General features: G+C 42.9%; 92 protein-coding genes, 1 other RNA gene, 2 pseudogenes, 1 riboswitch and 1 other annotated feature. Of the genes and pseudogenes, 75 read left to right on the top strand and 20 right to left on the bottom strand.

Annotation, left to right across the window (positions count from 1 at the left end):
* The first annotated feature begins 75 nt into the window (after positions 1-75).
* Together PG766_RS09450 and PG766_RS09445 are read left to right on the top strand one after the other, a co-directional pair.
* The gene (locus PG766_RS09450; protein ID WP_243014413.1) at positions 76-270 is read left to right on the top strand and encodes a hypothetical protein; all 195 of its coding nucleotides are present in this window, start codon (positions 76-78) and stop codon (positions 268-270) included.
* A 181-nt stretch (positions 271-451) separates the two neighbouring features.
* Complete coding sequence (locus PG766_RS09445; RefSeq protein ID WP_172680486.1) at positions 452-1,585, top strand: ATP-binding protein; 1,134 nt, start codon at positions 452-454, stop codon at positions 1,583-1,585.
* A gap of 139 nt (positions 1,586-1,724) precedes the next feature.
* Here PG766_RS09445 and PG766_RS09440 read toward each other — a convergent pair whose 3' ends face one another.
* From PG766_RS09440 to pepT, 4 genes are all read right to left on the bottom strand, one after another.
* The gene (locus PG766_RS09440; protein ID WP_117835100.1) at positions 1,725-3,209 is read right to left on the bottom strand and encodes a sensor domain-containing diguanylate cyclase; all 1,485 of its coding nucleotides are present in this window, start codon (positions 3,207-3,209) and stop codon (positions 1,725-1,727) included.
* 170 nt (positions 3,210-3,379) lie between these two features.
* Positions 3,380-4,756 carry a dipeptidase PepV gene (gene pepV, locus PG766_RS09435; RefSeq protein ID WP_118198898.1) on the bottom strand — a complete coding sequence of 459 codons (1,377 nt, stop codon included), beginning with the start codon at positions 4,754-4,756 and terminating at the stop codon, positions 3,380-3,382.
* Positions 4,757-4,786: 30 nt separating this feature from the next.
* Positions 4,787-6,286 (bottom strand): YfcC family protein, encoded by a 1,500-nt coding sequence (locus PG766_RS09430; protein ID WP_270590752.1) that lies wholly within the window; start codon positions 6,284-6,286, stop codon positions 4,787-4,789.
* Between the two features lie 18 nt (positions 6,287-6,304).
* The gene (pepT, locus tag PG766_RS09425; RefSeq protein WP_117557559.1) at positions 6,305-7,525 is read right to left on the bottom strand and encodes a peptidase T; all 1,221 of its coding nucleotides are present in this window, start codon (positions 7,523-7,525) and stop codon (positions 6,305-6,307) included.
* Positions 7,526-7,775: 250 nt separating this feature from the next.
* Here pepT and PG766_RS09420 point away from each other — a divergent pair, with 250 nt between their 5' ends.
* The 3 genes from PG766_RS09420 to fliB are packed head-to-tail and all read left to right on the top strand — an operon-like array spanning position 7,776 to position 10,269.
* The gene (locus PG766_RS09420; protein WP_117557557.1) at positions 7,776-8,477 is read left to right on the top strand and encodes a helix-turn-helix domain-containing protein; all 702 of its coding nucleotides are present in this window, start codon (positions 7,776-7,778) and stop codon (positions 8,475-8,477) included.
* 13 nt (positions 8,478-8,490) lie between these two features.
* A complete protein-coding gene (locus PG766_RS09415) occupies positions 8,491-9,132 on the top strand; it encodes an endonuclease III domain-containing protein (protein ID WP_117557555.1) in 642 nt (213 codons plus the stop codon).
* Positions 9,133-10,269, top strand: a complete 1,137-nt coding sequence (gene fliB / locus PG766_RS09410; RefSeq protein WP_117557553.1) for a flagellin lysine-N-methylase — start codon at positions 9,133-9,135, stop codon at positions 10,267-10,269. It abuts the gene before it with no gap.
* Between the two features lie 87 nt (positions 10,270-10,356).
* Here fliB and PG766_RS09405 read toward each other — a convergent pair whose 3' ends face one another.
* The gene (locus tag PG766_RS09405) at positions 10,357-11,805 is read right to left on the bottom strand and encodes a 4Fe-4S dicluster domain-containing protein (RefSeq protein ID WP_117557551.1); all 1,449 of its coding nucleotides are present in this window, start codon (positions 11,803-11,805) and stop codon (positions 10,357-10,359) included.
* 217 nt (positions 11,806-12,022) lie between these two features.
* Between PG766_RS09405 and PG766_RS09400 the strand changes: the two genes are divergently transcribed.
* The 5 genes from PG766_RS09400 (at position 12,023) to PG766_RS09380 (ending at position 16,275) form a co-directional block, all read left to right on the top strand.
* Positions 12,023-12,907 (top strand): YitT family protein, encoded by an 885-nt coding sequence (locus tag PG766_RS09400; protein WP_082424298.1) that lies wholly within the window; start codon positions 12,023-12,025, stop codon positions 12,905-12,907.
* 12 nt (positions 12,908-12,919) lie between these two features.
* Positions 12,920-13,297 carry a DUF3783 domain-containing protein gene (locus PG766_RS09395; RefSeq protein WP_117557549.1) on the top strand — a complete coding sequence of 126 codons (378 nt, stop codon included), beginning with the start codon at positions 12,920-12,922 and terminating at the stop codon, positions 13,295-13,297.
* Positions 13,298-13,348: 51 nt separating this feature from the next.
* Positions 13,349-13,486, top strand: a complete 138-nt coding sequence (locus tag PG766_RS09390; RefSeq protein WP_243002807.1) for a hypothetical protein — start codon at positions 13,349-13,351, stop codon at positions 13,484-13,486.
* A 168-nt stretch (positions 13,487-13,654) separates the two neighbouring features.
* Positions 13,655-15,445 carry an aminopeptidase P family N-terminal domain-containing protein gene (locus tag PG766_RS09385; protein ID WP_117557547.1) on the top strand — a complete coding sequence of 597 codons (1,791 nt, stop codon included), beginning with the start codon at positions 13,655-13,657 and terminating at the stop codon, positions 15,443-15,445.
* Positions 15,415-16,275, top strand: a complete 861-nt coding sequence (locus PG766_RS09380; RefSeq protein ID WP_117557546.1) for a deoxyribonuclease IV — start codon at positions 15,415-15,417, stop codon at positions 16,273-16,275. Before PG766_RS09385 ends, PG766_RS09380 begins: the two co-directional genes overlap by 31 nt.
* Positions 16,276-16,467: 192 nt before the next feature.
* Here PG766_RS09380 and PG766_RS09375 read toward each other — a convergent pair whose 3' ends face one another.
* The gene (locus PG766_RS09375; protein ID WP_022220216.1) at positions 16,468-17,028 is read right to left on the bottom strand and encodes a hypothetical protein; all 561 of its coding nucleotides are present in this window, start codon (positions 17,026-17,028) and stop codon (positions 16,468-16,470) included.
* A 224-nt stretch (positions 17,029-17,252) separates the two neighbouring features.
* On the opposite strand from PG766_RS09375, the gene PG766_RS09370 reads away from it, so the two are divergent.
* Complete coding sequence (locus tag PG766_RS09370) at positions 17,253-17,414, top strand: hypothetical protein (RefSeq protein WP_008369991.1); 162 nt, start codon at positions 17,253-17,255, stop codon at positions 17,412-17,414.
* Positions 17,414-18,085 (top strand): HAD family hydrolase, encoded by a 672-nt coding sequence (locus PG766_RS09365; RefSeq protein WP_117557544.1) that lies wholly within the window; start codon positions 17,414-17,416, stop codon positions 18,083-18,085. Before PG766_RS09370 ends, PG766_RS09365 begins: the two co-directional genes overlap by 1 nt.
* On the opposite strand, the gene PG766_RS09360 is transcribed toward PG766_RS09365, so the two are convergent.
* Complete coding sequence (locus tag PG766_RS09360) at positions 18,045-18,380, bottom strand: hypothetical protein (RefSeq protein WP_022220217.1); 336 nt, start codon at positions 18,378-18,380, stop codon at positions 18,045-18,047. The genes PG766_RS09365 and PG766_RS09360 overlap by 41 nt on opposite strands.
* 17 nt (positions 18,381-18,397) lie before the next feature.
* Positions 18,398-19,090 (bottom strand): RluA family pseudouridine synthase, encoded by a 693-nt coding sequence (locus PG766_RS09355; protein WP_207733896.1) that lies wholly within the window; start codon positions 19,088-19,090, stop codon positions 18,398-18,400.
* Between the two features lie 118 nt (positions 19,091-19,208).
* Positions 19,209-19,410 (top strand) — a binding site (T-box leader).
* A 155-nt stretch (positions 19,411-19,565) separates the two neighbouring features.
* On the opposite strand from PG766_RS09355, the gene proS reads away from it, so the two are divergent.
* From proS to PG766_RS09290, 13 genes are all read left to right on the top strand, one after another.
* On the top strand, positions 19,566-21,011 hold the full coding sequence (gene proS, locus PG766_RS09350; RefSeq protein WP_008370004.1) for a proline--tRNA ligase: 1,446 nt from the start codon (positions 19,566-19,568) through the stop codon (positions 21,009-21,011).
* A 12-nt stretch (positions 21,012-21,023) separates the two neighbouring features.
* Entirely contained in the window at positions 21,024-22,352 is a 1,329-nt protein-coding gene (locus tag PG766_RS09345; protein ID WP_117557540.1) for a CCA tRNA nucleotidyltransferase, read from the top strand.
* 77 nt (positions 22,353-22,429) lie between these two features.
* Entirely contained in the window at positions 22,430-23,425 is a 996-nt protein-coding gene (locus PG766_RS09340) for a CotS family spore coat protein (protein ID WP_117557538.1), read from the top strand.
* Positions 23,426-23,597: 172 nt separating this feature from the next.
* On the top strand, positions 23,598-23,873 hold the full coding sequence (locus PG766_RS09335) for an HU family DNA-binding protein (protein WP_117557536.1): 276 nt from the start codon (positions 23,598-23,600) through the stop codon (positions 23,871-23,873).
* Between the two features lie 78 nt (positions 23,874-23,951).
* Positions 23,952-24,191, top strand: coding sequence for an RNA-binding S4 domain-containing protein (locus PG766_RS09330; RefSeq protein ID WP_022220222.1), 240 nt, complete (start codon positions 23,952-23,954; stop codon positions 24,189-24,191).
* 121 nt (positions 24,192-24,312) lie between these two features.
* Positions 24,313-24,603 carry a sporulation protein YabP gene (gene yabP, locus PG766_RS09325; protein ID WP_117557534.1) on the top strand — a complete coding sequence of 97 codons (291 nt, stop codon included), beginning with the start codon at positions 24,313-24,315 and terminating at the stop codon, positions 24,601-24,603.
* Between the two features lie 11 nt (positions 24,604-24,614).
* Complete coding sequence (gene yabQ, locus PG766_RS09320; RefSeq protein ID WP_117557532.1) at positions 24,615-24,959, top strand: spore cortex biosynthesis protein YabQ; 345 nt, start codon at positions 24,615-24,617, stop codon at positions 24,957-24,959.
* Between the two features lie 84 nt (positions 24,960-25,043).
* Positions 25,044-25,367: an FtsB family cell division protein gene (locus tag PG766_RS09315; protein WP_008370019.1), complete on the top strand. Its 324-nt coding sequence runs from the start codon at positions 25,044-25,046 to the stop codon at positions 25,365-25,367.
* A 72-nt stretch (positions 25,368-25,439) separates the two neighbouring features.
* The gene (locus PG766_RS09310) at positions 25,440-26,858 is read left to right on the top strand and encodes a SpoIIE family protein phosphatase (protein ID WP_117557530.1); all 1,419 of its coding nucleotides are present in this window, start codon (positions 25,440-25,442) and stop codon (positions 26,856-26,858) included.
* A 19-nt stretch (positions 26,859-26,877) separates the two neighbouring features.
* Positions 26,878-28,320, top strand: coding sequence for a tRNA lysidine(34) synthetase TilS (gene tilS, locus PG766_RS09305; protein ID WP_117557528.1), 1,443 nt, complete (start codon positions 26,878-26,880; stop codon positions 28,318-28,320).
* Positions 28,271-28,792 carry a hypoxanthine phosphoribosyltransferase gene (gene hpt / locus PG766_RS09300; RefSeq protein ID WP_117557526.1) on the top strand — a complete coding sequence of 174 codons (522 nt, stop codon included), beginning with the start codon at positions 28,271-28,273 and terminating at the stop codon, positions 28,790-28,792. Before tilS ends, hpt begins: the two co-directional genes overlap by 50 nt.
* Positions 28,793-28,811: 19 nt before the next feature.
* A complete protein-coding gene (gene ftsH, locus PG766_RS09295; protein WP_117557524.1) occupies positions 28,812-30,629 on the top strand; it encodes an ATP-dependent zinc metalloprotease FtsH in 1,818 nt (605 codons plus the stop codon).
* 10 nt (positions 30,630-30,639) lie between these two features.
* Entirely contained in the window at positions 30,640-32,682 is a 2,043-nt protein-coding gene (locus PG766_RS09290; RefSeq protein WP_117557522.1) for a glycoside hydrolase family 13 protein, read from the top strand.
* Between the two features lie 282 nt (positions 32,683-32,964).
* Here the strand turns inward: PG766_RS09290 and PG766_RS09285 are convergent, their stop codons facing one another.
* Both PG766_RS09285 and PG766_RS09280 read right to left on the bottom strand, forming a co-directional pair.
* Positions 32,965-34,215: an ammonium transporter gene (locus tag PG766_RS09285; protein ID WP_270590751.1), complete on the bottom strand. Its 1,251-nt coding sequence runs from the start codon at positions 34,213-34,215 to the stop codon at positions 32,965-32,967.
* Positions 34,216-34,338: 123 nt separating this feature from the next.
* Positions 34,339-34,677 carry a P-II family nitrogen regulator gene (locus tag PG766_RS09280; protein WP_008370035.1) on the bottom strand — a complete coding sequence of 113 codons (339 nt, stop codon included), beginning with the start codon at positions 34,675-34,677 and terminating at the stop codon, positions 34,339-34,341.
* A 302-nt stretch (positions 34,678-34,979) separates the two neighbouring features.
* Here PG766_RS09280 and PG766_RS09275 point away from each other — a divergent pair, with 302 nt between their 5' ends.
* The 3 genes from PG766_RS09275 to tadA all read left to right on the top strand — a co-directional run bounded on the left by PG766_RS09275 (position 34,980) and on the right by tadA (position 37,767).
* On the top strand, positions 34,980-36,134 hold the full coding sequence (locus PG766_RS09275) for a hypothetical protein (RefSeq protein WP_118198885.1): 1,155 nt from the start codon (positions 34,980-34,982) through the stop codon (positions 36,132-36,134).
* Between the two features lie 120 nt (positions 36,135-36,254).
* A complete protein-coding gene (locus tag PG766_RS09270; RefSeq protein WP_118198884.1) occupies positions 36,255-37,322 on the top strand; it encodes a hypothetical protein in 1,068 nt (355 codons plus the stop codon).
* Positions 37,246-37,767, top strand: coding sequence for a tRNA adenosine(34) deaminase TadA (gene tadA / locus PG766_RS09265; RefSeq protein WP_172676465.1), 522 nt, complete (start codon positions 37,246-37,248; stop codon positions 37,765-37,767). Before PG766_RS09270 ends, tadA begins: the two co-directional genes overlap by 77 nt.
* A gap of 82 nt (positions 37,768-37,849) precedes the next feature.
* Here tadA and ffs read toward each other — a convergent pair.
* Positions 37,850-38,113, bottom strand: an RNA gene (gene ffs, locus PG766_RS09260) — signal recognition particle sRNA large type.
* Positions 38,114-38,249: 136 nt separating this feature from the next.
* On the opposite strand from ffs, the gene PG766_RS09255 reads away from it, so the two are divergent.
* The 16 genes from PG766_RS09255 (at position 38,250) to PG766_RS09180 (ending at position 55,107) form a co-directional block, all read left to right on the top strand.
* Positions 38,250-40,010: a B12-binding domain-containing radical SAM protein gene (locus tag PG766_RS09255; protein ID WP_270590750.1), complete on the top strand. Its 1,761-nt coding sequence runs from the start codon at positions 38,250-38,252 to the stop codon at positions 40,008-40,010.
* A gap of 203 nt (positions 40,011-40,213) precedes the next feature.
* Complete coding sequence (locus PG766_RS09250) at positions 40,214-41,722, top strand: VanW family protein (RefSeq protein ID WP_117557512.1); 1,509 nt, start codon at positions 40,214-40,216, stop codon at positions 41,720-41,722.
* 26 nt (positions 41,723-41,748) lie between these two features.
* On the top strand, positions 41,749-42,786 hold the full coding sequence (locus PG766_RS09245) for an AIR synthase-related protein (protein ID WP_243002806.1): 1,038 nt from the start codon (positions 41,749-41,751) through the stop codon (positions 42,784-42,786).
* Positions 42,779-43,276, top strand: coding sequence for a tRNA (cytidine(34)-2'-O)-methyltransferase (locus PG766_RS09240; protein WP_117557510.1), 498 nt, complete (start codon positions 42,779-42,781; stop codon positions 43,274-43,276). The genes PG766_RS09245 and PG766_RS09240 overlap by 8 nt, the downstream gene beginning before the upstream one ends.
* 231 nt (positions 43,277-43,507) lie before the next feature.
* Positions 43,508-43,738: an AtpZ/AtpI family protein gene (locus PG766_RS09235; RefSeq protein WP_022220232.1), complete on the top strand. Its 231-nt coding sequence runs from the start codon at positions 43,508-43,510 to the stop codon at positions 43,736-43,738.
* Positions 43,739-43,758: 20 nt separating this feature from the next.
* Positions 43,759-44,154: an ATP synthase subunit I gene (locus tag PG766_RS09230; RefSeq protein WP_117557508.1), complete on the top strand. Its 396-nt coding sequence runs from the start codon at positions 43,759-43,761 to the stop codon at positions 44,152-44,154.
* A 14-nt stretch (positions 44,155-44,168) separates the two neighbouring features.
* Positions 44,169-44,888 carry a F0F1 ATP synthase subunit A gene (gene atpB, locus PG766_RS09225; RefSeq protein ID WP_022220233.1) on the top strand — a complete coding sequence of 240 codons (720 nt, stop codon included), beginning with the start codon at positions 44,169-44,171 and terminating at the stop codon, positions 44,886-44,888.
* 64 nt (positions 44,889-44,952) lie between these two features.
* A complete protein-coding gene (gene atpE / locus PG766_RS09220) occupies positions 44,953-45,219 on the top strand; it encodes an ATP synthase F0 subunit C (protein ID WP_117557506.1) in 267 nt (88 codons plus the stop codon).
* A gap of 40 nt (positions 45,220-45,259) precedes the next feature.
* On the top strand, positions 45,260-45,775 hold the full coding sequence (gene atpF / locus PG766_RS09215) for a F0F1 ATP synthase subunit B (protein ID WP_008370063.1): 516 nt from the start codon (positions 45,260-45,262) through the stop codon (positions 45,773-45,775).
* On the top strand, positions 45,763-46,308 hold the full coding sequence (gene atpH, locus PG766_RS09210; protein ID WP_008370066.1) for an ATP synthase F1 subunit delta: 546 nt from the start codon (positions 45,763-45,765) through the stop codon (positions 46,306-46,308). The genes atpF and atpH overlap by 13 nt, the downstream gene beginning before the upstream one ends.
* A gap of 36 nt (positions 46,309-46,344) precedes the next feature.
* On the top strand, positions 46,345-47,856 hold the full coding sequence (gene atpA / locus PG766_RS09205) for a F0F1 ATP synthase subunit alpha (RefSeq protein WP_008370069.1): 1,512 nt from the start codon (positions 46,345-46,347) through the stop codon (positions 47,854-47,856).
* 10 nt (positions 47,857-47,866) lie between these two features.
* Complete coding sequence (atpG, locus tag PG766_RS09200; protein WP_022220234.1) at positions 47,867-48,733, top strand: ATP synthase F1 subunit gamma; 867 nt, start codon at positions 47,867-47,869, stop codon at positions 48,731-48,733.
* Between the two features lie 30 nt (positions 48,734-48,763).
* On the top strand, positions 48,764-50,155 hold the full coding sequence (gene atpD / locus PG766_RS09195; protein WP_008370073.1) for a F0F1 ATP synthase subunit beta: 1,392 nt from the start codon (positions 48,764-48,766) through the stop codon (positions 50,153-50,155).
* A gap of 12 nt (positions 50,156-50,167) precedes the next feature.
* Positions 50,168-50,569, top strand: coding sequence for an ATP synthase F1 subunit epsilon (gene atpC / locus PG766_RS09190; protein WP_008370075.1), 402 nt, complete (start codon positions 50,168-50,170; stop codon positions 50,567-50,569).
* A 363-nt stretch (positions 50,570-50,932) separates the two neighbouring features.
* Positions 50,933-52,885 (top strand): diguanylate cyclase, encoded by a 1,953-nt coding sequence (locus tag PG766_RS09185; RefSeq protein ID WP_270590749.1) that lies wholly within the window; start codon positions 50,933-50,935, stop codon positions 52,883-52,885.
* Positions 52,886-52,905: 20 nt separating this feature from the next.
* On the top strand, positions 52,906-55,107 hold the full coding sequence (locus PG766_RS09180) for a DNA topoisomerase III (RefSeq protein ID WP_117557502.1): 2,202 nt from the start codon (positions 52,906-52,908) through the stop codon (positions 55,105-55,107).
* Between the two features lie 167 nt (positions 55,108-55,274).
* Here PG766_RS09180 and PG766_RS09175 read toward each other — a convergent pair whose 3' ends face one another.
* Together PG766_RS09175 and PG766_RS09170 are read right to left on the bottom strand one after the other, a co-directional pair.
* Positions 55,275-55,934, bottom strand: a complete 660-nt coding sequence (locus tag PG766_RS09175) for a DUF2185 domain-containing protein (protein WP_270590748.1) — start codon at positions 55,932-55,934, stop codon at positions 55,275-55,277.
* An 18-nt stretch (positions 55,935-55,952) separates the two neighbouring features.
* Entirely contained in the window at positions 55,953-56,414 is a 462-nt protein-coding gene (locus tag PG766_RS09170; protein ID WP_270203717.1) for a GNAT family N-acetyltransferase, read from the bottom strand.
* Positions 56,415-56,966: 552 nt separating this feature from the next.
* Here PG766_RS09170 and PG766_RS09165 point away from each other — a divergent pair.
* The 20 genes and pseudogenes from PG766_RS09165 (at position 56,967) to PG766_RS09070 (ending at position 75,333) form a co-directional block, all read left to right on the top strand.
* Positions 56,967-57,362: a hypothetical protein gene (locus PG766_RS09165; protein WP_055249050.1), complete on the top strand. Its 396-nt coding sequence runs from the start codon at positions 56,967-56,969 to the stop codon at positions 57,360-57,362.
* 66 nt (positions 57,363-57,428) lie between these two features.
* Positions 57,429-57,929, top strand: a complete 501-nt coding sequence (locus tag PG766_RS09160; RefSeq protein WP_195502156.1) for a shikimate kinase — start codon at positions 57,429-57,431, stop codon at positions 57,927-57,929.
* A 267-nt stretch (positions 57,930-58,196) separates the two neighbouring features.
* Positions 58,197-59,489 (top strand): UDP-N-acetylglucosamine 1-carboxyvinyltransferase, encoded by a 1,293-nt coding sequence (locus PG766_RS09155; RefSeq protein WP_008370094.1) that lies wholly within the window; start codon positions 58,197-58,199, stop codon positions 59,487-59,489.
* 102 nt (positions 59,490-59,591) lie between these two features.
* A riboswitch (SAM riboswitch) is annotated at positions 59,592-59,691 on the top strand.
* Positions 59,692-59,830: 139 nt separating this feature from the next.
* Positions 59,831-61,018, top strand: coding sequence for a methionine adenosyltransferase (metK, locus tag PG766_RS09150; protein WP_008370096.1), 1,188 nt, complete (start codon positions 59,831-59,833; stop codon positions 61,016-61,018).
* Positions 61,019-61,187: 169 nt separating this feature from the next.
* Complete coding sequence (locus PG766_RS09145; RefSeq protein WP_055249057.1) at positions 61,188-62,345, top strand: sensor histidine kinase; 1,158 nt, start codon at positions 61,188-61,190, stop codon at positions 62,343-62,345.
* Positions 62,338-63,027, top strand: a complete 690-nt coding sequence (locus PG766_RS09140; RefSeq protein WP_008370100.1) for a response regulator transcription factor — start codon at positions 62,338-62,340, stop codon at positions 63,025-63,027. The genes PG766_RS09145 and PG766_RS09140 overlap by 8 nt, the downstream gene beginning before the upstream one ends.
* A 31-nt stretch (positions 63,028-63,058) precedes the next feature.
* Complete coding sequence (locus PG766_RS09135; RefSeq protein ID WP_118198877.1) at positions 63,059-63,850, top strand: TrmH family RNA methyltransferase; 792 nt, start codon at positions 63,059-63,061, stop codon at positions 63,848-63,850.
* A gap of 39 nt (positions 63,851-63,889) precedes the next feature.
* The gene (gene argF, locus PG766_RS17110; RefSeq protein WP_118198876.1) at positions 63,890-65,938 is read left to right on the top strand and encodes an ornithine carbamoyltransferase; all 2,049 of its coding nucleotides are present in this window, start codon (positions 63,890-63,892) and stop codon (positions 65,936-65,938) included.
* Between the two features lie 5 nt (positions 65,939-65,943).
* The gene (locus tag PG766_RS09125; protein ID WP_118198875.1) at positions 65,944-66,924 is read left to right on the top strand and encodes a biotin--[acetyl-CoA-carboxylase] ligase; all 981 of its coding nucleotides are present in this window, start codon (positions 65,944-65,946) and stop codon (positions 66,922-66,924) included.
* A gap of 11 nt (positions 66,925-66,935) precedes the next feature.
* Complete coding sequence (locus tag PG766_RS09120) at positions 66,936-67,274, top strand: DUF6145 family protein (RefSeq protein ID WP_008370111.1); 339 nt, start codon at positions 66,936-66,938, stop codon at positions 67,272-67,274.
* On the top strand, positions 67,271-68,239 hold the full coding sequence (gene dusB, locus PG766_RS09115; protein ID WP_008370113.1) for a tRNA dihydrouridine synthase DusB: 969 nt from the start codon (positions 67,271-67,273) through the stop codon (positions 68,237-68,239). The genes PG766_RS09120 and dusB overlap by 4 nt, the downstream gene beginning before the upstream one ends.
* Before the next feature lie 186 nt (positions 68,240-68,425).
* Entirely contained in the window at positions 68,426-68,908 is a 483-nt protein-coding gene (greA, locus tag PG766_RS09110) for a transcription elongation factor GreA (RefSeq protein WP_117824107.1), read from the top strand.
* A gap of 33 nt (positions 68,909-68,941) precedes the next feature.
* The gene (lysS, locus tag PG766_RS09105; RefSeq protein WP_118198874.1) at positions 68,942-70,873 is read left to right on the top strand and encodes a lysine--tRNA ligase; all 1,932 of its coding nucleotides are present in this window, start codon (positions 68,942-68,944) and stop codon (positions 70,871-70,873) included.
* Between the two features lie 370 nt (positions 70,874-71,243).
* Positions 71,244-71,501 (top strand): DUF6462 family protein, encoded by a 258-nt coding sequence (locus tag PG766_RS09100; protein ID WP_118198873.1) that lies wholly within the window; start codon positions 71,244-71,246, stop codon positions 71,499-71,501.
* Positions 71,491-71,718, top strand: coding sequence for a DUF6462 family protein (locus PG766_RS09095; protein ID WP_004843802.1), 228 nt, complete (start codon positions 71,491-71,493; stop codon positions 71,716-71,718). Before PG766_RS09100 ends, PG766_RS09095 begins: the two co-directional genes overlap by 11 nt.
* 23 nt (positions 71,719-71,741) lie before the next feature.
* On the top strand, positions 71,742-72,527 hold the full coding sequence (locus tag PG766_RS09090) for a ParA family protein (protein ID WP_118198872.1): 786 nt from the start codon (positions 71,742-71,744) through the stop codon (positions 72,525-72,527).
* Positions 72,517-72,945: pseudogene (locus tag PG766_RS09085) on the top strand (ParB/RepB/Spo0J family partition protein); the annotation flags it as partial. The gene PG766_RS09090 and the pseudogene PG766_RS09085, both read left to right, overlap by 11 nt.
* Before the next feature lie 122 nt (positions 72,946-73,067).
* Positions 73,068-73,358, top strand: coding sequence for a hypothetical protein (locus tag PG766_RS09080; RefSeq protein ID WP_003864551.1), 291 nt, complete (start codon positions 73,068-73,070; stop codon positions 73,356-73,358).
* A 224-nt stretch (positions 73,359-73,582) separates the two neighbouring features.
* On the top strand, positions 73,583-73,897 hold the full coding sequence (locus PG766_RS09075) for a helix-turn-helix domain-containing protein (RefSeq protein WP_029471614.1): 315 nt from the start codon (positions 73,583-73,585) through the stop codon (positions 73,895-73,897).
* Between the two features lie 485 nt (positions 73,898-74,382).
* Complete coding sequence (locus tag PG766_RS09070) at positions 74,383-75,333, top strand: 2-keto-3-deoxygluconate permease (RefSeq protein WP_117827553.1); 951 nt, start codon at positions 74,383-74,385, stop codon at positions 75,331-75,333.
* A gap of 68 nt (positions 75,334-75,401) precedes the next feature.
* On the opposite strand, the gene PG766_RS09065 is transcribed toward PG766_RS09070, so the two are convergent.
* Positions 75,402-76,058, bottom strand: a complete 657-nt coding sequence (locus PG766_RS09065; protein WP_118198870.1) for a GntR family transcriptional regulator — start codon at positions 76,056-76,058, stop codon at positions 75,402-75,404.
* A gap of 282 nt (positions 76,059-76,340) precedes the next feature.
* On the opposite strand from PG766_RS09065, the gene PG766_RS09060 reads away from it, so the two are divergent.
* The 6 genes from PG766_RS09060 to PG766_RS09035 all read left to right on the top strand — a co-directional run bounded on the left by PG766_RS09060 (position 76,341) and on the right by PG766_RS09035 (position 83,470).
* Positions 76,341-77,366 (top strand): zinc-binding alcohol dehydrogenase family protein, encoded by a 1,026-nt coding sequence (locus PG766_RS09060; RefSeq protein WP_118198869.1) that lies wholly within the window; start codon positions 76,341-76,343, stop codon positions 77,364-77,366.
* 22 nt (positions 77,367-77,388) lie between these two features.
* Positions 77,389-78,879 (top strand): UxaA family hydrolase, encoded by a 1,491-nt coding sequence (locus PG766_RS09055; protein ID WP_118198868.1) that lies wholly within the window; start codon positions 77,389-77,391, stop codon positions 78,877-78,879.
* A 74-nt stretch (positions 78,880-78,953) separates the two neighbouring features.
* Entirely contained in the window at positions 78,954-80,462 is a 1,509-nt protein-coding gene (locus tag PG766_RS09050; protein WP_117827482.1) for a tagaturonate reductase, read from the top strand.
* Positions 80,463-80,473: 11 nt separating this feature from the next.
* Positions 80,474-81,118 (top strand): bifunctional 4-hydroxy-2-oxoglutarate aldolase/2-dehydro-3-deoxy-phosphogluconate aldolase, encoded by a 645-nt coding sequence (eda, locus tag PG766_RS09045; RefSeq protein WP_118198867.1) that lies wholly within the window; start codon positions 80,474-80,476, stop codon positions 81,116-81,118.
* On the top strand, positions 81,118-82,146 hold the full coding sequence (locus tag PG766_RS09040) for a sugar kinase (protein ID WP_117827484.1): 1,029 nt from the start codon (positions 81,118-81,120) through the stop codon (positions 82,144-82,146). Before eda ends, PG766_RS09040 begins: the two co-directional genes overlap by 1 nt.
* A gap of 892 nt (positions 82,147-83,038) precedes the next feature.
* Positions 83,039-83,470 (top strand): hypothetical protein, encoded by a 432-nt coding sequence (locus tag PG766_RS09035; protein ID WP_118198864.1) that lies wholly within the window; start codon positions 83,039-83,041, stop codon positions 83,468-83,470.
* Positions 83,471-83,600: 130 nt separating this feature from the next.
* Here PG766_RS09035 and PG766_RS09030 read toward each other — a convergent pair whose 3' ends face one another.
* From PG766_RS09030 to PG766_RS09005, 6 genes are read right to left on the bottom strand one after another with little or no spacing between them, the layout of a single operon-like run.
* Positions 83,601-83,879, bottom strand: a complete 279-nt coding sequence (locus PG766_RS09030) for a helix-turn-helix domain-containing protein (RefSeq protein WP_096240097.1) — start codon at positions 83,877-83,879, stop codon at positions 83,601-83,603.
* Positions 83,880-83,883: 4 nt separating this feature from the next.
* Positions 83,884-84,270 carry a dCTP deaminase domain-containing protein gene (locus PG766_RS09025; protein WP_270590753.1) on the bottom strand — a complete coding sequence of 129 codons (387 nt, stop codon included), beginning with the start codon at positions 84,268-84,270 and terminating at the stop codon, positions 83,884-83,886.
* A gap of 16 nt (positions 84,271-84,286) precedes the next feature.
* Positions 84,287-85,066 carry an FAD-dependent thymidylate synthase gene (locus PG766_RS09020; RefSeq protein ID WP_118198863.1) on the bottom strand — a complete coding sequence of 260 codons (780 nt, stop codon included), beginning with the start codon at positions 85,064-85,066 and terminating at the stop codon, positions 84,287-84,289.
* Positions 85,053-85,379: a hypothetical protein gene (locus PG766_RS09015; protein WP_118198862.1), complete on the bottom strand. Its 327-nt coding sequence runs from the start codon at positions 85,377-85,379 to the stop codon at positions 85,053-85,055. The genes PG766_RS09020 and PG766_RS09015 overlap by 14 nt, the downstream gene beginning before the upstream one ends.
* Positions 85,380-85,408: 29 nt before the next feature.
* The gene (locus tag PG766_RS09010) at positions 85,409-86,962 is read right to left on the bottom strand and encodes a relaxase/mobilization nuclease domain-containing protein (protein WP_270590747.1); all 1,554 of its coding nucleotides are present in this window, start codon (positions 86,960-86,962) and stop codon (positions 85,409-85,411) included.
* Positions 86,940-87,326, bottom strand: coding sequence for a plasmid mobilization protein (locus tag PG766_RS09005; protein WP_118198860.1), 387 nt, complete (start codon positions 87,324-87,326; stop codon positions 86,940-86,942). Before PG766_RS09005 ends, PG766_RS09010 begins: the two co-directional genes overlap by 23 nt.
* A gap of 388 nt (positions 87,327-87,714) precedes the next feature.
* Between PG766_RS09005 and PG766_RS09000 the strand changes: the two genes are divergently transcribed.
* The 5 genes and pseudogenes from PG766_RS09000 to PG766_RS08980 all read left to right on the top strand — a co-directional run.
* Positions 87,715-88,647: a MarR family transcriptional regulator gene (locus PG766_RS09000; RefSeq protein WP_118198859.1), complete on the top strand. Its 933-nt coding sequence runs from the start codon at positions 87,715-87,717 to the stop codon at positions 88,645-88,647.
* Complete coding sequence (locus PG766_RS08995; protein ID WP_118198858.1) at positions 88,647-89,414, top strand: hypothetical protein; 768 nt, start codon at positions 88,647-88,649, stop codon at positions 89,412-89,414. Before PG766_RS09000 ends, PG766_RS08995 begins: the two co-directional genes overlap by 1 nt.
* A 107-nt stretch (positions 89,415-89,521) precedes the next feature.
* On the top strand, positions 89,522-89,746 hold the full coding sequence (locus tag PG766_RS08990) for a DUF6462 family protein (protein ID WP_009245419.1): 225 nt from the start codon (positions 89,522-89,524) through the stop codon (positions 89,744-89,746).
* Between the two features lie 214 nt (positions 89,747-89,960).
* Positions 89,961-91,187 (top strand): tyrosine-type recombinase/integrase, encoded by a 1,227-nt coding sequence (locus tag PG766_RS08985; RefSeq protein WP_270590746.1) that lies wholly within the window; start codon positions 89,961-89,963, stop codon positions 91,185-91,187.
* A gap of 207 nt (positions 91,188-91,394) precedes the next feature.
* Positions 91,395-91,871: pseudogene (locus PG766_RS08980) on the top strand (lysine--tRNA ligase); the annotation flags it as partial.
* Positions 91,872-92,133: the final 262 nt, after the last annotated feature.

Genomic DNA, 92,133 nt, shown 5'->3' with positions numbered 1-92,133 from the left:
GCTTCACGAAAATTCATTCGTTAAAGCGACAGCCCCTTTTTCGATGTGCACAGAAAATTTTAAGGAGAAAACACTATGACAAAGGCACAGATCAGAAAAAATGCTTTTCTGAAATCCATTCCGATCATGTGCAGCTACATTTTCGTAAGCATGGCATATGAGATTATGATGGAAAATGCCGGATTTGGCTGGTACTATTCACTGTTTGTCAGTCTTGCATTTCCGAAAGGAATTGCGGCAGTCAGGAGTGTTGAAAATGCTGTGCGATAAGCGGAAATAAGCGGAAATCCAGTATTTTCGGATGGATCTCCCTTTGACCAGATGCACAGATTATGCTATGATATGTACCGATACACGCGTATTTTTTATTTGACAACAATCCAGATGGAACTTTCTGTTCAATAAAGAGGATTATGTGTCAGGATACATTCTTTTTACAAGGAGAAAATCAATGAGTATAGATATTACGATCGAGGAAATGGAAACGCTTCCTGCAGAGTCCTACGAGCTTTTTGATATCCGTGGCGAGATTGAGCGCGCCCATGGAATCCTGCCGAATTCAGTGGCAAGCTCAGCAGATGCACTGATGGAGAATCCGCCGGAAGATAAGGAAAAGAAGATCATTATCTGCTGCAGCAGAGGACAGATCAGCAGGGATATCGCAGAAGAACTGCAGGAGCAGGGATATGAAGCATACAGCCTGAAGGGCGGTTATGTTGGATGGCTGATGGCAGATATGAAGAAAAAGGAAGCAGATGATGTCTGTGAACATGTGGAGCTTAGTATCCGCAAGAAGTTCAAAAAGAAGATCTGGTCCAAATTTACAAAAGCTGTCAGAGAATATGAACTGGTCAAAGAAGGTGACCGGATCGCAGTATGCATTTCCGGTGGAAAAGATTCAATGCTGATGGCAAAGCTTTTCCAGGAATTAAAGCGTCACAACAAATTTAACTTTGAAGTAAAGTTCCTGGTGATGGATCCGGGATACAGTCCGGAGAACCGGAAGGTCATTGAAGAAAATGCAAGGAAGATGAAGATTCCGATCCAGATCTTTGAATCCAATATTTTTGAATCGGTATTTGAGATCGAAAAATCACCGTGTTATATCTGTGCAAGGATGAGACGTGGATATCTTTATAATTTTGCACAGCAGATGGGCTGCAACAAAATCGCACTGGGACATCATTATGATGATGTGATCGAGACGATCCTGATGGGAATGCTCTACAGTGCACAGGTGCAGACTATGATGCCGAAGCTTCACAGTACAAATTTTGAAGGGATGGAACTGATCCGCCCGATGTATCTGATCCGTGAGGATGACATCAAGGCATGGAGAGATTACAATGATCTGCATTTTATCCAGTGTGCATGTAAGTTTACCGATACCTGTACAACCTGCAACAATGAAGAAAATCAGTCAAAGCGTATGGAAATCAAAAAACTGATTGCAGAGCTTAAGAAGACGAACCCGTTTGTGGAGGGCAATATTTTCAAGAGTGTGGAAAATGTCAATCTGGATACGGTTGTCGGTTACAAGGCAAAAGGTGTAAGACACAATTTCCTGGATACTTACGATGATTAAAAATGACTGGATGTGCCGGGGCATATCTGAGATATAAAGAAGAATGAAATTCCCGCCGGACAGGTACAGGATCTGCCCGGCGGGAATTTTGAGATTAAATGACAGGAATATTGACCTGTACCAGAATTTCTGACGTTGATCAGGATAAAACGGTTTCCTGCTGGTTCTTGATATCGTGGTAAATAACAAAACGTCCACGTCCGTTGTGCTTAGCTGTGTACAGAGCATGATCAGCAAGGCGGTATAACTGGCTGAAAGATTCAGCATCCGTTGGAGCAACAGCACAGCCGATACTGCAGGAAAGTTTCCGGCCATTTAGTTCCGGGATATCTACATTTTGAAGATTTGTATAGAGCTTTTGCAAATGCAGATGGATACTGTAATCCAGACGTACATTTTTCATCAGGATCATAAATTCGTCACCACCGACACGACCGATGATATCGGTTGTCCGAAACTGTTCTTTCAGAAATCCGGCAAATATTTTCAGTACCTGGTCACCGGTTGCATGTCCATAAGTATCATTGATCTGCTTGAAATAATCCATGTCGATCATCATTAAAGCCTGTAAATCTTCAAAATCTTTTTCGCGCAGCCATTCGGAAATCGTGTGTTCTGCATAAACTTTGTTCAGAAGTCCGGTCAGAGCATCTGTATGCGCCTGGCGAAGAAGCGAAGTCTGATTCTTCTGGTTGATCTTCCAGAGTGCGAAGATCAGAAGCAGCACAATGCAGATAAAAAAGGCGAACAGAATGATTTCAAAGTTGTTGATAAAAGCAAAGTGCTGACGGGCTTCGACAGCAGGAACGATATAGCAGAGCATCCAGTCGTTGTACTTTAGTGGCTGGTAGGAAATATAGCGTGCATGTGATAAATCTGCTGTAATCTTGCGGCAGTTTGCGTGTCCTTGCTTAAAATCTTCCTGAAGGGTAGCGCCATCTTCCGAGGTCTGAAATACCCAGTCAGAGGAAGAAGTAAAAAAGTTCTCCCGGATTTCGTTGTGAGTAGATTCAATGGAAATAATGTTGCCGTCCGAGTCTGTGATAAATGAGTAGCCGGAACCGGAATACAGATCCTCAAAGAGCATGGTAGTCAGTTTCGCGACATCGATGGAACCTCCAAAAACACCGATAATATTCTGATCTTTGTCATAAACAGGAACTGTGAGGACAACGAGGGTTTCGTTGTCTACGCTACTTGACAGAGGAGAACTAAGGACGCGTCTGCCTTCCAATGTCTTTTGAAAATAGTCCCGTGAACTTGCATCGGTATTCTTTCCATCGCTGGAGTGTCCGATACCGTCTGTAGAAAAAAGCATAAGCCGGTGAAAGGAGCTGGAAGAAGCCAGTTCAGCAAGAAGCTGAAGATTATCGCTACTGAACAGATCGGAAGTTGTTCCGAAGTATGCAGCAGGACTCTCCAGGAATTCATATTCTTTTTCCAAAACCAGTTCCAGGTGATCCTTTTGCTGCAGTGTGTTTTTTTGGATAACGTTCTGTACACTTTTATCAACGCTCTGTTGTACAAACCAGAAAAAAATCAGAAGTGTGAACGTCATTACAATCAGGAACGAAATGACAGCCGTTCCATATTGCATCAGTTCATGACGTGATATTTTTTTCATGTAAGCCCCCCTTATTTTGTACGTTAACAGATGAATTATCATTTTTTTAATTATAGCATGGATTTAACGAAATGTCATTTGAGAAATGTACAAAATGTATAAAACTTAAATAAAAAAAGGAATGAATAATGTAAGATATTAACAAATACATTACATTATTCATTCCGATTCTATTTTGCGAGTCTGTAAATGGCGTCCAGATAAATCTTCATCCAGATATCAAGCTTGTCAAGTTCCAGATATTCATTGGTCTGGTGCATCAGATCCGGCTGATCCGGTAAAAGTGCTCCGAAAGCAACACAGTTATCCAGTGCGCGCGCATATGAGCAGGCTCCGTCAACCAGAGGCATAGCAGATGAATCGCCAACAACGGTACGGTAGGATTCCAACAATGCTTGTACAAGGAAAGAATCTTTTGGGATATGAATCGATTCTGTGGCATTTGGATTTTCAAAACGGAATCCGGAGCCGCTTAAATGCTTCTGGATAAGCTCCTGTACCTGCATGCAGCGGTAAGTGACAGGAACACGATTGTCAATAGAAAAGATGACTTTATAATCCTGTACTTCGACCTTTCCTACATTAAAACTTAATTTACCGGAAATTTCATCGGAAAGATCAATTCCCAGTCCTTTGCCGGTCAGATCAAAACCGATGTACTTCATATAGAAGGCAGCGATTCTGGAAAGCTCATTTTGAAGTGGTAATTCAGAAACAGCTTTCATAAGTCCGCTGATCGCATTGATTCCGGTAGAAGGATGGGCGGCATGTGCGGCAACACCTTCTGCAGTCAGGCGAAGAGACGAGTCCATTCTGTCCAGTCGGAAATGGCAATTCGTCTGTGTCTCCCAGGAGAGAAGACTCTTACGGATCACAGCTTCCATTTCTTCGGGAAGCAGAACAGATGCGTGATCTGCAACTGCATTAAAAGCGTTTCCGCCGGATAGAACAAGCTCTTCCGTGATATCTGTTACAAGTTGATATTGGAAGACACCCTTCTCGGCATAAATAAGTGGAAATACAGCATCCGGTGTAAAAGATATCTGTGGAGCAGGGATTTCCTTTTGATTGAAATAATAATCCATGCATTTCCAGTCGGTTTCTTCATTGGCGCCAACGATGAAGCGAATTCTCTTTTGCAGAGGAAGTCCCATTGCTTTCAGAATCTTTACTGCGTGCAGGCAGGCGAGAAGAGGACCTTTGTCGTCAAGAACACCGCGCCCGTAAAGCTTTCCGTCTATGATTTCCGGTTTGAAAGGATCACAGATCCAGTTTCCGCTGCAGGGAACGACATCTACATGCCCAAGGATTCCCAGAATTTCATCCTGTTCTCCATAATCGGCATGTCCTGCGTAGTTGTCAAAATTTTCAACTGTAAGTCCCATTGAATTTGCTATTTCAAGAAAACAATCGAGAGCCTTTGCAGGACCTGCACCGAAAGGCATTCCTGCCTCCGGTGCTGCTTCCACACTGTTGATCGATACCAGTTTTATGATATCCTGGATCAGACTTTCCCGATCTGCTTTTATTTGTTTTTCAAAATCCATAACTGGCTTCCTCCTGTCTGGATAAGGTATTTATACATATAATTGAATGATTAGCATGATCGCACTGAATACGGTTGTCATACCCATAAGAGGCATGATAAATTTCAGCCATTTGTCATAGGTAACATCAACCATTGCAAGGGATGCAAGGATCAGTCCGGTCGGTGTGATGAAGGAAATCAGTCCAAGACCGTATGCGTATGCTGAAACGATGACGGATCTTGATACCCCAACGGTGTCGGCGAGCGGTGCCATGATCGGAATGGACAGAACCGCAAGACCGGAGGAAGAGGAAATGAAGAATCCAAGTACGATAAATACCAGCATCATAAGGATGATGAACAGGATCGGATTCATGCCGCTGATCGCTTTTGAGAAGAATTCAAGGATCGTATCAGAAATCATACCATCTTCCAGAATGACATTGATACCACGGGCAACACCGACAACCAGGGCAACACTCATCAGATCGGCAGCACCACCGATAAACTGATCCATAAAGTTCTTCTCGCCGATGCCGGAGGTAAAGGCGAGCAGGACCGCGCAGGCAAGGAAGAGAGCGGTCATATTATCAAACCACCATCCCTGTGAGACAAGTCCCCATACGAGTACACCAAAGGATACACCGAATACAAGGAGCGAAAGTTTCATTTTACCTGTAAATTCCGGAACCTCTCCCTGATGACCGTATTTCTGTAAATGGTATTCATACTGGTCATAGCAGATAGATTTAGACGGATCATCCTTTACCTTCTTTGCGTAACGAAGAATATAGATCAAGGTGATGATGATTCCGAGCACCAGTGCGATACCACGGATTCCCATTCCGTCAGCAAGGCTGATTCCGGCTGCGTTTGATGCATTTCCTACGGAAAACGGGTTAATGGTAGGGAACATGGTTCCGATGGAAGAACCCATATAAATGGCAGCGATACAGACCATAACATCGTATCCGGCCGCAAGGAATACCGGAACAAGGATTGGATACAGAGCAATGGTTTCTTCGGCAAGACCAAAGGTTGTTCCACCTGCCGCAATAATAATGGTGATCAAAATAATCAGGATATATTCTTTCCCTTTTGTGACTTTGGAAAGAGCGGCAATTGCTGCATTGAATGCGCCCATATAATTCAGGACACCGATACATCCGCCCAGAATGAATACGAAGAGGATGATATCAATGGTATCATATACACCTTTGATGGCAGCGAGAAGGATTTTGAATACTCCCTGTGGCTGTTGTTCTACTTTTTGATAAGTTCCCGGAACGGCAATTGGTTTGCTGATGCTTCCATCCAAAAATTTGTTCAGATTACCGGTGACACCAAGTTCATCCAGCGTTTCCTGAGTGGGAGCCATTTCTGTAACGTCACCATCCGGTGTAGTGATTTCAAATACATCATGATCTGCGTTGTAGGTTAATTTGGAATAAAGTCCTGACGGTACGATTGCGGTTAAAATAGCGGCAAAAATAAGGACGATAAATAATACGGTAAGCGCAGAAGGGAAAGAGATTTTTTTCTTTTTCATAATCGGTACCTCTGTTTTCTATTCATTTGCAAATATTTTTACAAGTTCTACGATCACACGGACAGCAGCTTCCATGCCTTCTATGGTCACATGCTCTAATGGTCCGTGATAGCCATGACCTCCGGTGCCAAGGTTTGGACAAGGAAGTCCTTTGAAAGACAGCTTGCAGCCATCTGTGCCGCCTCTGATCGGAGAAATATCTTCCGGGACATTTGCGTTTGCACAAGCCTGTCTTGCGTAATCGATCAGATACATATGCTCTTTAATAATACATTCCATATTCTTATATTCGTCTGTCAGAGTCAAAGCAACTGTTCCCGCTCCCCAGAGCTCATTTAAGGTTTTTTCGATATGGCGGAGTGTATTTTTTCGAGCCTCAAAGCTGTCTGTATCATGATCGCGGATAATATATTCAGCGATGGCATATCCTTCGTCGCCGTGAATACTCAGAAGATGGTAAAATCCTTCGTACTCTTCGGTATATCTCGGAATCTCATATCTTGGAAGCATATTGTTGATATCTGCTGCTATGAGAACCGCATTGATCATGACATTTTTTGCAGATCCGGGATGAACATTCTTCCCGTTGATTTCAAATTTTGCTTCACAGGCATTGAAATTCTGGTATTGGATCTCGCCTTCTCCATCTCCGTCCATTGTATAGGCAACTTCAGCATCAAAAGCTTCAAAATCGAAATGAGCAGCACCGCTTCCGCATTCTTCATCCGGTGTAAATGCTACACTGATCTGACCATGAGGAATCTGCTCTGTCTGCAGGATTTCCAGCAACTGCATGATTTCTGCAATACCGGCTTTGTCGTCTACTCCGAGGATGGTATTTCCGTCAGAGGTAATTAAGGTACGTCCCTTTAAAGCTTTTAAATGTGGGAAATCCTTTGTGGTAAGAATTCTTCCACTGTCTCCAAGGACGAGATCTTCACCATTATAATCTGGTGTACAGACAGGATGAATTTCTCCTTCGCAGAATTCCTGAACGGTATCCATGTGTGCAATAAATCCCAGTTTTTTTCTGGTCTCATAACCGGGAGTAGCCGGGAGAATTCCATAGACAAAACACTTGTCATCCAGAATCACTTTGGTAAGTCCGAGATCTTTTAATTCATCGGCAAGGATTTTCGCAAGATTAAACTGACATGATGTAGTTGGAACCTTATCACTGTTTTCGTCACAAGGTGTTTTGATGGAAATGTATTTTAGTAATCTTTCTTCAACTTCCATTTGTAATCCCCTTTCATTTCTTCCTTGATTTTTAGTTACACAAATTTATGAGTTGATTGTGTTTGATAACCTCATTTTATGCGGATTAAACCAAAATGACAAAAGAGGTGTGTTTTATTGACAGGAAAAAAATGAACGTGTTATTATTGAAATAATAGAAAAAACATGCTGCAAAATGCAAATTTGGGAAAATGCGACAAAATTTATGCACATGTCATAAAAAAATTGATTTAAAGGAAAGAAAATTGGTATGAATGTAGATGAAAGAGTAGGTCAGAATATCAGAAAATACCGTATGGCGTATAATATGACCTTAAAAGAACTGGCGGTACTGTTACATAAGAGTGTGTCGACAGTTTCTAAATACGAAAAAGGAGATATTTCATTGGATATGTCGACATTTGTGGAGCTGTCACGGATCCTGAAAGTATCTCCGCTGGCAATTATTGGGGATGAGACTGCAAAAGAAGAGGAAGAATGCCGTTATGCAGAGAAGATCGAAAAATTGTATATGTATAGCTATGATGCAATCGGGAAGGTGATCATCAAAAGTGTGATCGAACAGCAGGTAGTTGAAGGAAATGGGAATCGATATAAAGTACATCTTTTTAATGATGTAAGTGAGATTCGGGAACCGGGAGATTGCAGTGGACTTTATACAGGAGAATATGAGAAAGAAGGCTTTATCGGAACCTATATGCTGCATAATCAGGCATTAAAGTCGGAGCATATCATGATTTCCTGTGTTAATAATCTGGTAAATCCCGGGCAGCAGCTTGCACTGGTATCGGGGCTGTCGAATTATACGATGCTTCCGATTACCTTTAAAGCAGTAATTTCAGAAAAAGAGATCGTGAATAAAGAAAAGCTGATGAATCTGCTTACCTTCAATAAAGACGATATCAAACAGATGAAACAGATTAATTATCTTACAATACAGAATATGAAGTAAAGAGGAGTAGAAAATGACGAAAAAACAAAGGACATTGGAAGTAATCGAACGCCTCCGAAAAGAGTATCCGGATGCAGACTGTACTCTGGATTATGATCAGGCATGGAAACTTCTGGTCAGTGTGCGTCTTGCGGCACAGTGTACGGATGCAAGGGTAAATGTAGTCGTAGAAGGTTTATTTGCAAAATATCCGACAGTAGAGGCACTTGCAGAAGCAGATGTAAATGATATCGAAGAGATTGTGCGTCCTTGCGGGCTTGGAAAAAGTAAGGCACGGGATATCAGTGCCTGTATGAAGATGCTTCGGGATGAGTATGGCGGAAAGATTCCGAAGGATTTTAATGCAATCTTAAAGCTGCCAGGTGTTGGGAGAAAGAGCGCGAACCTGATCATGGGAGATGTATTTGGTGAGCCTGCGATCGTAACGGATACCCATTGTATCCGTCTGGTGAACCGTATTGGACTGGTAGACGGGATTAAGGATCCGAAGAAAGTAGAGATGGAACTCTGGAAGCTGGTTCCGCCGGAGGAAGGAAGCGATTTCTGTCACAGACTGGTGTACCACGGAAGAGAAGTCTGTACGGCAAGGACGAAGCCGCACTGCGACAGATGCTGTCTGGCGGATATCTGTAAGAAGGTCGGGGTAGAAAAATAAATGCAATATACAATTCCGGATTATTATAAAGAGTTCACCTGCATCGCAGACAAATGTGAAGATACCTGTTGTGCAGGGTGGAAGATTGTAATTGACAAAAAATCACTGAATAAATATAAGCATGTGAAAGGAAAATTCTGGTTTACGATGTTGAAATCCGTGGACTGGATCCGTGGCATTTTCAGGCAGGATAAAGAAAAGCGATGTGCATTTTTAAATGACTGTAATCTGTGTGAGATGTATGCGAATCTCGGAGAGAAAAGTCTGTGTAAAACCTGCCGCCTGTATCCGAGACATGTCGAGGAGTTTGAGGATGTACGGGAGATTACCCTGTCGGTATCCTGTCCAGAGGTGGCAAGGATTTTGATGGAGAAGAAAGAGCCGGTCCGTTTTCTTACTTATGAAAAAGAAGGAGAAGAGGAATACGAGGAATTTGATCCGTTTCTGTATTCTATGCTTGTAGATGCGAGAGATGCAATGCTTGAAATTCTGCAGGACCGGGAACATTCATTAAAAATAAGAGTGGGACTGATTCTTGGAATGGCGCATGATCTGCAGGGCAGATTTAACCGGGAACAGTTATTTTCCTGCGAGGAAGTCATTGAACGTTATCAGACAAAGAGTGCCAGAAAGTTTGTACGGAAACTTTGGAAAGAAGAAAAGCCGTCTGTGCAGGAAAGATGGGAGATGGCGCATAAGATGTTCCGGGAACTTTATGAATTGGAACTTCTACGTGAGGACTGGGATATGCTTCTGATGGAGAGCGAAGAACTTCTGTATTCACATGGAGCAGATGCGTATAAAGGAATCTCGTCTGACTTTAAGCGGTGGGCGAAGGAAGAGAGCAATATCCAGATCCAGGCAGAGCAGCTGCTGGTGTATTTCATTTTCACTTATTTCTGTGGCGCAGTTTATGATGGAAGGATTTATGCGAAGGTGCAGATGGCAGTAATAAGTACTTTCCATATTTATGAGCTGTGGAAAGCACGGTGGATAAAAAATGAAGGAGAGCTTACACCAGAAGAGATCGTAGAGCTGGTGTACCGGTATTCGCGGGAGATTGAGCATTCGGATAAGAATTTGGAGCGGATGGAAAAGATGATGCTGCGGGACAGGCTGCCGTGGTATAGGGGATAATAAATAGATGCGTGGTGTGTATAATTAGAATAAGGGAGTTTTACTTTATAACTGATTTCAGTGATAGAGCAAAACTCCCTTATAATTTTAGTCTCTATGCATAGAGAACTTATCCATATCGTAATTCTTCAGATTATCAAGAATTCCACGATCGTCAGCCTGAGAGATCAAGGCATCACGGTTCTTCTTGGAAGCCATCTGGTCATTGAATGAACTTGGACCGCCGACACATCCGCCGTCACATGCCATGCCTTCGATGAAGTCTTCCGGAAGACGTCCAACCTTCATGAGAAGGAGGGCTTTCTTACATTCCTGAGAACCATTTGCACGACAGACTTTCGCATCGATGCAGTTGTCAGATTCTTTCAGACTTTCCAGAACAGCTGCTGTTACACCGCCGGAATTTGCAAAGCGTTTTCCGAAGGTAGAAGCGGTCTGGTTGTCGTTCGGACAGGCCTCGAGTTCAACGTCTTTTGCTTTCATGATCGCACGGATCTCGCTGTATGTAAGAACATAATCTGCATTTCCTTCGATCTGCTGATCGACAACTTCGGATTTCTTAGCAAGGCAAGGTCCGATAAATACAGTGATCGCTTCCGGATCCTGTGCTTTGATCATACGGGAAACTGCACACATCGGAGAAACAGTTGTTGAGATATTGTCAGCAAGCTGTGGGTAATGCAGGCGAACCATATTTACAAATGCAGGGCAGCAGGAAGTTACTTTTTTCTGCCCTTCTTTGTAAGCTTCAGCCCATTCTTCAGCTTCATAAGCAGCAGTCATATCTCCACCAAGTCCTACATCGTAGAAATCTACGAATCCGAGCTCTTTCATTGCTTTGCGCCAGCTTTCCATGGTAATGTCAGCACCAAACTGACCTTCTGTGGCAGGAGCAGCCATTGCGTAGATGTGTTTTCCTTCTCTTAAAGCATTGATTACCGGAACAATAAATGTTTTGGAAGCAATTGCACCGAATGGACAGCTGTGGATACATTTACCGCAGCGGATACATTTGTTTTTGTCGATTATGGAAATGCCATGCTCGTCGTAGGTGATCGCATCGACCGGACAACTGAATTTACACGGACGTTTTAAATGTGCAATGGCATTGTACGGACAGGCTTTGGCACACTGACCACATTCTTTACATTTGGATGCGTCAATGTGGGAACGGTAATGTCCCGGTTCAATTGCCCCAAACTTACAGGCATTGATACATGCCTTTCCAAGACAGTTCTGACAGTTCTCTGTTACTGTGTAGCTGGAGATCGGACAGTCTTCGCAGGCAGAAGAAATAACCTGGATGATATTGCCATCATCTTCCGGTCCCGGAGCTTTGCCTTCTGCGAGGCGGATTCTCTGGCGGATGATCTCACGCTCTTTGTAGATACAGCAGCGGAACTGCGGGGTCGGTCCCGGAATAAGCTTCAGCGGGAGGTGATCACGCTGTTCTTCAAGTTCACCTGCAAAAGCAAGCTTTGCTATTTCGAACAGTACGTCATGTTTGATTTTGATTACGTTTCCATCAGCATTCATAATTAACCCTCTCTTCTCTAATTGTTAAAAAATTCACTCTTCCTTTATTATAATTGAAACTACTATAAATGGAAAGAAGATTTCATGTTTTTAATGAGAAACATAGCGTAGAAGTTTGATGAGAAGTATGTTATGATGAATGTGCTATGTTGGGAAATATAGTGTGCCGCATATTTGGGGAAATAAGAGGCACCGGTATGAAAGAGAGGAAAGAAAATTGAAAGAGAAGAACAAAGCAAAAAACATATTGAAAGAGTATGCAACGATCACGGTAGGAATGTTTATTGTATCGGCATCAGTGTATTATCTGATGATGCCGAATTCCTTTGTTGTGGGAAGTATTTCGGGACTTGTCATGGTTCTGGCAAATTTTATTCCGCTGAAGGTTTCGACGATGACGATGATTCTAAATGTAGCACTTCTGATCATAGGGATTGTGTTTGTCGGAAAAGAATTCGGAGGTAAGACGGTCATTACATCTTTAATGCTCCCGGTTTATCTGCGTATTTTTGAAACAGTGACACCAGATGTTCCGCCGCTCACGGATGATATGTTTATCAATATGCTGTGCCATATTCTGGTGATCAGCATTGGACAGGCGATTTTGTTTAATGTCAATGCATCTTCTGGTGGGCTTGATGTTGTTGCAAAAGTTTTAAATAAATATTTGCATTTTGAAATTGGAAAGAGTCTTACGATCGCAGGATTTGTGACCGCTGCGACGTCTATCCTTGTCTACGACAGAAAGACACTGGTAGTGAGCCTTCTGGGAACTTATCTTTATGGGATTGTTCTGGATAATTTTATCGATGGTTTCAGTATCCGTAAGAGGGTGTGTATCCTGTCAAAGAAATATCCGGAGATCCAGCAGTTTGTTGTACATGAGCTGCACAGAGGGGCGACTCTTTATCCGGCAGTCGGAGGACTGGGCAATCAGGAACAGACAGAAGTGGTTACAATTCTGGAAAAGAGTGAATATGCAAAGCTTCTTGCATTTATCCATGAGACAGACCAGAGTGCGTTTGTTACGGTATCAACTGTCAGTGAGGTAATCGGAGAGTGGAATAAACATAAAAAGAACCGTTTGAGAAAAGCGGAGTAGTCGAGGAAATTTATGAGAGAAACAGTATTATTATTTAATATAAAAGATAAGAAGCGTGCGCAGGAGCTACAGATGATCTGTATGTCACTCAGGATTCGGGTGCGACTGATAAAAAAAGAAGAGTATTTTCAGACGGTTGGTGTACTTGCCGGAATGAAAGAAGCGTCAGAGACAGACAGGATTTATGCGGGTGAAGAGCTGGCAGATGAGATGATGGTATTTGCCGGAGTGACAGGCAGCCATCTGGATCAGATTTTATTTATGATGCGAAAGAAGGGTATGAAACGTATTGATTATAAAGCGGTTCTGACAGACACAAACAGTCAGTGGACTGTGCCGGAACTTTTTAAAGAACTGGAAAAGGAGCATGCGGCGATGCATCAGCTTTAATTTCACAATTCCGGTTATGTAAGCAGTGCACAGGATCTGGATGAAAATTACGTGATCGACAGTGGATTTGCAGGAGTCTTTGCAGAGTATGATGCAGCCCATAACTTGCTGGCATCTTATACGATGGACGTGGAAAAATTTATCTACAGAGTATATAAATATTCTTTTGACGGGTATTATTTTGAGTAGCGAAAGCATTTGAAGAAAGCTGTCTGTGATAGAAAATGCAGGCAGTAAAAAGGAGCTGGAACAGGCATGTTGGTTTTGCCGAAGTCAGCTCCTTTTCTTAGGTTGCTTTTCAAAAGTTTACGGGTTATAATGGTCAGAGAATGGAAAAATTAAAGGAGGTTTTTTAAAATGTCTACAATACCGGAAAGACTTGAAAAATTGCGTGCAAAAATGCAGGAAAAGGGAATAGATATTTATATTATTCCGACTGCAGATTTTCATCAGAGCGAATATGTGGGGGAGCATTTTAAAGCAAGAGAGTATATTACCGGATTTACGGGATCTGCAGGAACAGCAGTGGTTTCAAAGACAGAAGCACGCCTGTGGACAGACGGAAGATACTTTATCCAAGCGGCAAAGCAGCTAGAGGGAACAACAGTAGAACTGATGAAGATGGGACAGCCGGGCGTTCCGAAGATTGGGGAATATTTGGAAACAGCTCTGGCAGAAGGCGAAAATGTAGGATTTGATGGACGTGTTGTTTCTGTAACAGAAGGAGAAGAATACGAGAAGATCGCATCTGAGAAGAACGGAAAGGTCGTATATGCATATGATCTGATCGATGAAGTATGGGAAGACCGTCCGATTCTTTCAGAAGAGCCGGTATTTGAACTGGAACAGAAATACACAGGAGAGACTGTGGAGAGCAAGCTTGCACGTACACGTGCAGCAATGAAAGAAGCAGGTGCGACAGCACACGTTCTTACCACACTGGATGACATCTGCTGGACATTGAACATTCGTGGAAATGACGTAGAATATTTTCCGTTGGTTCTGACCTATGCAGTGATCAGAATGGACAAGGTGGATCTTTTTGTAAATGAGAAAAAATTAAGCGATGAGATCAAAGCACATCTTGCAGCAGACGGGGTTATTCTGCACCCATACAATGATATTTATGAGGACATCAAAAAGGTTGCAGCAGAAGAAGTCCTGATGGTAGATCCGGGAAGACTGAACTTTGCACTTTACAAGAACATTCCGGAGAATGTGAAGAAAGTGGAAGAGAGAAATCCGGCGATCTTATTCAAATGTGTAAAGAATCCGACAGAGGTCGAAAATATCCGTATCGCTGAGATCAAGGATAGCGTGGCTCATGTCAGATTTATGAAATGGCTGAAAGAAAATGTTGGCAAAGAGACGATCACAGAGATGAGCGCTTCTGACAAATTGGATGAGTTCCGTGCCGAGATGGGTGGATTTATCCGTCCAAGCTTCGGACCGATCTCTGCATTCGGGGAGCACAGTGCGATCGTACACTATTCTTCTTCACCGGAGACCGATGTAGAGCTTCATGAGGGAAGTTTCCTGATGACGGATACAGGAGCAGGATTCTACGAAGGATCTACTGATATCACCAGAACATATGCTTTTGGAGAAGTTTCACAGATCATGAAAGATCATTTTACACTGGTTGCGATCAGTAACCTGAACCTTGCAAGTCCGATCTTCAAGAAAGGCTGCTGCGGAATGAACTTTGATTATCTGGCAAGAAAGCCGTTTTGGGACAGAGGACTGGACTTCAATCACGGAACAGGACATGGGGTTGGATACCTTCTGAACATCCACGAGGGACCGGCAGGCTTCCGTTATACTTACAGAGCCGGTGAGTCTGATGCATTCCAGCCAGGTATGGTCATTACGGATGAACCGGGAATCTACATCGAAGGATCTCACGGTGTGCGTCTGGAAAATGAATTGCTTGTCTGTGAAGGCGAGAAGAATGAGTATGGAGAATTCCTGTATTTTGAACCGATTACTTATGTGCCATTTGACCTGGATGCGATCAATCCGGATATCATGAATGCAGAAGACAAGGAACGTCTGAATACTTATCATGCAACTGTATATGAGAAGGTGTCTCCTTATCTGAATGATGAAGAGAAAGAATGGCTGAAGAAGTATACGAGAGCGATCTAATAAATATGGTAATAGGAACACATATGTCGATTGCGAAAGGGATTGTGAAGACTGCAGAGAATGTGGTGAAGATGAATGCAGATACGATGCAGATTTTCAGCAGGAATCCGCGGGGATCGAATTATAAGGATCCGACGGTGAAGGAAGCGGAGGAGTTTCAGAGGATCAGGAGAGAGGCCGGTTTTGGAGCGATTCTGGCGCATGCACCTTATACGATGAATCTGGCGAGTGCGAAGCCGGAGGTGTATGAATTCGCCTGCACGGTGATCCGGGAAGATGTGACGCGGATGGACAGACTGGGGATTGAGAATCTGGTGTTTCATCCGGGAAGCCATACCGGAATTGGCGCAGAAGCAGGAATTCAAAATATCATTGCGGGGCTTGACCAGGCGATTACCGGAAAAGAGAATATTACGGTTCTGCTTGAGACAATGAGCGGAAAAGGGACAGAGATTGGCTGGAGATTTGAAGAGCTGAAAGCAATCCGCGACGGGGTATCACATCCGGAGCGGATCGGAATCTGTCTGGATACCTGTCATGTGTTTGCAGCAGGATATGATATTGTAAATAATCTGGATGGGGTGCTGGAAGAGTTTGACAAAGTACTTGGACTTGAGCTTTTGAGAGCGATTCATTTAAATGACAGTATGATGCCATTTGGTTCAAGAAAAGACCGGCATGCGGTGATCGGCGGCGGAGAGATCGGGATAGAGGCGCTTTTAAATGTCATGCGTCACCCGAAATTAAAAGATCTGCCGTTTTATCTGGAAACGCCACTGGATGATGCGGGGCATAAAGAAGAAATTGCAAGGCTTCGGGATCTTGCCTAGGTGGTCAGACAGATGGAAAAGAGTTGTTAAGGCGGTATCTGCAGGCTATAGATTGTACAGAAGATAAGTTTTATCACAGATACAGCGCGAGAAATCAAAACAGGAGGGTATGATTTAATATGAGTCATACCCTCCTGTTTTAAGAACAGCTTTTTTTCTATAATGCATATCGCAAAAGAACGGCGTATATACCTATGATTCCAGTGCATCCGGATCAGCAGAAAGATCGGCAGATGCAATCCGGCGAACCGGGTTGGACTTATCAATATCTTCTGCAAATTTCTGCGCTTTTAACAGCATTTCTGATATCTCTTCCTCTTCCTCAGGAACAAAGCATCTTGCACTTTCATCCGGAAACAGATGATTTTTTAATTTGAAAGCCATCAAAAAGGCTTCCAGTTCCTGATTGAGTGCATCTTTGTAAAATTCAAAATAAAAACGAATTTCAGTTTTCTCAAAATCGGTACATATGCATCCGCACTGGGTTCCGCGTGTACGGCTTGTCCGGCGGAAATATTCGGGATCTCCGGTCACCATGTAAAAAATCTGGACCAGAAGATTTTCCTCGATATCTGTCTCATATGTAAACCAGTGCTTGCTGAGCTTGTCTTTTTGTAATGCTTTTTCATCAATATCATACTTCTTCAGAAGCTTATGATACATTTTGATGGCGGCCTCTTTCTCGCCACCTTCTCCCCGTTCGGCAAGCGCTTTAATCTTCAGCAGTTTTGCTTCTAATTTGTTGTCATCCAATTTCTTAATCCCCTTATGATTATAACACTTTTTTACATACTGAATTATTATAGCACATTTGCTATATAATGGAAGTAGAAAAATGGAAGTTAGCTAAGAGTTTTTTATAGCGGTGAATGTTAAGATTTGTTTACATTTTCGGATGAACTGTTGAAATTTGCTGACAATATCGGTAAAATAAATTTATAGAAAAACAGTAATTGATAAGAAAAGGGGGATTTACTATGACAGAAGATTTGATCAAAAAATTAAAAGATGTCAAGCAGGCACTGGTCAGCAAAGATATGACCGGCGAAGAGTGGGAAGAACGTGAAGAAATTCTGGAAAAACTGGAAGACGTAACCACGTATTTAAAAGATGCCCTCGGAAAGGGAATTGAATTCTGATGAAGGTAGAAGCACTGGTATTTGATATGGACGGACTGCTCCTTGATTCGGAACGTGTTGTGCAGAGATCCTGGAATTATGCAGGAGAGAAGCTCGGATACGGACGGATCGGGGAGCATATTTATCATACGCTGGGATTCAATGTAGTCCGCAGAGAAGCATATTTTAAAAGTGTATATGGCGAAGATTTTCCGATGGATAAGTTTAATGAGCTGACACGGGAGAAGTATTACGGCATTTGTGACAAAGAAGGGATCGGCGTAAAAGAGGGAGCAAGGGAACTTCTTATCTATGCGAAGGAACACGGATACAAGGTCGGACTTGCGACGTCCTCCAGAGAGATCCACGCAAAGGCATCTCTTGAGAAAGTCGGTTTGTGGAAATATTTTGATGGCGGGGTTTTTGGCGATTCGGTGAAACATGCAAAGCCGGATCCGGAAATTTACCTCAAAGCGTGCGAGGCGATCGGCATCGAGCCGGTACATAGTATTGCGCTTGAAGATGCACCGGCAGGAATCCGCTCGGCTTCGGCTGCGGGTATGATCCCGGTGATGATCCCGGATCTTGCACAGCCGGATGAAGAAGTGAGAGGATTATGCCGGTATGTGTATCCTACACTTCTGGATGTGATTAAGATGCTTGATCGTGAAAATGCCGAAGCTGGTCGGTAAGAGACTGGATATCAGCATCGGAAAGTGCTTCGACAAGAGCGGTCTGGTATTGAAGGATCTTTGCCGGATTGTATGGAATGTCCAGGGCAAATTCACTGTAGGCACGCAGCTTCTGAAAATAAAGGGCTGCGTTTGCTTGTTCTTTTGCCTGGATGCACATTTCATACATGGCATGGCAGTCTGTAACGGCTTCGTCTGTGCATGGCTTGCAGATCCATTTTCCTATATAATAGTAATCAGTCCCGATTCGGTAGACGAATCCGGGATTTTTTTTGAATTCTTCTAATAAGTTCATTTTTTGTATTCTCCATTCTAATCTGCTTTTGTTTCCAACTGTTCCCAGTTACATGGGACTTCAAATTCCATACGTTTTCCGGTGGTCGGATGGCAGAAAGAAAGCCGGAAAGCCCGCAGTGCAATTGGGAAATATCCTCTTTTATTTACAAATTCCGGGTTATATTTGTTGTCACCCCAGAGTGGTGCGCCTACACCTGCCATCTGGACACGGATCTGGTGATGGCGTCCGGTTCCGAGATGGATCTGAACAACGGATAAGCCAGTCACTTCGGAAGTTTCCAGTATTTCATACGAAAGGACAGCTTTTTTGGCACCGGGTGTATTTTTACTGCAGATGCGGGAGGTGTTGGTGCGGCCGTCCTTTACCAGATAATCGGTCAGAGTGCCGGAGTCCGGAAGGGCTCCACATACTACAGCCTGGTAGTATTTTTCAAATTGATCGTTCTGTAACTGCTGGTTCAGATTTTTCGCAGCCGCAGGTGTGCGGGCAAAAACCAGGATGCCGGAAACCGGTTGATCCAGTCTGTGGATCACGGCAAGATAAGGTGGCTTATGTCCGGCATGATGTGAAGAATGGATGAACAGATAATTTTTCAGAATGCTCTCCATGTCCTGTGTACCGATCTTTTTTGTCTGCACGGGAACACCGGCAGGTTTGTGGCAGACCAGAATCTGGTCGTCTTCATATAGAATTTCAGGTGTTTGCAAAATAATTCCTCCCCATATGCGAAAATTTTGTTTCTTTGATTAAAACATAACGGAAAGGGCTTGTCAATTGGGTTGACAAATCCGAAAATCTCAATTAAACTCTATAGTAAATCGAAGAGATTTGACGATGAAGAGGACTAGTATATGATGAAAGTGGCACAGAGAGGCTTCTGGCTGGTGGGAGGAAGCTGCATGGAAATTATAGAACCGACCTTGGAGTTCCGCATGAAAAGTGTGGCGTATGCCTGGCGTTAACGGGTAATGAAGTGAATCGTAATACGATTAATTAGGGTGGTACCGCCGAATTTTCGGTCCCTTGTCAGGGGCATGAAGATTTGGTGTTTTTTATTTTACGGGCAAAGCATGTCTGATCTGAATCCCCTGCATCCGGCAGAGGCTGCAGAGAGCAGCATCTTCTGGTTTTATGATAACCTTATTTATAAAATCAAAAATGAAGAGAAGGAGAACTTTATCAATGGCTAAGGAAAAGAAATTTGTACAGGCGATTACCTCTCGTGATGAAGATTTCGCACAGTGGTATACCGACGTTGTAAGAGAAGCAAAGCTTTGTGATTATTCAAGTGTAAAAGGATGTCTTAATTATCTTCCAAATGGATATGCAATCTGGGAGAAGATCCAGGCAGACCTTGACAAGAGATTTAAAGAGACAGGTGTTGAAAACGTATACCTGCCAATGCTGATCCCGGAGAACCTTCTTCAGAAGGAAAGCGATCATATCGAAGGATTTGCACCGGAAGTTGCATGGGTAACAAAAGGTGGTCTTGAGACTCTTCAGGAGCCAATGTGCATCCGTCCGACATCGGAGACTCTGTTCTGCGACCTGTGGGCAAGAACCGTACAGTCTTACCGTGACCTTCCGAAAGTATGGAATCAGTGGTGTTCGGTACTTCGCTGGGAGAAGACAACCAGACCGTTCCTTCGTTCCAGAGAATTCTTATGGCAGGAAGGACACACCATTCATGCAACTTATGAAGAAGCAGAACAGAGAACACTGACCATGCTTCGTGTATATCAGGAACTGATCCGTGATTCCCTTGCAATCCCGTTCGTATCAGGTCCGAAGACAGAGAGCGAGAAGTTCGCAGGTGCACAGGACACTTACACCGTAGAAGCTCTGATGCATGACGGAAAAGCACTTCAGTCTGCAACCAGCCATTTCTTCGGAAATGCGTTCCCGGATGCATTTGACATCAAATATCTGGATAAGAACAATGAACTTCACAGCGTATATGAGACTTCATGGGGACTGTCTACACGTATCATCGGAGCCCTGATCATGGTTCATGGTGATGACAGCGGACTTGTTCTTCCACCGAGAATCGCACCGGTTCAAACAAGAGTCATTCCGATCGCACAGCACAAAGAAGGCGTTCTTGAAAAAGCAAATGAACTGACAGAGAGACTGAAAAAAGCTGGCTACAGCGTGAAGATTGACGATTCTGAGAAGAGCCCTGGATGGAAATTCAGTGAGCAGGAAATGCTTGGTATCCCGACACGTATCGAGATCGGACCAAAGGATATCGAACAGAACCAGGTTGTTGTTGTACGTCGTGATACAAGAGAAAAGATCGTTGTTTCTTTAGATGAGATCGAGACAAAACTTGGCGAGATCCTTGAAACAATCCAGAAGGATATGTATGACCGTGCAAAAGCATTCCTTGACAGCCACATTGATTTTGCTGAAACCATGGATGAAATGAATGAAAAATTCAACACCAAACGTGGATTTATCAAAGCAAAATGGTGTGGAAGCGCAGAATGTGAAGATGAGATCAAGGCAGCAACAGGTGGAGCAACCACCCGCTGTATCTGCAAAGAGGATCAGGTAAAAGACGGAGATACCTGTATTTTCTGTGGCAAACAGGCTAAACATGTTGTTTATTTTGGAAAAGCATACTAGGAGCGAATGTATATGAAAATTCAGTTACCTGAAAAGGTGAATCGAATTATAACTACATTACAAAAACATGGCTTTGAGGCATATGCAGTCGGCGGCTGCGTCCGGGATTCTTTTCTCGGACGTGTGCCGGGTGACTGGGATATCACAACATCGGCAGCGCCGGAAGAGACGAAGTCATTATTTGCCAGAACTTTTGACACCGGAATCGAGCATGGAACGATTACGGTGCTTTTAAATGGAGAAGGATTTGAAGTGACGACATACCGGATTGACGGGAAATACGAAGACAACCGGCATCCGAGTAAAGTGCAGTTTACCAGAAGTCTGTCAGAGGATCTGCTGCGCAGAGATTTTACGATCAATGCGATGGCGTACAATGAACAGGATGGACTGGTGGATCTGTTTCATGGGATGGAGGATCTGAAAAAAGGTGTGATCCGTTGTGTGGGAAATGCTGAGGCACGTTTTTCGGAGGATGCCCTGCGGATTTTGAGGGCGATCCGTTTTTCGGCGCAGCTTGGATTTGAGATTGAGAAAGAGACCAGACAGGCAATCCGAAAACTTGCACCAAATCTTTCCTATATCAGTGCAGAACGTATTCAGACAGAGCTTGTAAAGCTTCTGGTCTCCGATCATCCGGAAAAGATCCTGGATGCATATGAGCTTGGGATCACAAAGGTGATCCTCCCGGAATTCGATGCAATGATGGAAACAACACAGGAAACTTTGCATCACTGTTATAATGTAGGTGAGCATACGATCCATGCGCTGATGAATATTCCGGCAGATAAAGTGCTGCGTCTTACAATGCTGTTTCACGATACGGGGAAACCGGCACGAAAGACGGTCGATCCGGATGGGACGGCACATTTTAAAGGGCATGCATACGTCAGCGAAGAACTCACAAAGTCGATCATGCATCGCTTGAAATTCGATAATGATACGCTGCGTAAGGTGTCAAAGCTGGTGCTGTATCATGATGACCGGATGCCTGCAACGATGAAGCATGTACGCCGCGCAATGAACCGGATCAGTGCGGAACTGTTCCCGTATTATATGAAGGTACGGATGGCTGATACGTTGGCACAGAGTGATTATCAGCGTGATAAGAAGCTGGAAAATCTGGCTGGTATCGAGAAGTGCTACCAGGAGATTCTGGAGAAAAAGCAATGTGTTTCTTTAAAAGAACTAAAAGTAAACGGTCAGGATCTGATCGCGGCAGGTATTGAAAAAGGACCGAAAATTGGTCAGACACTCCAGACACTTTTACAGGAAGTGATCGAGGAACCGGAGAAAAATACACGGGAATATTTACTTGCCAGAATAAAAGAATTGGAATAATCAAAAATCATGCATGACTTAAGTCTCCCCCTGCATACATTAGAAAGACCGGTAAAACAAAGCGGCAGGGGGAAGCCATGAAAGATTATGGAATCAGTGTATTGACACAATATCAGATGGAAGTATTCGGCACCCACAAAGTAAGGGGTGCTATTTTATGCGATACAGATAAGGGGCTGCTCCTCTTGAAGGAGACGCGCATGGAGGAGAGCCGGATCTGCGCGCTTGCAAAAATATATGAGCAGTTAAATGCGAATGGATTTGAATGGGTAGATACGCCTCTGCTTAATAAAGAGGATGCTTATGTCAGTAAAGCCGAGGATGGAACAGGCTATATCTTAAAGAAATGGTTTCAGGGACGTGAGTGTGATGTCAGACGTGAAAATGAACTGATCGCCGGTGCGGAAAATCTTGCCCGGATCCATCTATGCATGCGTCTGGCTGGGGAAGAAAACGGATTTGCAGGAAGAGAAGAAAATCCGGTGATCAAGGAGTACGCAAGGCATAACAGAGAACTCAGAAAGGTTCGGGAATTTGTCTGCAGAAGAAGTGTGAAAAGCCCGTTTGAGATCGCATTTTTAAAGGGATATGACCAGATGTATTTTTGGGCAGACAGAGTGCTGAAAATACTGGAAAATATGGATCTGGACAGTGTTTTTAAAGAAGCGGAGGCAGAAAATCATATGGTCCACGGAGACTATAATTATCATAATCTTCTGGTCTGTCAGGAAGGCATGGCGGTGACTGGATTTGAACATGCACACCGGGATGTTCAGATGGAAGATCTGTATTATTTCCTGCGCAAATGTATGGAAAAGCATCATTATGATGAACGGCTTGGATATCGGATGATGAGAGCGTATGATTCGGTGAATAATCTTGGGAAAAAAGAACGGGATTACCTTGCAATCCGTCTTGCTTATCCGGAAAAATTCTGGAAGATCACCAATTCGTATTACCACTCGGGAAAGGCATGGATTCCTGCAAAAAATGTCGAAAAACTTTCACTTTCTGTCGCACAGACAGAAGAAAAAAAGCGGTTTTTGCGGAATCTGTTTGCGTTTCAGGTATAGCGTTCGGTTTTCTTAGATTTTAAGGGTTTAGACTTGACAAAGAAGGTAAAAACTTATATAACATATGTAGGGTAAGGGGCGTGTCAGACCGCATGGATACGCAGAATAAACCTAGCAAAAAGACAAAATGCCGGGGTGTTCCGGGAGTATATTTTACAGGAGGACGTAAGTCATGAACAAGACAGAATTAGTAGCTGCAGTTGCAGAACAGGCAGATATTTCAAAGAAAGATGCAGAAAAAGCATTAAAAGCATTTGTTGATGTTGTTACAGAAGAAATGAAAAAAGGTGAAAAAGTTCAGTTAGTAGGATTCGGAACTTTCGAAGTAAGCGAAAGAGCTGCAAGAGAAGGAAGAAATCCACAGACTGGAAAAACTATGAAGATCGAAGCTTGCAAGGCTCCGAAATTCAAAGCAGGAAAAGCTTTAAAAGATGCTGTTAATGCATAATTTGTAAAACATTTTTGAAAAATGGCGCAGTCTGAAAAGGGCTGCGCTTTATTCGTATTACGGGAAGGAAAAATCAAAATGAGACTTGATAAATTTTTAAAGGTGTCCCGCCTGATCAAACGGCGCACCGTTGCAAATGAAGCCTGTGATGCAGGAAGAGTCCTGATCAACGGGGCGGTGGCGAAGGCTTCCACGAAAGTAAAAAAAGGTGATATCATTGAGATCCAGTTTGGAACCAAGACTGTAAAGGCAGAGGTTCTGGATCTGCGAGATACGACTAAAAAAGAAGAGGCGGCAGATTTATTCCGTTATCTTTAAAACTCCGGAACATCAGAAAAGATGTGGTTTGAGATCATTCCGGCAGCGGATCCGAGGCATATTTACCAGATGTTATTCATACAATAACTAGAAAGACAGTATAGGAAAGGTTGGGATTTGTATGGAAGAGAGACAGCTGGTAAAACCTCAGAATCACAGGCTGGTTATCAATAACCGGAAGACAGGTACAGTAACGGGAGTGCTGGACGTTCTTTCTTTTGATTTAAATGAGATACTGCTTGAGACAGAGCAGGGAATGCTGATGGTAAAAGGTACGGACATGCATGTAAACCGGCTGAATCTTGAAAAAGGGGAGGTCGACCTGGCAGGCAATATTGACAATATTTCTTATTCGGATATCCATTCTGGAGTAAAAGCCGGAGAAAATCTGTTGTCAAAACTGTTTCGGTAGGAGGAGAAAAAATGTCTGGTATCGGAACAGAGATCAGGGTTTTCTGTTATGCAATCCTGACCGGTGTCCTGATCGTGGCAGTCTATCTGTGGATCAGGGTTTTGCGCAGACTGGTTGCTCACAGATTGTGGCTGATCAATCTGGAGGATGCCTGTTACTGGGCAGGGATTTCCGTTTATACCTTTGTGCAGATCTATCATACGAGTGATGGTGTTCTGCGGTGGTATATCGGACTGGGGATTGCGCTCGGAGCAATCTGGATGGCGCTGCTTTCAGCTGTCTTTGTAAGAGCTTACAAAAAGATTTCTACACGAATTTGTGAAAAAAGAGTAAAAAGAGTTGATAAATCTGGTTAAAAACGGTACACTGTAGAAGACTAAATGGGTTTAGTAGTAAGAAGCTATACAAGATCAACTGATAGCGAAAGGTGAATAGATTAGATGGGAAGCTTAAAGAAGAACCGGAAAAAGCGTCCGGGGAGCGGGCTTCAGAAGCACAAAAGAAGTATTGTTGCGATTACCGCAGTTATTATATTATTATGCGGCATGGTTATTGTACATGGGATGGCGCTCAAAAAGAGCAATGATGCATATAAGGTGCAGGAAGAAGAACTGCAGACACAGATCGATGCGGAAAAAGAACGCTCAGAAGAAATTAATAAACTGAAAAAATATGTAGGAACAGATGAATACATCGAGGAAGTCGCCAGAGAGAAGCTGGGACTTGTAAAGGAGAATGAGATTCTGTTCCGTGCACAGCAGTAACATAAGAAAAGCTTTGGGAAGAAAATGTCCCGAAGCTTTTTTCATTCATAGAAATTTAGAGGGTGGTGGCAAATGGAGGTTAAATACAGGGAGGAGCAAGTGATCACAAGTCCATATGTAACGCAGGCAGATAAAATGGCAGTGTCGCTTCGGCATCTAGCAGACAGGTTTCTGAAAATGGAGCCGAAAAAGCAGTGTTTTACACCCGAAGAAATGACAGAAATGTATGATCGGATTACGGAAAAGGTGTGCAGAGGATGCAGCAGGAAATCGGAGTGTCTGGAGAGAAAGAAGGCAGAACACTGGCAGCTTTTTTATGATCTTTTGTGTACGATTGAAGGATATGGTGCAGAACTGAATAAAGAGATGAAACAGCATCTTCAGAGGGAGTGTATTCAGGCACCACGGTTTTTACGAGAATCACTGGAAACTTTCCAGGAGGCAAAAAGGATTCTGGTGTGGAATAATAAGATGGTACAGAGCCGTGAGGGATGTGCGGCACAGCTGGATTCTTTTGCGGACATGCTCTGCTATGTGACGAGAGATCTGGATGCGAGTATTTTTACGGATCCGCCGCTTGCAAAAAAGGTTGCGCAGCATTTCAAAAAGGCAGGGATCCGGATGCTGAGTTCCGTTTTTTTTGTGGATGAGCATGGCAGATATGAAATTCATGTAACGGTAAAAAGTGAGAAGGGAAACTGTATCCCAACCAGAAAAGCGGCAGAGCTTTTATCAGTATGTACTAAGAGAAGGATGTGCCCGGCTCAGAACGAGAGGCAGGTTCTGGGACAGGAGTATGAAACTATTGTATGTGTGGAAGGACCGGGATATTATGTGCTGCAGGGTGTGGCAAAAATGGGAAAAAACGGACAAAAGATATCTGGTGACAGTTTTCTTATGAAGACACTTCCGGGTGGAAAAGAGGCGGCAATCTTGTCAGACGGAATGGGATCTGGTGAGAGAGCGCTACAGGAAAGCGGGATGCTGATAGAAATGCTGGAAGAGCTTCTTGGAGCAGGATTTCCTGTGGAAACTGCACTTTCCATGATCAATACGGCTCTTGTTATGGGACGGGAAGAGGTTCGCTTTTCTACGGTTGATATGAGCATTTTTGATCTCTATAATGGAAAATGTGAGTTTGTAAAAGCAGGAGCGGCAGTGACATTTCTGCGGACTAAAGACGGGGTGGAGCATATCCGTTCGGAAAGTCTTCCGCTGGGGGTAATCCAGAGACAGCAAAGTGAAAAGGAAACCAGACAGTTGGAATCCGGAGATGTGGTGGTCATGGTATCGGACGGGATCCTGGATGCGCTTCCGGCAGGAGAGCAGGAGCATTTACTGGATCTGATGATTGGGGGAAGTCCGCTGGAGAATCCGGAGGAACTGGCGAATTATATTCTGGATAAGGTGCTGGAGCTGGCGGCCGGAAAAGCAGGAGATGATATGACAGTCCTTGTGGCGGGAATCTGGAAGATGTGTTACAGTAGATAAAAGACGAGAGGAATTTACCATGTTAAAAAAAGTAGAGAACTATATCAGGCAGTGGAAGATGCTTGAAAAAGGAGATAAAGTTGTCGTTGGTCTTTCCGGAGGGGCAGATTCTGTATGCCTTTTTCTGATACTGGAAGAGCTGCGAAAAAAGATCGGATTTGAGATGCTTGCGGTACACGTGAATCACGGGATCCGTGGGGAAGAGGCAAAAGCTGATGAAGAATTTGTAAAGACACTGTGTGAGAAAAAAGAAATCCCATGCAGGAGTGTATCGGTGGATATTCCGAAAATGGCAGTGGAATACAGGATGTCAGAAGAAGAGGCGGGAAGGACTGCACGAAGGAAAATATTTGAGCAGGCAGCGGAAGAATGGGGAGGAACCAGGATCGCACTGGCACATCATCAGGATGACAATGCAGAGACATTTTTCCTGCATCTTGCCCGCGGCAGCGGACTTCGGGGGCTCGGCGGTATATATCCGGTAAACGGGATGTATATACGGCCGCTTCTTTGCGTGGGGAGAAAAGAGATTGAGGATTATCTGAAGGGACGGGAGATGCCTTACTGCATTGATGCGACAAATATGGAAGATGCATATATGCGAAATCGCATTCGTAACCATGTGATTCCGTATTTTAAAGAAAATATCAATGAAAAAACTGTGGAGCATATGAATCGGTCTATGGATCAGCTAAGGGAGATCTGGGATTATATGGAACGGCAGACGGAAAGTGCATATCAGATCTGTTCTGCCCAAAATGGAGAAAAGATCGGCATCCATGCAGAGGTATATCACAGACAGGAACGGCTAATCCGGAAAATGATTCTCCGGAAAGCATTGGCACTGGTAGCAGGACATGAAAAAGATCTGGAGCAGATTCATATAGAAAAGTTGGAGGGACTGTTTGAAAAACAGGTTGGAAAAAGACTGGATCTTCCTTATGGAGTCTGCGCATGCAGAACCTATGAAGGGATTGAACTGAAGAGGAAAAAGAAGAGTCCGGAATTGGCAGAAGAAGAGAAAAATCTGGATCTACAGCAGGTTTCGGGAAAGATAACTTACGGGAAATGGGAAATTTCCTACCGTATTTTTGGAAAAGAAGAATGCAGATGCCAGATCCCGAAAAAAACGTACACGAAATGGTTTGATTATGGTATAATAAAGCAGAGTGTCGCTGTACGCACCAGAAGGGCTGGCGATTTTATTGTAATTGATGAAAGCGGAGGAAGGCAGAAGCTGAAATCTTATTTTATCAATAAAAAAATACCAGCGGCAGAACGTGCCGGAATTCCTCTGATCGCAGAGGGAAGCGAGATTTTATGGATTGTGGGCTGCCGGCAGAGCAAGGCATACCAGGTGACAGAGCAGACAACGAAAATATTAGAAATTACGATAAATGGAGGTACTTTAAATGGCCGAGAAAGTGAAAATGTTAATTCCGGAAGAAGAAGTAAATGCTAGAATTGAAGAACTTGGAAAAAAGATCAGTGAAGAATATGCGGGAAAGCAGGTTCATCTGATCTGTGTTTTAAAGGGTGGAGTGTTCTTTATGTGTGAGCTGGCAAAAAGGATTACAGTGCCGGTAACAATGGACTTTATGAGCGTCAGCAGCTATGGTGACGGAACTCAGTCCAGTGGAATCGTTAAGATTGCAAAAGATCTGGATGAGTCTCTGGAGGGGAAAGATGTAATTGTTGTTGAGGATATCGTAGATTCAGGACGTACTCTTTATTATCTGCTTGACATCCTTCGGAAGAGAGGACCGAAGAGCATGAAGCTTTGTACACTTCTTGACAAACCGGATCGTCGTGTGCGCGACGTACATGTAGATTATGTCGGATTTAATATTCCGGATGAATTTGTGGTAGGATTCGGTCTGGACTATGCACAAAAATATAGAAACTTACCGTACATCGGAATTGTAGAGATGTAACAGGTGGAAGGAGCAGGTTTTGAATAATAATAAGACAAGAGGAATCAGTGGTCTTTCGATTCTGCTCTGTGTTCTGGTGCTGGCAGGTGTGTACTGGTTTATGAGCCAGTCGGGTGTGCAGCAGACAGCATACACGTATCAGGATTTTCAGAAAGATCTGAAAAAAGAGAAGGTAGAAAGTGTAGAGATCAAGCAGAACAAAGTCGCACCGACCGGGACATTGAAGATCCGGTTGAAGAATGATGACATCGAACAGCTTCATGTATCCGATGTCAACAGTGCAGAGGATCTGCTTGAATCTTATGACATTTCCTACAGTGTGGACAACGTCCCGCAGGATAGCTGGATGTCAACAACACTGGTTCCGATCATATTGATGGCAGGCATCATGGTATTTGTTGTGATGATGATGAATCGTCAGGGCGGATCGAATGCAAAAGCGATGAATTTCGGAAAGAGCAGGGCAAAGATGAGCACGCAGGAAGAAAACCATGTGACGTTTGCACAGGTTGCCGGACTGCAGGAAGAAAAGGAAGAGCTTGCAGAGATCGTGGATTTCCTCAAGAGTCCTGGAAAATATACGCAGGTAGGAGCCAGAATCCCGAAAGGTGTTCTTCTTGAAGGACCTCCGGGAACAGGTAAGACGCTTCTTGCAAGAGCAATTGCGGGAGAAGCAGGTGTCCCGTTCTTTACCATTTCAGGCTCTGATTTTGTGGAGATGTTTGTCGGTGTCGGAGCATCCCGTGTAAGAGATCTTTTCGAGGATGCCAAGAAAAATGCACCTTGTATTATTTTTATCGATGAGATCGATGCCGTGGCAAGACGTCGTGGAACTGGTATGGGCGGCGGACATGATGAGAGAGAGCAGACGCTGAACCAACTCCTCGTAGAGATGGATGGTTTTGGCGCGAATGAAGGAATCATCGTACTTGCAGCAACCAACCGTGTCGATATTCTTGATCCGGCGATCTTAAGACCGGGACGTTTTGACCGTAAAGTCATGGTCGGCAGACCGGATGTAAAGGGACGCCTGGAAATCCTTCAGGTTCATGCCAAGGGCAAACCGCTCGGGGATGATGTGGATCTGGAACAGGTTGCGAGAACAACGGCAGGATTTACCGGAGCTGATCTGGAAAATCTTCTGAATGAGGCTGCGATCCTTGCAGCAAAGGATGGAAGAGTGTATCTGCAACAGGAGGATATCCGCAGAGCATTTGTAAAAGTCGGAATCGGTGCAGAGAAGAAGAGTCGTGTAATTTCTGATAAAGAGAAGAAGATCACTGCATTCCATGAAGCAGGACATGCCATTTTATTCCATGTACTTCCGGATGTAGGACCGGTGTACAGCGTGTCGATCATTCCTACCGGTGTAGGGGCAGCCGGATATACGATGCCGCTTCCTGAAAAGGATGAGATGTTCAATACCAAAGGAAAGATGTTGCAGGATATTACCGTATCACTAGGTGGACGTGTGGCAGAAGAGCTGATCTTTGATGATATTACAACCGGGGCATCCCAGGATATCAAGCAGGCAACAGCATACGCCAAATCCATGGTAACGAAGTTCGGTATGTCGGAAGCACTTGGTCTTGTAAGCTATGGAGATGATAATGATGAAGTATTTATCGGAAGAGATTTTGGTCATACCTCCAGAGGTTATGGTGAACAGGTTGCCACAACGATCGACAGTGAAGTGAAGCGGATCATTGACGAATGTTATGACCGTGCAAAGACCATTATTAAAGAGCATGAAGCTGTTCTTTATAAATGTGCAGATCTGCTTCTTGAAAAAGAGAAGATTACAAGAGAAGAATTTGAAGCATTATTTGAAGAATAGAGGCTAGATTATGAAAAAAGAAGCATTGTTTTGTGATGGAACAGAGGCGTATGTGAGTCCGCCGGAACCGGAGGCAGGAGATGAACTTCAGTTGTGGTTCCGTACAGCAGCTCACGACGTAGACGAAGTCTATCTGGAAAACCGCGAACTATGCATTCCAATGAACAAAGTAATCTCAAATAAGGCATTTGACTTTTATGAAGTGAAATACAAATTAGAAGATAAACCATTCCGGTATCATTTTAAGATCAGATCAGGAAATGAGATCTGCTACTATAACAAATGGGGAGCAGAGAGCAAACTTGTGGATTATTATGATTTTAAAATCGTGCCGGGCTTTACGGCACCGGATTGGGCAAAAGGAGCGGTCATGTATCAGATTTATACAGACCGCTTCTGTAACGGCGACCCGGATAATGATGTACAGACGGGAGAGTACTTTTATATTGGAGAGCAGGTTCATCATGTAGATGACTGGTACCGGGATCCGCAGCCGATGGATGTACGGGAATTTTACGGAGGAGATATCCAGGGGATCATTGATAAACTGGATTACCTGCATGGACTTGGAGTAGAAGTTGTCTATTGTAATCCACTATTTGTATCACCATCTAATCATAAATATGACACACAGGATTACGATTATATTGATCCGCATGTCGGTAAAATTGAAGTCGATGAAGGAAGGCTTCTGGATCCGGGAGAAAATAACAATATCCATGCGGACCGTTACCGGACAAGAACTACCAGAAAAGAGAATCTGGAAGCAAGTAACCGGCTGTTCATCAAGCTGGTAGAAGAACTCCATAAGAGGGGAATGCGAATCATCATTGACGGCGTCTTCAACCATTGTGGTTCTTTCAATAAATGGCTGGACAGAGAGCTGATCTACGAGAGCGCCGATGGTTATGAAGTAGGTGCTTTTGTGTCACCGAAGAGTCCGTACCGGAATTATTTTCTATTCCATCGTACCGGGGAGAATGAATGGCCGGGAAATGGAAGCTATGACGGCTGGTGGGGACACGATACGCTGCCAAAGCTGAATTATGAAGATTCAAAAGAGCTGGAAGAGTATGTTCTTGGTATCGCAAAGAAATGGGTTTCACCGCCGTATAATGTAGACGGATGGAGACTGGATGTTGCAGCAGACCTTGGAAGAAGCAATGAGTACAATCATGAATTCTGGAAGAAATTTCGTAAGGCAGTAAAAGAAGCAAATCCACACGCACTGATCCTTGCCGAGCACTATGGAGATCCGAGTGACTGGCTACAGGGCGATGAATGGGACAGCGTTATGAATTACGATGCATTTATGGAGCCGGTCACCTGGTTCCTGACCGGGATGGAGAAGCACAGTGATGAATATCGCGGCGATCTTCTCGGAAATGCAGACAATTTTGTGAATGCTATGAAACATCATATGGCAAATATGATGACACCGTCACTTCAGACGGCGATGAATCAGTTGTCAAACCATGACCATTCCCGTTTCCTGACGCGTACCAACCACAAGGTTGGCCGTGTGGGACAGCTTGGATCGCGTGCGGCAGAAGAAGGGGTAAGCCTTGCCGTTATGCGGGAAGCAATCATCATGCAGATGACCTGGCCGGGAGCGCCGACCCTTTATTATGGAGACGAAGCAGGACTTTGTGGTTTCACGGATCCGGATAACCGGAGAACTTATCCGTGGGGAAGAGAAAAACGGGATCTGATCAATTTCTACCGTGAGATGATCCAAATCCACAGAAAGTCTCTGGCTCTCAGAAAGGGGTCAATCAAGATGCTGAAAGCAGAACCGGATCTTCTGGCCTATGGAAGATTCTGGGGGAATGAGCAGATCGTGGTTATTATCAATAATTCCGATCATCTGAAGGAAGTAAGGGTTCCGGTATGGCAAGCAGAAGTTGCCGAAGGACATAATATGGCGCGAGTGATGTATTCTTATGAAGATGGGTATATTGGAGAATTCGAAGAGTATATCGTGAAAGAGGGAAATATTTCACTGATGATGGGTAAGAAATCGGCGATCGTGCTGAAGAATAAGAAGTGGTAGAATGATATAAGTAGTACAAGCCATCCGCCGGGCGAACCTCGGAAAGTCTGGCAACTTTCCTCAGTCGCGTAGCCGCTCATTAAAATAAAAAGATACAGCCACTGAAATGGAAGGATTTCAGGGGATGTAGAATGATAAAGGTAGTACAAGACGTCCGCCGGGCGAACCTCGGAAAGTCTGATGACTTTCCTCAGTCGCGTAGCCGCTCATTAAAATAAAAAGATACAGCCACTGAAATGCAAGCATCCCAGAGGCTGTATCTTTTTATTTTACTTCGCCCGGCTATAAACGGAAGTTAAAGTCTGCATATGCTGAGCAGCCGTGTTCGTGGATATCGAGACCGTCGAGTTCTTCTCCTTTGGTGACGCGGAGACCTACGGTTTTATCGATGATGGTGAATACGATGATTGCCATTACGAGGACGTAGGCTACGGTTGAAAGGACACCGATCACCTGGGTTTTGAGGGTGTATTCCGGGGAGAAGACTCCGACGAGGATACTGCCTGTGAAACCGCATACGCCGTGGACACTGATCGCACCTACCGGGTCATCGATCTTGGCTACTTTGTCGAAGAATTCTACGGAGAATACGACGAGGATACCAGCGATCAGTCCGATGATGATTGCAGAGTAGTTGCTGACGGTGTCGCATCCGGCGGTGATTGCTACGAGTCCGGCGAGGGAACCGTTGAATGTCATGGATACATCTGGTTTTCCATAGCGGATCCAGGTTACAACAAGGGTTGCAAGTGTTGCGGCAGCAGCGGCAAGATTGGTTGTCATTGCGATATCACCGAGGTTTGTGGAAGCTGCTGTGGTAGAGCCGCAGTTGAAACCGAACCAGCAGAACCAGAGAATAAATACGCCAAGAGCTGCAATGGAAAGGTTGTGTCCGGGAATCGCACGGGCATTCCCTTCTTTATCATATTTTCCAATACGAGGTCCGAGGATTTTGGCACCAACAAGTGCACAGATACCGCCGATCATATGGACTGCTGTGGAACCTGCAAAATCGTGGAATCCCATCTGAGCGAGCCATCCACCGCCCCAGATCCAGTGGCCGGTTACCGGGTAAATAAAAATACTGATTGCTGCACTATATAATAAGTAAGCAAGGAATTTTGTACGTTCTGCCATAGAACCGGATACGATAGTAGCGGATGTGGCGCAGAATACTGTATGGAAAATAAGGAAGACTCCGATTGGCAGTCCGTTGAAAAGTCCGTCGGCATCGGCAAGTGTTGTAGGATTGAAGAACCCTTTTATACCGATGATACCATTCCAGTCGGTTCCGTGCATGATCGCAAATCCGAAGATGAAAAAGAACAAACTTCCAAGTACAAAGTCCATCATATTTTTCATCAGTATATTTCCAGTATTTTTTGCTCTGGTAAATCCGGCTTCACACATTGCAAATCCAGCCTGCATAAAGTAAACAAGAGTTGCACCGATGATTGTCCAGACAACATTAAGCAGTAGTTCAGTGGCGGCGGTTGCATCCATTCCGCCTGCAATTAAATCAGATAATCCCATATTTAACATCCTCCATTTCAAATAAAAAGGATAGCTGCAATGAATGATCTACAGACAGTTCATTTGCAGTTATCCTCTTTGATAACAATATTCAACACTATTCTAATTCACATATATTTTTAGCTAAAGAGCAGCAGATCCGCGTTCACCGGTACGGATTCTTACAGCATCCTGTACTTCGTAAACAAAAATTTTACCATCGCCGTAAGCACCGGTTTTGATCTCTTCGACAATTTTCCGGATCAGAGGTTCTGCAACTTCCGGTTCAACAACAGTTTCTACTTTGATCTTAGGAAGAAGATTTACGCTGTATTCAGCACCGCGATAAAATTGTTTGTGTCCTTTCTGATTACCATATCCCATAATGTTACTGATCATAATACCGCTGACATTGGAAGCATCCAGGATTGCTTTCAGAGCCTCCAGTTTTTCCGGCTGGATAATGATTTCTAGTTTTTTCATAACTGATTCCCTCCTTCTCGATTTAAAAGAAAGAACAAAAAAGGCGTTCCCCGGATAATAGGGAACGCCATCGTTCTTGATACGCTTTATTATAGTGACTGATTTTGATTTGTCAAATTATTTTTTGAAAAAATACAAAAAATTCGCGCATTTATTAGGTGTTGACGGATAAAATGTCATTTGCTAGAATAAAAGATAAGTGAAAAAGATTCCTTTATCAAGAAAGTTTTAAGTTAACAAAGCAATAAGTCTGTATTTAGAAAGAAGATATATTTATACGGGGAGAAAAGGAGGAAAAATACATGATTAATCTCACATTCGGGGAGCAGGTAAAAATTGTCTTAAGCAGAAAAGATATGACAATTAAAGAGCTTGCAGAAGAAATCGAAGCAAGAACCGGGAAAAAGATGTCCCGTCAAAATCTGACACAGCGGCTTGGCAGAGATAATTTTCAGGAGCAGGATATGCGTATGATCGCAGATATTCTTGGATGCCCGTTCCAGCTCAGCATTCTGGGTAATGCGGATTCGGAAAAGGAAGCTTTGGATGAAGAAGAGATGCCGACGGGAAGAGAACTTGAGAAGCTTACCGCGAAAAAAGAAAGAAAGGCAGCAAGAGAAGAAGCAAAAAAGAATGTAGAACGTGATATTACAGTTGGAGAGATTGTAGATATACTTGAAGAGACCACAGCAGAACCGGAGGAAGAAGCTGTACAGATGGAACTGGAACTGGATGCGGCAGAGCCGGTTGCGGAAGAAGCAGAGACTCAGGAAGTATATGAAGAATCTGAAGAGGCAGAAGATGCTGCAGATTCAGAAGATACTGTGGCGACAGAAGCTTTGGAAGAGGAGGTTCTGACAGAAGAAGCAGAGCCATACACAGAACCGAAAGAAGTTCTTGAAGTAGCTGAAGAAATAATTCCAGAAGAGGTTTCCGAACCAGTTTATACAGAAGAAACTGCAGATATAGCGGAAGTGCAGGCAGACGATACTGTATATGAGGAACAGCCAGCTTGTACAGAACAGCCAGTGGATGCGGAAGCAGCATATCAGGAGCAGCCGGCGGATGAAGAGAACCAGGCAGAAGCTGACCAGACAGAAGAACCGGCAGCGGAAGAGATTCACGAGGAGAAGCATTCTCCGTTTTCGAAGCTTACAAAGCTGATTACTCCGAAAAAGGAAAAGAAATCTTCCGGATGGCCGCAGGATTTCCAGCCGATCAAGCGTCGGGAGGATATTGATGAAGATCTGGTAAATGGAGATGTGAACCCATATACCGGACATGAGTATCGGACAAACAGTGTGCGTATGCATCCACACAGAATCGGTTATGTACAGGTATATGACCGAAAAGATCACAAGTGGACAGACATGACAGAGTGGGCGTTCCTTGGGGTGGAAGAGCGAAAGAAAGCTACGATGGGAAAAGACTACGAGCCACCGATTTATCTGGATTAATCAACGAGTTATTTGTCAGAGCGGAAGATTCCGCTCTGATTTTTTAAAAATGGTAATTTTTACCGGAAAGTCAGAATAGTTTAGAACAGGCAGTTAGAAGGAAGGTGCAGGTGCTAGATTATGAAAAGCTTTATCCGGTATTTATATGAATATCAGAATGGAAAAAGGACAAGAAATACAGGTTTTGTAAAGGTTCTTGAGCAGGAAGAGGCGACCGTGGTCCAGATTTATGGGAGAGGATTTCCCGTAGCGGGAGGTCGTACACTGGAAATTTATCTGTTTTATGAAGAGGATGGACAGTGCATAGGGATCTTAATGGGAGAGATCAGAGGGGCGCAGGCAGCATTTGGTTATAAGCTGAGCTATACGACAGACGATGTGGGAGGAGATGGACAGTTTGGCAGGATTGGTGGAATGATCCTTCGGGCTGGAAACGGAGCGGATGCAGGATATTATGGAGCAGTCTGGGATGAGGCGAGACCGGTAGATGTTAGCAGGATGATTACGGAAGAAGAATGGAAGCTAAACAAATCGGGGAAAAATAAAAAAATTGCAAATGGCGGAGACGTGCTAAGCAATGAAAAATACGAGAAGCCAGGAAATGAGAAAATACTTGAGGAGAAAACAAGCCAGAGAAAATCTGAGAATATAGAAGAACAGGATACCTCAGAACAATCTAAAAACACAGATGCAGTTAGGAAATCGAAAAGCAACCCAAATGTGCCGGAAGAAAGAAATTCTCAGAACGCAAATTCAGATTTACCACCAAAAACCACAAAGGATATCATCTATAAGATCACCCGTCAGGAGCTTGCCGGACTTCCGCGAAAGGAATGGAAGCTTGCGAATAATCATTTTCTACTCCATGGATATTATAATTACCATCATCTGGTATCATTTGAAAAAGAAGGGAAATGCTGGATTGGGGTTCCGGGACTTTATTTTCCTGGTGAGCAGCGGGCGGCAGGAGCATTTGGATTCAGTCAGTTCATGAAGCCATCTGATGGTGAACTGGATCTGGAAGAATATGAGATTGAAGATGAGGAACATTTCGGTTACTGGTGCAGACCGGTAGGGGCAGTGATTCGAAAAGAAGTAAAGGAGAAGGAAGATGCGGCAGATATTGACCGAAGACGAAAAATACATGAAGGAAGCGATCCGTCAGGCGAAAAAAGCATGGAAGATTGAGGAAGTACCGATTGGTTGTGTGATCGTATATCAGGGGAAAATTATCGGACGAGGATACAACAGGCGGACAACGGATAAGAATCCCCTTGCACATGCAGAAATTTCTGCAATCAAAAAGGCAAGTAAGGTAATGGGTGACTGGCGGCTGGAAGAATGCACCTTATATGTAACGCTGGAACCATGTCAGATGTGTTCCGGAGCCATTGTACAGGCAAGGATTCCACGAGTGGTTGTTGGATGTATGAATCCGAAAGCCGGATGCGCCGGTTCCATCCTGAATCTTCTACAGGTGGAAGCGTTTAATCATCAGGCAGAGCTTACGACAGGAGTTCTGGAAGAAGAATGCTCACAGATGATGAAGAGCTTTTTCAAGGAACTGCGCAAGAAGCAGAAGATGAAAAAGAAAGAACAGGAATCAGCAAATATGCCGGAAGAAAATCCTTAATCGAAGAACCTGTCAAAGGCAGGCTTTTTTGCATGAAAAAAGCTACGGAAGCAAAATCCGTAGCTTTTATAATTTCTTTTTTCTGTGCGCTGTGCGTCGAACTAAAGCCTACCAAACGTTACTCTGGCTGTAAACTCAACCCAGGCTACCTTACGGCACCCGAGAGGTTCTGCTTAGTGCTGCTTCGTTCCCGACCTGACACGGTTCACAGAGTCCCGCCGCGTAAGACCCAAATCTCAACGCCACAAACCAGAGGCAGCTTTGACAAGTAAAGCCCTCGGCACAGCATCACCCCCACTATAGCGGATTGTAGGTACAGGGTACCGCTAGCACCCCGGCTGCACAGAACATTATTTTACCGTGTTTTTGTAAAAATGTCAATGTATCTGAGGAGATTTTATTTTATCATTTTGGTTTACGCCAATCTGAAAATGGAGTATGATACTAAAGATAAAACTTTTTGGAAACGGAAAGGAAACGATATGAAAGTACTTTTAGGTGCAGTCAATGCGAAATATATACATTCCAATCTGGCAGTCTACTGTCTGAAAGCATATGCGGAAAAGTATGGTGATACATCAGATGAGATCAGTATTGGAGAATATACGATCAATCAGCAGCTCGATGAGATTCTGCGGGATATCTACAAAAGGAAGCCGGACATGCTCTGTCTGTCCTGCTATATCTGGAATCTTACTTATATTGAAGAGATCTGCAGGGAGATCAAGAAAGTGATGCCGCAGATCATCATCTGGATAGGCGGACCGGAGGTATCTTATGATGGAGTAAAGGTGCTGGAGCGTCTGCCAGAAGTGGATGGCGTCATGAAAGGAGAAGGGGAGCAGACTTTCTGCGATCTTTTACACTTTTATCAGGACAAGACAGCGGACGGACTTCAGAATATGAAAGGAATCGTATACCGGGAACAGACCGGGCAGATTGTGGAAAATGAATGGCGCAAGACCATGGATCTGAGTAAGGTTCCGTTTGTATATGAGAACATGGAGCTTTTTGAACATAAGATTATTTATTATGAGACAAGCCGTGGATGTCCGTTTTCGTGCAGTTATTGTCTTTCTTCTATAGATAAGTGTCTGCGGTTCCGTGATCTGGAACTGGTAAAAAAAGAACTGCAATTTTTTATCGATCATAAAGTACCTCAGATTAAATTTGTAGACCGTACATTTAACTGCAAACATGATCACGCCATGACAGTCTGGCGTTATATCAAAGAGCATGATAACGGCATTACCAATTTCCATTTTGAGGTTGCGGCAGACCTTTTGAATGAAGAAGAAATGGAATTGATAAAAACCATGCGGCCAGGGCTGATCCAGCTGGAAATCGGTGTGCAGTCTACCAACCTGGATACGATACGTGAGATTCACCGGACAATGAAATTTGAACAGGTTGCAGAAGTGGTAAGGAGAATCAATTCTTATGGTAATGTACATCAGCACCTGGATCTGATCGCAGGATTGCCGTATGAAGATTATGAAAGCTTTGGGAAATCCTTTGATGATGTTTATGCACTGGAACCGGAGCAGCTGCAGCTTGGTTTTCTGAAAGTACTGAAGGGTTCTTATATGGAAGAGAAGAAAGACGATTACGGACTGGTTTATAAAGGAATGCCACCGTATGAAGTTTTGTATACAAAGTGGCTTCCATATGAGGATACCCTGCGCCTGAAAGGGATCGAGGAAATGGTGGAGACCTACTATAACAGCAGGCAGTTCTGTTACACGCTTCCTTATCTGATCCGACACTTTAAAAGACCATTTACGCTTTTTGAAAAGCTGGCAGAGTATTATGAAGAAAATGGGCTGGATACTTTAAGTCATGCACGCACGGCAAGATATGAGATCCTGTATGATTTTGCAAGATTTTATGATGCAGAAAGATGTGAGGCGTATAAGCAGCTTCTGACACTGGACTTTTATCTGAGGGAGAATGCAAAGAGCCGTCCGTTATTTGCAGGCGATGAGCGGATTTCCAAAGAAGAGTTCCGCCTGTTCTATGACCGTGAGGATGAAGAGAGGCGTTATCTGGAAAATTATGAAAATATGGAGAAGCGGCAGCTTAGAAAAATGACGCACATTGAGAGGTTTTCTTATGATGTTCTGGGGGATATGAAAGAGGAAGAATGTGTGCTTCTGTTTGACTACCAGAACCGGAACCCACTGGATCATCAGGCAAAGGTATTTTGTGTTACAGAAGAAATCCGGGAATTATGCAAACAGTAACATCTGACAGTAGTAATGGATATCTTGAAAAAAGAAATGAAAGAGTATAGAATGAAAACAAATGTGTGATTTGAGGTGAAAAAAAGTGTTTAATCCAAAACAGACACGGAAGATAGCGGCAGTGATTATTCTTGTTGTTATTGTTGCAATGGTAGCAACATCAATTATTCCATATATCATATAAAATCAGGAGGATTTTTTTGATGGCGGCACGAAAGAAAAAGAGAGAGTTAAGTGAAAAGGCACAAAAGCGTATCCGGCAGAGAAATCTGCATGTGGGGATTACGGTTATTGCAGCCATCGTGATTATTTTCTCCGTGATTCAGTTCACATTATGGCGGTATGTGAGCAAGGTAGATGAGGAGCATATCTGCAAAAATGTTTTTATAGGGAAGACAGATGTATCCGGAATGACCAAGGAAGAAGCAGTGAAAGCGGTAAATAATACACTTGGAGATTATCGGAACAAGCAACTTGTACTGAAGGTAAAAGATCAGGGCGCAGATGTGTCAATCGAGGAAATGGGAGCGGAAGTAGAAAATATTGATAAGCTTGCAAAAAAGGCGGTCGGATACGGAAAAAATGGAAGCATCTGGAGCCGCTATCAGAAGATACATAATTTAGATAAGAAGAAATATGTCATAGATGAAAGCTTTAAAGTTGATGAAGCAAAACTCAGAGAGCTGATCCAGGAACGTGCGGTTCCGCTGGAACAGAAAGCGGTCAATGCATCGGCATCCTATAACGGAAGCGGATTCGATCTGACAGATGAAGCAGAAGGTTATACGGTTGATGTAGATAAATCTGTGAAGAAGATTAAGAATTTCATGAACAAAAAATGGAATTACGAGGACGCAGAAGTCGAGTTAAAGCTGGATACGGAAGAGCCGACAATCAAAAAGGCAGATCTGGAATCCCTGCAGGATGAGCTTGGCTCTTATACGACAAACGCCGGATGGGGGGACCGCGTGCAGAACATCAGGCGAGCAACGGAGCTGATCAACGGAACTGTTGTTATGCCGGGAGAAGAATTTTCAGTGGAACAGGCCACACTTCCTTACACAGAAGAGAATGGCTATGTGGCAGGAAGTGCCTATGAGAACGGACAGATTGTAGAGAGTATCGGAGGTGGTCTGTGTCAGGTATCTACGACGCTTTATAATGCGGTTCTTTATGCGGAACTGGAGGTCACCCGGCGTGCACCGCATTCCATGAGTGTCAGCTATGTAGAACCATCAAGGGATGCAATGATAGCGGAAGGAATCAGTGATTTTAAATTTGTCAATAATTACGATACACCGATCCTGATCGAAGGATATATCGATGGCAATAACCAGCTTGGTTTTTATATTTACGGAAAAGATACCAGAGCTGCAGGACATTCCGTGGAATTTGAAAGTGAGACTTTGGAGACAACAGAGTATACGAAAAAGTATGTAGAAGATACGGAAAGTGCGGTCGGCTCACAGGAAACAGAGGGAGCCGGAATGGATGGAAGCACGGCACGGCTCTGGAAAGTTACCTATGAAAACGGAGAAGAGGTCAGCCGGGAAGTAATCAATAACAGCACCTATCAGACTTCTGATGTTACCGTGAAAGTCGGGACAAAATCAGATAATGCAGAGGCAACTAAGCTGGTGGAGGAAGCAATTGCAACCCAGGATCAGGAGAAGATTAATGCGGCGATCAGCAAGGCATCTGCACTTAAGTAATAAAAAGCAGGCGGCTGTTGGAAAGAATGGCAGAACAGAAAGAGGATAAAAGTATGAAAGCAGGAAGAGTGTCACAGACCGTCTATCGGCGTTCGGTTTTAAAACAGATACAGAATAATATAGAAGGTATAGATTTTTTAAGACCGTCACAGGAGGAAACCTGTTATATAGCAGATGAAAGTGAAGAGCGGATCACAATCGCAACGGATGTTTCATTAGCCGGAAATGAAAAAGATCTTGGAGTATTTGCCATAGCGCAGGCAGTGGATCAGCTGGCTTCCAGAGGAGCGCGGGCATATGGGATCAGTGTCCGGATCATGCTCCCGACGTTTGCCTATGAGTCCAGATTGAAAGCGATGATGGTGGAGATTTCGGAGATATGTAAAGAAAAAGGTCTCAGGGTTTTCTTTGCAGATGCGCAAAGTGTAAATGGGATCCAGACGAGTATTGTTCATGTAACAGCACACGGTGAGGCAAAAAAAGAACAGCTGCTTGCAAGCAGATCGGCAAAAGCAGGCGAAGAGATTGTCCTGGTTAAATGGATTGGTATGGAAGGAACCTTACGGATCATACGGGAAGAAGGGGCGGCTCTGGCAGAGCGGTTTGCGCCGGGATTCTTAAATAAGTTGGAAGATATGAGAGATGAAATTTTCAGTGACAGGGCAATGGAGATTGCCGGCCGGAATGGGGTGTCAGCAATGCATCCGATCGGAGAAGGAGGGATTCTTGCAGCACTTTGGGATATGGCAGAAGGTGCAGGAATTGGTCTTTCGGTAGAGATGAAGAAAATGACGGTACGTCAGGAAACGATTGAAGTCTGTGAAGTATTTCATCTGAATCCTTACCAGCTTACCAGTACAGGAGCGGTTCTTATGGTGACACCGAAGGGTGAAGAACTAAAGGAAAGACTGAAAAGGGAAGGTATTCCGGCAGAGATCATCGGACACACAACAGAAGGAAACGAGCGGATTATCTGGGGTGGGGGAGAAAAAAGATTTCTCGACAGACCGGCACCGGACGAACTGGCACGAATTTACGAAATGAAGGAGAATGCAAATGCTTAATATTGTACTTTTTGAACCGGAAATCCCGGCAAACACCGGAAATATCGGAAGGACCTGTGTGGCGACGAATACCAGACTTCATCTGATCGAGCCACTTGGTTTCCGGTTAAATGAAAAGAACCTGAAACGGGCAGGGATGGATTACTGGGAACATCTGGATGTGACGACTTATATTGATTACCGGGATTTTATGGAAAAAAATCCGGGAGCGAAGATTTATATGGCAACTACAAAATCACCGAATCTTTATACGGATGTTAAATATGAACCGGACTGTTATATCATGTTCGGAAAAGAAAGCGCAGGGATTCCGGAAGAAATCCTCTGTCACCACAAGGAAGACAGCATCCGGATTCCGATGATCGGAGATATCCGTTCACTGAATCTTGGAAATTCGGTTGCGATCGTGTTATATGAAGCGCTCCGGCAGAATGGGTTTGCCGGAATGAATACAGAAGGACATCTTCACAGACTGGAATGGGATGAATAAAAAAGTGCTGCAAGGCTAAAAACGCTTTGCAGCACTTTTACTATTGTGAAAAAAATGACCATATAAAATATTTTAAATAATCAACGCATTTAATGGCATTTATCGGTAAAAGTGATGACAATATTTGGAAATTGTATAAGAAAAAATACAATCGTGTGTAAACCAGTGGACATATTTCATAAAAAAGGATATAATAAATGGAAAGTGATATAGAGAATGGAGATAAGTATCATGAAATATAAACAAAGCGTATATAAAACCTTTGCACTCATCAGTCAGTTAGGCATCAGTATACTGGTTCCCATTTTGCTATGCACTTTTTTTGGTACATGGCTGGAAAAGAAGGTTTCTTTTCCAGTTTTTATCCCTTTGGTGATAGTGGGTGTATTGGCAGGTCTGCGCAATGCATGGGTACTTGCGAGACATGCGAATGAAGATCCGGAAGACAAAAACAAAAATTGAGCAGGGAGGAATGAAACAACATGAGTAAGACAGACAATACCGTACTGAAGGATATGATCATCACTATGCTTCTGTATGGAATAATCGCACAGATTGTATGTCTGATTATCCCAGGGGATCATCTGAGAATGACAGCAGGGCTTTGGATCGGGGTGGCTGCAGGTGTTTTCATGGTAATCCATATGAAAAACTCGTTGGATGAGGCGGTACTTTATGGAGAACAGGAAGCACAGAGATACATGCAGAAATCTTACGCGATAAGATATCTGGTTGTAGTTGTAGTATTTATAGCCGTCAGCTGGCTTCGGATTGCGAATGTACTTACACTGTTTGCAGGAATTATGAGTTTAAAGCTTGCGGCATATTTGCAGCCAATTATGCATAAGCTTTTCGCTAAATTCAAAAAATCTAAGTAAAGGAGGTAGAGCGCGTGGGGAACAGCTTAGGAATGCTGGCAGCTAAGGAGCCGGATTTTCAAATTCACGGTCTCGTTAAATTCCAGTTATTTGGGCAGGAGTTATGGCTCACCACTACACATGTCAGCATATTGATCGTAGCGTTATTACTGCTGATTTTTGCGTTGGTTGTCCGAGCTAAGCTGAGCGATGCCGAAGGCAAACCCGGAACCCTGCAGAATATTGCCGAGCTTATCGTTGAGATGCTTGACAATATGGTAAAAGGAAGCATGGGGAAAAACGGACTGGCGTTCCGGAATTATATCGGGTCTTTGTTTTTGTTTTTGATTGTGGCAAACCTTTCGGGACTTTTGGGGCTTCGGCCACCAACTGCAGATTATGGTGTAACACTTCCACTTGGACTTATCACATTTGTGCTGATTCAGTTCAATAACATCAAATACAACAAAATTGAGGCATTTACAGGCCTGTTCAAACCATTGCCGTTCTTGTTCCCAATCAACTTGATCGGGGAGATCGCAGCACCATTTTCCATCTCACTTCGTCTGTTTGGAAATGTGCTGTCCGGTACTGTAATCATGGGACTTATTTATGGTCTTCTGTATAAGATCGCATGGGCATGGCCGGGATTTTTACACATCTATTTCGATGTGTTCTCGGGAGCAATTCAGGCATATGTATTCTGCATGCTGACGATGGTATATATCAATGACAAGATGCCGTCAGCGGAGTAAAAAGCAAACTGGGATCTAAGTTCAGACAGTATCAGGTTTGCAGTGATTAAGGAGGAAAATTATTATGGGTAATATTTCAAATGAAGCTTTAGTTTTAGCGTGTTCAGCAATCGGCGCAGGACTTGCGATGATCGCAGGTATTGGTCCTGGTGTAGGACAGGGTATTGCAGCAGGTCATGGTGCATCTGCGGTAGGACGTAACCCGGGAGCAAGATCAGACATCACGTCTACAATGCTTTTAGGACAGGCAGTAGCAGAGACAACAGGTCTGTACAGTTTGGTTATTGCACTTATTCTCTTGTTCGCAAACCCGCTTCTTGGAAAGCTGTAAAAAGGTTTTGCCTGTAAAATAAGAGAAAGGAGGCAACGCCTTGGAACGTTTGTTTAATCTGGATGCGCAGCTTCTTTTTGATGCCTGTGTCATGGCACTCAGTATGCTTGTCATGTTCACGTTTCTGTCATATCTGCTTTTCAAACCGGTAAGAAAACTTCTGGAAGACAGAAAGCAGAGAGTTGCTGATGAACAGGAGTCAGCAAAGAATGACCGGAAAGAGGCAGCCGTTTACAAAGAAGAATACGAACAGAAATTAAAAGAAATCGATAAAGAGGCGCAGGCTATTCTCAGTGAGGCACGGAAAAAAGCGATGAAGACCGAAAATGAAATTGTTGCAGAAGCAAAAGAAGAAGCAGCAAGGATCATCACACGTGCCAATAATGAGATCGAACTGGAACGGAAGCGTGCGCTTGATGATATGAAGCAGGAGATGATCTCCATTGCATCAGCAATGGCAGGTAAAGTAGTAGCAGCTTCGATCGATACCAGTGTACAGGATGAACTGATCGAAGAAACATTAAAAGAAATGGGAGAACAGACATGGCTAAGCTAGTATCAAAGGTATATGGTGACGCCCTGTTTGAAGCTGCCCGTGACTGCGGAAAAATGGATGAGATATTCGAGGAAGTACAGAGTATCGGAGTGATCCTCGAAGAAAATGCAGAGCTTCAGAAGATTCTCGGAAATCCGAGAGTTATGCGTGAAGACAAAGAGCAGATGATCGAGACGATTTTCCGCGGACGTGTTTCAAATGAGATTGTAGAGCTGATGAAGCTGATGATCGAAAAAGGGCGCTACAGCAAGATTGATTCTGTATTTGAATATTTTATCGGACTTGTAAAAGAAGAAAAGAAAATCGGGATTGCATATATCGCTACAGCAGTAGAACTGAGCGAGGCACAGAAAGAAGCAGTCATGCAGCGGCTTCTTCAGACAACAAAATATGAATCCTTTGAGATGAATTATCAGGTAGATGCTTCTCTGATCGGCGGAATGGTGATCCGTATCGGTGACAGAGTTGTGGATACAAGTATTAAGACAAAGCTGTATGAACTGTCAAAGAGCCTGAAGAAAATTCAGGTATAGCAGTTAGAATTAGTAGAAAGAAGGTGGATTCGCTCCATGAATTTAAGACCAGAAGAAATAAGTTCTGTGATCAAAGAACAGATTGAAAGATATTCCTCTGAGCTGAACGTATCGGATGTCGGAACGGTTATTCAGGTGGCAGATGGTATTGCGCGTGTCCACGGCCTTGAAAATGCAATGCAGGGTGAACTTTTGGAGTTCCCTTCAGAAGTATACGGAATGGTTCTGAACCTGGAAGAGGACAACGTAGGTGCTGTTCTTCTGGGAGATCATAAGAATATCAATGAAGGTGATACTGTAAAGACAACCGGACGAGTTGTAGAGGTTCCGGTAGGCGACTGTATGCTTGGCCGTGTAGTTAATGCACTTGGACAGCCAATCGATGGAAAAGGACCAATCCAGGCAACCAGGCATCGTCAGATCGAGCGTGTGGCACCGGGGGTTATTTCCCGTAAGTCAGTAGATACACCGCTTCAGACAGGTATTAAAGCGATCGACTCCATGGTTCCGATCGGTCGTGGACAGAGAGAGCTGATCATCGGTGACAGACAGACCGGTAAGACAGCGATCGCGATTGATACGATCATCAACCAGAAAGGGCAGGGCGTAAAGTGTATTTATGTAGCAATCGGTCAGAAAGCTTCGACCGTAGCTTCTCTTGTTAAGACTCTGGAGACCTTTGGGGCAATGGATTATACAACTGTAGTTGTGTCAACAGCCAGTGAGCTTGCACCACTGCAGTACATCGCACCGTATTCAGGATGTGCGATGGGAGAAGAATGGATGGAGAACGGAGATGATGTACTGATCGTTTATGATGACCTGTCCAAACATGCAACTGCATACCGTACCCTTTCCTTACTTCTGAAACGTCCACCTGGACGTGAGGCTTATCCGGGAGATGTATTCTATCTGCATTCAAGACTTCTTGAAAGAGCAGCCCGTCTTTCAGATGAACTTGGCGGAGGTTCACTTACTGCACTTCCGATTATCGAGACACAGGCAGGTGACGTATCAGCATACATTCCTACCAACGTTATTTCCATCACAGACGGACAGATTTATCTGGAAACAGAGATGTTCAACTCTGGTTTCAGACCGGCCGTTAATGCCGGACTTTCTGTATCCCGTGTAGGTGGATCGGCACAGATCAAGGCGATGAAGAAGATCGCTGGTACAATCCGTATTGATCTTGCACAGTACCGTGAGCTGGCATCCTTTGCACAGTTCGGATCGGAACTGGATGCAGAGACTTCCGAACGTCTGGCACAGGGAGTCCGGATCAAAGAGATCCTGAAACAGCCGCAGTACCAGCCGATGCCGGTAGAATACCAGATTATTATCATTTATGCAGCAGTTAAGAAGCTTCTTCTTGATATTGCGGTAGAAGATATTCTGGCTTTTGAAAGCGGACTTTTTGATTATATTAAGACAAAATATCCGGAAATTCCAGAATCTATCAAGAATGACAAAGTGCTGAAGGAAGAAGTAGAAGAAGCTCTCAGAAAAGCAATCGGAGAATATAAAGAACAATTTCAGGCAAGGTAGGTGATACAAAGTGGCATCTATGAGAGATATCAAGCGTCGCCGTACCAGTGTACAGAGCACGCAGCAGATTACAAAAGCCATGAAACTTGTCTCTACCGTAAAGCTGCAGAAAGCAAGAACCCGGGCAGAAGAATCAAAGCCGTATTTTGACTGTATGTATGCAACAATGACCTCTCTGCTTGCAAAGGCAGGGAATATCAATCATCCATATCTGAAAGCAGATGATTCGAAGAAGAAAGCAGTCATTGTTGTAACATCCAATCGTGGACTGGCAGGTGGATATAACTCCAATGTAGTGAAGATGGTGACTGAAAACGAAGCCTTTACGAAGGAGAATATCCGGATCTATGCAATTGGAGGAAAAGGACTGGAACTTCTGAAACACAAAGGATATGATATTGTCGCTGATTATTCAGAGATGATCGAAGAACCGTCCTATGATGATGCGAAGAGTATTACCAAAAGACTTCTGACAGATTTTGAAAATGGTGAGATTGGTGAGATCTATCTGATCTACACATTTTTCAAAAATACGGTAAGTCACATTCCGACGATGATCAAAGTCCTTCCGGCAGAGGTGCAGGAAGAAGCGGGAGAAGAGGATGCAAAGGCGCAGCTTACACCGATGAACTTTGAACCGGAAGCGGAAGAGGCAATCAGCCTTCTTGTTCCGAAATATATCAGCAGCATTCTGTATGGCGCATTTGTGGAAGCAGTTGCCAGTGAGAACGGTGCACGTATGCAGGCGATGGATTCGGCAACCAGCAATGCGGAAGAGATGATAGATGATTTGGAATTGAAATATAACAGAGCACGTCAGGGTGCGATCACACAGGAACTTACCGAGATCATTGCCGGAGCAGAGGCGATCGGATAAATACAGGTTTCTGTATGTAAGGAGGAGAAAATGGCAGATAAAAATATAGGGAAAATTACCCAGGTTATCGGTGCCGTTCTTGACCTTAAGTTTTCGGAAGGATACTTGCCGGAGATCAACGATGCGGTTGAGATTACGCGCAAGGATGGAGGAAAACTTGTGGTAGAAGTTGCACAGCATCTGGGTGATGATATCGTAAGATGTATCGCCATGGGACCGACAGACGGACTGGTGCGAGGCATGGACGCCGTAGCAACCGGGGGACCGATTTCAGTTCCGGTTGGCGAAGCAACACTCGGACGTATCTTCAACGTACTGGGTGAGCCGATTGATGAAAAAGAGGCTCCGAAGGATGTTGAATACGCACCGATTCACAGAAAAGCTCCAAGCTTTGAAGAGCAGGCAACACAGACAGAGATGCTGGAGACAGGTATCAAGGTTGTTGACCTTCTGTGCCCATATCAGAAAGGTGGAAAAATCGGTCTGTTCGGTGGAGCTGGTGTAGGAAAGACCGTTCTTATCCAGGAACTGATTACCAATATTGCAACGGAGCATGGCGGCTATTCTGTATTCACTGGTGTAGGAGAACGTACCCGTGAAGGAAATGACCTTTACTATGAGATGACAGAATCCGGAGTTATCAAAAAGACAGCGATGGTATTCGGTCAGATGAATGAACCACCTGGAGCACGTATGAGAGTCGGACTTACAGGACTGACTCTTGCAGAATATTTCCGCGATAAAGGTGGAAAGGATGTACTTCTTTTCATTGATAACATTTTCCGTTTTACACAGGCAGGTTCCGAAGTATCAGCGCTTCTTGGACGTATGCCTTCAGCGGTAGGTTATCAGCCGACACTGCAGACAGAAATGGGTGCGCTGCAGGAGCGTATCACATCCACGAAGAACGGATCCATCACATCCGTGCAGGCAGTATATGTGCCAGCCGATGACCTTACTGACCCGGCTCCGGCAACAACATTTGCCCATTTGGATGCAACGACCGTACTTTCCCGTGCGATCACAGAGCTTGGTATTTACCCGGCTGTAGATCCACTGGAATCTACTTCACGTATTCTGGATCCACACATTGTCGGAGAAGAACACTATAAAGTAGCCCGTGGAGTACAGGAAATTCTTCAGAAATACAAAGAACTGCAGGATATCATTGCAATTCTTGGTATGGATGAACTTTCCGAAGAAGATAAGCTGGTCGTATCCAGAGCAAGAAAGATCCAGAGATTCCTTTCCCAGCCATTCCACGTTGCGACACAGTTTACAGGTCTGGAAGGACGTTATGTTCCAATTGGCGAGACAATTCAAGGATTTAAAGAGATCCTCGAAGGAAAGCATGATGATATTCCGGAGGGATATTTCCTGAATGCAGGTAATATCGATGACGTGCTTGCCCGTGTGAAATAGGAGGGACGTCCTATGGCAGATAAATTTAAACTTAACATTATTTCGCCGGAAAAGAAGTTTCTGGAGGGTGATTGCGAATTCCTTGAATTTGTAAGTACTGAAGGAGAACTTGGTATCTATGCAAAGCATATTCCGCTGACGACGATTCTTGAACCATGCGTGATGCGAATCCACAATGACGGGGAGATTAAGAAAGCGGCAATTCTCGGAGGATTTGTAGAAATCCTGCAGGAGAGGGTAACGGTGCTTGCAGAAGATGCACAGTGGCCGGATGAAATTGATGTGGCACGTGCCGAAGCGGCGAAGAAGCGCGCTGAGGACAGAATTGCTGCGAAGCAGGAAGGCACAGATATGCGCCGCGCAGAGGCGGCACTGAAAAGAGCAGTTGCCCGAATTGGAGCAGCTCAGTCATAAAGCATTAAAAACCGAGAATCCTTTGTTGGATTTTCGGTTTTTTTAATGAAGGAAAACTGGACAATAAGGAGGAATTTGCCTATAATAATTTTATTATATGATGATACCAGGGTCAAAAGGTCAGAAAGCCGATGCAAGCTTGCTTGCAAGAGGATGTTTGACCTCTTGATCCGCCAAAAACATGAGTAAGTAGCCATTTTTCAAAGAAAAATGAGCGGATTACGAATGTTTTTGAGGATTGCGAGAGTGCCAAAGCACGTAGCAATCTGGTATCAAAGGGGTCAAAATACTTTTTGACCCCAACATCATTATATAGCGTAAAAAAGAGTATGAATGGCAGGATAAAATTGAGAGGATAAAGGGATGAACAAACAGGACCAAATGACAATGCAGGAAGCGGAAAGAAAGATGGAATCTTTGAGGGAAGTGTTTCAGGTTGTCAGACTGGTAGACGGGAAAATGCTGATGGATCGGGAAAAACGGATAAATGCAGGAGATTTATCTGAAACGTGTCAGTGTTACACTTTCTGGAAAAAAGACAAGGAATGCAAGAACTGCAGCTCTCTTCTGGCACTGAAAGAACAGACGCAGAAGATAAAATTTGAATTTCTGGATTCGCAGGTATTTCAGGTAATCTCGCGTTATGTTGAGATTGATGGCAGACCTTATGTTATGGAAATGATTCAGAATCTTGATGAGAGTATTCAGATTGATCAGGAAGGGTATGAGAAGCTGATCAGTAAACTGTCAGGATATAATGAAAAGCTATATACGGATGTACTGACCGGGATATATAATCGGCGTTTTTTTGAAGAAGAGATCAAAAAGATGGAGGATGAAGCCGGAATTGCAGTGATCGATCTGGATGATTTTAAGCTCCATAACGATACTTATGGACACAGTGCGGGAGATGCGGCACTTATAACGACTGCGAACATTATCAAAAAATATATCCGGAAGACAGATATTCTGATCCGGTATGGCGGAGATGAATTTTTACTGATCCTACCTTCGATTAAGAAGCATATTTTTGAGGATAAGCTGAAACTGATCCGGGAAAAAATCCACGATGCGGTTGTGCCGAATTATGAGAAAATGCAGCTTTCGGTCAGCATCGGCGGAACTATATTCCGCGAAGGCAATATGGAAGATGCTGTTGCCAGTGCTGACAGACAGATGTATATAGCTAAAAATTATAAAAATATGGTTGTCACAGAATGGGATGAAAATGGAAAGAAAAAGGAAGAAAATTCTGCATCAGAAAAACTGAAACAACAGATCCTTATCGTGGATGATTCGGAAATAAACCGCGAGATTCTGAAAGAGATCCTGAAAGAGGACTACCGGATCCTGGAGGCGGCTAACGGAGAAGAATGTCTGGAACAACTGGAACGGTATGAAACAGGGATTTCACTGGTGCTGCTCGATATTGTGATGCCGGAAATGGATGGATTTGAAGTTCTTGCTGCGATGAACCAGAATCATTGGATTGAAGATATTCCGGTAATCATGATTTCCAGTGAAGATTCAGATAGCTATATCAGACGGGCATATGAGATGGGCGTTTCAGATTACATCAGCCGCCCGTTTGATGCGAAAATCGTATATCAACGCGTCCTGAACATGATCAAGCTATATGCAAAACAGAGGAGACTGATCCGTCTGGTGACCAGGCAGATTTACGAAAAAGAGAGAAATAACCGAATGCTGATCGGTATCCTGAGTCAGATTGTTGAGTTCAGAAACGGAGAAAGCGGTCGGCATGTGATCCATATCAATCTGATCACACAGCTTTTACTGGAACAACTGGTGAAAAAGACAGGAAAATATCAGCTCTCATGGGAAGATAGATTTTTGATTGCAACAGTATCGGCTTTGCATGATATCGGAAAGATTGGAATTGACGAGAGAATTCTGAACAAACCGGGAAAGCTTACCAAAGAGGAATTTGAGATTATGAAGGCACATACCTTGATCGGTGCACAAATGCTGGATAATCTGGATATGTACCGGAATGAAAAGCTGCTCAAGCTTGCATATGAGATTTGCCGCTGGCATCATGAAAGATATGATGGAAAGGGATATCCGGACGGACTTGTCGGAGAAGAAATTCCGATTTCGGCACAAGTAGTATCGCTGGCGGATGTGTACGATGCCCTGGTGAGTGAACGTGTTTACAAGAAGGCATTTTCGCATGAAAAAGCACTGGAAATGATCAGGAATGGTGAATGCGGTACATTTAACCCACTGTTACTCCAGTGTATGACCGAAGCGCAGGATAAATTAAAGACAATGATGGAAGTGGCAGAAGAATAAAAAGGAGTAGAAAAGACAGAATGAAGGCACTTGTAATTGCAGAAAAACCTTCTGTTGCGCGTGATATTGCGCGCGTACTTAAATGTGGGAAAAAGATAAATGGAGCAATTGAAGGAGAGCGTTATATTGTAACCTGGGGACTTGGTCATCTGGTTACGCTGGCAGATCCGGAAGATTACGATAAAAAATATAAAGAGTGGAAAATGGATGTGCTTCCGATGAAGCCGGCTCCATTTAAGCTTGAAGTAATAAAGCAGACCGGAAAACAGTTCGCAGCGGTGAAAACACAGATTCACCGCAAGGATGTGAATGAGATTATCATTGCTACGGATGCAGGACGAGAAGGAGAGTTAGTAGCAAGGCTGATTCTGGAAAAAGCAGGAAGCAAAAAGCCGATCAAGAGGCTGTGGATCTCATCTGTAACGGATAAGGCAATCAGAGAAGGTTTTGCAAAGTTGAAGAACGGGCATGAGTATGATTCGCTTTACGATGCTGCAATGTGCCGTGCCGAGGCAGACTGGCTGGTTGGAATCAATGCAACAAGGGCACTGACCTGTAAATATAATGCGCAGCTTTCCTGTGGACGTGTGCAGACACCAACGCTTGCAATGATTGCAAAGAGAGAAGAAAAGATCCGTAGTTTTGTTCCGGAAGGTTATTATGGAATGATCGCAAAAGGACAAAATATTATGCTGACATGGCAGGATCAGAAGTCAAAGAGTTATCGCTCATTCGATAAAGAGAAAATGACCGGACTGATGAAAAAGCTGGATGGACAGAAAGCGGTAGTGGAAGAGATTAAAAAAACACCGAAAAAAACGTATGCACCGCCTTTATATGATCTGACAGAGCTGCAGAGAGAAGCCAATCAGCGGTTTGGATATTCGGCGAAAGAGACGCTGAATATCATGCAGAGACTGTATGAGAATCATAAGGTGCTGACCTATCCAAGAACGGATTCCAGATATCTGAGCAAAGACATTGTTCCGACGATCAAGGACCGTCTGGAGGCGTGTGGTACAGGACCGTACCGTAAGCTTGCAATGACAGCGCAGAAAAAGGATCTGAGCGGAAAGCTTGCTTTTGTAAATGATGCAAAGGTATCGGATCATCATGCGATCATCCCAACGGAGCAGTTTGTGGATCTGAGTCATATGACAAATGAAGAGCGGAAAATTTATGATCTGGTTGTACGGCGTTTTCTTGCTGTGCTTTATCCGTCATTTGAGTATGAGCAGACACAGATTATGGTGAAGGTTGGCGGTGAAACTTTCTTTGCGTCTGGAAAGATTGTGAAAGCGCAGGGATGGCGGGCTGCTTATGAAGAGGAAGTCTATTCAGATGAGGATGAAGAAGAGGAAGAAGCGTATGAGTCTGGAAAGGGTTTGAAGGGACAGACACTGCCGGAACTGGAAAAAGGACAGGAGATTAAAGGACTTGTGTTGTCATTGACAGAAGGTAAAACGAAGCCACCGGCACATTTTAATGAAGCAACACTTTTGTCAGCAATGGAGAACCCGACGGCTTATATGGAAAGCCATGACAAAGCGATGGCGAAAACGCTTGGCGAGACAGGAGGATTGGGAACGGTTGCGACAAGAGCGGATATTATTGAAAAACTTTTTAAAAGCTTTTTGCTGGAAAAGCGTGGAAAAGATATCTATCTTACATCGAAAGCGAAGCAGCTTCTGGAACTTGTGCCGGAAGAGTTAAAACAGCCGGAACTTACAGCAGACTGGGAAATGCGTTTGTCGCAGATTGCGAAGGGAAAGCTTTCGCGGAAGGATTTTATGAAGGATATTGATAAATATACGGATCAGGTGGTTTCTGAGATTAAGGCGGGAGCAGGAACGTTCCGGCATGATAATCTGACAAATAGTAAATGTCCGCGATGTGGTAAGAGAATGCTTGCAGTGAAAGGAAAGAACAGTGAGATGCTGGTTTGTCAGGACAGAGAGTGCGGATACCGCGAAACAGTATCACGGACAACGAATGCGAGATGTCCGGTGTGTCACAAGAAGATGCAGCTGAAAGGAAGAGGGGATGGACAGATTTTTGTGTGTGTCTGCGGACATAAGGAGAAGCTGACATCGTTCCAGGAGAGACGGAAGAAAGAAGGTGCGGGAGTCAGCAAGAAGGATGTGCAGAAATATTTAAGACAGCAGAAGGATGAGCCGGTGAATAATCCATTTGCGGATGCGCTGGCTAAGATTAAGTTGTAGGTGGCGAATGGGATGGCGTGTGGAAGGTTTGGCTTTCTGGTGCGTCTCATTGACTTGATGGCTGTAGTACAAAACGGAACCGGAAAGTCAAACCTTCCACACGCCTGTGCATTGGCAGACGAGGATGTTGTGGCGAAGTGGGAAAAACAGAGTTTATTTTTACTTATTTATTGCTTTTGGATGAACATAGGCTTAAATTCATGATATTTTTCAAAATGGGACTCATCTACACGTATGAAAGCAGATCCGATTTTGGCATGAAGATAAGGGATAATATCGCTGTCGTAATTGCAGATGGTGTTGAGTGCAAAGACATGATGATTATCCGGATTGTCCATATATTCGTCATCTTCATTGCCAGCCATGAATCTCCAGCCACTGTCCGGATTCCCTTCTGTTGGCTCTTCGCGGAGCATATAGCCGACTTTGTAGCCTTCTTTTGTGATCTTATCGGAAACGACACAACCTTCCCCATTCGGCTCGTCCCATTCGATCAGATTTTCAATCGGAATTTCGATAAATCCCTGCTCTTTTTCTGCCATTTTTTTCCAGTATTCTTTTAAAATATGAAGCAATGCTTTTGCATTTTCTGTTTCTGTGGCAGAATTGTATTCCTTCATCTCACTGAAGGTTCCGGATTCACTGACGATTCCAAGAAGCCATTTTCCAAAGAAAGATTTCTTGAATTTAAAGATCATACATTTGATCCCATCCTCATCCTCAAAAGAAGCTGTATACTCAATCTTCGCCGGTTTCCGCCCCAGTTCAGTCGGATCAGCCAACCAGTTTTCAAGTTCCTCCATAGCATTCACAATTTCATTATTCATAACTTTGCACCTCACTACTTATAATAATTCCATGTTGATTGATTTTTCTGTAAAGCCATATTTTTTGTACATTTCATATGCAGCAACATTTTTAGCGTTTACCTGTAATTCAATGCCATCAAAATGTTTCTCTTTTTTTAAGTCCTTTAGCATTTCAAAAAAATGATGTCCGATACCCATACCTCTGTAATTTTCATCAACCGCCATTGTATCGATATAAATTACATCACGGGTAAGCATCGAAGGAAATTCAATATGCCGGTATGTAAGCTCCAGAATTCCAATAATCCTGTGCTCTGATTCGGCAACATAAAAAGCTTCTTTATCCAAAGCATCCTGAAAAGCATCCAAAGAGAAAAAATCCTTACTTTCTTTGTAAATATCAGGCCGCCAGTTCACATGCAAAGCCTGAACCTGATTCAGGATATGTACTACACTGTCAAAATCACTGGTTTCCGCAGGTCTGATAATTATATCCATATATGTCCTCCCTCGTAAAGCATGAAAAAATATATACCTATAATTCAGTATACCATAAACCCAATTATTTCAATATAGAATATGTCCTTTTTACAACCAAAATCCAGTAAAATAAATCTCCACACAATATCCCAAGCCACAGGACAAATGTCCGCCTGGCGCCCGTCCTGAACAACACTCAACTTCGCGAGTAGAGTTCCGGGGCACCCCTCCCGTCTTGGAGCACGCAGATTTTCGGGCAATCCTGTTTCCAGGGCATATGCAGGAACGTTACAGGGAGTTAGGAGAAGAAAGCGGCAAGAGGTGGACACCAGCCGTGACTCCCGCACGACTGGTGAGGACAGCCTGAGACGCGAAATCATCAGATTTCGGGGCGAATCTGTCCGGTGCCGCCACTTGCCGCTTCCTTCCCCGTTACCTCCCTGTTACATTCCGAATCCGCCCCGGAAACAGGATTGCCCGAAAATCGTCCCCCTTCCACACCCCCCAGGAACCCCACACCCCCATACCGCATACACTAAAGCATAGAAAAAAGAAATGGAAGTGCCAGACATGGACCTGAGATTGCCTTATTATATGATGTATCCGATTCCATACGCATTTGACGAAGACAAAATCCAGAAGCGCGACCGGGAATACCTGCAAAGTATGTATCCGGCAACAGCAAAAAAGATTTTTCCATATATACAGGAAGAATGCGACCGCCAGGAATATGAAGGAAGCATGATCTATGATGAGTACCCGGATAAGCTCCAGCTGTGCCTGATGTGTCGTAGGGCGTATGAACAGGTTATGAAACAGGAAAAATGGGAAAAAGAGACTTATACTCCGGAACAGATCCGGGAGATCGTAGAAATCCTGATGTACCAGGAATTGATGGAAAGAAGAGGAAAAGGCAGGCGGCAACAGGAAAAAACAGTTGCTTCATGCACAGGACTTGTGCTATAATATCGTCCGATATAAAAATGACAGCATCTGAAACACAGTTTCGGTAAGGAGTGGGCCAGGGTACATATGAAGAATATTATATTTATCGGAATGCCGGCAGTTGGAAAAAGTACCGTCGGAGTGGTAGTCGCAAAGCGGCTTGGATACGAGTTTGTTGATACAGATCTGCTGATTCAGAAGCAGGAGAACAGACTTTTGCGGGAGATTATCGCAGAAGAAGGTCTGGACGGATTCTTAAGTATTGAGAATCAGGTCAATCGTGATGTGGAAGCGGAACATGCGGTGATTTCCCCGGGAGGAAGCGTAGTTTACTGTGAAGAAGCAATGAAGCATTACAAAGAGATCGGAACCATTGTTTATCTGCATGCGTCATTTGAGGTTATCAATTCCAGACTGAAGAATGCAAAGAAAAGGGGAGTTGCACTTCGGGACGGGCAGACGCTGAAGGATCTATATGACGAAAGAGTAGTATTATTTGAAAAATATGCAGATATTACTGTTTCAGAGGATGGACTGGAGCTGGAAGAAACCATTGAAAATGTAATGGAAGTTTTGGAAAATCAATAAATTTTTTAAAGAAATTATTACAAAAGTTTTACGAAAATGAAGAAGGCAAGATAAATAATTTTGCAATGGATATAGAAATATGCTATACTGATATGTGATATAGAGGATTATACAAAAAGCTTCATACAAATCCTGAGAGATCTGGAAAGAATAAAAAGTATGAGGTTTTTTATTCATGAAATAATAAAGAGTATGAATAGAGTGTTTGACAGAAGTATAGAACAGGATATATTTCAGAGGGAAAGAAATCGTTAATTGAGGTGCGAAATGGAACAGTATATTATTAAGGGTGGCAATCCGCTGGTCGGCGAAGTCGAGATCGGTGGAGCAAAGAATGCAGCACTGGCAATTCTGGCAGCTGCGATTATGACAGATGAGACAGTTACTATCGATAATCTTCCGGATGTCAACGATATCAACGTTCTGCTGGAAGCAATCAGTGGAATTGGTGCCGAGGTTGACCGTATTGACCGGCACACAGTCAGAATCAACGGAAGCAACATTGAAAATTTTGATATAGAATATGATTACATCAAGAAGATCCGTGCATCTTATTACTTGCTTGGAGCACTTCTTGGTAAGTATAAAAGAGCAGAAGTCGCTCTTCCGGGAGGATGCAATATCGGAAGCCGTCCGATCGACCAGCATCTGAAAGGTTTTCGTGCGCTTGGTGCTTATGTGGATATCGAGCATGGCAAGATTATCGCAGAAGCAGAGCGTCTGATCGGAAAGCACATTTATTTTGATGTGGTAAGCGTAGGAGCTACGATCAACGTTATGATGGCAGCATCGATGGCAGAAGGACTTACGATCCTTGAGAATGTGGCAAAAGAGCCTCATGTTGTCGATGTGGCAAACTTCCTGAACAGTATGGGAGCGAACATTCGTGGAGCAGGTACGGACGTGATTAAGATCCGCGGTGTATCCCGCCTTCATAAGACAGATTATTCTATCATTCCGGATCAGATCGAAGCCGGCACATTTATGTTTGCGGCAGCAGCAACCAGAGGTGATGTGACTGTTATGAATGTTATTCCGAAGCATCTGGAAGCTACGATTGCAAAGCTTGTTGAGATCGGATGTGAAGTAGAAGAATTTGATGATGCAGTGCGTGTTGTGTCCAAAGGAGATCTTCATAATACACAGGTGAAGACTCTTCCATATCCGGGATTCCCGACAGATATGCAGCCGCAGATTGGTGTTACACTTGCTCTTTGTAAAGGGACAAGCACGATTACAGAAAGTATTTTCGAGAATCGTTTCAAATATCTTTCAGAACTTGCAAGAATGGGTGCAAATGTCAAGGTTGAAGGCAATGCAGCGACTATCGAAGGCGTAGATAAATTCTCGGGAGCAAGGGTCAGTGCACCGGATCTTCGTGCAGGAGCAGCACTTGTGATTGCAGGAATGGCCGCAGATGGCATTACGATCGTAGATGACATCGTATATATCCAGAGGGGATACGAACGTTTTGAAGAGAAGCTCAGAAGTCTCGGCGCAGTGATCGAGAGAGTTTCTACAGAACGTGAGATCCAGAAATTCAAGTTAAAAGTAGGTTAAGACAGGAATTCCTGTTTTGATAGAACATATTTCCCAAAATGTATATTGACGGAAGCTATGGACAGTGTTATGATGTGTAGCGGTAACAATTAAATACGCTTTCTCTTATTCAGAGTGGTGGAGGTACAAAGGACCTGCGAAGCCACGGCAACCCCGGTAAGCCGGAAGGTGCCAACCTGAGCGAGCAATCGAACAATAAGAGGATTGATGATGAGATATCAGGTCAGTCCTTTGGGGCTGACCTTTAAATTTGCATAGACAGAAGAGAAATTCTGTTTGTCGATTTTCATTATTCCAGAGATAAGAGAGGCAGATACAAAGAAGAAAAGAAAGGAAAAAAGATGGAGAGATTATTATTTACTTCTGAATCAGTAACTGAAGGACATCCGGATAAGATGTGCGACCAGATTTCCGATGCGATCCTGGATGCACTTATGGAGCAGGATCCAATGAGCCGTGTAGCTTGCGAGACATGCGCGACTACAGGAATTGTTATGGTAATGGGAGAAATTACTACAAATGCATATGTAGATATTCAGAAAATCGTTCGTGATACTGTTCGTGAAATTGGTTATACAAGAGGAAAGTACGGATTTGATGCTGACACATGTGGCGTTCTGACAGCAATTGACGAACAGTCAAGCGATATTGCCATGGGTGTTGATAAAGCTCTTGAAGCAAAGGAACACAAGATGTCAGATGAAGAATTGGAAGCAATCGGTGCAGGAGACCAGGGAATGATGTTCGGATATGCATCTGATGAGACAGAAGAATATATGCCTTATCCGATCGCTCTTGCACACAAACTTGCAAGACGTCTTACAGAAGTAAGAAAGAACGGAACACTTCCATATCTTCGTCCGGATGGAAAAACACAGGTAACAGTAGAATATGATGAAAATGGAGTTCCGGCCCGCCTTGATGCAGTAGTACTTTCTACACAGCATGATCCGGATGTTTCACAGGAACAGATCCATGAAGACGTGAAAAAATACATTTTTGATGAAATCCTTCCGGCAGATATGGTAGATGAGAATACAAAATTCTTCATCAATCCGACCGGACGTTTTGTGATCGGTGGACCACATGGGGACAGCGGCCTTACCGGACGTAAGATCATCGTAGATACTTATGGGGGAATGGCGCGTCACGGCGGTGGAGCTTTCTCAGGAAAAGACTGTACAAAGGTAGACCGTTCAGCAGCTTATGCAGCACGTTATGTTGCTAAGAATATCGTAGCAGCAGGAATTGCCAAAAAATGCGAGATCCAGCTTTCTTATGCAATCGGTGTTGCACAGCCGACATCTGTCATGGTAGATACTTTCGGAACAGGAAAGATTGCAGATGATAAGCTTGTGGAAATCGTTCGAGAGAACTTTGACCTTCGTCCGGCTGGAATTATCAAGATGCTTGATCTGAGACGTCCGATCTACAAACAGACAGCAGCTTACGGACACTTTGGACGTAACGACCTGGATCTTCCATGGGAGAAGTTGGATAAAGTGGATACTTTGAAGAAATATCTTTAATAACAGGTTCTGAATTTGATCGTTTTAGAAAAAATTTAGAAAATTTTACGGGTGCTTTGATGTGAAGCACCCGTTTTTATGATATGCTATTAGTTATCAGGCAGACTTGCGTGAGCGCCATACGGACCTCATAACCGGGCGTGCACGATGAATGGAGGATGAATATAGCATGAAACTAAGGACGAAACTGGTGATTTCTTTTGTGACGATGATCATGATACCGACTATCCTGACAACGGCATTTATATTTGGAATTGCGCGTTATCAGATCGGAGTCATTGAGCATACTTATGGAATTACCGGTGAGGAATATAAAGATTTTGCAAAATCCATCAGAGTGCTGGGAGATATGCCGGAGATCCAGCAGTTTATTATAAGCGCATGTATCGCAGTAGTCCTGATTCTGGCATTTACAGCGATGATCATGATGGTGTGGATTTATGGAAGTATCATCAGTCCGATTCACAAGTTGCAGGAAGCAGCGCAGAACGTAGAAGAAGGCAATCTGAATTTTGAGATCAAGCCGGAAAAAGATGATGAGATGGGACGGCTGATGCAGGCATTTGAAAAGATGCGGATCCGTCTGAGAGATAATGCAGAGGAGAAGCTGAAGAGTGACCGGGAAAGCAAAGAACTGATCAGCAATATTTCCCATGACTTAAAGACGCCGATCACAGCGATCAAGGGCTATGTGGAAGGAATCCGTGACGGGGTTGCAGATACGCCGGAGAAGATGGAAAAATATATCGGAACCATTTATAATAAGGCGAATGAGATGGATACGCTGATCAACGAACTGACCTTATATGCGAAGATCGATACAAACCGGATCCCGTACAACTTTGCACCGCTTTCAGTCAACGATTATTTCAATGACTGTGCCGAAGATATTGAGATGGAGCTGGATTCAAAGAATGTAGAGTTTGGTTATTTCAATTATGTAGAGGGTGATCAGAAGATCATTGCAGATCCGGAACAGTTAAAGAGAGTGATCAACAACATTGTCAGCAATTCTTTGAAATACATGGAACGAGAGCACGGGCTGATCAATCTGCGGGTAAAAGACGTAGGTGATTTTATTCAGGTAGAGCTTGAGGATAACGGAAAAGGAATCGCAGCGAAAGATCTGCCGAATATATTTGACCGGTTCTACCGGACGGATGCTTCAAGGAATTCATCCAAGGGCGGAAGCGGAATCGGTCTTTCGATCGTGAAGAAGATCATTGAAGATCACGGTGGCAAAATCTGGGCGACCAGCCGGGAAGGTGTTGGCACAGTGATGTATTTTGTAATCAGAAAATATCAGGAGGTACCGATAAATGAGTAAGATTTTAATTGTAGAAGATGAAGAGAGTATTGCAGATCTGGAGAAAGATTATCTGGAGCTGAGTGGATTTGAAGTAGAGGTTGCAAATGATGGACAGACAGGGCTTGATAAGGCGCTTTTCGGTGATTTTGATCTGGTGATCCTGGATCTGATGCTTCCGGGCGTGGATGGCTTTGAGATTTGTCGTAAGGTTCGTGCGGAAAAGAATACACCGATCATCATGGTATCTGCGAAAAAAGATGATATCGACAAGATCAGAGGACTCGGACTTGGGGCTGATGACTATATGACCAAGCCGTTTAGTCCAAGCGAGCTGGTGGCAAGGGTAAAAGCACATCTGGCACGTTATGAGCGGCTGATCGGAAGTGCCGTGGAAGAGAATAAGGTGATCGAGATCCGTGGACTTAAGATTGATACCACTGCACGCCGAGTGTGGGTAAACGGAGTGGAGAAGAATTTTACAACAAAAGAGTTTGATCTTCTGACCTTCCTTGCCAGTCATCCGAACCATGTATATACCAAGGATGAACTTTTCAGCGAGATCTGGGATATGGAATCCATCGGAGATATCGCAACGGTAACTGTGCACATCAAGAAAATCCGTGAGAAAATTGAATATGATACCTCAAACCCACAGTATATTGAGACAATCTGGGGTGTGGGATATCGTTTCAAGATGTAATGAAAAAGAATAAAAGGAAAGAGATTACAGTATGATAACCAGTACAGGAAATGCCAGGGTAAAACAGCTTGTTACATGGCAGAAAAAGAGAAAGGCACGTGATGAAGAAGGCGTCTATATCGTAGAAGGGATCCGGATGTACCGGGAAGCTCCGCGTGCGCAGGTGAGAGAGGTTTATGTATCGGAGCAGTTTTACAGCCGATATGGAGAAGAGCTGGGACTTTCGGCATGGGGAAGACAGCTGGAAATCCTGTCAGATCATGTATTTTCCCACGTGTCAGATACAAAGACACCACAGGGGATCCTGCTTGTGATGGAGCAGAGGAGCTGTGAGATATGTGAGATGCTGGATCTGGACGCGCAGGGAAGGAAACCGCTTCTGATGGTGCTGGATAATCTGCAGGATCCGGGAAACCTGGGAACCATTCTCCGTGCAGGGGAAGCGGCAGGCGTAACCGGCGTGATCATGAGTCACGACTGTGTGGATATTTATAATCCCAAGGTGATCCGTTCAACGATGGGATCGGTTTACCGAATGCCGTTTGTGTATGTAGAGCATTTGCCAGAAACTCTGGAAGTACTTGCAGAAGCCGGGATTCATTCCTATGCGGCACATCTGAAAGGAAAGAACAGCTACGATCAGGAGGATTACACAAAAGGGACAGCATTTTTAATTGGAAATGAGGGTAACGGACTTCGGGATGAAGTGGCAGATGTAGCAGAGTGTTATATCAAGATTCCGATGTGTGGAGAGGTAGAATCACTGAATGCGGCGGTTGCATCTTCGGTTCTGATGTTCGAGGCGGCAAGACAGCGACGGTAGTGATGAGGGGAAATCAAGCGCAAAGGAGAGTGTGATTTGATGAAACCGATAATCGATTTAAATAAAGAATATGGATTGGTATTCGATGGAGGAGGAGCCAGAGGTGCGTATCAGATCGGTGCGTGGCGGGCTCTTTCGGAAGCTGGTGTGAAGATCAGTGCAGTAGCGGGTACTTCTGTGGGCGCCCTGAATGGCGCCCTTGTTTGTATGGGAGATCTGGAGAAAGCAGGACATATCTGGAAAGAGATGGCATTTTCCCGTGTTATGGATGTGGATGATGAGTTGATGGAACAGTTCTTTGATAGAGAGGCGTCCATAAGAGAGATTTTGAAAGGTCTCTGGAAGAAGCTTGCAGATGGTGGAATTGATATTACACCGCTTAAGGAATTGATCCATGAGGTTGTAGACGAAGAAAAGATCAGGAAATGCGGAAAAGAATTCTGCCTTTTGACATTTTCTGTATCGGATATGAAGGAACTGGATCTGAGTATTGAAGATATACCGGAAGGTCTTCTGGAGGATTTTCTTCTTGCCAGCGCATATCTGCTTGGATTTAAAAATGAACCGCTGCACGGCAAGACATATATTGATGGTGGTGCGGTCAATAATGTGCCGACCGCGTCTCTTCTAAAAAGGGGATATAAGGATCTGATCCAGGTAAGGATCTTTGGTCCGGGAAGAGTGCCGAAGACGACGATTCCGGAAGACGGCTCTCTGCTGGAGATCGAACCGAGAGTAGGACTTGGCAGTATTCTCGAATTTTCGGCAAAGCGGAGCAGACAGAATTTGAAAATTGGCTATTATGATGCAAAAAGAGCGCTTTACGGGCTCACTGGATCGATTTACTATATTGAAGAAACACGAGAAGAGTGTTATTATGTAGAAATAATGAAGCTTTTGAGCGAACTTGAAAAGACGGAATATCGTTTCAAACTCAAGTTGCCGATCGGCTGTTCAGACAGAGAGTTGTTCTATGGAATGCTGGAGGCAAGTGCGAAGCTCATGAGAATTCCAAAATATAATATTTATACAGCAGATGAACTGTGGAATGAGACGAGCAGAAAGTACGAGACTCGTACAGATGAGGGAAAAGAAAAACTGCCGAAATTCGTCCATGCGATTGCAAAGCTGAGAAAGGACTACAAGATGAATTTAAAAGGAAGAAGTTTTTTGAAACTGGAAGATTATACACCGGCAGAGATTGAATATCTCGTTGACCTGGCAGGTGAATTAAAGGCAAAGAAGAAAGCAGGAATTAAAGGACACAGCCTGGAAGGAAAGAACATTGCCCTTATTTTTGAAAAGCCATCTACAAGAACCAGATGTGCATTTACCGTAGGAGCACAGGATGAAGGTGGAATCCCGACATACCTTGCAGGTAATGAAATCCAGTTAGGCGATAAAGAGAGTATCGAAGATACAGCACGTGTACTTGGAAGAATGTTCGATGGAATCGAATTCCGTGGATTTGAACAGAGATACGCAGATGTACTTGCAGAGTACAGTGGAATTCCGGTATGGAATGGTCTGACAGATACTACACATCCGACACAATGTCTGGCTATGCTCCTTACCATGAAAGAAGAATTCGGACACCTGAAAGGTCTGAAGGTTGCATACCTTGGAGATGGACGTAACAACGTTGCGAACAGCCTTCTGGTAGGATGCGCCAAAATCGGAGTAGATGTAGCAATCGTTGCACCGAAGGCCCTCTGGACTTCGGAATCTCTGTGGAAGAGATGTGACGAATATGCAAAAGAATCCGGAGCAACTATCGAGATCACCGATGACCTTGATGGTGTAAAGGGAGCAGATGTCATTTACACAGACGTATGGATTTCCATGGGTGAAGAAAAGAAAGAGCAGGAAAGAGAGCGTCTCGGAAAGCCATATCAGGTAAATGCAGCTCTGATGGAACGTACAGGAAAAGATACTACAATCTTCTCACACTGCTTGCCGGCGATCAAAGAAAAAGAAGTTACCGAAGAAGTATTTGAAGGACCACAGTCAAGAGTATTTGATGAAGCTGAGAATCGTCTGCATACAATCAAGGCAGTTATGGTTGCAACTTTAGGAGAGAACGAATAATAAGCATGAAAGCGGAGATATTAAAGATGCTCCGGCAGAGCGATGGGTATCTGTCGGGGCAGCAGCTCTGTGACCACTTTCAGGTGTCCAGGACTGCTGTGTGGAAAGCAATCAATCAGTTAAAAGAAGAAGGCTATGAGATTGAAGCCGTGAGAAACAAAGGTTATCGCATTGTGGATATTCCGGATCGGATTACCGCGGATGCGATAAAAAGCTGTCTGGAGACAAAATGGATGGCGAAAAATCTGGAGTATTATGACGAGATCGATTCGACTAATAACCGGGCCAAAGCACTAGGCGAGGCCGGAGGTGCAGATGGAACTCTTTTTGTTGCAGAGACGCAGACGGCGGGAAAAGGAAGACGCGGCAGATGCTGGCAATCACCGGCGGGCAGCAGTATTTCCATGTCGATTCTGTTAAGACCTGTGATGAATCCGTCAGATGCACCGATGCTGACACTTGTCATGGCATATGCGGCAACGAAAGCTTTGCGTGAAAAGACCGAGTTGGATATAGGAATCAAATGGCCGAATGATCTGGTCGTGAGTGGAAAGAAGATCAGTGGGATACTGACGGAGATGAGCGCAGAGATCGATTACATCAATCATGTAGTGATCGGAATCGGAATCAATGTCAATATGGAGTCCTTTCCGGAAGATATCGCAAAGACAGCGACTTCACTGCGGATCGAAGCGGGCAAAGAATTTCGCAGGTTTGAGCTGATCGCTGCGATTATGGAGCATTTTGAAAAAGCCTACGAAGCGGTCTGCGAGGCGGGAAGTCTGGAGCCGATCATGGAAGATTATAACTGTCTGCTGGTAAACTGTGGGCGTCGGGTGCGTGTACTGGAACCGGAACATGAATATGATGCACTGGCACTGGGGATTGACAAGACCGGGGAATTGCAGGTAGAATGTGAAGACGGCAGCAGAAAGTCTGTCTTTGCCGGAGAAGTTTCGGTACGTGGAATTTATGGGTATGTATAGAAGGAGAATTTATGTATCAGGATAAGATCGTATTATGCGGAGCCAACTCTTACGAAGAAAAATTTTATATGAATCCGGATTTTGATAATCTGCCACAGCACATCAAAGATGAATTGAAGATCATGTGTGTGCTGTATGTACATGATGTCGGGGGAATCCTTACACTTGTATTTGAGGAGAATGGGGAGCTGGAATTTGAAGTGACTTCTGCAGAGGGAGATCCGATGTTTGACGAGATCGGAAGCCGTCTGAAGATCAAGGAGATTCAGACAGACGAGAAGAAGCAGGAGCTTCTGACACAGCTTCAGCTTTATTACAAAGTATTTTTTCTGGGGGAAGAGATTGAATGATAAAGACACTGACGATAGGAAATGTAGAGCTTCCGAACCGTTATGTGCTGGCACCGATGGCAGGGGTAACAGACCTGCCATTTCGTCTGTTATGCAAGGAACAGGGAGCAGGGCTTCTGTGCATGGAAATGATCAGTGCAAAGGCGCTCCGGTATAAGAATAAGAATACCAAGGCGCTGCTTGCGATCGATCCAAGAGAATACCCGGTATCACTTCAGCTTTTCGGGGAAGATCCGGACATCATTTCCGAGCAGGCAAAGCGGATCGAAGAACTTCCATTTCAGATCCTGGATATCAATATGGGCTGTCCGGTTCCAAAGGTCGTGCGCAATGGAGAAGGTTCGGCGTTGATGAAGGATCCGAAGCGAATCTATGATATTGTATATAAGACAGCGAGAGCGATCAAGAAACCGGTGACGATAAAGATCCGCAAAGGATTTGACGATACCTGTATCAATGCACCGGAGATTGCGAAGGTTGCAGAAGAAGCAGGTGCAGCGGCAATCGCAGTACATGGAAGGACCAGAGAACAGTATTACTCCGGAAATGCAGACTGGGAGATTATCCGTAAGGTGAAAGAAGCAGTGAAGATTCCTGTAATCGGAAATGGGGATGTGACAAGCGGACAGAAGGCACTGGATATGTTTGAGCAGACCGGCTGTGATGGTGTGATGATCGGAAGAGGCTGCCAGGGAAATCCATGGATCTTCAGGGAATTACTGGCATATGAAGAGACCGGATCCATTCCGGAAAGGCCGGGCACAGACCAGATCCGGGAAACAATGCTGCGTCATGCAAGACTGCAGATCGAGTTCAAGGGAGATTATATCGGAATCCGTGAAATGCGCAAGCATGTGGCATGGTATACCAAGGGAATGCAGGGTTCTGCGAAGCTCAGAGATGAGATCAATCAGGTGGAAAGTTATGAAGAACTGGAGAACCTTTTAATGGAAAAAATCGGATAGACATAAAACGTGTTCTTTCGCATGAGAGAATGCGTTTTTGCATATATTAAACCAGCAAAGAATTGTTGACACAGCCGCTGGAAATATGTATAATAATGAAATTGTGAAAGTAGCTTTAAATGCGGATAAAATCAGTATCTGCGGCTTGAATAGAAAATGATTTGTCGGTAAGTAAGGAGAATTATAATGGAAGCAAAGAAAACATTACTCACCTATACAGGACTTAAGAAACTGGAAGATGAGCTTGAAAATTTAAAAGTTGTGAAAAGAAAAGAAGTAGCAGGAAAGATCAAAGAAGCCAGAGAACAGGGAGACCTTTCAGAGAACGCTGAGTACGATGCAGCAAAGGACGAGCAGCGTGATATCGAGGCACGTATCGAAGAACTTGAGAAAATCCTCAAGAATGCAGAAGTTGTAGTAGAAGATGACGTGGATCTTGATACCATCAACATCGGATGTACAGTAGATGTATATGATAAAGAATTTGAAGAGGAAATCGTATTTCAACTGGTAGGTTCTACAGAAGCAAACAGCCTGGCAGGTAAGATTTCCAATGAATCTCCGGTAGGAAAAGCCCTGATCGGTAAGAAAGTCGGAGACGTAGTAGCAGTTGAGACACAGGCAGGAGTTATTGAGTACGAAGTACTGAAGATCAATCGTTCAGTATAAGATGGTATACAGCAGAGAGAAGGAGTGAAAAAAGTGGCAACACAGCAGAACAATGGACAGGAACAGGATTTGAATCATTTAAGAAAGGTGCGCCGTGAGAAACTTGCAGAACTGCAGGCAAACGGACAGAATCCTTTTGAGATCACAAAATATGACGTAACACATCACAGCCAGGAAGTGAAAGACAACTTTGATGAACTGGAAGGAAAACACGTTGTACTCGCAGGACGTATGATGTCCAAACGTGTGATGGGAAAAGCATCTTTCTGTAATGTGCAGGATTTACAGGGAAATATCCAGTCTTATGTAGCAAGAGACAGTATCGGAGAAGAAGAATATAAAGCATTCAAGAAGATGGATATCGGTGATATCGTAGGTCTTGAAGGAGAAGTATTCAAAACAAAGACAGGGGAGATTTCCATTCATGCATCTGCTGTAAAGCTTCTCTCAAAGAGCCTGCAGATCCTTCCGGAGAAGTTCCACGGACTGACAAATACAGATACCCGTTATCGTCAGAGATATGTGGATCTGATCATGAACCCGGAAGTAAAGGATACTTTTATTAAACGTTCCAAGATCCTTACCGCAATCCGTAAATATCTTGGAAATGAAGGCTTTATGGAAGTAGAGACTCCGATGCTTGTACAGAATGCCGGAGGAGCAGCTGCAAGACCGTTCGAGACACATTTCAATGCCCTGAACGAAGACCTGAAGCTCCGTATTTCTCTGGAACTTTATCTGAAGAGACTGATCGTTGGTGGTCTGGAAAGAGTATATGAGATTGGACGTGTATTCCGTAACGAAGGTCTTGATACAAGACATAACCCGGAATTCACTCTGATGGAACTTTATCAGGCATACACAGACTATCATGGCATGATGGATCTGACAGAGAACCTGTACCGTTTTGTTGCACAGGAAGTTCTTGGAACTACTCAGATTGTATATAAAGGAATCGAGATGGATCTCGGAAAGCCGTTCGAGCGTATCACAATGGTTGATGCTGTTAAGAAATATGCAGGTGTTGACTGGAACGAAGTAGAAACTCTTGAACAGGCAAGAGAACTTGCGAAAGCACACAATCTTGAATTTGAAGAAAGACATAAAAAAGGTGATATTCTGAATCTGTTCTTCGAAGAATATGTAGAAGAACACCTTCTTCAGCCGACATTCGTTATGGATCATCCGGTTGAGATTTCACCACTTACAAAGAAGAAACCGGAAAATCCGGACTATGTAGAACGTTTCGAGTTCTTCATGAACGGATGGGAAATGGCAAATGCATACTCAGAGCTGAATGACCCGATCGATCAGAGAGAACGTTTCAAAGCACAGGAAGAACTGCTTGCACAGGGTGATGATGAAGCCAACACAACAGATGAAGACTTCATGAACGCACTGGAAATTGGTATGCCGCCTACAGGTGGTATCGGATTCGGTATCGACCGTATGTGTATGCTGTTGACAGGGGCTGAGGCGATCAGAGATGTGCTGCTGTTCCCGACAATGAAATCACAGGGTTCTGCAAAAAATGAAGCAAATAATGTAGCTCAGACAGCTGCAACTGCTCCAGCAGAGACAGCAAAAGTTGATTTCTCCAACGTAAAGATTGAGCCAATCTTTGAGGAAATGGTTGACTTTGAGACATTCAGCAAGTCAGATTTCCGTGCAGTTAAGATCCTGGCTTGTGAGGAAGTACCGAAATCCAAGAAGCTTCTGAAGTTCACACTGGATGACGGAGAACGCAAGGATCGCGTGATTTTAAGTGGTATTCACGAGTATTACGAGCCGGAAGAACTGGTTGGTAAGACAGCGATCGCTATCGTGAACCTGCCACCGAGAAAGATGATGGGAATCGATTCTGAAGGTATGCTGATTTCAGCAGTACACGAGGAAGACGGTCACGAAGGACTGAACCTTCTGATGGTAGATGACAGAATCCCGGCTGGTGCTAAGCTGTACTAATCCCCAAAAAAGAGTTCGGTTTGGTAGTCATAGACATCCAATCAGGAAAAGTGGTTCCACGGATTGACATGGAGCTACATGAAACGGCTTGGAGCTGTATAAGTTTAAATGGTGACGTACGGATTATAAGAGAATAGAATAAGGGGTTCTATGGATTCCTGACTGTTTATCTTATATGTCTAAAGAACAAAATATCGATTATTTTTGAGGAGCATTTTTCGAAAATATAGTGTTAAACAAGGACACATCACTTTTGGTAGAAATACCATTTGGATGTGTCCTTTTTTTAAGATATAACATCCTTTCACGTACCTGCCAAATAAAATGAGTATCTGGTAATATACAGATTTCTGGAAACAAGGAGGAAGCCATGAAAAAACGAAAAACACCTGACTTGGAAAAATATCTGGAAGGAAAGAAACGCAGATTTGTAAATTACACACAAGGAGCAAAGATTTATAAGATGTCCTACTGGCCTTTTGTCAGACTGGCAAAAAGAGCAGAAGCCAATTATCCGATTCGAAAGACAGCTATTGTGGATCTGAATATTCTGGATGATTTTTTAGAAGACAATCCTGAGGTTGTATCAGAATTAAAGAAGAGAAGGGGGATGCGTTATGGGAAATAACCGAAGCAAGGTTCCGGATTTGGAAAAGCTTGTCAAAGGAGGACGTAAGAAATTTGTTCGTTATGAAGAAGGTGCAATGCTTTATTCCATGGGGGTTCATACATTTCAACAGTTAGCGAAAGATGCCAGAGCAGTATACCATGTCAAACGAATTGTGCTAGTTAATCTGGATCTTATTGATGAATATCTGGAAGCATTCCGTGATGAAGAATTTTGATGAAAGAATAGGAGGAACAACATATGTGTAAAGTGATATCCATTACTAACCAGAAAGGCGGAGTCGGAAAGACCACTACAACCGTAAATTTAGGAATTGGCCTGGCAAGAGAAGGCAAAAAAGTGTTATTGATCGATGCAGATCCACAGGGAAGTCTGACAGCAAGTCTTGGATATGTAGAGCCGGATGAACTGGGAGTTACTTTGGCAACCATCATGACGAAAGTGATTAATGAAGATGAAATATCAGTGGAAGACGGTATTCTGCATCATCAGGAAGATGTAGATCTGCTTCCGGCCAATATTGAATTGTCAACTTTGGAAGTGACGATGGGAAATGTAATGAGCCGGGAAATGATCATGAAGGAATACATCGATACGATACGATCCCGATACGATTATATTTTGATCGATTGCTTACCTAGCCTTGGAATGATGACGATCAATGCACTGGTATCTTCGGATTCTGTTTTGATTCCGGTCCAGGCAGCATATCTTCCAGTGAAGGGATTACAGCAGCTGATTAAAACAATCTCTATGGTGAAGAAAAGACTGAACCGGAAATTGACGATAGAAGGAATTCTTTTAACTATGGTAGATTTCAGAACAAACTATGCGAAGGACATTGCGGCACTTGTGCAGGAAACTTATGGAAGCCAGATTGCGATCTTTAAAAATGTAATTCCAATGTCAGTAAAAGCGGCAGAGACAAGTGCAGAGGGAATCAGCATCTACACGCACTGTCCGAAAGGTAAAGTATCTATGGCATATATGAATCTGACACAGGAGGTTATGAGTGATGAAAAATAGACCGGGTGAGAAAATTAAACTGGCAAGTCTTGACGAATTATTAGGTGTTGTTAATGAAGAATCAGCAATGGAAATTGAGATCAACAAGATCCATGCATTCAAGAATCATCCATTTAAGGTTCTTGATGATGAGAAAATGCAGGATCTGATCGATAGCGTAAAACTTAGTGGTGTACTGACACCAGTACTGCTTCGAGTGGACAGTAATGATGAATATGAAATGATCTCCGGTCACCGAAGATTACATGCAGCAAAGATGGCAGGACTTACTACAATCCCAGCTATCGTAAGAGAATTATCGGATGATGATGCGGTAATAGCGATGGTGGATGCCAACATCCAAAGGGAGGAGTTATTGCCGAGTGAGAAGGCATTTGCGTATCGGATGAAGTTGGAGGCAATGAAGAGACAAGGAAACCTAAGAAACAAAGATCCGTGATTAAACGACTGCATCAGAAACAGATTGCTATTGCTCGTCGGTCCGGAAAGCCGATACCAAAGTACCTGGATCAGGAAATGGAAAGAAAGCGGGGGTAGAATATGCGAAGGTTAAAGTGTGAAAAAGAAACGATTATTCTGACCAATGAAGATGACGGATTCTATGATGTGTATACCTTCAATCAGAGCTTGCAGAAACGGTTGAGATCCTTTGCTGAGAAGTATCCGGATGATTGCTGGTTGAAAGGAGCTTCGGAAGATGGCAGTGAAACGTATATGATCAGAAAGGGACGGTTATCATTGAATTTAAGACCACCCTATTCCAAGGATAGGATTCATAAAGCAACCGAACGAATTATTGAAGAACAGAAAGAACAATCAAAGGATTCATAGAATGCGATTTAAGAGAAAAAAGCCTCATGACCATGAGGAAAAATGAAAGCAAAATACGTTAGTTGATAAAGTGTATAGGCTCAAAAGGGAAAGTGCCCTTTTGGACCTTTTTAATTTAAAATAGTTCTAAAGAACAAGTTAACAATCTGTAGATTCTGTATGTTTTAAAGATCAATCGTTATACTAGTTTTAGACCGAATTATCGTTCTAAAGGAGGTGTCACAATGGATTTAAAGGCGGTTGGTCAGAGAATAAAAGCTGCAAGGGAAGCTAAGAATCTTACACAAGAAGAATTGGCAGCACTGGTAAGCTTAAGTCCAACTCATGTAAGTGTTATAGAGAGAGGACTGAAAGTAACAAAACTTGATACCTTTATTGCGATTGCAAATGCATTAGATGTTTCAGCAGATACACTATTGATTGATGTTGTGACACATTCGGTTACTGGCGTTACGAATGAATTATCTGAAATGATAGAGAAACTACCTAAAGAAAAGCAACAGAGAATTATCAATGCGGTGAGGGCATTGGTGGAATAAATACATGAATAAGAAGATGGAAGGGCTTATTGCTCTTCTTTTTTATATTTCAGTCCATCCCGGGAAGGCTGGAAAATCTGTTGGACAGAAAATGTAAGTAGGGTGACTGAAAAAATGGCTAAAAGCCACTTATAATAATTACCAGTTTAAAATAAAAATAGAATTTATAGATATAGCAGGAAAGAAAACGAAAGTTGTATTTCCTGCTATTTTACTACATGAAAGGATATTTATTGTCCACTGTGGCAAATAAAAAAAGTAATGTATACAGATGGGAGATGAGGCAAAAAAATAAATTGAAAATGAATTCGAACATGATGATATAAAGATAATAAAGTAATAATGCACAAAAAAATATCAATAAATTCGTGAAAAAAAACTGTTTTTTTATTTTTGAGGAACAAGTATTGACAAAATAAGATGTATACTTTAATGTATACAACATAAGAAAGAGAAAATGAAAAGAAGTATAGGAGGACTTGACTATGATTATGAAATTTTTACAAAAAGTTCCTGCGGGATTGATGCTGGTTCCGTTGCTTATCGGTGCGGTCATACATACATTGTTTCCGCAGGCATTGGAAATCGGTGGATTGACGACTGCTGCATTTTCTAATGCAGGGGCTGCCACATGTATGGGACTACAGTTGTTCTGCCTGGGAACCACATTACAATTGAAGGATATGCCGGCGGTTCTGAAAAGAGGGGGTACATTACTGTTATCTAAATTTTTAATCGGCGCAATCCTTGGAATTGTTGTAGGAAAAGTGTTTGGACAGGCCGGATTCTGGGGCCTTACGGCATTATCGATTGTCGCCGGAGTTACGAACAGTAATGGTTCTTTGTATTTATCACTTGTAAAGACATATGGAGATGAAGCAGATGCTGCGACAGTGGCGCTGCTGGCATTGAATGATGGTCCGTTTTTTACCTTGCTGGCATTGGGAGCTTCTGGAATGGCAAGTATTCCTATGATGTCTCTTGTAGCAGTAATTGTACCGATGATTTTAGGGATGATTATTGGAAATGTAGATAAATCAATGATGAAATTCTTCGCTCCTATGGCAGACATTCTGATACCATTTGTTGGATTGACACTTGGAGCAGGCATTAACTTAAAAGACGTGGTGAAAGGTGGACCACAGGGGATTCTGTTAGGTTTGATTACAGTGTTTGTCGGCGGATTTTTCACATTGTTTTTCGACAGACTTATATGCAAACAGCCGGGATATGCAGCATTTGCAGTTGCGTCTACGGCGGGAAATTCTGTTGCGGTACCAGCGGCGGTTGTGTTGATTGATAAGACGTGGGCTCCATATCAGGCGGTTGCGACAACACAGTTGGCGGCATCTGTCGTAGTCACAGCTATACTGGTACCAATCGTGACAAGTATCTGGGCAAAGAAATATGGATGTCCGCAATTATCTTCGAAATAAAGGAACATAGAAAAAGTGCAGGAAAGCGGTAAAGTCCGAGTCTGCACTTTTTAACATATTTAAATTTATTATATAGTCATAGAATCTGCGTGAAAAGCAGCCTCGAAAGAAGCTTCTTTCGAATGATAGAGATGTTCTTCCATTGCTTTTGAAGCGAGTGCCCAATCTTGCTTCAGGCAGTATTCCACGATTTTCAGGTGCTCCTGTTGGGAAGCTAACAGACGATTCCGGCTTTTTCTTCCAGAATAGATACGAAGTCGTGTATTCTGTTGGGCTATCCGTTCGTAAGTACTGATCAGATAGTTATTGCTGGTTGCATCGATGAACATTTGGTGGAATTGTTTGTCTGTCTCATAATACTCGTTAAGATCGGAAACATTCGCAGTGTCACGTTGAAAGATGCGGAAATAATTCTGGTAGATTTCATCTGAAATTTTATTTCCATAATGCAAGATTGCAAAAGGTTCGATCAGAGTGCGTGCTTCGTGAACCATATTGATCTCACGGATGGTCAATGGAGCGACCATGATGCCTTTTTTGGGAAGGATTGTCACCAACCCTTCCTGTTCCAGGCGGCCAAGGGCGTCTCTGATAGGAGTCCGGCTTGCCTGGACATCTTCTTTGAGCATTTCTTCATTGAGTAGTGCACTCGGAGCGTACTCGCAATTGATAATCTTGTCCTTGATAATATTATAAGCGTGTTGCTTTAACGTTTCTTTTTTCATAATCAGTCTACTTTCTTTTTTATTATTGAGAATATTATTGTATTCGACATTGTATATTATAACTTATTATTGTGTGCCAGTCTATCAAAATATTACAGATACATAAAATAGAATGGAGAAAGTTTGTTGTTATTATTAATAAAAACCCAAAGGGGAATTTGAGCATAATAGACAAAAAAAAGTGAAAGAATAAATATATCTTGACAAAGAATATTGCGAATGCTATGTTGTATACAACAAATAATACAACATAAAATACAACAAATAACGGAGGAAGAGAAAATGAAAACAATTTTAATCGAAGAGCCAGGAAAAGTCGTAATTAAAGAACAGGAAAAGCCAATCCGCAAACCGGGAGAGGTACTTTTGAAAATTTTGTATGGTGGAATTTGCGGAAGTGACCTTGGTACATACAGAGGAACCTTCGCATATGCATCATATCCAAGAGTTCCGGGACATGAGTTTTCGGGAGAGATTGTAGAAATTGATGAAAATGACAGAGGATTAAAGCCGGGCATGATTGTTACCGTTAATCCATACTTTAATGATGGTACCTGTTATTCCTGCCAGAGAGGCCTTCTGAATTGTTGTGAACATAATGAGACAATGGGAGCACAGAGAGATGGCGCATTTTCAGAGTATGTCAGCGTTCCGATCGAGCGTGTATATGATGGAAAAGGTCTGCCGGCAAAAACACTTGCACTGATCGAACCATTCTGTATTAGCTGGCACGGGGTATCAAGAGCAAACGTAAAAGAAGGAGATAAGATTCTGGTCGTAGGCGCCGGTACAATCGGCGTACTTGCAGCAAATGCAGCAAAAGCAAGAGGTGCCGAGGTTTATATAGCAGATATAGCAAAAGAGAAACTGGATTATGCGGTAAATACATTTCAGTTAAAAGGTTCGATTTTGAATACTTCAAAAGAAAAACTGGAAGAAGAAGTCCGGAGGATTACGAATGGGAATGGATTCGATGTGACAATTGAAGCAGTAGGACTTCCATCTACATTCCAGAACTGTATTGATTGTGCGGCATATGGCGGAAGAGTGGTTCTGATCGGTGTGGGTAAGAAGAATCTGGACTTTAACTTCACGATCATCCAGAAAAAGGAATTGAATATTTTTGGATCAAGAAATGCTTTAAAGAAAGATTTCCTGGAACTGATTGATCTGGTGAAAGCAGGAAAAGTCGATCTGGAGAAGATTGTGACAAATACTTATAAACTGGACGAAGCAGACAAAGCATTTAAAGAATTTTCAGAAAATGCGGGATCTATGTTAAAGGTTGTGATCGATTTTACAAAATAAAAAGGTAAGGGGGGACGAAAGAATGTCCAGAAAGAAAGAATATATAAGAATAAATCCGGCAGATTCCGTTGCAGTGGCTTTGCAGCCACTTGCAAAAGGAACTGATATCATCCTGAATGATGTTCGGCTTACACTTCTGGAAGATATTCCGCAGGGACATAAATTTGCATTACATACGATAGGAGAAGGAGAGGCTGTTATAAAATACGGGAATCCGATCGGTAATGCCAAAGTGAATATTTCGAAAGGAAGCTGGGTTCATGTACATAATATGAAAACGGGACTTGGAGATCTGGTTGACTATAGCTATCGACCAGAAAAAAAGGATATTCAAGAAAGAAAACCGGATGAATTCATGGGATTTCGAAGGGCAGACGGAAGTGTAGGGGTGAGAAATGAGATATGGGTCATCCCGACAGTAGGATGCGTCAATAGTGTTGCAGAAAAAATAGCAGAATTATCCAGACAATATTGTCAGGGAACCGTTGATGCGATAGTTGCATTTCCGCATCCATATGGGTGTTCACAGATGGGAGAAGACCAGGAAAATTCCAGAAAAATTCTGGCCGACCTGATCAATCATCCGAATGCAGGAGGTGTACTGGTCCTGGGACTTGGATGTGAAAACAGTGGCATAGATATTCTGAAACAATATGTCGGTGACTACGATGGAGAACGCATAAAATTCTTAAATGCACAGGATTGTGATAACGAATTGGAAGAAGGTGTCCATGCCGTAAGAGAATTACTGGCGTATGCCGGAACATTTAAGAGAGAGCCGATCTCATGTAGTGAATTGATCATTGGTATGAAGTGCGGAGGCTCGGATGGATTATCAGGCATTACGGCAAATCCTACGGTTGGAGGTTTCTCAGATCTGCTGATATCCAGAGGAGGAACAACGATTCTTACAGAGGTGCCGGAAATGTTTGGAGCGGAGACGCTGCTTATGAACCGTTGTGCAAATGAACAGTTATTTGAACAGACGGTACATCTGATCAATGACTTTAAGAATTATTTTACCTCACATAATCAGACGATATATGAGAATCCGTCGCCGGGAAATAAAAAGGGAGGCATCTCAACGCTGGAAGACAAGTCACTGGGATGTGTGCAGAAATCGGGAACCGCACCGGTAAAAGGTGTCCTTGCTTATGGAGAACGTGTGAAAAATAAAGGATTGAATCTTTTAAGTGCACCGGGAAATGACCTGGTTGCTTCCACTGCGTGTGCTGCATCGGGAGCACATATTGTTCTTTTTACCACAGGGCGTGGAACACCATTTGCGTCTCCGGTACCGACAGTTAAGATATCATCGAATGATCGGTTGTATAACAAAAAAAATAATTGGATTGATTTTAACTGTGGAGAACTGGTAAAGGAAAAAAGTGTAGAGGAATTATCACAAAGGCTTTATGAATATGTTCTGAAGGTTGCAAGTGGGGAAAAAGTAAAAGCTGAGGAAGCCGGATTCCATGATATGGCAATCTTCAAACAGGGAGTAACGCTCTAAATTGCCATGCATTCGGAAGAAGCTGCGAGTGGCAGGTTCAGGAGATTACGGAAAGAAAGGAACGGATATTTATAATGAAGAAATTAAACTATGAAGTATTAAAAGAAAACGGTTATAAAGGATATGTGTTAAAAGATGCACCGGAAAAAGTGCTGCAGTTCGGAGAAGGCAATTTCATGCGCGCATTTGTGGATTATTTTGTCGATGTAATGAATGAAAAGGCAGGATTTAACGGAAAAGTCGTCCTGGTTCAGCCGATCCGGAATGTGGAAGGAGGATTCCGACTGAATGACAGAATTAACGAGCAGGAAGGACTTTATACATTATTCCTTCGTGGATTTCAGGATGGAAAGAAAGTGAATGACAAGAGAGTAATCTCCAGTGTAAGCAGATGTCTGAATGCTTATGAAGACTATGAAGAGGTCATGAGATGCGCAGAAAATCCAGAACTTAGATTTATCTTGTGTAATACAACAGAAGCGGGAATCCGTTATGACGCAGAATGTAAATTTGAAGACAAACCAGGAGAATCTTATCCGGCAAAACTGACACAGTTTATGTATCACAGATTTGAAACATTTGGAAAAGAGGAAGGAAAAGGATTTATCATACTTTCCTGCGAGCTTATTGATGATAACGGAAAAGAACTGGAAAAATGTGTGCTGAAATATGCAAAACAGTGGAATCTTGGAGAAGAATTTATTGCATGGATTCAGAAAGAAAATGTATTCTGTTCTACACTTGTCGACAGAATTGTTACAGGATATCCAAGAAATGAGGCATCTGCAATCTGTGAAGAACTTGGATATGAAGATAATGTTCTGGATACAGGAGAAATCTTTGGATTCTGGGTAATTGAAGGACCACAGTCTATCAAAAAAGAATTTCCAATCGAAGAAGCAGGTCTTCCGATCCTTATCACAGATAATCATAAACCATATAAACAACGTAAAGTCCGCATCCTGAATGGTGCACATACATCCTTTGTACTGGGAGCATATCTTGCCGGAAAAGATATCGTAAGAGATTGTATGAATGATGAGGTTATCTGTGGATTCATGAATAAGACAATCTATGATGAGATTATTCCAACACTTGATTTGCCGAAAGAGGAATTACTTGATTTTGCGGCTGCGGTGACAGAACGTTTTAAAAATCCTTTTATCGACCATGCATTGCTGGCAATTTCTCTCAATTCGACATCAAAATGGAAGGCAAGGGTTATGCCGTCTCTGAAAGAATATGTAAAGCGTAAAGGAGCACTTCCGAAATGTATTACAGCTTCCTTTGCATTCTACATCGCATTCTTTAGCGGACACACACTGACAGATGAGGGACTTATTGCAGAGAGAGAAGGAAACACATATACTGTAAAGGATGATAAAGCAGTGCTTCAGTTCTATTATAAACACAGAGAAGATTCAGCAGAGAAAATGGTACACGCAGTATGTAAGAATACAGAATTCTGGGGAGAAGATCTTACGGAAATCGAAGGATTTGAAGCAGCAGTATGCGGATATCTGGAGCAGATTCAGAAAGAAGGAAGTTATTCTGTTATGAAATCTCTTATTTCGATTGACTAAGGAGCTATGAAATGAATAAAGTATTGAAAAAATTAGAGCAATTTGGAATTGTGCCGGTGGTTGTGCTGGAGGACGCCAAAGATGCTGCTTTGCTGGCGAAAGCTTTGTGCGACGGTGGACTGGCATGTGCGGAGGTGACATTCCGCACAGCTGCCGCCGAAGAATCTATTCGTATTATGTCCCAGAAGTTTCCGGAGATGGTCGTAGGGGCCGGAACCGTTCTGACAGTAGAACAGGTTGACCGTGCGGTGAAAGCCGGAGCGCAGTTTATTGTAAGCCCGGGATTCAACCCTGTTGTAGTAAAATATTGTATCGATCATGAGATTCCGATTACTCCGGGTGTTGTCACACCGAGTGAAATGGAACAGGCAATTGCGATGGGACTTGAAGTTGTCAAGTTCTTCCCGGCAGAACCATCAGGTGGTCTTGGTATGATAAAAGCAGTTGCGGCACCATATACGACACTGAAATTCATGCCGACTGGCGGAATCAACCCTGAAAACATTGTACCGTATCTTCAATATGACAAAATACTTGCATGTGGCGGAAGCTGGATGGTAAAGGGAAATCTTGTGGCAAGAGGTGCTTTTGATCAGATTACAGAGCTGACCCGCGAAGCGGTTTCACTGGTTCATTCTGCCAGGGAGGTGAAGTAATGGCTAAGGTTGTTACAATGGGCGAGATTATGCTCAGATTATCACCGCCGGGTTATCAACGTTTTGCACAGGCCTCGGAGTTTGAAATCAATTATGGTGGTGCCGAGGCCAATGTGGCTGTCTCTCTAGCCCAATTAGGCCATGATGTGACATATATCTCCAAAATTCCTTCTAACGCAATTGGAGAGGCAGCCATTGCAACTTTAAAAAAATCAGGCGTAGATTGCCGTTATATTGCACGGGGCGGGAAAAGGCTTGGAATTTACTTTCTGGAAAACGGGGCCTCGGTGCGTCCTTCGAGCGTTGTCTATGACAGAGCGGATTCGTCTATTACTCAGGCATCAGCAGAAGAATTTGATTTTGATCAGATCTTTGATGGCGCAGAGCTCTTTCATGTATCCGGAATTACGCCGGTGTTAAGTGAAGAGACGGCAAGACTTACCAGGATTGCTTTGCAAAAGGCAAAGGAACACGATGTGACAACATCGTTCGACTTAAACTACCGTGCGAAATTGTGGACAGAAGATGTGAAAGGAAAGCAGAAGATGCTTTCAGAGCTGATGCCGTATGTAGATATCTGTTTCGGAAATGCAAGAGATGCTGCAAAGTGCCTGGGATATGCAGAAAAAGATAAGAATTTTATCGATGGGGACTACAGTATCTGTGTAGATGAAAAACATATGGAAAATGTAAGAGAGCGATATGGATTTACTAACCTTATCACAACACTTAGAAAAAGCATCAGTGCTTCGGATAATGGCTGGTCAGGTGCTGTATGCAGTGAATCTGGATTATATCAGGGAAGTGGGTACAATCTGCATATTGTAGACCGTGTTGGAGGAGGAGATTCTTTTGCGGCAGGGTTCTTACACGGAATTTTAACACACATGGAACCGGACCGGGCACTGGAATTTGCCCTTGCAGCGGCCGCCATCAAACATACAATACCGGGCGATCTGAATTATATTTCGGAAGAAGAAGTATTAACGCTTATGAATAGTGACGGAAGCGGGAGAGTAAATCGGTAGGGACGGTGTTTTTAACTTTTTTATTGTCCTCGGTAGTTAACAAGAGACTTATCTAAAAGGATAGGTCTCTTGTTGCATATATCCAGACAGGAAGGTTGTGATTGTCGTTCCGTTCTTTTTTAGGTATACTGGAAGAAGAAAAATATATATGCGTTATAAAAAAAGGAGTGTTTTCATTGACAAAGATCAAGAAAAAACCAAAAAAAAATATAAATAGAAATATATTACCGAAAAGTATACCGAATATCGCAGAAAAACTCGACAACGAGATGGTTGCGTTCCTGGATACGGAATTCTTAACATCCCAGATAAATGAGGACCGCCGGCAAAGCTTGTGTCGGTTGGGTTTGTAGTCTGTGGGAAGAATTTTGAAGAAGTAACAAGATTTCATTCCTATATTTATGCAGAAGACAAATTGCACGACCGGTTCCAGGAGATGACCAGGATTGAGCGGAAAGATCTCTTAAGTGCCCCGGATAAGTATGTGATACAGCGGGATCTTCTGGTAATGTGTACCGGGGAAGCAATGGCATTTTCGACTTTAGAAGAATATATCCAAAAAGAGAATGCAAAAATAGGTATTAGAAATACTAATAGCGAAATAACACAAAATAATATATAATCAGTGATTAAATTTTATAGATAGTGTAAAAACAGAAAAAGTAATTCGTGATAAAAACGATAAATGGAGAAAATTAACAGATAATTTTAAGCAAAATTGCAGATTGACGGAAATTGATAAAACAGTTAAAATAATCACAAGTTCATAAAGAACAAGGCAGACAAAGGCGTCGCAGTTTATAAACCTGCGGCGCTTTCTTATTTGGTTTAACGTGAAAATATGATATAGTAGTTCTAAAGACTTATATATAATTCTGAGGAACTTGATAAAATGAAGAAAAATAATATAACACTTGTATTTGTTGCTATCGTTTTTTCGATTATTGTTGGAATGATAATTGGGAAAAGCTTATTAAAGTATAAAGAAGGTGAGCCAGATGTAGTTGGCAGTTTTTCTATGAATAGAGATGAGAATCTTACAGTAGTTGCTAACAGAAAAAACATTTCTGATAAAAAAGAAGCATTTGCAAGACTGCTTTTAAAAATGTACAAAGAGAATTCATTTCATTCAATAAAATTTTCTACAGATCATGGATATGCAACCAGCCTTGATATGACCGTATATTCTTGGAAAGAAGATATCGAAAATGGAAAATCCATTATGCAGATAGAATTTAGACCGATTGAATATAGAAAAGATTATGATATTGTTCATAATCCGGATAAATATGTGCTTTTTATCGATGGAACAGAAATAAAATGAAATATATAGATATGCAGATAAAGCGCAGAAAAAGAGGATTGCTCAACACAGGAGGATATTTTCAATTACCATCAAAATGATAAAAGCGAGGCAACGGAAAATCCGTTGCCTCATTTCAGTATTATGACAATTAATCTAGTTCCGCCCCTAATTCATACCTCCAATATTCCGCCGCCTCATACTCCCTGGGTTCTGAGAGTACCGGTACGGTAAAGAGTTCAACTGGAACGCCGAGTGTTGATGCGAAGAGTTTCATAAGATCTTCTTTCGGTGTTCGGACATCGCTTTCGTACTGAGCAATCCGGACATCAGCACAGCTGTCAGAAAATCCGACAGCTATGCCGAGTTCTTTCTGGGTGAGATGATTTTTCTGTCTTAAGTGTTTTAATTTTCTTCCAAATGTAATCATAGTATTATTCTCCTGTGCTTCCGAATGACCCGGTTCCTCGTTCTTCACCAAGGTCCAGGACAAAGTCTGCAATCACGACCGGTGTAATCACCAGCTGACCGACGCGTGTGTCTTTATGAATGGTCTGAGAAGATATGCTTACGTTGCTGATAATGGCATGGATCTCACCACGGTAACCGGAGTCGATCGGTGGAAGTTCGCATACCAGTCCTTTTGCTGCCATGCTGCTTCGTGGAAAGACATATCCGGCAAATCCATCCGGTATGATGAGACCGAATCCAAGTGGAATTCTTGCAACCTCACCTGGTTTTAATACGCAATCATAAGGCATGAATACATCAGCACCGGCATCATTTTCATGTGGCCGGAAGGGATGATGATCTGCTTTCAGACCAAAGTCAATCAGTTTAATCTTTATGGTTGCTCACCTCCTTCCTGATGAGCAATGGATAATCAGTTTTTAAAATATCTGACGGCATCCAAAGTTTCGAAATAGGATTCTGGCAGGACATCTGTTTTTCCATACAGCTTCCTCTTTGACAGAATGGACCGGTCAGATCCGGTGCAAAAAGAATCGGGCTTAATTTGTACAATCTTTGCCAGATATAGAGCATCACGATCCTGGTTTCATCCGTATTTCTTCTGCAGGTTCTCTGGCCGATCATATGCTTCCACTGGTAAGGTGTTGCACTGATGATCAGTACGTTTCGAAGTCCCTGAGGTGTAGCATATCCGGCTGAATCATGATCAATGCCTAAGGTACAAAGCTCTGCATAATGATCCAGATCTGACTGACAGCTTTTCTTGTAAATATCCTGGATTTCTTTATCTGCTTTCATGATTCCATATGGAATAGCAAATGCAGCATGACCGGAATAATTGCTGTACTGCAGAGATGCACTCATGTACTTTACTTCGTTTTGATGCCTTGTGATCTGTGCCAGGAAGCGTCTGCTTGCACCAACAACAGCCACGGTAATGACCATGAATTTCTGTACTGTTGGATGGGGAAGTCCTGCAATGTTTTCTACGGTCTTCTGACTGTAGGATTGATGGTAAAGATCCATCAGATCTGCCATGTTCTGGATCGTATGACCGTGTTGTGTGAGCCTGGCAGCAAAGACCATATTCTGTTCTGCTTCCCGGATCCCATAGCAGTTTAAGATAGCTGTTTCAATGTGATCCATAGGCCTGTTCCTCCTTTACCAGAGCTTTTAAAAGAATCAGATAATTGATGCAGTCTGTGATCTTTTCATCCCACTGTTCCATGTCAAAATGTAACAGAGTGGAATAACACATATCGTAAAGGGATACGACATGTTTCGACATCATGCCGGCCAGTGCTGCTTTTGGATCACAGTTCTGTAAAGTGGCAGCAATCTTGAATGCACTGAGGCGGTCAATATTATCACCGGTATATTCTTTCTTTTTATGTGCCAGAATATCGGCACACTTTCTCATCTGAAGTTCAAATACAACATTAAATTCTTCTTGTGTCATGTGATAGTTCCTCCTTTGTTTTGTAATAGTTATCGTTCGAGATCTTTGGTTTTTGATTTCACTGGTTCTGGAATCTGCATCTGAAGAATGGCATCAACATTCTGATCGGCAGTGTCCAGATCTTTTAATTTTTCTTTCAAGCTACTTATTGCTTCTTCTTCGGAAGCTATCTGCTGTTGCAGTTTTTCTTTTTGTAAAGTCAGGGTTTTTAGGCTTGTCATCTTTCCATCCTGATAAAAGGATCTCAGCCAATCTCTGGCTTCTTCATATTTCTGAATTTCTTTCGCATGTTCTTTCCGGTACTTTCCTTTGTACTTTGCATTTGAAAATTGGGAATAAACTTCCTTGTTTGCATAGTACTGTCCGGTGTAGCGGATCTGATCGTTGAGAGTCCTTAGATTGGACCGATGCTGAGCAAACTGTGTCTGCATTTCTTTCAGTTCCTGCTTTGATGCAAGCAGTGTGTTTTTCAAATCTGACTGCGTATCAAATCCATGTTCCTGCACATAGATAATAGTATTTGCCATTTGTTGCAGGTTAGAAAGTTTTACCCGATGAGCATAAGCCGGGTTCTGCATTGCTTTCACATTTGTCTGGAGATTTACAACCAGGCACAGGTGAGATCTGATGTAGAGAATGGCCAATGGATCCTTGCGTAAGAAGGTCTGTTCCAGGTGTTCTTTTCCATATCGTGTTCCCAGTGCACGTTCAGTAATCCGCTTCTGTCGATCAGGATGAAGATAGCTATATCTGCCACGATGCTCAATCACAGAGATCTGAAATAGTTCCAGAAGTTTAGATTGGAATTCATCAAAATTACTGGAAGTGACAGCACATTCATCAATCGCTTGTCGCAAATATTCTTTCTGCGTAAGGAATACGGTGGATGTTGGTTTGAGACCATCTTCGATAATTTTCCGATTGATCTCATCTATTGTTTGCTGGCCGTGTTTCTGTGCCATATACTCTTTCTGAGTGATTTTTCTTTCAGCCGGAGCAAGAAGATCTATCTGGTGAAGTCCTTCCTGTAGGCAACGATCCATGACAGTTTTCTTAAAAGTGTTCATGAATTTATCCGTGGAACGATGCTTGTATCCGGCAACTTCTTCATGTGGTTTATCCATATAAGGCTGCCTTTCCACTGCAGTCTTCCTCACACTGTTGATGACGATGTGAGTATGGATATTTCCGGATTCATTGTGGCCATCGGTGTGAGTAACTACCAGTGCCTGATATCCGGGAAACATCTGCTTTGCAAGTTCCAAACTGATTGTCTGTGCTCTCTCACCGGTAAGTCCATTTTCTGTAACATCGGCTGGATCATAGCTGATAATGTAGTGGTGACTTTTGATATCTTCACGTTTCTTATTTTTGTGAAAATGAGCATTTGTCAGTTCACATTCCTTGTCAAAAGACATCGGATCACAGTTCAGACCATCCATATAAAACTCTTTTCGCAGGATGCTTCGACCGGATTCATCTACAATCTTTTTTCCGGTTTTTTCATCATGTTCAAACAGAAGGTAATTAATAGCAGCCGAGTAATTTGCATTTCTGCTTTTAATGTGTTTTACGATTGCCATTCATACCACCTGCCAGTTTCAGTACCTCTTTTCTCAATAGGAATAAGTCCGTGATACACTGATGGATTTCATTTTCTATAGCACGAGACTGACTGCCACCACTGTTAAAATGCTTGGCGATCTGATTGAGATTCGATCCGATTTTTCCATATTCACTGACCAGTTTTCTGAGATCGTTCATGTCTGCAACAACTTCAATTTGGTGATTGATTTGCTTTTCAAGTAGTAGTTTTCTCACATATTCAGAACGAGAAAGTCCTGTAACGTCAGTGGCTTCATTTAATACTGCCAATTCAATATCCGTTAATTTTAATGTGATGATGTTACTCCTCTTGAGATTCTTATCTTTCTTCTTTGGTGCCATAGTCCTCCTTCTTTTTTGATAAGACATCTTGGATGTGCGATTACACTTTTTAACCGGCTGTCCCTTCCGGTTATATAAAGTGCTGCGACTATCTTTGATAGAGAGCCAACAGATATCTTTGATGTCTGTACGAGGGTATGGGGAATCGGAATCCCCATCAAGAGACTTACCCGGAGGTATGCCGTAGCCATAAAATGGCGATACGGTAATACCTGGGTGGATCTTGCTCTGTGTCTACGAACCCTCTCACATATACAAAAGATGGAGGGGGAAAATACAGGGTGTGAGTGAAAAGAATTTTAGAAAAATCAAAATAACTCAAAAACTTGACTTTTAACATTGCCAAAGTTAAAATGAAAGAAAATGAGTTAAAAGGAGAATGAGAAATATGCTTACCAGTGTATTCGGGATTTCTATAAAATATGAAGCATGGAATCATCAGGATTCTTTGCCTGTTTACATCGCAGGAAGTTATGATTTTCAAACAGCATATATTGGAAACAGACGTTGTATAATGCTTGCTCCAATAGAAGAACTTGCCACACTTCCGGCATTGAAAAAACAAATTGCAAAAATACAGCAAATTGATAATGTGCCAGTCGTCTTTGAACTTGCGACAGTATCTAATTATCGAAGAAAAAGTCTTATAGAAAATAATATACCGTTTATTACTGATAAGCAGATCTTTCTTCCTTTCATTGGAACAATGCTTACAGATGAGAAAGAATCGCCAAAGCTGACAGGTAAGTTTGTTTACTCAACGCAGCAGTTGCTTTTGTTTTATCTGTATAATAAGAAAAAACGCATGTATATTTCAGAAACCAGAAAAGTGCTTCCATTTACAGCAATGACCTTGACTAGAGCAGTAAAGCAGTTGGAAGCGACGAATTTGTTTCTTGTGGCAAAAGACGGTGTCAACAAGTTTATTGAGTCAAAATATAAGCGAGATGAATTATTTGAAAAAGCAAAAGTATATTTGACGACGCCTGTCCGCAAAGCAGGATATATAGATAAGGCGCAAGTTACAGAAAACATGGTCTTTGCAGGGGAAACGGCACTTTCTGAAAAAACAATGCTAAATCCCAGCCGAGTTGTTACCTATGCAATTAGTGAGAAAGATTATGATAAAACTTTGCTGACAGATGAACTGATAGACCCGGATAAACAGGTCAGACTTGAATTATGGGCATACAACCCGAAACAATTTTCGGAGGATAACAGTGCTGACGATATTTCCATTGTTTTATCTTTTGGAGATACAAATGATGAGAGAATTGAAGAAGCAGTAGATGAATTGCAAGAAAGAAGGTTGCAGGAGTAATGGTCAACGGATTTACAAAATTTAAGGAAAGATTTCAGGGGTTTGAAAATCAATATGTCATCATCGGCGGGACAGCTTGTGATTTGATTATGGAAAATGAAGAATTACCGTTTCGTGCTACAAAAGATGTAGATATTGTATTGATTGTCGAATCCATAACAGCGGAGTTCGGCAGGCAGTTCTGGGAGTATGTCAAGGAAGCAGGATATGAGCATTTGAATAAAAGTACCGGAAATGCACAGTTTTATCGTTTCACATCTCCGAAAAGCAAAGAATATCCATATATGATAGAGATATTTTCCAGAAATCCAGATTTTATTATATTGGAAGATGATGCAGTTCTCACGCCGCTTCCGATAGATGATGAAATATCCAGTTTGTCGGCAATCCTTTTAAATGAAGCGTATTATGAATTGCTAAAAACCGGACAAATGATGGTTGATGGCATTCCAGTATTAAGTCCGACTTGCTTGATACCATTTAAGGCGAAAGCGTGGCTGGATTTAAAGGAACGCAAGCTAAATGGAGAGCAGGTTGACAGCAAAAATATAAAGAAACATAAAAACGATGTGTTCCGATTAGCACAGTTAATCACAGCCAATACAAGGCAAGTTCTCAGCCCGGAAATAGCGGAGGATATGAAAAAATTTTTATCTGAAATAGCTGATGAAACAGTGGATTTAAAATCATTAGGCATTAGAGGGACGGATAAACAAAAAATTATAGATATGTTGTACCTGTGCTACAATTTGAACGATAATACATAATTTTTCTCTAAAGCCAAAAAAATTGCATATCAGAGGCTGTATTTTCACCCTCCTTCTTTTGTATATATGAAAGATATTTTTTATGTACGAAGGAAGGAGGTTTTTTCATGCCTAAAGTCAGAAAAGAAATTCCAGAATTGGAAAAGCTGGTGCAGGTCGGAAGAAAGAAATTTGTCCGTTATGAGGAAGGGGCACAATTATATTCTATGGGGTTGCATACATTTCAGGAATTAGCGAAAGATGCAAAAGCAGTCTATCATGTGAAGAGAGTTGTTCTGGTTAATACAGAGATTGTGGATGAATATCTTGAGAATTTCAGAGATGAATTATAAAAAATAAAATGTAATACATGAGGAGCAAAACACGTTGACTTGTTGTCGGACATAAAGTATAATAGTGTTGTAAGGAAGGAGGAAATAGTATGGCAAAGATGGGAAGACCAAAGAGTGATGACCCCATGAATAGGTGCTTAAGAAAGGATTGGAACTATTATACCGACAGGATAAGCACAGCTAAGATGCTCCTCACAATTAGTGAGGTGAGAGGATGGCAAAATCAAGAAAAGACAGCCGGGGGTATGTGTTGCGAACCGGTGAGAGTCAGAGAAAAGACGGTCGGTATTCTTATTCTTATACAGATTTAGATAAAAATAGCCGAACTGTTTACGCAAAAACATTGGTTGAACTCAGAGCAAAAGAAAGAAAAATCATCCGCGACAAAGAAGATGGACTGAATCCGCAGCTGGCTGACAGGATGACGCTCAATGAACTGTATGATCGGTTTATCGAACAGAAATATGATTTGAAACCATCAACAAAAGTGAATTATCTCTATATGTATAATCACTTTGTCAGACCAACATTTGGAAAAAGACTGATTGGTAAGATCAAATATTCTGATGTGAAAAAATTCTATTATCGTATTATCCTGGATGAAGAAATGAAAGCAAATACGCTGGATAGTATACATACACAGTTGCATCCGGCATTCCAGATGGCTGTAAGGGATGGACTGCTCAGACAAAATCCGACAGACGGATTAATGGCAGAAATCAAAAAGAGCCATATCTGGGAAGATAATCCGAGACATGCGCTTACGATTCCACAGCAGAAAGCTTTTATGGATTACTTAAAAGCCCATCGGGAATATCAAGGATGGGTACCTATTATAACGGTCCTTCTTGGAACAGGAATGCGAATTGGTGAATGCATCGGTCTTCGATGGGATGACCTGGATTTTGAAAAGCGTATTATCAGTGTGAATCATACTTTTATCTACAGACCTGATGAAAACAGAAAATCGGTCAAGCATATTTCTACACCAAAGACGATTTCAGGACGGAGAACCATTCCGATGATCGATGAAGTGTTCAATGCTTTTCTGGATGAGTATGAGATCCAAAAGTGCATTGGCTTTTCCTCAGAAGAGATTGATGGATATTCAAATTTCTTTTTTGTAACAGCAACTGGAACGGTATATTTACCAAATGCAGTTAATCGAGCGATTGAAAGGGCAAGAGTTGCATATAACAAAGAAGAAATAGAAAAAGCAGAGAAAGAGGATAGAGAACCACTCATTATTCCTCATTTTTCAGCTCATCATTTGAGGCACACATTCTGCACAAGACTGTGTGAGAATGAGTCGAATTTGAAGGTGATCCAAAGTATCATGGGTCACTCAGATATTACAACAACCATGGATATTTATGCGGAAGCAACACAGGAGAAAAAGCAGGAAATTGTTGCAAATCTCCAGGGAAAGATTATAATATAATTAGTGATGTATCATGTTTTTGAGGACATGTGCGCACCATAAAAGTAGAGGGAGATATATCTTCCTCATCTATTAAATAAAAACTTATACTACACAAAAGACACAGCCGACTTGGGGCTCTATGGATTTCAGTGGAAGACCAAAAAAATCAGTTTTTGGATGTGTACGGTGCCTGACGGAGCTCAGTGGACAAAGGTGGAAGAGATTGTTCGATTAATCCCAACAATGAAATCCCTCGGTGGTGTAAAATCCGAAAATGGTGTAAGTTCTAAAGAGGTTTCTACACCAAATTCAGAGCCTGAGAAAATTGATTTTTCTAAGGTAAAGGTTGAGCCTTTGTTTGAAGAAGATGTTGATTTTGATACATTCTCAAAGTCAGATTTCAGAGCAGTTAAGGTTAAAGAATGCGTTGCTGTACCGAAGTCAAAGAAACTCCTTCAGTTCACTCTTGATGACGGAACAGGCACAGATAGAACCATTTTAAGCGGTATTCACGCATATTACGAGCCGGAAGAACTTGTTGGTAAGACACTTATCGCAATCACAAATCTTCCTCCAAGAGCAATGATGGGCATTGACTCTTGTGGTATGCTTCTCAGTGCAGTACACGAAGAAGAAGGCGAAGAAAAGCTTCATCTCCTTATGGTAGATGACCATATTCCGGCAGGTGCAAAGCTCTATTAAGAAGTACCGTTTTACCTTACAAAACGGGATGTACTTCATTTGTGAAAAAGCTCTGAAAATACACAAATACACCAAATTTACACCAAATGGTGCTTGAAACGGTGCAGAGCCTTAAAAATCGCATATTTTAAAGATATATGGGCAGTTCCATTGCGGAATTGCCCATTTTCAGAAAGAAAAAGATAAATTGGTATTTATAAAGGAGAATATTGATGAAACTGTTTTTATGTTCGCACTTTTCAAGTGTAGGAAGTCTGATAAA

It is taken from the genome of Coprococcus sp. LG101-27 (genome assembly GCF_027695515.1).
In the GTDB taxonomy this organism is placed as follows: domain Bacteria; phylum Bacillota; class Clostridia; order Lachnospirales; family Lachnospiraceae; genus Allocoprococcus; species Allocoprococcus comes.
This window is presented reverse-complemented; position numbering and strand designations above follow the sequence as displayed.

What these genes read in the sequence shown, in the direction of transcription:
- PG766_RS09450 (WP_243014413.1), top strand. Translation starts at nt 76, where the DNA reads ATGACAAAGGCACAGATCAGAAAAAATGCTTTTCTGAAATCCATTCCG.
- PG766_RS09445 (WP_172680486.1), top strand. Translation starts at nt 452, where the DNA reads ATGAGTATAGATATTACGATCGAGGAAATGGAAACGCTTCCTGCAGAG.
- PG766_RS09440 (WP_117835100.1), bottom strand. Translation starts at nt 3,209, where the DNA reads ATGAAAAAAATATCACGTCATGAACTGATGCAATATGGAACGGCTGTC.
- pepV (WP_118198898.1), bottom strand. Translation starts at nt 4,756, where the DNA reads ATGGATTTTGAAAAACAAATAAAAGCAGATCGGGAAAGTCTGATCCAG.
- PG766_RS09430 (WP_270590752.1), bottom strand. Translation starts at nt 6,286, where the DNA reads ATGAAAAAGAAAAAAATCTCTTTCCCTTCTGCGCTTACCGTATTATTT.
- pepT (WP_117557559.1), bottom strand. Translation starts at nt 7,525, where the DNA reads ATGGAAGTTGAAGAAAGATTACTAAAATACATTTCCATCAAAACACCT.
- PG766_RS09420 (WP_117557557.1), top strand. Translation starts at nt 7,776, where the DNA reads ATGAATGTAGATGAAAGAGTAGGTCAGAATATCAGAAAATACCGTATG.
- PG766_RS09415 (WP_117557555.1), top strand. Translation starts at nt 8,491, where the DNA reads ATGACGAAAAAACAAAGGACATTGGAAGTAATCGAACGCCTCCGAAAA.
- fliB (WP_117557553.1), top strand. Translation starts at nt 9,133, where the DNA reads ATGCAATATACAATTCCGGATTATTATAAAGAGTTCACCTGCATCGCA.
- PG766_RS09405 (WP_117557551.1), bottom strand. Translation starts at nt 11,805, where the DNA reads ATGAATGCTGATGGAAACGTAATCAAAATCAAACATGACGTACTGTTC.
- PG766_RS09395 (WP_117557549.1), top strand. Translation starts at nt 12,920, where the DNA reads ATGAGAGAAACAGTATTATTATTTAATATAAAAGATAAGAAGCGTGCG.
- PG766_RS09385 (WP_117557547.1), top strand. Translation starts at nt 13,655, where the DNA reads ATGTCTACAATACCGGAAAGACTTGAAAAATTGCGTGCAAAAATGCAG.
- PG766_RS09380 (WP_117557546.1), top strand. Translation starts at nt 15,415, where the DNA reads ATGGCTGAAGAAGTATACGAGAGCGATCTAATAAATATGGTAATAGGA.
- PG766_RS09370 (WP_008369991.1), top strand. Translation starts at nt 17,253, where the DNA reads ATGACAGAAGATTTGATCAAAAAATTAAAAGATGTCAAGCAGGCACTG.
- PG766_RS09365 (WP_117557544.1), top strand. Translation starts at nt 17,414, where the DNA reads ATGAAGGTAGAAGCACTGGTATTTGATATGGACGGACTGCTCCTTGAT.
- PG766_RS09360 (WP_022220217.1), bottom strand. Translation starts at nt 18,380, where the DNA reads ATGAACTTATTAGAAGAATTCAAAAAAAATCCCGGATTCGTCTACCGA.
- proS (WP_008370004.1), top strand. Translation starts at nt 19,566, where the DNA reads ATGGCTAAGGAAAAGAAATTTGTACAGGCGATTACCTCTCGTGATGAA.
- PG766_RS09345 (WP_117557540.1), top strand. Translation starts at nt 21,024, where the DNA reads ATGAAAATTCAGTTACCTGAAAAGGTGAATCGAATTATAACTACATTA.
- PG766_RS09340 (WP_117557538.1), top strand. Translation starts at nt 22,430, where the DNA reads ATGAAAGATTATGGAATCAGTGTATTGACACAATATCAGATGGAAGTA.
- PG766_RS09335 (WP_117557536.1), top strand. Translation starts at nt 23,598, where the DNA reads ATGAACAAGACAGAATTAGTAGCTGCAGTTGCAGAACAGGCAGATATT.
- PG766_RS09330 (WP_022220222.1), top strand. Translation starts at nt 23,952, where the DNA reads ATGAGACTTGATAAATTTTTAAAGGTGTCCCGCCTGATCAAACGGCGC.
- yabP (WP_117557534.1), top strand. Translation starts at nt 24,313, where the DNA reads ATGGAAGAGAGACAGCTGGTAAAACCTCAGAATCACAGGCTGGTTATC.
- yabQ (WP_117557532.1), top strand. Translation starts at nt 24,615, where the DNA reads ATGTCTGGTATCGGAACAGAGATCAGGGTTTTCTGTTATGCAATCCTG.
- PG766_RS09315 (WP_008370019.1), top strand. Translation starts at nt 25,044, where the DNA reads ATGGGAAGCTTAAAGAAGAACCGGAAAAAGCGTCCGGGGAGCGGGCTT.
- PG766_RS09310 (WP_117557530.1), top strand. Translation starts at nt 25,440, where the DNA reads ATGGAGGTTAAATACAGGGAGGAGCAAGTGATCACAAGTCCATATGTA.
- tilS (WP_117557528.1), top strand. Translation starts at nt 26,878, where the DNA reads ATGTTAAAAAAAGTAGAGAACTATATCAGGCAGTGGAAGATGCTTGAA.
- hpt (WP_117557526.1), top strand. Translation starts at nt 28,271, where the DNA reads ATGGCCGAGAAAGTGAAAATGTTAATTCCGGAAGAAGAAGTAAATGCT.
- PG766_RS09290 (WP_117557522.1), top strand. Translation starts at nt 30,640, where the DNA reads ATGAAAAAAGAAGCATTGTTTTGTGATGGAACAGAGGCGTATGTGAGT.
- PG766_RS09285 (WP_270590751.1), bottom strand. Translation starts at nt 34,215, where the DNA reads ATGGGATTATCTGATTTAATTGCAGGCGGAATGGATGCAACCGCCGCC.
- PG766_RS09280 (WP_008370035.1), bottom strand. Translation starts at nt 34,677, where the DNA reads ATGAAAAAACTAGAAATCATTATCCAGCCGGAAAAACTGGAGGCTCTG.
- PG766_RS09275 (WP_118198885.1), top strand. Translation starts at nt 34,980, where the DNA reads ATGATTAATCTCACATTCGGGGAGCAGGTAAAAATTGTCTTAAGCAGA.
- PG766_RS09270 (WP_118198884.1), top strand. Translation starts at nt 36,255, where the DNA reads ATGAAAAGCTTTATCCGGTATTTATATGAATATCAGAATGGAAAAAGG.
- tadA (WP_172676465.1), top strand. Translation starts at nt 37,246, where the DNA reads ATGCGGCAGATATTGACCGAAGACGAAAAATACATGAAGGAAGCGATC.
- PG766_RS09255 (WP_270590750.1), top strand. Translation starts at nt 38,250, where the DNA reads ATGAAAGTACTTTTAGGTGCAGTCAATGCGAAATATATACATTCCAAT.
- PG766_RS09250 (WP_117557512.1), top strand. Translation starts at nt 40,214, where the DNA reads ATGGCGGCACGAAAGAAAAAGAGAGAGTTAAGTGAAAAGGCACAAAAG.
- PG766_RS09245 (WP_243002806.1), top strand. Translation starts at nt 41,749, where the DNA reads ATGGCAGAACAGAAAGAGGATAAAAGTATGAAAGCAGGAAGAGTGTCA.
- PG766_RS09240 (WP_117557510.1), top strand. Translation starts at nt 42,779, where the DNA reads ATGCTTAATATTGTACTTTTTGAACCGGAAATCCCGGCAAACACCGGA.
- PG766_RS09235 (WP_022220232.1), top strand. Translation starts at nt 43,508, where the DNA reads ATGAAATATAAACAAAGCGTATATAAAACCTTTGCACTCATCAGTCAG.
- PG766_RS09230 (WP_117557508.1), top strand. Translation starts at nt 43,759, where the DNA reads ATGAGTAAGACAGACAATACCGTACTGAAGGATATGATCATCACTATG.
- atpE (WP_117557506.1), top strand. Translation starts at nt 44,953, where the DNA reads ATGGGTAATATTTCAAATGAAGCTTTAGTTTTAGCGTGTTCAGCAATC.
- atpH (WP_008370066.1), top strand. Translation starts at nt 45,763, where the DNA reads ATGGCTAAGCTAGTATCAAAGGTATATGGTGACGCCCTGTTTGAAGCT.
- atpA (WP_008370069.1), top strand. Translation starts at nt 46,345, where the DNA reads ATGAATTTAAGACCAGAAGAAATAAGTTCTGTGATCAAAGAACAGATT.
- atpD (WP_008370073.1), top strand. Translation starts at nt 48,764, where the DNA reads ATGGCAGATAAAAATATAGGGAAAATTACCCAGGTTATCGGTGCCGTT.
- atpC (WP_008370075.1), top strand. Translation starts at nt 50,168, where the DNA reads ATGGCAGATAAATTTAAACTTAACATTATTTCGCCGGAAAAGAAGTTT.
- PG766_RS09185 (WP_270590749.1), top strand. Translation starts at nt 50,933, where the DNA reads ATGAACAAACAGGACCAAATGACAATGCAGGAAGCGGAAAGAAAGATG.
- PG766_RS09180 (WP_117557502.1), top strand. Translation starts at nt 52,906, where the DNA reads ATGAAGGCACTTGTAATTGCAGAAAAACCTTCTGTTGCGCGTGATATT.
- PG766_RS09175 (WP_270590748.1), bottom strand. Translation starts at nt 55,934, where the DNA reads ATGAATAATGAAATTGTGAATGCTATGGAGGAACTTGAAAACTGGTTG.
- PG766_RS09170 (WP_270203717.1), bottom strand. Translation starts at nt 56,414, where the DNA reads ATGGATATAATTATCAGACCTGCGGAAACCAGTGATTTTGACAGTGTA.
- PG766_RS09165 (WP_055249050.1), top strand. Translation starts at nt 56,967, where the DNA reads ATGGACCTGAGATTGCCTTATTATATGATGTATCCGATTCCATACGCA.
- PG766_RS09160 (WP_195502156.1), top strand. Translation starts at nt 57,429, where the DNA reads ATGAAGAATATTATATTTATCGGAATGCCGGCAGTTGGAAAAAGTACC.
- PG766_RS09155 (WP_008370094.1), top strand. Translation starts at nt 58,197, where the DNA reads ATGGAACAGTATATTATTAAGGGTGGCAATCCGCTGGTCGGCGAAGTC.
- metK (WP_008370096.1), top strand. Translation starts at nt 59,831, where the DNA reads ATGGAGAGATTATTATTTACTTCTGAATCAGTAACTGAAGGACATCCG.
- PG766_RS09145 (WP_055249057.1), top strand. Translation starts at nt 61,188, where the DNA reads ATGAAACTAAGGACGAAACTGGTGATTTCTTTTGTGACGATGATCATG.
- PG766_RS09140 (WP_008370100.1), top strand. Translation starts at nt 62,338, where the DNA reads ATGAGTAAGATTTTAATTGTAGAAGATGAAGAGAGTATTGCAGATCTG.
- PG766_RS09135 (WP_118198877.1), top strand. Translation starts at nt 63,059, where the DNA reads ATGATAACCAGTACAGGAAATGCCAGGGTAAAACAGCTTGTTACATGG.
- argF (WP_118198876.1), top strand. Translation starts at nt 63,890, where the DNA reads ATGAAACCGATAATCGATTTAAATAAAGAATATGGATTGGTATTCGAT.
- PG766_RS09125 (WP_118198875.1), top strand. Translation starts at nt 65,944, where the DNA reads ATGAAAGCGGAGATATTAAAGATGCTCCGGCAGAGCGATGGGTATCTG.
- PG766_RS09120 (WP_008370111.1), top strand. Translation starts at nt 66,936, where the DNA reads ATGTATCAGGATAAGATCGTATTATGCGGAGCCAACTCTTACGAAGAA.
- dusB (WP_008370113.1), top strand. Translation starts at nt 67,271, where the DNA reads ATGATAAAGACACTGACGATAGGAAATGTAGAGCTTCCGAACCGTTAT.
- greA (WP_117824107.1), top strand. Translation starts at nt 68,426, where the DNA reads ATGGAAGCAAAGAAAACATTACTCACCTATACAGGACTTAAGAAACTG.
- PG766_RS09100 (WP_118198873.1), top strand. Translation starts at nt 71,244, where the DNA reads ATGAAAAAACGAAAAACACCTGACTTGGAAAAATATCTGGAAGGAAAG.
- PG766_RS09095 (WP_004843802.1), top strand. Translation starts at nt 71,491, where the DNA reads ATGGGAAATAACCGAAGCAAGGTTCCGGATTTGGAAAAGCTTGTCAAA.
- PG766_RS09090 (WP_118198872.1), top strand. Translation starts at nt 71,742, where the DNA reads ATGTGTAAAGTGATATCCATTACTAACCAGAAAGGCGGAGTCGGAAAG.
- PG766_RS09080 (WP_003864551.1), top strand. Translation starts at nt 73,068, where the DNA reads ATGCGAAGGTTAAAGTGTGAAAAAGAAACGATTATTCTGACCAATGAA.
- PG766_RS09075 (WP_029471614.1), top strand. Translation starts at nt 73,583, where the DNA reads ATGGATTTAAAGGCGGTTGGTCAGAGAATAAAAGCTGCAAGGGAAGCT.
- PG766_RS09070 (WP_117827553.1), top strand. Translation starts at nt 74,383, where the DNA reads ATGATTATGAAATTTTTACAAAAAGTTCCTGCGGGATTGATGCTGGTT.
- PG766_RS09065 (WP_118198870.1), bottom strand. Translation starts at nt 76,058, where the DNA reads ATGAAAAAAGAAACGTTAAAGCAACACGCTTATAATATTATCAAGGAC.
- PG766_RS09060 (WP_118198869.1), top strand. Translation starts at nt 76,341, where the DNA reads ATGAAAACAATTTTAATCGAAGAGCCAGGAAAAGTCGTAATTAAAGAA.
- PG766_RS09055 (WP_118198868.1), top strand. Translation starts at nt 77,389, where the DNA reads ATGTCCAGAAAGAAAGAATATATAAGAATAAATCCGGCAGATTCCGTT.
- PG766_RS09050 (WP_117827482.1), top strand. Translation starts at nt 78,954, where the DNA reads ATGAAGAAATTAAACTATGAAGTATTAAAAGAAAACGGTTATAAAGGA.
- eda (WP_118198867.1), top strand. Translation starts at nt 80,474, where the DNA reads ATGAATAAAGTATTGAAAAAATTAGAGCAATTTGGAATTGTGCCGGTG.
- PG766_RS09040 (WP_117827484.1), top strand. Translation starts at nt 81,118, where the DNA reads ATGGCTAAGGTTGTTACAATGGGCGAGATTATGCTCAGATTATCACCG.
- PG766_RS09035 (WP_118198864.1), top strand. Translation starts at nt 83,039, where the DNA reads ATGAAGAAAAATAATATAACACTTGTATTTGTTGCTATCGTTTTTTCG.
- PG766_RS09030 (WP_096240097.1), bottom strand. Translation starts at nt 83,879, where the DNA reads ATGATTACATTTGGAAGAAAATTAAAACACTTAAGACAGAAAAATCAT.
- PG766_RS09020 (WP_118198863.1), bottom strand. Translation starts at nt 85,066, where the DNA reads ATGGATCACATTGAAACAGCTATCTTAAACTGCTATGGGATCCGGGAA.
- PG766_RS09015 (WP_118198862.1), bottom strand. Translation starts at nt 85,379, where the DNA reads ATGACACAAGAAGAATTTAATGTTGTATTTGAACTTCAGATGAGAAAG.
- PG766_RS09010 (WP_270590747.1), bottom strand. Translation starts at nt 86,962, where the DNA reads ATGGCAATCGTAAAACACATTAAAAGCAGAAATGCAAATTACTCGGCT.
- PG766_RS09005 (WP_118198860.1), bottom strand. Translation starts at nt 87,326, where the DNA reads ATGGCACCAAAGAAGAAAGATAAGAATCTCAAGAGGAGTAACATCATC.
- PG766_RS09000 (WP_118198859.1), top strand. Translation starts at nt 87,715, where the DNA reads ATGCTTACCAGTGTATTCGGGATTTCTATAAAATATGAAGCATGGAAT.
- PG766_RS08995 (WP_118198858.1), top strand. Translation starts at nt 88,647, where the DNA reads ATGGTCAACGGATTTACAAAATTTAAGGAAAGATTTCAGGGGTTTGAA.
- PG766_RS08990 (WP_009245419.1), top strand. Translation starts at nt 89,522, where the DNA reads ATGCCTAAAGTCAGAAAAGAAATTCCAGAATTGGAAAAGCTGGTGCAG.
- PG766_RS08985 (WP_270590746.1), top strand. Translation starts at nt 89,961, where the DNA reads ATGGCAAAATCAAGAAAAGACAGCCGGGGGTATGTGTTGCGAACCGGT.